Source organism: Enterovibrio nigricans DSM 22720 (assembly GCF_900167155.1).
Classification (GTDB): Bacteria; Pseudomonadota; Gammaproteobacteria; order Enterobacterales; family Vibrionaceae; genus Enterovibrio; species Enterovibrio nigricans.
This window is the reverse complement of the sequence record NZ_FUXU01000001.1, coordinates 1-115,343: the sequence shown is the minus strand read 5'-3', so window position 1 is coordinate 115,343 and position 115,343 is coordinate 1. Positions and strand designations below refer to the sequence as shown.

Genomic DNA, 115,343 nt, shown 5'->3' with positions numbered 1-115,343 from the left:
TGATGTGTCTGCACTGAAAGTGCTGCCGTTATTCAACTATGGAATGGCGTGGTTGTTGCCAACGGTTATCGCGCTGGTTGCGGTACGCTTTGCCGGTCAAAGCAAAGGCGAGTCAAGCCACGCGTAATCGCAAACTCGAATACGAAAAAACCACCGCATGCGGTGGTTTTTTTATACCTGTATGCAGGTATTAGAGCAGTTCTTGGTATTCGACGAGTACCTTCTCGCACCAGCTTGCAATACGCTCGTCGCTCTTGTCGTATTGGCTATCTTCATCCAGTGCCAGACCGACAAACTGGGTGCCGTCTTCGGTCACGGCTTTTGATGCTTCAAAGGTGTAGCCAGCCGTTGGCCAGTAGCCAACAAATTTTAAGCCGGTGGCTAGCAGTTCATCATGCAGCATGCCCATGGCATCAAGATACCATTCAGCGTAACCTTCTTGATCGCCAAGGCCAAACAGGGCTGCCACTTTCCCTTGCAACTGTAAGCCGTTCAGCTCTGACCAAACAGCTTCCCAATCTTCTTGTAGCTCGCCAAAATCCCAAGTGGAAATGCCTAGCAACAGTAGATCGTACTGGTTCATCGTCGTGACGGGGGTTTCTTTGATATTGTGAATATCGACCAGATCGTCACCCAGGATATCGCGAATCTTTTCTGCCGCCATCTCGGTGTAACACGTCGTCGAGCCGTAAAACAAACCTATTTTCATGTCTCAATCCTGCTGTTGCATCTGGCGCGATTCTACCCCTCGACGCTCTCTATCTCTACCCTTTAAGTAACAGGTGATTGGCTGAAAACTCCATCATTTGAAGATTGCCGTGTGCTTCCTCTTTGCATTCTGATAGGGGTGAGGTAGTTTGACGACAGAAAAAATGTACATAAAGAGAGTGAATCGTGGAACAAAACACGGCGTTGGTGGAACAGTTTTTGGATGCAATGTGGATGGAACGAGGTCTGTCTGAAAATACCTTGGCCTCCTACAGAAACGATCTTTTAAAACTGTGTCATTGGCTGGCAGAGAAAAACATACTGTTGATAAAGGTAGCGCCAAATACACTGCAGGATTATCAGCATTGGTTGTTTGACCAGAACTACAAGCAGACCAGTCGTGCGCGTATGCTATCGGCGTTGCGTCGCTTGTTTCAGTATCTCTATCGTGAAAAACAGCGGGAAGATGATCCGACCGCTAATCTGATCAGTCCTAAATTGCCAAAGCGTCTCCCGAAAGATTTGAGCGAAGAGCAGGTAGAAGCATTGCTGGATTCACCTGATGAAGAAGACACGCTCGAACTGCGTGACAAGGCCATGATGGAACTCCTTTATGCAACGGGCTTGCGCGTGACGGAGCTTATCAGCCTGACAACAGAAAATGTCAGCTTGCGCCAAGGGGTGGTTCGCGTGATTGGTAAAGGTGGAAAAGAGCGACTAGTGCCTATGGGTGAGGCGGCGATTGACTGGCTCGAACGGTATCTGGCTCACAGCCGACCTGTGTTGCTGGGAGAGCAAACCTCAGATGTGTTCTTCCCGAGTCGCCGTGGGCGCATGATGACTCGTCAAACGTTCTGGCATCGCATCAAGTTCTATGCGTCATTGGCCAACATTGACAGCGACCTGTTGTCTCCCCACGTGTTGCGCCATGCGTTTGCGACCCATTTATTGAATCACGGCGCAGACTTACGTGTGGTACAAATGCTGTTAGGTCACAGTGACCTGTCTACAACGCAAATTTATACACACGTTGCCACAGAGCGACTAAAACAATTGCATCAGGAGCACCATCCTCGTGCATAATGCAACGCATACAAAAACATTGCCTGAAGCGGGATTTTTTCCTGTTTTTCCGGTCTGAGAAGTTAACCGTTGCCTGCAAAGCCATGCGCTTTGCCCTATTCAGGATGAAAGTAATGATGAAATTCAAACGACTACTCTCCAGTGTCGTCATGGCGTCAGCAATGCTGTCAGTGGGCGCATATGCCGCTGATGGTGCGGACAGAGGTGCGATCTCTGAAGTATTGACGAAATATCGATTGAGCGTGGAATCCGTAGAAAAGTCGCCGCTTGAAGGGATGTATGAAGTTGTCACCAATGGTGGTGTTGTCTATTCCAATAAAGACGGGTCGTATTTCATTTATGGGCAGCTCTTTCATACGACAGACACGGATTCCATCAATATGACGGAGCTTACTCAAGCCAAGCGCAACAAGAAGTTGTTTGAATCGTCAGGCGTTGAGAAAGAGCTGATCGTGTACCCAGCTAAAAATGAAAAATACGTGGTGAATGTATTCACGGATACCACTTGTGGCTACTGCATGAAGCTGCATCGTGAGATGAAGCAATACAACGATTTGGGTATTACCGTACGATATTTAGCGTTCCCTCGTTCAGGTGAGCGCTCGCCAAACATTGGTGAAATGAGTGCAATTTGGTGTGCTGATGACAAAGCGAAAGCGATGGACTTAGCGAAAGCGCGTGAATTCAACGTCGAAACGGATACGTGTACTGACGTTGTGCGTCGCCACATGGCGCTGGGCAGCGCCATGGGCGTCACTGGCACGCCTGCTATTATGCTGGAAGATGGCACCATGTTGGGAGGCTATGTGCCAGCAGATCGTCTGTTGGAAACACTGCAAGCCAAAGGTTAATCCTTCCACTCTATAAAAAAGCGTCGTTTACCGACGCTTTTTTATTTGTGTTGCCAAACCCCAAGCGGGGCTTTCCCTTTGTAAATCGCTCGCTACAATGGTTTTCTCAATCCGCATTCATAATGTCGTCGAGTCATACCGACGTCAGATACAGGTCTTGTCTCCATGATTGAAATTAAACGTCGCCAGCCGTCTATCAACACGGCGCTCCCGAGTTCTATTCCACCGCTACTTCAGCGTATTTATGCAAACCGTGGTATTACCCATGAAGGGGAATTGGAAAGAAGCGCCAAGGGCCTGTTGAGTTACGATGCACTGCACGGCATTGAAAGGGCGGTAGAATTGCTTGCGGAATCGATCGCCAAAGGGCAACGCATTATTATCGTTGGAGATTTCGATGCGGATGGCGCAACAAGTTCGGCCTTGTCAGTGTCTGCACTTCGCATGATGGGATGCACCAATGTCGATTATCTGGTGCCCAACCGTTTTGATGATGGCTACGGCCTAAGTCCTGAGGTCGTGGAACAAGCGGCTGCAAAAGGCGCGGAACTGATCATGACTGTGGATAACGGTGTGTCTTCCATTGAAGGCGTTGCCGCGGCCAAAGCACGCGGAATTCAAGTGGTAGTGACTGACCACCATTTACCAGGACACCAATTGCCGGATGCGGATGCCATGGTCAATCCGAATCTCAATGAGTGTGTATTCCCGTCAAAATCATTGGCAGGTGTGGGCGTCGCGTTTTACCTGATGCTGGCATTGCGTGCGCACCTGCGCGAGTCCGGTTGGTTCGCAACACGTGGCATTGCGGAACCTAATCTTGCCGAATTGCTGGATCTGGTTGCGTTGGGTACGGTGGCCGATGTGGTGTCATTGGATACTAATAACCGCATTTTGGTGCATCAAGGTTTGATGCGCATCCGCGCCGGGAAATGCCGGCCGGGTATTCAGGCCTTAATTGAAGTGGCCAATCGCAACATGTCGACGCTGGTGGCGGGTGATTTTGGTTTTGCGCTTGGGCCTCGCATTAATGCAGCTGGTCGTTTGGATGATATGTCTTTCGGTGTCGAACTATTGATGTGTCAGCACCTTCAGGCAGCACGTCAAATGGCAAGTGAACTGGATGGCCTAAACCAGACGCGAAAAGAAATCGAGCAGGGCATGAAAGAAGAAGCGATGGCGATTTGCGAGCGTCTTCAGTTTGGCGAAGGAACGCGATTGCCTAGCGGACTTGCTATGTTCCAACGCGAGTGGCACCAAGGTGTGATTGGTATTCTTGCTTCACGTATCAAAGACAAATACCACCGTCCAGTTATCGCCTTTGCGGATGGTGGCGATGGGCTGATAAAAGGCTCTGCACGTTCTATTCAAGGTCTTCACATGCGCGATACCCTGGATTTGATAGATACCCAAAACCCAGGGCTGATTCATAAATTCGGCGGTCATGCGATGGCCGCGGGTTTAACCATCGCTGAGACTGACTTTGATCGTTTTTCTCGTCTTTTTGATGACGCAGTACAAAACGTGATCAGTGACGATGAGCTGAAAGGCGTGTTTTTGTCCGATGGTGAGTTATTGCCGACCGAAATCTCGCTGGAGGTCGCGGAAATCCTTAGAAGTGGCGGACCGTGGGGACAAGGTTTTCCTGAACCTTTGTTTGATGGGAAATTTAAACTGCTTCACCAAAAACTGGTGGGTGGTAAGCACTTAAAGATGATGGTTGAGCCGATGATGGGTGGGCAAATGGTGGATGCCATCGCCTTCAATGTTGATCTGCGCCGTTGGCCAGATCCGTCGGTACAAATTGTGGAGTTAGCTTATCGCCTTGATGTGAACGAGTTTCGTGGAAACCGCACGGTTCAATTGATGGTTGAACATATGGTCGCGGTCTGACTTTCTTTACCGAGATACCCGAGCCAGTGTGGAATGAGTACGCATTGGCTCCAAATTTCATCCCTAGCCTGATTTCCACAGATTTCTCCGAAAAATTGCTCTTTGATCCCCATCACACTCTGTTTATTCTGCCCGCAATTGGATAGAATTCGTCGGTTAAAACTCATTCTGAAATTAGAAGTGACCATGTTTGAAATCAATCCGATCAAAAACCGCCTAGCGGACATTGCCGAACGCGCCAATGTCCTTCGGGGGTATCTTTGACTATGACGCTAAGAAAGAGCGTCTAGAAGAAGTTAATGCCGAACTTGAACAACCCGATGTTTGGAACGAACCTGATCGCGCACAAGCGCTAGGTCGCGAGCGTTCTTCGCTTGAAGCTGTAGTAGAAACCATTGACCAACTGGATCAAGGTGGTGGATACATCGCTGACTTGTTAGAGCTGGCCGTTGAAGAAAGCGATCAAGATACCTTTGACGAAATCGAACCAGAGCTAAACGAACTGGAATCTAAGCTAGAAAAGCTGGAATTCCGTCGTATGTTCTCTGGTGATCATGATGGTTCTGATTGCTACATCGACTTGCAAGCAGGTTCGGGGGGTACAGAAGCGCAAGACTGGACATCCATGATGTTGCGCATGTACCTGCGTTGGGCTGATGCCAAAGGCTTCAAAACTGAAGTGATTGAAGTCTCTGCTGGCGATGTGGCCGGATTGAAATCTGCAACGGTACGCGTGAGCGGTGAATACGCTTACGGCTGGTTACGTACAGAAACAGGCGTGCACCGTTTAGTGCGTAAATCACCGTTCGATTCAGGTGGCCGTCGTCATACTTCGTTTGCTTCTGCGTTTATCTATCCAGAAGTAGATGACAACATCGAAATCGACATCAACCCATCAGATCTGCGTATCGATGTATACCGTGCGTCGGGTGCGGGTGGTCAGCACGTCAACACCACAGAATCTGCCGTACGTATTACACACGTGCCAACAAACACTGTGGTGCAGTGTCAGAATGACCGTAGCCAGCACAAAAACAAAGATCAGGCGATGAAGCAGCTTCGCGCAAAACTGTTTGAGCTAGAAATGCACAAGCAAAATGCTGAGAAGCAAGCGAACGAAGATTCGAAGTCTGATATTGGCTGGGGTAGCCAGATCCGTTCATACGTGCTGGATGACTCACGTATCAAAGATTTGCGCACCGGTATCGAAAACCGTAATACCCAAGCGGTACTTGACGGTGATCTCGACAAGTTTATTGAAGCCAGCCTGAAATCTGGTTTGTAATTTTTTACGTTAATCCAAAGGTTCACTATGACTGACCAGTTACAAGACGAAAACAAGCTAATTGCGGAGCGTCGTGCAAAACTGAACCACATTCGTCAAAACTGCAACGCGAATGGCCACCCGAATGATTTTCGTCGTGAGCACACAGCGGCAGACCTTCAGGCTGAATTTGGCGAAAAGAGCAAGGAAGAGCTAGAAGCATTGGATCACAAAGTGACCGTTGCTGGCCGTATCATGGCAAAGCGTGGTCCTTTCCTTGCACTACAAGACGTATCAGGCCGCATTCAAGCATATGCTGCAAAAGACGTTCAAAACGAATTGAAAGAGAAGTTTCACGGCCTCGACATTGGTGACATCATCGGTGTGAAAGGTGCCTTGCACAAATCAGGCAAAGGCGACCTTTACGTGAACATGGAAGAGTACCAGTTGCTGACGAAAGCACTGCGTCCTCTGCCAGAGAAATTCCATGGTCTGACTGATCAGGAAACGCGTTACCGTCAGCGTTATGTGGATCTGATTGTTAACGACGATTCTCGCAACGCGTTTAAAGTCCGCTCTAAGCTGATTTCAGCGATTCGCCGCTACATGGAGTCAAAAGACTTTATGGAAGTTGAAACGCCAATGATGCAAGTGATTCCGGGTGGTGCATCTGCGCGTCCGTTTATCACGCATCATAACGCGTTGGATCAGGAAATGTTCCTGCGTATCGCACCTGAGCTGTACCTGAAGCGTTTGGTTGTGGGCGGTTTTGAGCGTGTGTTCGAAATCAACCGTAACTTCCGTAATGAAGGTCTGTCTCCTCGCCATAACCCAGAATTCACCATGATTGAGTTCTACATGGCGTACGCGGATTACAATGATCTGATTGACCTGACTGAAGACATGCTGCGCACTGTCGCTATCGATGTACTGGGTCACTCTGCAATGCCATACGGCGAGCACACGGTTGAATTCGGTGGCAAGTATGCGCGCATGACCATGCTGGATGCGATTAAGCACTACAACCCAGATCACGCGCAAATCCAAGCGTTGACTGAAGAAGGTGTTCAAGATCGCGACCTGATGGTATCTATCGCGAAATCACTGGAAATCTATGTAGAGAAGTTCTGGACTTGTGGTCAATTGCTGGAAGAAATCTTCGGTGAAACCGCAGAGCCTAAACTGATCCAACCAACCTTCATTACTGGCTACCCAGCAGACATTTCTCCGCTGGCACGTCGTAGCGATGACAACCCGTTCTTCACCGACCGCTTTGAGTTCTTCATCGGTGGCCGTGAAGTGGCGAATGGTTTCTCTGAGCTGAATGATGCAGAAGATCAACATGCGCGCTTTAAAGCACAGGTTGATGCAAAAGAATCGGGTGACGACGAAGCGATGTTCTACGATGCAGACTACATCACTGCACTAGAGCACGGTCTGCCACCAACAGCAGGTCAGGGTATTGGTATCGACCGACTGGCGATGCTGTTCACCAACACGCACACTATCCGTGATGTGATCCTATTCCCAGCGATGCGTCCTCAAAACCCGAAGAACGATTGATTCTGACTCGTTTTTGAGACGTTGCTGAGACATGAAAAACACTGGCTTTGGCCAGTGTTTTTTATACCTGATGAGCGACAAGCAAACGTTTGCTCAAGATCACATTTTTTGCGACGTATTTAACATTTTCGTTTGGCTTTTAGTCCCAAGAACGCATCATGCATCACAATTCCAAGCCGCCTAATGACGATGTAAATGATGCTGAAAAAATCCCTTCTTTCCGCCAGTGTTGCACTGGCTACCATAATGTCTTCTGCTGCATTCGCGGCGGAGAGTGTTGACCTGCTAATTAAAGATGCGACAGTGCTGACCATGAATGCTGATAAGACAGTATTCGAGAATGGCGTTGTTGTGGTGAACGGCAACAAGATTGTTGCCGTGGGTGATGAGTCGCTGGCAGACGAGTATAACGCCAAGACAGTGTTGGACGCTGACGGTGATATCGTGATGCCGGGTTTGATCAACACCCATACTCACGCATCAATGACCGTGTTTCGCTCTCTGGGTGATGATGTGCCAGATCGTCTGCACCGCTACATATTCCCGTTAGAGAAGAAGTTGGTAAGCCGCGACATGGTGCGCATTGGTGCGCAATTGGGCAACGTGGAAATGCTAAAGGGCGGGGTGACCACCTACGCCGATATGTACTACTTCGAAGATGAAGTGGCGAAGACGGTCGATCAAATTGGTATGCGCGCCATTTTGGGTGAGACAGTCATTAAATTCCCTGTAGCGGATGCAGCGAATGCGGAGGAAGGGATTCAATACGCACTGAACTTTATTAAGGAATATAAAAATCACCCGCGTATCACGCCAGCGTTTGCACCACACGCCCCTTACACCAACACCACTGAAGTGCTTCAGAAGATCACTAAACTTTCTTTGGAGCACGACGTGCCTGTGATGATTCACCTGGCGGAGTCCGATCGCGAAAACGAAGTGATTGCAGAGCGCAGTGGCGGTAAATCACCGGTTGAATACATGGCAGAAATTGGTGCGCTAACACCGAACCTAGTCGGTGCTCACGTGATCAATGTGGACGACGAAGATATTGCGCTGCTGAAAGCGCATGATGTGGGTATCGCTCACAACATGAGTGCAAACATCAAATCGGCCAAAGGTGTTTCACCTGCCCTTAAGATGTTTGATGATGGCCTGCGAATCGGTCTGGGTACTGACGGCCCAATGTCGGGGAATACACTAAGTACCGTTGATGAATTCAACCAAGTGGCAAAAGTGCACAAGCTGGTAAACAAAGACCGTGCGGCAATGCCTCCGGTGAAAGTGATTGAGATGGCGACTATTGGTGCAGCACGTGCGCTGCACATGGAAGACAAAATTGGTTCGTTGGAAGCTGGGAAATTGGCTGACATCATTGTTGTTGATACGAAGGCACCGAACATGGTCCCTGTATATAATCCATACTCAGCGCTTGTCTACTCTGCGTATGCGACAAATGTGAAACACTCCATTGTTGATGGTCAGCTTTTGATGCGAAATCGAGACATATTGACCGTAGATGAAGATGCAGTGCGTGAAGAAGCGTTGCAATTTGCAGACAAAGTACGAAAAACCGTGATTGAAAGTGGCGAAGTGATTCAGTAAGTTTTACTTACGCCTGCCTTATAAAAAAGACCGTGTCTTATACTGGTGCGGTTTTCTTTTTCTTGCTCGATACTTAGCCTCACGAAATCGGGTTATAGTCTATGATTTAAGAAAATTTAGAGAGTTTAACTTTTTCTCAATATTGAGAATTTCCATATGCTCTATTGATTGCGTGGGGTCATCCGAATGCATGTTTTATGGCTTACTCACTGAATTTAAACGAGTAATCCTTTATGCGTAAAACACGTGCTGTCAGGCCATCAAACAGCCAAAGTGTCTCTTTTGGGAACATTGCTGATTTGAGACCCATGTTGTATCTACAATGAGACAGACGGCGTGGTCTTACAAAATATAATGATACTCACAACTTTTTGAACACATGTCGTTAATGGATGACTAAAGGCAGGCGTTATGGGTATGCAATTCAGATCTGAGGCAGTTCCAAGCTCTCTTGTGGTAGTAGGAGGAACGTACGAACCATGGTTAGCAACGTTGGAACAAGCGGGATGGCGTTGCCACCGCTGTTATGATCTCAGGGCCGCACAAACGTTACTTCAGGACATTGGTCCTTGTATCGGTATCGTGGATATCAGCCACGATGACTTCAGTCTAAATGGCGTAGCCTCTTTGGTAAACCGCAATAAACAGGTTCGTTGGTTAGCTTTAATCCGTGAGGATCAGCTCAACAACGATGCAATTTGCCAGTTCATCGTCAGCTTCTGCATTGACTATTTCACCTCTCCTATCCCAGATAGTCAGCTTATGAGTACCATTGGTCACCAATTGGGTATGCTCAAACTTGAGCGTCATGTATGGCCTCAACTGGGCGATCACAGTGACATGGGTCTGCTGGGTAAAACCTCAGTCATGAAAAAGCTGCGTGACCAAGTGCGCCGTGTGGCACCAACAGATGTCTCCGTGCTTATCAATGGTGAAAGTGGCACAGGTAAAGAGCTGGTAGGGATGGCGATTCACAACGCATCAACACGTGCTAAAGGCCCGTTTGTTTCTGTTAAGTGCAGTGCGTTGCCAGAGAAACTGATCCAAAGTGAATTATTTGGTGATGGCGCTAATGAAGGCAAAGTACAACAAGCGCATCAAGGGACGTTATTTCTCGATGAGATTGGCGACTTGCCGCTGAACCTTCAGGCGAATCTTCTTCACCTGCTGCAAGACGGTACCGTCGAGCCACACGACGACAAATACGCGAAAGAAATCGATGTGCGCGTGATTGCGGCAACACACATAGATTTAGAAAAGGCGGTAGCTGAAGGGCATTTTCGTGAAGATCTCTTCTATCGGTTAAATGTATTGCGAATATCTGTGCCGTCGCTGAAAGAGCGTGCAGCAGACATTCCAGAGCTTGCGGAGCACTTCTTGCTGAAGTTTGCTCGTCAATACAATACACAGGCTCGTACGTTTTCTGAGGAAGGGAATAAGATCCTCACCAATTACAGCTGGCCAGGTAATGTGCGCGAGCTCATCAATCAGGTTAAGCGTGCAGTGTTGCTTGCCGATAACTTGGTGATTGAAGCCGAGCACCTCGACCTCCCGCGCCAGGGTGACTATAAGCAAAGCCTGCGAAAAATCCGTGAAGAGTCTGAGCGCGATGCCTTGTTGGCTGTTCTTGAGAGCAATAATGGTCAGGTGTCTGCTGCAGCAAAAGAACTGGGTGTGTCCCGTGCAACCATGTATCGTCTGCTGAATAAGCACAGCTTGATCCCGGCTCCTCGAAGCTTTCGATAAATAGAACGAGAAATACAAAAAAACCGCCTTTCATAGGCGGTTTTTTCATTGTGATAGATTCATCATCTAAATGGGTGTTTTAGTGAGAAGCCACAGGCGTTGGCTTTATTGGGAATAACTTGTCGTATGCCAAGTTGTAGATGTACGCGTACACCAGATAAAAAGCCACTAACCCGATATCCATCACCAATGCTTGCCACAACGAAATGTTCAGCCACCAAGCAATTGCAGGTAGTGTGACCCACAGTAGACCTAATTCGAACAATACAGCATGCAAGATACGGTGTTTTTGTTTTTTCTCAACGGTACCTGTCCATTTCACCATACCTCTATCAAACCACACGTTATAAATGTAGTTCCAACCCGTCGCAAGCAGTGAAAATGCAATACCCAAAACACCGGTATGTGTAGGGTTAAATCCAAACAGGGCTAGAATGCTCACGATAAAAATAAGGCCAATGATTTCGAAGGCAATCGCGTGCCTAATCCTGTCTTTTACGGTTCTCATTTTTCATTTCCTCCAAAAGATGTGCCTATGATATCCAAAATTTGGATTGGTTTAAGTTAGAAACAATCCGAATTTCGGATGGTTGTAGGGCGAGGCGGTGGTATTCTCGTGGAAAAAATATGCGAGACGTATCTAGAAATTATGAAATTGACTAGAAAAACAAGGTATTAGACAAAGTGCCCGCAGCGGTCTGACAATATTTTGTTGTTTAATTTATCAGCATTTGGTGAGGAAAATTTGTTCAGGGTGACTAAAAAAGTGGATGGTTCCAAACTTTGAAGTATGTCAAATAACGTATTGATATATTGATCTAAGTCATTAATATTAACATTGAATCAACAAGAGCGGTTTTACTTAGATTTTCGGTAGGAAGGGGGATAAAGATGACATTTCAGCGAATTACATCATCAATGCTATGTACCTCCTCGCCCATGATGGCGCACCGAAAACCTGTACAGTAATTTCCGCAACCGTGAAAAACGGGCCGCGGAAATGTCTGCGGCATGTATCAATCACGGTAATTCCGTATTGTCTCTTCGCAACATTTCTCAGGCCTCCAAATCATCCATAAATGGAGTCCGTTATGAACCAATCAATTTACCTACGTCTCGCGACTTTTTTTGTTCGACTAGATATAAAACGAGAAGAAGCGGCATGGCGAAAAGCGCATCGACGTGTTCGTTACATCGGTGAACCACTCTCTGATCATTTACTCAAGGATATTGGTTTTGAGAAAGATGGTTTTTCAATGGGTCACACTGTAGCGCCTGAATACAAGGCCCTAAGAGAAGTGACACGTATTCGTCGCCGATTGCGGTTGAAACTCACGACATAGAAAAAGGGGGCTTCTCTTCAGAAGCCCCCTAGATAGAAGAAGATCAGCGAGGGACAACCCTCGCTGTATCGCCATCCACATTCACTTGTACTTGTTGGCCGACGTGGAAAATCATCTCAGGATTTGCTTCTTGAACGATGGAAATGACTTGGCCGTCTTCTAGGCGGATAGTCAGATTCACACCGTTGCGTCCTCCAACTTCACCCGCCGCCGCACTGCCAGCATATCCGCCCAATAAACCGCCCCCAATGGCGGCGATATCAGAGCCAGTGCCTCCACCCACTTTAGAGCCAAGAATGCCGCCAATAGCCGCACCTGCGATAGTGCCAATCAGATTGGTTTGGTCTGATGCATCTATAGTGACAGGCTCGGCTTTCTCTACGGTGCCGTAATAAACCTCTTGAATGGTACGTGTGTCGGCCGAGCCATATGCGTCACCGTAGGGATTTGGAGAAGTGCACCCAACAAGTAGAGAAAGAGAGAGTAAACATGCGGAACCTAAATTCATTGCCATCGCCATACGACCTCCAAGGCATCTAACTATTCTGGAAGTATAGGGTTGCCGATTGCCTTCGGATCGGCGCGAAAAAGTAAAAAAGCACCAACAGGTGCTTTTTCTTAAGATGAAGACAAATGCTTAAGGGCAAGGGTTGGAGTGGATCGCTCCAATCTCTTCTATACGCTTGAGTAACTCATCCGGCAGTTCCACATCGATTGATTCAATGTTGGATTGTAGCTGCGGTAAGGTTGTCGCTCCTATGATGGTACTTGCTAAGAAAGGGCGGCTATTTACATAGGCCAATGCCAACTGCGCTGGATCGATGGCGAAGTCCCTTGCCAGCTGAACATAGGCTTGGGTTGCTGCTTGACCTTGTGGGGTGAAGTAGCGACTGAAGCGCTCCCAACGTGTGCAACGTGCACCTTCTGGGCGTACACCGTCGAGATATTTACCAGAAAGAGCACCAAACGCGAGCGGTGAGTAGGCAAGCAGTTCAATGCCCTCGTGGTGGCTGATTTCGGACAGACCTACTTCGAAACTGCGGTTTAGCAGATTGTAAGGGTTTTGAATGGAAACGATGCGGCTCAAGCTGTGTTTTTCTGCTAAACGCAGGTAGTTCATTACGCCCCAAGGCGTTTCATTTGAAACCCCGATATAACGAACCTTACCTTCTCGCACCAGTTCGGTCAGTGCATCCAATGTATCGAGTATTGAAACGGCTGAGTTTTCATCCTGATGGCGATAGTTTAACTGACCAAAACTGTTTACATGGCGTTGAGGCCAGTGAACTTGATACAGGTCGATATAATCAGTCTGAAGACGGGTAAGGCTGTCTTCTACTGCTTGGCGGACGTTTCTACGGTCGAGGGACATGTTTTCTCGAATGTAAGGAACGCTCCGCGGGCCTGCGATTTTAGTCGCGATAATGACGTTATCTCGCTTGCCTGATTTCTTAAGCCAACTACCGATGTATTTCTCTGTTAGGCCTTGAGTCTCCGGTGTTGGTGGTATCGCATACATTTCAGCGGTATCAATGAAGTTCACGCCCAGATCAAGTGCACATGACAGTTGTTCATGGGCATCATTCTCAGTGTTTTGCTGACCATAAGTCATTGTGCCTAAGCATATCTTACTGACGTTGAGGGTAGTGTGGGGCAGAGTATGGTATTGCATCCTATCTCCTCGCTTGCACGTATTTGAATCCTTCGCAGCAATGTGTCTCATTCATGACATGTACTCCGGCTTTCATATTAAAAGATCTGATGATAGGCACAAGACTGAAACGGAAAGATCCTTTGTGCCAAATTGGCAGAACAGTTTTTCACCGCATGTCATGTTTACGCATCTATACTAGTATTAACAATTATTTAACAATGATGGCGTAACCGATGAAGTTAAAGCAACTAAAAAACTGGATTCAATCTCACCCTGACAATGTACCCCATTGTTTTGTTATGGCACACGCGGGTGGTGCACAATATGTCGTTGAAGTAGAAGTTCGAAGTCAGCTCGAACCCCTAAAAGACGATAAAACAAATGAAGTGATGCATTTTGACAACGTTGAACAGATCAGTGACAAATTGCGCAGCGTAGGCGTTAAAAAAGCCACGTTAAGATTGTTAGACCCATATGATGAGTTTGGGCCAGCAGATCCCTCCTGCAAGGAGGACATGGAGATTACGCTATAGAGAAGGAGGAGAACTTAGTCCTCTTCCGATAACCTAAAATGTTTGGCGAGGATCTTTGCTGTAAATTGCTTTCGCAAATAGAAACCTCTAGGCAGGGTTTTAATGGGTTGACCTTTTGCTCCGTACGCTTCTGTTTTTACTTTGCTGTTGGCAGCCTTGGGGCGCAGCTGCAAGTATTCACCATGCTTTGCGGTTATCTCGTGAACTTTACCGAGTACGATAAATTCCATTAGCTCTTCCCAGTCAGCTTTAAGCTGGGCTTCTTCCTCGACGGAGGCTTGCCAAAGCAGTGGCATACCAACATGCCTTTCACAAACGGGAATTTCTCGCTCGCCTTCTACAGGAACCCATAGCACTTTAGAGAGTTTATTGCGGATATGGCTGGTTTCCCACGTTAGGCCTTGTACGCCAGTTAACGGCGCGACACAAACAAACGTGGTTTCGAGAGGCTTTCCCAAATGACTAATAGGAATGGATTTTAGCTCGATCCCTAAATCTTTAAAGTCTTGCTCGGGTTTGCTGCCTGCAGTAGCACCCAGACAGGTTTCCAATAGCATGCCAACCCATCCTTTCTCTCGACGAAGATCAATGGGACACACTAAACCATGTTGTTCGGCAAGTTCTCCCAATGAATACCCCGCCAAACCAAAGGCGCGATCGAGTAATTCATTCTCTGTGTTAGGAGCTGGGATCATGGCGTATTTCATCTGAATTTATCACGTAAAGCACGCTACCAGCCCCTTACTAAAAAGGCCAGTATTTCCCGTAGTGGTATACATAGGCGAGCAGAAACCGTACATATGCAAGTGGCTTAGGCTGTGTCACGGTGAAAGAGGATGATCACCTTGGCAAAGGAGTGCGGGTTAGTTATCCACAAGCATGTAGAGGGAAATTGTTTAAATTGGCTTACTGTTTGTATGTACAGGTGTTTTAATTCCATGATTAGCTTGCATTTCACTGGCTGAGCGTGTTTTTTAACCTAATTCTGTGGGTAACTCATTCTTTGATGGATCTTTGACCAACTTAAGATCCTGTGTGTTTATCTGCGCGAATTTTGCAGTGGGGTTTCGCGTGTTGCAATTTTAGTTGTTGATATTAAAGAGTAATAATAAATTTTTCTTGAGGTTATCTTTTTCTTTTTTGCTGCAAAATTATGTTTATATATGCTTAGGAAGTGGTTCTGCACAAATCTATCCACAGAAAGCGTGAATAAATGTGCGCTTTGTCTCACTGGTCTGTTTATAACTCTGTTTTACGGCTACTGTTATCCCAGAAGGCGGTTGAAACCCCCAAAAAATGCGTTTCAAATGCAATCTTTGTTTACCACGGCGCATATAGTGTGAAAAAATCACTGTTAATAGAGATTTTTTTGAGGTCGTCCAGTGATAGATGGCGATGGCTACCGTCCCAATGTAGGGATAGTGATATGTAATAGCCACGGTCAAGTTCTCTGGGCTCGTCGATATGGACAACACTCTTGGCAATTTCCTCAAGGCGGCATCGATGAAGGTGAAACCCCTGAACAAGCGATGTTTCGTGAGCTGTACGAGGAAGTTGGTCTTACGAAGAAAGACGTAAAAATTCTGGCAACAAGCCGTCATTGGCTGCGTTATAAGTTGCCGAAACGTCTGGTTCGTTGGGAATCCAAGCCTGTTTGCATTGGGCAGAAGCAAAAATGGTTTTTGCTGAAGCTGGATTGTGACGAGTCAAAAGTGAACATGCAGCGCGGAGGTACTCCCGAATTCGATGGTTGGCGTTGGGTCAGCTATTGGTATCCTGTGCGGCAGGTGGTTTCATTTAAACGCGATGTTTACCGGCGAGCGATGAAAGAGTTCGCGGCCATGGCTATGCCTTTTCGAGAAAGGAAAGTAAAGCGTAAAGGTAAACGAGGAACCGCAAAAACATAGTGAAATAGAGAACACAGAGTATATCGAGGGTGCTGATGCTGACGAAACTGCGAGACATCGTTCATAACGTCGCTTCTTCAAGCGACGTGAAGTTGGCTCTCAATACTCTGGTGCGTGAGACCTGTATGGCGATGGAAACAGAGTGTTGCTCTGTGTATATCGCCGATCACGATCGTGAAATGTACGATCTTATGGCCACGCAAGGGCTGAACAAACGTGCCCGACGCATTTCCTTAAAGTTCAATGAAGGCCTTGTCGGTTTAGTTGGACGCCGTGCAGAACCCATCAATTTGGCTAACGCCAGTACGCATGCTGATTTTAAGCACTTTCCTGATATCGGCGAGGATATTTTCCAGTCATTTCTTGGTACGCCTATTATCTATCGCCGGAAAGTCCTCGGCGTATTGGTTGTTCAGCAGCATGAATCTCGTCAGTTTGATGAAAGTGAAGAATCCTTTCTCATTACACTTGCCGCGCAGCTTGCGGTCGTTTTTGCCCATGCAAAAGCGCAAGGATTTTGGCCAAGTAATGACAAAGGGCCTTTGTTGTTACAAGGGGCAGCAGCATCGCCAGGTGTTGCAATTGCGAAAGCTTGGTGTGATGTGTCCCAACCGCGCCTTGAACTGGTTTCTCCTGCATCCTGCCTGAATATAGAAAAAGAACGAGATCGATTGGATGGTGCGTTGAGTGCGGCCATTTCAGAATTTCGTCGGCTTAGAAAGCGGTTTGATTCGGAACTGAATCCGGAAACGCTGGCGATCTTCGACCTGTTTATCCACCTCCTTAACGATCCTATGCTGCGTAAATCGATGAATGAACGCATCGACAGCGGTGATCTCGCAGAGTGGGCGGTCAGACAGACGATTGATGTCTTTGCTGAACGCTTTGAAAACATGTCTGATCCTTACCTTCGTGAACGCGCTTGCGATGTGAAAGAGTTGGGACAGCGCCTTCTTTATTTTCTGGAAAATCAGGAAATCAAACAGTGGCAGTTTGATGAGCCCATTATCCTGTTCGCTAGAGAACTGACGGCCGCGATGTTGGCGGCAATACCGAGAGATCGCCTTGCTGGCGTTGTTGCAGAAGAAGGTGCGGTGAATGCGCACGCCGCAATATTGGCTCGCGCACTTGGCATTCCCGCCGTGATGGGGGTCGAGTTTAGTCCGCAGCTTGTTCATCGCAAACACCTCATTCTTGATGGCTTCAAAGGGAAGGTGCTGGTTGAGCCAACGGAGCCTGTTCGCGCAGAATACGAGCGCCTGCGAGATGAAGAGCTAGAGCTTCAACAAGAAGTTGAAAGCGCGTTTACTAAACACACAAAAACCGCAGATGGGGTACGCGTAGAAATTCACCTCAATGCGGGGTTGAGTGCCGATACCAGTATTGCAATAAACCGCGGCGTCGATGGCGTTGGTCTTTATCGCACAGAAGTTCCTTTTCTGATGCAGCGCAGCTTTCCTTCGGAGGAAGAGCAAGTCAATCAGTATCGTTCGATTCTGGACAGTTATCCGAAGCAACCTGTGGTGATGCGCACGTTGGACATTGGTGGTGATAAGCCGTTGCCATATTTGAAAATCGAAGAAGATAATCCGTTTCTAGGGTGGCGAGGTATCCGTTTTACGCTGGATCACCCGGATATATTTTTGATTCAAGTACGCGCCATGTTGCGTGCGAGTATTGGCAGAGAAAATCTGTCTATCTTGTTACCGATGATTTCTGGCGTTTCAGAGCTTCTCGAAGCCAAGAGTTTGATCGATAGGGCATTTGATGAGATCTCCGAGCTTGCGGAGCAAGAAAATAAAACACTGAAGATGCCACGCATCGGGATCATGGTTGAAGTGCCGTCCGTGCTGTATCAATTTGATGCCATTGCACCACATATTGATTTCCTGTCCGTCGGCACGAATGATTTGACTCAGTATTTATTGGCGGTCGATAGAAACAACGCCCGGGTGGCGGATGTCTATGATACATTCCACCCTTCAGTGTTGGCGGTTTTGCAGATGATTTTGTCGACCAGTCAGCGCTTAAAACTTCCTGTCAGTGTCTGCGGTGAATTTGCGGGTGATCCGATCGGGGCGATGTTGCTGGTGGGGATGGGTTACCGCCACTTAAGTATGAATACCCGCAGTGTTGCTAAAATTAAGTATGTGCTGCGCCATATTCCTTCGGGCGCATTAAAAAAACACGTTGAGAAGATGCAAGCCATTGCCTTAGCAGGTGAAATCAGAAAATCCTCCGAAGACTTTCTCGAACATTATAATCTTGGCGGGCTCATCCGAGTCGGCAAATAGGAATACTTTCATGATAGATGCCACCTTGTGGCTATTTGGCGCCTGTTTGGTGCTGGGGAGCTGTGTGGGCTTGTTGGCGGGTCTTTTAGGGATAGGTGGCGGTTTGCTGATAGTGCCTGCACTTTCTGTGCTTTTACCGTTGGCCGACATTCCCCCTTCGCTGGTCATGCCTATGGCATTAGCTACGTCGCTTGCCAGCATCGTTGTCACGTCATCGTCATCGGCATACACGCATTTTCGTTTGGGCAATGTACAGCCAGCAGTGATTAAAACCTTATTGCCGGGCATTTTAATGGGGGGGCTGATAGGGAGTGGTGTTGCTGATTACTTGCCAACGGCGTACCTTCCTAAGATTTTTGGCGCTATCGTTTTATTTTTGGCATTGCAGATGTTTATGTCGATGCGAATAAAAGCGGCGAAACCTTTTCCCTCTCCTGTAGTCGGAGTGATGAGTGGTGGTTTAATTGGCATGGTATCGAGCCTTGCTGGCATTGGTGGTGGTTCGCTTACCGTACCTTATTTAAACTATCACGGTGTAGAAATGAGAAATGCCATCGGCAGTGCTTCACTGTGCGGTGTATTTCTCGCAGTGGCCGGGATGAGCGGTTTTATTTTTTTTGGCCTCAACCAGCCGGTTACTTTACCAGCGTATAGTGTTGGTTATGTTTACATACCTGCGCTGCTTGGTATTGTAGTGACCTCAGTGAACACGACGCGCTATGGTGCGCGGTTGGCTTCAAGACTGCCGACACACATTATTAAACGTGTTTTTGCGTTATTTTTGCTCGTGGTTGGGGCGAGTATGTTTTTTTAACAAAGGATGACAATCGATGTCTCTGACATTTCCACAAATTGATCCGATTCTTATTGAAATAGGGCCAGTCGCAGTTCGTTGGTATGGACTGATGTATCTGGCGGGCTTTGCCTTTGCGCTTTGGCTGGCTAACCGAAGAGCGGACAAGCCAGGAAGTGGTTGGACTCGCGATGAAGTGAGTGATCTTCTGTTCGCGGGTTTCTTGGGGGTGGTTCTTGGCGGGCGAATTGGTTACGTCCTGTTTTATCAGTTTGATGTCTTTCTCTCAGATCCGCTGTTCCTCTTTAAAGTGTGGACAGGCGGTATGTCGTTCCACGGTGGTTTGCTAGGCGTTATCACCGCAATGGCGTGGTTTGCGCGTAAAACCAATCGCACTTTCTTTGCCATTTCCGACTTTATTGCACCGCTGGTGCCGTTTGGCTTAGGTGCTGGTCGTCTGGGCAACTTTATCAACGGAGAGTTGTGGGGGCGAGCAACCGACGCATCTTGGGGCATGATTTTCCCGACGGGAGGGCCAATTGCACGTCACCCATCACAGCTTTATGAATTTGCGTTGGAAGGTGTGGTGCTCTTTCTTATCCTCAACTGGTTTATTCGCAAACCGAGACCGGCAGGTGCAGTATCGGGATTGTTCCTGATTGGTTACGGTACATTCCGATTCATTGTCGAGTTTTTCCGTGAACCTGATGCACATCTTGGCTTGTTTGGGAATTGGATCAGCATGGGACAAATCTTGTCGACGCCGATGATTATTGCGGGTGTTCTGATGATGATTTGGGCGTATAAAAAAGGTCAAAGTGCCGCACATTCCGCATAGTTTTATCTTTAGCCGCAGCGAGTCTGCGGCTTTTGTTTTGAGTAATCCCTCGGTATACCGTCAGGGTTAAGTAAGGAAGAATCATGAAGCAATATCTTGATTTGATGCAGGATATCATCGACAACGGTAGCGACCGTGGTGATCGTACAGGCGTAGGTACGCGTTCTGTTTTTGGCCGTCAATTACGGTTCGATCTCAGCGAAGGTTTTCCGATGCTGACTACGAAGAAGCTCTACACCCGAGCCATTATTCTTGAGTTGTTGTGGTTTCTTAATGGCGACACGAATATTCAATACCTTCAAGACAATAAGGTCAGCATTTGGGATGAGTGGGCGACAGATTCGGGCGATTTGGGGCCAGTCTATGGCGCGCAATGGCGTTCTTGGGCATGTCCTGATGGCTCAACCGTTGATCAGATTGCTGAGCTGATTGAGCAAATCAAAACCAAGCCAAACTCACGTCGTCACATTATTACTGCGTGGAATCCTGCGGATTTACCCAATGAAAGCATCAGCCCTCAAGCAAATGTGGAAGAAGGTAAAATGGCGCTAGCACCGTGTCACTGTTTATTTCAGTTCTACGTGGCGGATGGAAAACTTTCTTGTCAGTTGTACCAACGCAGTGCGGATTACTTTTTAGGTGTACCGTTTAATATTGCGAGTTATGCGCTGTTGACGCACATGATTGCTCAGCAGTGTGACTTGGATGTAGGGGATTTCGTTCATACCTTTGGAGATGTGCATCTTTATCATAACCATCTGACGGATGACATTGTCTATGAGCAGCTTAAACGCGTGCCAGGGCAACGACCTACACTGACCATCAAACGCAAACCTGAATCTATCTTCGACTACAAACTGGAAGACTTTGAGATTGAAGGGTATGAAGCGCAGGCATCCATTAAAGCACCTATTGCTATCTAACAATGATTATTCATTAGCTAACGTCTAATGAGAAAACTGCCGGGCAAGTCCCGGCTTTTTTGTAATTGTTACTTTTTAAGATGCTTTAATTCGCGCTAAAAAGACTGCCACGAGGTGATTGGCTCAAAGTGTAGCTAGGTTGGCAGTAAATGCCGATACGCTCGCTGTGGCGCATTCAGCGTGGTTAGGAAGGCAAGGTGTCATTGTTCTGGGAGCAATATGGGAGACTAGAAACAAAAAACGCCCGCAGAGCGGGCGTTTTTTATTAATTCTTAATGCGTTTGGCGCTTATTGCGTTACCAGCATAACAACTGAAGGAATCGCGATGAAAACCAGACCCAGGTAAGCCACAACAGCCAGTTTGCTCTTCGCCGCAGCATCACCCAGAAGTTCTGCACACTTCAGTGGAATCTCACGCAGGAATGGAGTACCGAAGATCAACAGGGTAGCCAGTACGTTGAACGTCAGGTGTACCAATGCGATTTGCAGTGCAAATACTGCGTTAGGGCCTGTAACTGCTGTTGCTGCAAGCAGTGCAGTGATACAGGTACCAATGTTCGCACCCAGAGTGAACGGGTATACATCACGCACTTTCAGAACGTTTGTACCTACCAGTGGAACCATCAGGCTAGTCGTCGTAGATGAAGACTGAACAAGGATAGTTACCAGGGTACCAGACACGATACCGTGCATTGGACCGCGACCGATTGCGCTGTGCAGCATGTCTTTTGCACGACCAACCATCAGAGAGCGCATCAGTTTGCCCATCATGGTGATAGAAGCAAAGATCAGTGCGATACCAATTACAGCCAGTGCTACACCACCCCAGCTACCTGGCAGGCCAGACAGCATGTCTTTGGTGCCACTTACCAGGGGCTTGGTGATTGGACCCATGAAGTCCAGACCTTTCATGCTCAGGCTTCCGTCAAACATCAACGGAGCAACTAGCCAGCTAGAGATTTTGTCCAGCAGACCGAACATCATTTCAAGCGGAAGGAAAATAGAAACCGCTAGCAGGTTAAAAAAGTCGTGTACGGTTGCACAGGTAAAAGCACGACGGAACTCTTCTTTGCAGCGTGCGTGACCAAGGCTAACCAAAGTGTTAGTTACAGTCGTACCGATGTTGGCACCCATAACCATAGGAATTGCAGTTTCAACTGGCAAGCCACCGGCTACCAGACCAACAATAATAGAGGTAACAGTACTTGACGATTGGATCAGTGCAGTAGCAACGATACCGATCATCAGACCTGCAACAGGGTGAGATGCGAATTCGAATAGAATTTTCGCTTCGTCGCCAGCTGCCCATTTAAAACCACTACCAACCATTGATACCGCAAGAAGCAGTACATAAAGCATCAGTGCCAGGTTGGCCCAACGTACCCAATTCTTAGAGCTGTTAATCGGTGCAGCAGTAGAAGCTTGGGATGTCATAAAGAAATCTCCGTGACAGTTATATGTCAGATTTGTGTCAATGAATGAATCTGGCGCGGATATTAGGCATGAAATATTTCACTAATATTACAGTTTCGCGATGAGGCAGTACTCAATGATATGAAGGTAGTTGAAATGAGTGTGGATTCTCATGTTTTTATTAAATAATTCATTTATTTATAGGCTATATTTAGAGGGATATTTTTGTGGTTAATATTTGTTCGATCGCACTATTTGAAGAGTAAAAAGCGTAAAGTTGCGCTCTGAAGTATGACATCCAAAAATTTCACACTGCGAAAAAAGTGATGTTTATGGTTGTATTCTTCGGATATTCCGATGTTTAATCTCAGAACAACCGATTTTTAATAAGTGAGCATCGGTGCCTAGACTATTATGGATAACTATTTATATATGGAGTGCTTTAAATGACTGATGCAATTCGTCAGTTTATGAAGATGGAATCAGCGGGTGGTCTGGTGCTGATTGTTGCTGCAATTTTGGCGATTGTGATTGCCAATTCACCGTTGCAGCCGCTGTATGACAGTGCGCTTCATACTTATATCGCTGGCTTGTCTGTTAGCCACTGGATTAATGACGGTCTGATGGCCATCTTCTTTCTATTGATCGGACTTGAAGTTAAGCGAGAGCTTATTGAAGGTGCGCTCAACACGAAAGAGAAGGCGATTTTCCCTGCCATCGCAGCTGTCGGTGGTATGTTGGCACCAGCCTTGGTTTACTTGGCATTCAATTTAAATGACCCAGTGACGGCTAATGGTTGGGCAATCCCTGCTGCAACGGATATTGCCTTTGCGCTGGGTGTAATGGCTCTGTTGGGCAAGCGTGTCCCACTGGCATTGAAAGTGTTCTTGCTGGCATTGGCGATTATTGATGACCTAGGTGTTATCGTCATTATTGCGCTGTTTTACAGTAGCGATTTGTCAGTTATGGCACTGACGGTAGCCTTTATTTCAACCGCAGTGCTGTTCCTCATGAACGTAAAGAACGTGACTGCAACGCGATGGTATCTGCTTGTCGGCGCCATTTTGTGGTTCAGCGTGCTTAAGTCTGGTGTTCACGCAACGCTAGCGGGTGTCGTACTGGGTTTTGTAATCCCGCTAGAGGGAGGGAAAAACGGCAAGTCACCGTTGAAACAACTGGAACATGCCATTCACCCATATGCCGCGTTCCTAATTTTGCCTATCTTTGCGTTTGCAAATGCAGGCGTGTCTTTGAAAGGTGTGTCGTTTGACAGTTTGACCAATGTATTGCCGATGGGCATTGCAATGGGTCTCTTGATTGGTAAACCGCTGGGGATTTTCACCTTCAGTTGGGTTGCTGTGAAAATGGGCGTAGCTCGCCTACCTGAAAGCGTAAACTTTAAGCAAATCTTTGCTGTGTCCCTGTTGTGTGGTATTGGCTTTACGATGTCTATCTTTATTTCGTCACTGGCGTTTGTAGGTGTTGACCAAAGCTATATTACGTTATCACGACTGGGTATCTTGATTGGTTCAACTGTGTCGGCTCTTGCAGGCTATGCCCTGCTAAATGCTGTATTGCCGAAATCGAGTGAGGTGGAGGAAGATAGCGATGAGAAGAACGTTAGCATTGATTATTAGCGGTGTAGTATTCACCGCCCCGGTCATCGCAATGGACAAATACACACATTGCTTTGACGATAACTCTACTGAAATCTGTAAGGCCTTTATGGCGGGTGTTGAAGTAGATAGATCTGGTGAGTTTGTGACAGAAAAAGCAAGCCTGTCACCGACGAGCTTTGACAAAGATAGCCTTTTAGGCCGCGCTCTGGAACAACGCGCGGGGGAGCGTATCAGAACCTCTATTCTGACGACAAAAGGCTAACATTGCAAAAATTAAGAACGTCAGAATTGCCGATGCGTGATTCTGACGTTTTTTTGTTTGGATAGATATGTCACACCTAAACTATAACCACCTCTATTACTTCTGGATGGTCTGTAAGCAAGGTTCTGTTACCAAGGCAGCAGAAGCTTTGTTTCTCACTCCACAAACCGTTACAGGCCAAATACGCGCGTTAGAAGAGCGATTAAATGGCAGGCTGACTAAACGTGCAGGGCGCAATGTCGAGCCGACGGAGCTTGGGCAGCTTGTTTTTAAGTATGCGGACAAGATGTTTGGTCTGAGCTATGAAATGCTCGATATCGTGAATTACAGCCAACGAGAGAACCAACTCTTTGATGTGGGGGTGGCTGACGCGTTATCAAAAAATCTGGTCAGTCGGGTTTTGCTTAAAGCGATCCCTGACGATGAAGGTATTCACCTTCGTTGTTTTGAATCAACACACGAACTGCTACTTGAACAACTCAGCCAGCACAAACTAGATATCATTTTGTCCGATTGCCCAATTGACTCTGCGCAAAGCCCCGGCTTGTTCAGCGTGAAAATTGGTGAAAGTGTGATGAGTTTTTTTTGCTCAGGAAGCACCGCTAAAAAATCATTTCCAGCGATTATTGAAGATTACAAATTGCTTATTCCCGGTAGTCGCACGGCGATGGGACGCAAGCTGATGCATTGGTTTGATAGCCAGGGGATCACGCCAAACATTCTCGGTGAGTTTGATGATGCAGCGTTAATGAAGGCATTTGGTGCGAACCATCAGGCAATGTTTGTTGCGCCGACCTTCTATTCTGCCGATGTACTAGATCTTCCTAATATACAAGAAATCGCAAAGGTGAAAGAGCTTAAAGAAGAGTACTATGTGATATTTGCTGAAAGGATGATTCAACACCCTGCGGTAAAAAGGATCTGTGAAGCGGACTTTGGAAAGCTGTTCCACTAGTTGAATATTTTTTCTAATTTCATTCTTAAACACTGGGCATTGTTACTCTTTTGAACAGTGTTACACTTAAGTCAAAACAAACAGTCTGTTAGATGAGCAACGTTAGGCAGTACGTATGGATTTAAAACAGATGCACGACAACGGGCCAAAGGCTGTACAGTTGTTAAAAGCAATGGCGAACGAACGCAGGCTTTTTATTCTCTGCTATTTGCTTGAGGGTGAAATGTCGGTAGGGACGCTCAGTGAGAAGCTACAGCTCAGTCAATCAGCCCTTTCTCAACATCTGGCTTGGTTACGTCGAGACGGCCTAGTCGCAACGCGTAAAGAGGCGCAGACAGTGTATTACTCGCTTAAAAGCGTTGAAGTGCAGACATTGATGTCAACGTTGCATCAGCTTTATTGCAAATGATTATTTGGAACCAATAAAAAAACCGGCCAGAAGCCGGTTTTTTTATTTCAAATCGAGGCGCTATTACAGAGCTTTGATTTGAGTAGCCAGAGCAGCTTTATGACGAGCAGCTTTGTTCTTATGGATCAGGCCTTTAGTTGCCATGCGGTCCAGAATAGGCTGTGCTTCAGCAAAAGCTTTAGTAGCTAGTTCTTTATCGCCTGCTGCAATAGCTGCGATGGTTTTTTTCAGGTAAGTGCGCATCATTGAGCGACGGCTTGCGTTGTGCTGGCGACGCTTCTCAGACTGGATTGCACGCTTCTTAGCAGATTTGATATTCGCCAAGGGTCTTACTCCCAAATCTTATATTCGGTGACAATTTAAGGCCGAGGAATATGCCCCGTTTTACCCGAGTTGTCAATTCATTTGTGCAAATATCCGCCGCATAAACCATAGGAATAGCATGTGGTGGACATCGCGGTTAATATGGCGGCAGATTCTACCAGCATTCTTTGAATGAAGTAAGCATTTTATCGGTGCATTTCTCTGTATCTGACGCGCTTTTAATTCAAACGTACCGGCCGAGAGAGAATCAATAATAAATTAGCGTGATTACTTAATAGCATTTTAAGGGGTTAACTAGTGTCAAAGCGATTACTTCGCTCAGGACTGATCGTGAGCTTTATGACCATGGTGTCTCGTGTCATGGGGCTTGTTCGTGATGTGGTGATTGCGAATCTGATGGGGGCTGGTGCTGCCGCTGACGCTTTCTTTTTTGCAAATAAAATCCCGAATTTTCTTCGCCGTCTTTTTGCCGAAGGTGCTTTCTCTCAAGCGTTTGTACCTGTTCTCGCTGAATACCAGGCTAGTGACGATAAATCAAAAACACGTGAGCTGATTGCATACACCTCGGGCACGTTGGGTGTGTTAGTTACGATTGTCACCCTCGTGGGTGTGATTGCTTCCCCGGTTATCACTGCGTTGTTCGGTATGGGATGGTTTCTTGACTGGGTGAATGATGGGCCGTCAGCTCACAAGTTTGAACTGGCCTCATTGATCCTGAAAATTACGTTTCCCTATCTGTGGTTTATTACTTTTGTCGCATTGGCAGGATCCATTCTCAATACGTTGGGACGTTTTGCGGTCTCTTCCTTTACGCCAGTATTTCTAAACATTGCGATGATCTCTGCTGCAATGTTCATTGCGCCGGGAATGGAACAGCCAGAAATCGGTTTGGGTATCGGCGTTTTTCTGGGCGGATTGATCCAGTTTGCGTTCCAAATTCCGTTTCTTTATCGCGAAGGGATGTTGGTGCGCCCTAAATGGGGTTGGTCTCACCCAGGCGTGACAAAAATTCGCACCTTGATGATCCCTGCGCTGTTTGGTGTGTCTGTCAGTCAAATCAACTTATTGCTTGATACTTTTATTGCGAGTTTCCTCGCGACGGGCTCTATCAGTTGGTTGTATTACTCAGACCGTCTTTTGGAGTTTCCTTTAGGCCTCTTTGGTATTGCGATCGCAACCGTGATCCTGCCTGCTTTATCTAAAAAACATGTTGAGCAGTCATCCGGTCAGTTCGCAAGTACAATGGATTGGGGCGTACGCATGGTGCTTCTACTTGGTGCGCCAGCGATGATTGGCATGGTTGTCCTCGCGAAGCCTATGCTAATGGTGCTGTTTATGCGTGGTGAATTTAGCGCATCAGACGTGGATGCCGCCTCGTTGTCGCTGGTTGCTTACTCATCGGGGTTGCTCAATTTCATGCTGATTAAAGTCCTCGCACCGGGTTACTACGCCCGGCAGGACACCAAAACACCCGTGCGTTACGGCATCGTCGCGATGGTAACCAATATGGTGTTCAACCTGATATTTGCTTACTTCTACGGTTACGTGGGGCTGGCAATAGCGACGTCACTGTCCGCATTGGTGAATGCGGGTTTGTTGTATCGTGGTCTTCACGAGCAGGGTGTGTACCAAATCAGTAAAGAAACAGCCATATTTAGTTTACGCCTGCTCATCGGTGTCGTGATGATGGGGAGCTTGGTGTGGTGGTTAATGCCAGAGAATGCACAATGGCTGACGATGGGATTTTGGGAAAGAACATATACGTTGAGCGGACTAATTGCAGCAGGAGCAGGGGTTTACCTTGCTACGTTGGTGATTCTGGGGCTGCGTCCTCGTCATCTTCGAGCAGAAAGCTGATTGCGGCCTTTGAATAGTATATAATCCGTCGGTTTTTTTATGGGGACAGCAGTTTTACCACTATGGAATTAATCCGGGGTATCCATAACATTCGTGAAAAACATCACGGGTGTGTTCTGACAATCGGTAACTTTGATGGTGTTCATCTTGGGCATCAGAAAGTGCTTCGCCGAGTGGTTGAGAAGGCACGTGAGTTGGGTTTACCTGCTGTGGTAATGCTATTTGAGCCTCAGCCTCGGGAACTTTTCACCGCTGAAAGTGCGCCTGCGCGATTAACACGCCTTCGGGATAAGTACGTGCAACTGACGGCGTTGGGTGTTGATCGACTGATTGTGGTCAATTTTAACGCCAAATTTGCCACTATGACGCCGTATGACTTCGTTCACCGCTTGTTGGTTGAACAATTGGGTGTTAAGTTTCTCGTGGTTGGAGACGACTTTCGCTTTGGTGCTCAGCGTCAGGGCGATTTTTGTTACCTGCAACAACAAGCCACCGATGCCGGTTTTGCCGTGGTGAGCACCCAAAGTTTCACGCTCTCAGCGCAGCGTGTTAGCAGTACCGCCATTCGAGATGAACTCGCGGCTGGGCATCAGGAAGTGGCAGAAGAGATGCTGGGACGCCCATACAGCATCAGTGGCCGTGTTTCACACGGTAAAAAACTGGGCAGAACCATTGGCTTCCCCACTGCTAATGTCCCCCTCAAGCGACGTGTTTCCCCGGTTTCGGGTGTGTACGTTGTAAAAGTTGGTGGCATAAAAGAAGAACAATGGTTAGGTGGTGTTGCCAATGTCGGCACACGACCAACCGTCAATGGTGTACGCCAACAATTGGAAGTGCACCTTTTTGACTTAAAAGAAGACCTTTATGGTCGACACATCGAAGTCCAGCTGCTTCATAGGCTACGAGACGAGATGAAATTCGGCTCAATTGATGAATTGAAAGCCCAAATTGAACTTGATGCTCAGACAGCGCGTGCGTGGCTGTCTGCGTTGACCGAAGAATAATGTCCATATACGGAATGAACAATCAATGAGTGACTTTAAAGATACCTTAAACCTGCCGGAAACTGCGTTTCCGATGCGAGGTAATCTTGCTCAGCGCGAGCCCCAAATGCTTAAGCGCTGGTATGACGAAGATCTTTACGGCGAAATCCGTAAAGCGAAGAAAGGCAAAAAATCTTTCATCCTGCATGACGGCCCTCCGTATGCAAACGGCAATATTCACATTGGTCACTCAGTAAACAAAATTCTTAAAGACATTATTATTAAGTCGAAAACACTGTCGGATTTTGACGCACCGTATGTACCAGGTTGGGATTGCCACGGTCTACCTATCGAGCTGATGGTAGAGAAAAAAGTGGGTAAGCCAGGCAAGAAAGTGTCTGCGGCTGAGTTTCGTCAGAAATGCCGTGAATACGCGGCCCAGCAAGTTGAAGGCCAAAAGGCTGACTTCAAACGTCTAGGTGTGTTGGGTGAGTGGGATAAGCCATACCTGACCATGGACTTTGATACTGAAGCAAACATCATTCGTGCGCTAGGTAAAATTGCGGGCAATGGCCATTTGCACAAAGGCTTTAAACCTGTTCACTGGTGTACGGACTGTGGTTCTGCACTGGCAGAAGCGGAAGTGGAATACGAGAACAAGGTGTCTCCATCGATTGATGTGATGTTCCGTGCGACTGACGAAGCGGCAGTGCTGTCTAAATTCAACCTTGCAGAAGGCCAAGCGGGTCAAGGTGACGTGTCTATCGTTATTTGGACCACCACACCTTGGACGTTGCCTGCAAACCGTGCAGTTGCTGTGTCTGATGCACTTGAATATGTCCTTGTTCAAGTGGAAGGTGACACGCCGCGCCGTTTAATTATGGCATCTGAACTTGCGAAGCAAGTGATGGATCGTGCAGGTATCGAGCACTTCCACAACTTGGGCTTCTGTAAAGGTGACGCGCTGGAATTGCTGCGCTTCAACCACCCATTCTACAGTTTTGACGTGCCTGTCATCTGTGGCGACCACGTTACAACGGAATCTGGTACGGGTGTGGTACACACTGCGCCGGGTCACGGTCAAGAAGACTTCGTGGTAGGTCAGAAATACGGTCTTGAAGTGGCAAACCCTGTTGGTAGCAACGGTGTATACCTTCCTGATACAGAGTTGTTTGCGGGTCAACACGTATTGAAAGCAAACGACAACGTGATTGAAGTGCTGAAAGAGCATGGTTCTTTGCTTCATCACCACGCCTATGAGCACAGCTACCCACATTGCTGGCGCCATAAGACGCCGATCATTTTCCGTGCAACACCGCAGTGGTTTATCTCGATGGAGAAAGCGGGTCTGCGTGCAAAAGCGTTAGAAGAGATCAAAAGCGTTCAGTGGATCCCTGAATGGGGTCAAAATCGTATCGAGTCTATGGTTGAAGGTCGCCCAGATTGGTGTATCTCTCGCCAACGTACTTGGGGCGTGCCAATTGCACTGTTTGTTCACAAAGAAACCTCTGATCTTCACCCGAATACGGTTGAATTGATCGAGCAAGTCGCGCAGAAAGTTGAGCAATCAGGCATTCAAGCATGGTGGGATCTGGATACCGCGGAACTTCTTGGTGACGACGCAGCCAGCTATGAGAAAGTACTGGATACGCTAGACGTATGGTTTGATTCGGGTGCAACGCATTATGCCGTTGTCAACCAACGTGAAGAGTTCGGTGGCCACGAAGCGGATATGTACTTGGAAGGTTCGGACCAACACCGTGGTTGGTTCCAATCATCGCTGATGACGTCTATTGCGATCAAAAACAAAGCACCTTACAAACAAGTTTTGACCCACGGTTTCACCGTTGATGGTCAAGGCCGTAAGATGTCTAAGTCGATCGGCAACGTTGTTTCACCACAAGAAGTGATGAACAAACTGGGTGGCGATATCCTGCGTTTGTGGGTTGCATCGACTGACTACACTGGCGAAATGACAGTGTCTGATCAAATCTTGAATCGCAGTGCTGACGCATATCGCCGTATCCGTAACACAGCGCGTTTCTTGCTGGCTAACCTGAATGGTTTCAACCCAGAAACTGATATGGTTGCACCAGAAGACATGGTGGTTGCGGATCGTTGGGCTGTTGGTAAAGCTCTGGAAGCCCAGGAAGAAATCCTGAAAGCATTTGAAGAGTGTAACTTCCACGCAGTGACTCAACGTCTGATGCAATTCTGTTCAGTAGAAATGGGTTCATTCTACCTAGACATCATCAAAGATCGTCAGTACACCGCGAAAGCAGGTGGCCATGCGCACCGCAGCTGTCAAACGGCGCTGTTCCACATCGTGGAAGCACTGGTTCGCTGGATGGCACCAATCATGTCGTTCACTGCCGATGAAATTTGGAACGAAATGCCGGGCAACCGTAACAAGTTCGTGTTCACTGAAGTGTGGTACGACGGCCTGTTTGGTCTGGGTGACGACGAGCAACTGAACAACGCATTCTGGGCAGAGCTTCTGCGTGTACGTGGTGCTGTGAACAAAGTGCTAGAACAAGCGCGTAGCGAGAAAATCCTTGGCGGTTCTCTGGAAGCAGAAATTACCTTGTACGCGAAACCAGAATTTGCCGCGAAACTGCAAGCGATGGGGGACGAACTGCGTTTTGTCCTTTTGACCTCTAAAGCAGACGTTGTTGCAGCGGAAACTGCGCCTGAGTCAGCAGTTGCCACCGAAATTGATGGCTTAGCTGTTGCGGTTGCGAAGTCTGAAGCAGAGAAGTGTGATCGTTGCTGGCACCACGTTGCTGATGTGGGCTCTATTGCAGGTCATGAGGCCATTTGTGGTCGCTGTGTAAGCAATATTGATGGTGAAGGCGAAGCGCGCCAGTTCGCGTAACGCTACCTGTAAAGTTAGGAAAGCTGGATGAAAGATCTGACAGCGAAACAATCGGGATTGCGCTGGTTATGGCTAGCGCTTCTGGTCTTCGTGCTGGATATCGGTAGCAAGCTACTGGTGATGAATACCATGGGGTACGGCTGGTCGAATCGTATTGAGGTTCTGCCATTTTTTAACCTGCTCTATGTTCACAACTATGGTGCCGCTTTCAGCTTTCTTAGTGATGCTGGTGGTTGGCAGCGTTGGTTCTTTGCGATCATCGCCTTGGGTGTATCAGGTATGCTTGCATACTGGATGCGCTGTACACCAAGTAGTAATAAGATCCTGAATATTGCGTATGCATTGGTGATTGGTGGCGCGATTGGTAATCTGTTTGATCGATTGGTGCATGGCTATGTGGTCGATTTTCTCGACTTTTATGTGGGAAACAACCATTGGCCAGCCTTCAACCTTGCCGATACAGCGATATGTATCGGTGCAGGACTGATCATTTTAGATAGCTTCCTCGCTTCCAAGAAGCCGCAGGCCGAAGCCAAGTAGGTGCCCTCGGCTCGCAAGTTAAGATAAGAGTTGGCGCTGGCTGCATTTGTAGTCGGCGCCAAATTGTATTAAAACGATGATAACCCAACAGATCTTGAGGGTTTAGTTGGGTTGGCCGTCTGGCCCTTTTTACGTTGAAACCAATTTTACGTTGAAACTAATGTCGGTTAAGCATCGATATTGGGGATTGCACCAAGGATGAGTCAATGACAATAATTAGCGCGAACAGCGAAGTGTTGATGCACTTTACGATCAAACTGGAAGATGGCTCCGTGGCAGACAGTACCAAAAGTAGTGGAAAGCCAGCCAAACTTGTTATGGGTGATGGCAGCCTGACTGAAAACTTTGAAAGGTGCTTGGTGGGTTTATCTGAGGGAGAAACGGCAAGCTTTACACTTGAACCTGACGATGCTTTTGGTCAGTCAAATCCGGATAATATCCAACATATGGATCGCACATTATTTGTCGGTGATGCACCCGCCGAAGAGGGGACAATCATTGCATTTTCAGGCCCCGGTGGGCAGGAGATCCCCGGTGTCATTACCGAAGTGGCAGGCGAGTCCGTTACCGTGGATTTTAATCATCCGTTGGCGGGTCATCGTGTTATCTTTGATGTGGAAATCGTTAAGGTCAGTTAAGGCCAGAGAAAGAAAAGGCAAGCAAATGAAAGTCATGCTAGCTAACCCTCGTGGTTTTTGTGCAGGTGTTGATCGTGCCATCAGCATTGTAGAGCGCGCGCTGGAACTTTATCAGCCGCCAATTTATGTACGTCACGAAGTGGTGCACAACCGCTTTGTCGTTGAAGGGCTGAAAGCACGTGGTGCAGTGTTCGTTGAAGAGCTGAATGAAGTGCCGGATGACAGCATTGTTATCTTTTCTGCGCATGGCGTTTCTCAGGCAGTTCGCAATGAAGCGAAATCCCGTCAGTTGACAGTCTTCGATGCCACTTGTCCCTTAGTCACCAAAGTACATATGGAAGTCGCGCGTGCGAGTCGCCGCGATATGGAAGTAGTGCTAATTGGCCATGCAGGGCATCCCGAAGTCGTGGGCACAATGGGGCAGTACGCCAGTGATGAAGGTGGCATGTATCTGGTTGAAACACCAGAGGACGTTTACACACTCAATGTGAAAGATCCTTCGAACCTTCACTATGTCAGCCAAACCACGCTGTCAGTCGATGAAACCGCAGATGTTATTGATACGCTGCGAAAGGTATATCCTGAGATTCAAGGGCCTCGCAAAGATGATATTTGCTACGCCACACAAAATCGTCAGGACGCAGTACGCGACTTAGCCGCGCAATGTGATGCCGTTGTTGTGGTTGGGTCTAAAAACAGTTCTAACTCAAATCGACTTCGAGAGTTGAGTGAGAAGCTTGGAACGCCCGCGTATTTGACCGATTGTGCTGAAAACGTGCGATCTGAATGGTTCGATGGCAAGAAAAAAGTGGGCGTTACCGCAGGAGCGTCTGCTCCCGAGGAGCTGGTTAACCTCATCATTGCACAGATTGAAGCATATGGTGGCCTTACGGTTGAAGAGCTTAAAGGTAGAGAAGAAAACATGTTCTTTGAAGTGCCGCGTGAGCTGCAAGTAAAGCAGGTTGAGTGATCTTCATCGAACGATAATCAGGGAGCGTGAGGCTCCCTTTTTTACGCCTGCCGAGTCATATACAACCCTTCTTGAAAAGAGTAGAGTTGAACGATAGTTAACAAAACAGTGCGTTAGCAAGACACTGAAACAGGAAGTTAAAAGAGGTAAACATGGTTCGCATGGCAATTGCGGGAGCTGCTGGTCGTATGGGCCGACAGCTGATTCAAGCTACTGACGCAATGGAAGGCGCGGTAGTAGCGGCAGCAAGTGAGCGCCCAGAGTCCAGTCTTATCGGGACTGATGCAGGTGAGCTTGCGGGCATTGGCAAGCGAGATGTCATAATTGTCGACGATTTAGCGAAAGTTGCGGACGACTTCGATGTCATTATCGACTTTACTGCGCCGGTACCCACTCTTAAAAATATCGCATTATGCCGTGAATACGGTAAGAAACTGATCATTGGTACGACTGGTTTCTCAGATGAACAGCGTGCGGAGATAGATGCGGCGACGGATGTCGGTATCGTGATGGCGCCAAACTACAGCGTTGGTGTAAACCTAGTGTTTAAGTTGCTTGAGAAAGCCGCAAAGGTGATGGGCGACTACTGTGATATTGAAATAGTAGAAGCGCACCATCGTCATAAGGTTGATGCTCCATCTGGCACTGCCATTGGTATGGGCGAAGCGATTGCTGGTGCGATGGGAAATAAACTCAGTGACGTCGCCGTTTATGCACGCGAAGGCATTACCGGCGAGCGCACGCGTGATGAAATTGGTTTTGCCACAATCCGTGCTGGGGATATTGTTGGTGAGCATACCGCGATGTTTGTTGATATCGGTGAGCGAGTGGAAATTACACATAAAGCTTCCAATCGTATGACGTTTGCCAATGGCGCGGTGCGTGCAGCTATCTGGTTAGCGGATAAAAATGCAGGCTTTTATACCATGCAAGACGTGCTCGAACTCGACACGCTGTAATGCCTAACTATGCATTGGGGCGCTTCTCGATGCACTGTGTTATCACCAAATAAGCGCAAAATTCATGTGGCGCCAGGAAGTGCCATTTAAGTGACTTAAGTTGTTTAAATGGCCTTTTGGTGGCTCTATTCTTCAAATTGCACCAAAATCATTACCAAAGTCTGATCGGCGAAACGGTTGCGTGATGAGCTTATTGTTTTTTGGTTCCATTCCTTCTCCTTCCATCTAAACCACTAAGTGTTTCCACTAAAAACCCACCAAAAATGCAAGATAACCCTGGCTTTTATGTGTTTGATTGGTAAAAGCGACCTTGCAGGCTATAAGTTGCATTCTTTTTTGGTAGACTGGTTGACAGATTTTGGTTCGATCTCTAGAATGCGCGCAATTTGTCTAAAATCGCCTTTTGACGGTTTAGGCATTTATATGGAATGACTTAATGCAGATTTATTTACTTTTTTGCATTTTTATTGATTTGGAGGTTGTCTTGAGCAAGTCTGCGCTCTTAGTCCTGGAAGATGGGACTGTATTCCGCGGTGAATCCATTGGTGCTGATGGAACTGCCGTTGGTGAAGTTGTTTTTAATACCTCGATGACGGGGTATCAAGAAATTATCACTGACCCTTCCTATTCCCAGCAAATTGTTACTCTTACTTATCCCCACATTGGCAATACCGGTACTAATACCGAAGACGAAGAATCCTCAAAAATCCACGCTCAAGGCCTGGTAATTCGTGACCTCCCCCTTCTCGCTTCCAACTTCCGTAATCAGCAATCCCTTTCTGATTATCTGAAATCACAAAACATCGTTGGCATCGCTGACATTGATACTCGTAAGCTAACCCGTCTACTTCGTGAAAAAGGTGCCCAGAATGGTTGCATCGTAGCAGGTGATAACCTGGACGAAGCATTAGCACTAGCAAAAGCGAAAGACTTCCCAGGTTTGAAAGGTATGGATCTGGCAAAAGAAGTGACGACCGCTGAATCGTATCAATGGAAGCAAGGTTCATGGACATTGGAAGGTGGCCTGCCAGAAGCGAAAGATGATAGCGAGTTGCCTTACCACGTCGTGGCTTATGACTTTGGCGCCAAGCGCAATATCCTGCGTATGTTGGTTGACCGTGGTTGCCGCTTGACGGTTGTACCGGCACAAACGTCGGCAGAAGACGTTCTGGCTATGAATCCAGATGGCGTTTTCTTGTCAAACGGCCCAGGTGACCCTGCGCCTTGTACTTACGCAATTGAAGCGACCAAAGTGTTCTTAGAAAAAGGCTTACCAATCTTTGGTATCTGTCTTGGACATCAAATTCTGGCGCTGGCAAGCGGTGCGCAGACGGTGAAAATGAAGTTTGGCCACCACGGCGCGAACCACCCAGTGAAAGACTTGGATCGTGGTGTCGTGATGATCACCAGCCAGAATCATGGTTTTGCTGCAGACGAAGAAACACTGCCAGAAAACCTGCGCGCGACGCACAAATCTTTGTTCGACGGCTCACTACAAGGCATCCACCGTACGGATAAGCCTGCATTCAGCTTCCAAGGTCACCCAGAAGCGAGCCCAGGTCCGCACGACGCGGCACCACTATTCGACCACTTTATTGAACTGATCAAGCAACACAGCGCGTAACCGGAGTAGCAGAGAATGCCAAAACGTACAGATATTCAAAGTATTCTTATCCTTGGCGCGGGCCCGATTGTTATCGGTCAGGCGTGTGAGTTCGACTATTCAGGTGCACAAGCATGTAAAGCGCTTCGCGAAGAAGGCTACCGTGTCATTCTGGTGAACTCTAACCCTGCGACCATCATGACTGACCCTGAGATGGCCGATGCGACATATATTGAGCCGATTCAGTGGGAAGTTGTTCGCAATATCATCGCGAAAGAACGTCCAGATGCGGTTCTACCTACCATGGGCGGTCAGACTGCACTGAACTGTGCGCTGGAGCTGGAAAAGCACGGTGTACTGGCTGAGTTCGGCGTAGAAATGATCGGTGCAACGGCCGACGCGATTGATAAAGCGGAAGACCGTTCACGTTTCGATAAAGCAATGAAATCGATTGGCTTGGAGTGTCCTCGCGCTGACACTGCTCGCACCATGGAAGATGCTTACAAAGTCCTCGATATGGTTGGTTTCCCTTGTATCATTCGTCCGTCGTTCACCATGGGTGGTACGGGCGGTGGTATTGCTTACAACGTTGAAGAATTTGAAGAAATTTGTCGCCGTGGTTTGGACCTGTCTCCGACCAACGAGCTGTTAATTGATGAATCATTGATTGGTTGGAAAGAATACGAGATGGAAGTGGTTCGCGACAAAGCGGACAACTGTATCATTGTATGTTCAATTGAAAACTTCGATGCGATGGGCATTCATACGGGTGACTCGATCACTGTAGCGCCAGCGCAAACGCTGACGGACAAAGAATATCAGTTGATGCGTAATGCATCCTTGGCTGTTCTGCGTGAAATCGGTGTTGAAACGGGCGGTTCAAACGTTCAGTTTGGTATCAACCCGAAAGATGGCCGTATGGTTATCATCGAGATGAACCCGCGTGTATCACGTTCTTCTGCACTGGCATCAAAAGCAACGGGTTTCCCAATTGCAAAAGTAGCAGCGAAACTGGCTGTTGGCTTTACTCTTGATGAGCTGATGAATGATATTACTGGTGGTGCAACCCCAGCGTCATTCGAACCAACCATCGACTACGTAGTGACCAAAATCCCACGTTTTAACTTCGAAAAATTTGTGGGAGCAAACGACCGCCTGACGACGCAGATGAAATCTGTTGGTGAGGTGATGGCGATTGGCCGCAACCAACAAGAATCATTGCATAAAGCACTACGTGGCCTTGAAGTGGGTGCGACGGGCTTTGACGAGATGGTCGATCTGGATGAACCAGATGCTATGACCAAAATTCGTCATGAGCTGAAAGATGCGGGCGCAGAGCGTATTTGGTATATCGCGGATGCATTCCGTGCGGGTATGTCGGTAGATGGCGTGTTCAAATTGACCAACGTTGATCGCTGGTTCTTGGTACAGATTGAAGACATTGTCAAAATCGAAGCGGAAGTGAAAGAAAATGGCTTCGCGGGTCTAAATGAAAACGTACTTCGTAAGTTAAAGCGCAAAGGTTTTGCTGATGCACGTTTGAGCAAATTACTGGGTGTCAGCGAAAGCGAAATCCGTAAGCTTCGTGACCAGTTTGACATTCACCCGGTTTACAAGCGTGTCGATACCTGTGCTGCCGAGTTTTCTTCTGACACCGCTTACATGTACAGCTCGTACGATGATGAGTGTGAAGCGAATCCATCAGACAAAGACAAGATCATGGTGCTGGGTGGCGGTCCTAACCGTATCGGCCAAGGTATTGAGTTCGATTACTGCTGTGTTCATGCATCGCTCGCGCTGCGCGACGATGGTTACGAAACCATCATGGTTAACTGTAACCCTGAGACGGTTTCAACCGATTACGACACGTCGGATCGTCTGTACTTTGAACCCGTGACACTCGAAGACGTGTTAGCGATTGCGCGTGTTGAAAAGCCGAAAGGCGTTATCGTTCAATACGGTGGTCAAACACCGTTGAAACTGGCTCGTGCATTGGAAGCCGCAGGTGTGCCTATCATTGGTACTAGCCCTGATGCGATTGACCGTGCGGAAGACCGTGAGCGTTTCCAAGCGGCGGTAGACCGCCTTGGTTTAAAAACACCGGAAAATGCCACTGTAACGACTATGGAGCAAGCCATTGATAAGTCAAAGGAAATTGGCTTCCCTCTGGTTGTTCGCCCATCTTACGTTCTGGGTGGTCGCGCAATGGAAATCGTTTATGACGAAAGTGATTTGCGTCGTTACTTCAACGAAGCAGTAAGCGTTTCGAACGAATCCCCAGTTCTTCTTGACCGTTTTCTTGATGATGCAACCGAAGTGGACGTGGATGCGATCTGCGATGGCGAGCGTGTTGTGATTGGCGGCATCATGGAGCACATTGAGCAAGCGGGTGTACACTCGGGTGACTCAGCATGTTCTCTGCCAGCGTACACGCTAAGCCAAGATATCCAAGACGAAATGCGTCGCCAAGTTGAAAAGCTTGCGTTTGAGCTAGGCGTTCGCGGTTTGATGAACACGCAGTTTGCTGTGAAAGACGGCGAAGTGTACCTGATTGAGGTGAATCCGCGTGCCGCGCGTACGGTACCGTTCGTATCAAAAGCTACAGGTGCTCCGCTGGCGAAAATTGCAGCGCGGGTTATGGCTGGCCAATCGCTGGAATCACAAGGTTTCACGCAGGAAATCATCCCACCGTATTACTCTGTGAAAGAAGTGGTATTGCCTTTCAACAAGTTCCCAGGTGTTGACCCTCTGTTGGGCCCAGAAATGCGCTCTACCGGTGAGGTTATGGGGGTGGGTGATACCTTCGCCGAAGCGTTTGCGAAAGCGGACTTGGGTTGTGGCAAGCAATACAGCGAAAAAGGCCGCGCATTGCTGTCTGTTCGCAACAACGACAAACAACGCGTTGTTGACCTTGCAGCGAAGCTAATCAAGTTAGGCTTTGAGCTGGATGCAACACACGGTACGGCAGTCGTTCTGGGCGAAGCGGGTATTAACCCTCGTCTAGTGAACAAAGTACATGAAGGTCGTCCACACATTCTTGACCGTATTAAGAATGGTGAGTACAGCTACATCATCAACACCACTGAAGGTCGTCAAGCAATTGAGGACTCAAAGGTGTTACGCCGTGGCGCTTTAGCTGAAAAAGTGAACTACACCACGACGTTGAATGCTGCCTTCGCTACCTGTATGGCGCACGCTGCTGTAGATTTATCGAAAGTAACTTCAGTACAAGAGCTGCATGCTCGTGTTGCAGAGAAATACAGTAAGTAAAATTAAAAATACTTCTCAGACTAGTTGGAGTCGCAGCAGGCGGCAAGTGAGTAAATCCAGCCTACGAAGCTGCGGCTTCAACTAGGAAGAGGAAAACTAATGAGTCGGCAGGAAGCCGACCGTATAGATAACCTCCTTGCCCGCCGGATTGGCGGGCTTTTTTATTCGATGCCTCCCGCGACTCTTGTCATAAAAGCTTCATGCGATAACATTCTGAATGCCTTGTTATTCAAAATAAGAAGCGTAGACTTACCGCCGTCGCAACATTGCGGCATATCTGGAGTTTATTATGAACACAATCGACCATCCTCCGAGTTGTAAGGGAAGCCTGTATTCCTGACGGTCGTGTTCGTGTTTTCCTCCACGCTCCGACCGCCAGGTTGGAACGCCTTTCTTATGCATTTCCCGCGCTTCCCACAATTCAGAGTTGCAGTACATACAAACATCTCACCAGATGTCGGATGGACAAGTATCGAACATTTTTCTGTAAGCACTCGTTGCTGAGAGTGTTTATGACGTTTTATCTCTGAGCCTATTCGTCTGTATTGCACGGTCGTTACCTGCCAGTTTTTCTGGCACTAGCCAATCGGGAGGTTCGCTATGACGGTAATGAATACCATTGTGCTGGGAAACCAGACTCAAAAATTCGCAACAAAAGAAATTCAAGCCGCAAAAAGTGCGTTTTTATTTCACGATGAAAAAGACAGAGTACGTTTACTCACGGTCATGCCAATCAATGAAGCTATCGCAGTATTGAATTCATGCCCATTGGCGTTGGTGAGAAATCTCCTTGATTCGCTTGCGGAAGAAGGGGATACGGTACGTAGCCGTCACTTGGCGACAGGACTGGGACTCATTAGTTCAGAGGCTGAGCCTGATGGGAATTATTTAGCCAATTCAGTCATTGCCCATGTGCGTCAGCGAATCGGTTGGATTGTGGGGTTAGCTTTGCTAGGAATTGTGTCGGGAATGATCATTTCCCATTACGAAGATACGATTGCTCAATTGGTATTGCTCGCGATTTATTTACCCGTTGTGGCAGCTGCAGGGGGCAACACGGGGTCTCAAGCCGCTACCTTGGTGGTCAGGGCGCTGGCAATGAATGAGATACGTCCTCACCAATGGCTTACTGTCATGTGGAAGGAGATACGTATTGCCGTTGTTATTGCGATAGCTCTGGCTATCGTCGTGATGTTGCGTGTGCTGCTGTTCAGTGATGCGTCGGTGCTACCGAGTGGTATTGATCTCGATGACGTTGCGTTAGCGATTGGGCTGGCCTTGGTTATTCAGGTAACACTGTCGACCACCTTAGGTGCCTTGCTGCCTTTGATTGCACGAAAAATGAGATTGGATCCCGCCGTACTTGTTAGCCCTGTGTTGGCTTCGATTGTCGATATCAGCGGGATGGCAATTTACTTTGTGACCATCAATGCGTGGTTAGGCTTGATGTGAAAAGCGCTTGATAAAGCTCTCTTTCAAACTGGGTGATCGGGCTGGCAATATTGTCAGCCCGCTCCTCCGTTTCGGGAATGTGGTAGTTCGTAACAAGCTGAACGACCAATACATCCTGATCACGTTGGTTTTTAAGAATGCCCGCGAGGTTGTAGCTACCGTATAAAGAGCCTGTTTTTGCGGTTAGACGCGTTTTTAGTGGGGCGTATCGTACACTGTTTCGGTACTTCAGCGTGCCATCGACACCGGATACGGGCAGCATACCGACGATCCCAGATTGTGGGTGTTGATAAACGTAGGAAAGAACATCCATGAGCTGCTGTGCTGTCATGCGGTTATTTCGTGAGAGTCCTGACCCATCAACGAGCACTGCAGTGTGCAGGTTGATCCCCGCTTTTTCTTTCAGTATTGCCTTTATCGCTGCTGCGCCGTTTGTGAAAGAGCCTGGCTGTTGGTAATAGCGATGCCCCATTGTTTTTAAAAGATTATCCGCGATAAGGTTGTCAGAACGTTTAAGCATGACGCTCAATAGCTCATCTCGTGGTGCTGAGGTGTGTTTCGCGATAAAACTGCGTTTACCTTCTGGTGAGCCAATTTTGATTTTCCCTTTGACGGTGATGGCCGCACGCTTTAGCTCACTTTTCAGTACATCCGAAACATAGTACTCAGGGTTTTGGACCGCAAACTTCAACGGCAGTGGATTTTTTCGATAGGGTAAACAACCGCTGAGTTGGTAGTGATTGTTATTGTCGTAATGAAGTTCTAAATCACAATGCAGACTTTTTTGTTTTTCGTCAGTTACAGCAAGTGCATCCGTCGTTACTTTTACAGGCTGGTGGGTCGGCACGAATACCCGAGTCATGCGCTTGCCCTGTTCACTGTAAATTGAGCCTTGTACGCAGTTGCGTTCAACCGAAATAGAAGAGGATGGCGCACTGTAGCACACACCGAGAATGTCCCAAGGCCAACCAATGGCGCGCTGGTAGCCAGTAAAAATTGAACCATCGAGCCACACGTCGCCGTTGATTTGTCGAATACCTCGGGCTTTCAGCGCGCTAACTAACAGTTGTAAATTCTTACGTGTGAGTGTTGGGTCCCCGCCAAAGCGAAACACAATGTCTTTGCCTGTACGCTCAACCACTGTTTCAAAACGAAAGTCTTTAGGTAAATACAAAGACGCAGCGAGAGCGGTAACAACTTTTTGTGTGCTAGCAGGAGGGAGTAGCGTTTCGCTGTCTATATTTGCGATTTGATCTTGGGATTTTGTATTAATCGCCAGCAAAGCAAGTTGACTGCCTGCAGGGAGCATGGATTTTAGAGTGTCAACAGGAACGGCGCGTACATGTATCGAGAAAAAAGTCAGAAGAAAAAGCAGGCAATAACGCACCATGATGGCTCCAACAGAAAGCGTAGAACCAGTATGGTACAAAAAACGCCTACCGTAAGGTAGGCGTTTATCATCTGATTTAAGTTAACGACTTAAGTCAGATTAGAAGTCGTAACGCAGACCCATCGCGATTTCGTCTTCAGCATTCTTCATCATGTCGAAAGTGTAAGATGCGTATGCACGGAAGTTGTCGTTGAAGAAGTGAGTCGCGTCGATAGACAGCGCATCTGCCGCTTCTTTGTCCGCTACTTCTTTGTTGCCGTAAGTAGTCGTGAACTTGGTTTGACCCATGGTGTACGCAGCAGCGAACTCGTAACCATCAACGTCTGCTTTAGCTACTTCACCCGTGTTGTAAAGTGCAGCAACGTAGAAGTCGCCGAATGCGTAAGAAACAGCTGCTTCCACTTGGTCTGAATCAGTGTTGTTCAGGTTGTCTTGAGCTGCGTAGCCCAGACCCATTGACAGGCCGTTCTCTAGCGCGTAAGTCGCTGCTGCAGAGTAACCGCTGTCGATTTCGTCGTTAGTACCAACGTAGTTAGCTTTAACAGTCAGGCCACCGAACTCACCCACGTACAGGATGTTGTTGGTAGTGCGGTCAGCAGCTTTGATTTTGCCACTAGCTACTGCGCCAGCGTAAGACATGATATCAGTGAAGTCAGTGATGATGCCCAGAGAGCCGTCAGTCAGACCATAAGCAATCGCTCCGTATTGAGTGCTGATACCTGCGTTGATGTAACGGTTGTCGTTACTTTCAACGTCAACAGTCGATGTACCAATGATGTTGCCCGCAGAATCCTTAACTTCGATGTTTTTCGTGTCATTTGCAGAAGTGAATTCACGCTCAAAGAAACCAAAACCGTAAACGCCTTCTGCGATTTCGGTGGTACCACGTACGTTCAGACGTACACGGCTTTTGTCAGACATGTCGCCATCAACGATTGATGCACGAGCTTCAGCGCGACCGCCCAGTTCCATTGAAGAAGTGCCGTCGTTGAAAATTTCAGCAGCAGAAACAGAGGTAGAAGCCAGAGCGGCAACAGCAATAGCGATAAACTTTTTGTTCATTACGTTGTCCTTTTAAAAATTGTTTTTTTTCGGGATGTTATCTCCCAACATCCCGATGAACTGTTTGTAACCGCTCACTAAAAAGGACTGTTAGTAAAACATTCAAAAAACTGATGCATATCGAAGCTTAAATGCTGAAGATTCAAAATAAACACCTTAAAAACATATGGTTACAACTGGCTGTGAGGGTTTCGTGAACTGCCTCTCATTTATGTTTTTTTATGTTTTATTGCGATGTAAATCTCTGTATTTGTTTGTGTTTTCGTGATTCTGATCCGGGATTTGCAATCAAAAACATGCTTAACCTGTTGAGATTTTGTGCATTCAGCAGCGACATGTTTAGTGTCGATAAAATCTTTGATGACCTCTTCGTTTAACTTGTTTACACTGAAATGATAAAGATTCGTTTGCCGCGCTCACTTCATTGTTTGGGCGTGGCTTTGTTTTTGCTAAATCCCGTTGGTTTTGGCTATAGAGGTAATGTCATTTATGGATAAAGTACCAATGACTTTGCGCGGCGAACAGCAGCTGCGCCAAGAGCTTGAGCGCCTGATGAAGCGTCGCCCGATTATTACTCAAGCAATTGCAGAGGCACGTGAACTGGGTGACTTGAAAGAGAACGCAGAATATCACGCCGCTCGTGAAGAGCAGGGTATCTGTGAAGCACAGATTCGTGACATCGAGTATAAGTTATCTGTTGCTCAGATTATTGATATTTCAAAAATGCCAAAAAACGGTAAAGTTATTTTTGGTTCAACGGTGACGTTGATTGACTGCAATACTGATGACGAAGTGACGTATCAAATCGTGGGTGATGATGAAGCCGATATCAAACAGAACCTGATTTCTATCAATTCACCCATAGCACGAGGCCTGATCGGTAAAGAAGAAGGTGATGAAGTATCAATCACTGTACCGGGCGGCGTGAAAGAGTTCGAAATCGACAGCGTGAAGTACGCTTAAGTCGAAAAAAAATGTTAGCGATTGTTTCGATTGCTGATATGAAAAAGGCCGCTTAGCGGCCTTCTTTTATTTGCGTGGTAGCTCGATTTTGCGCTCTTGGCTTTGACGGTAAAGTACCAGGGTCTTACCGATAACCTGAACTTTCTCTGCCTTAGATTCACGAACAATTGCATCTACAATCAGGTTTTTAGTGTCGCGATCTTCAGATGCAACTTTAACCTTGATCAGTTCGTGATGATCGAGAGCGATTTCAATCTCAGCAAGCACAGCTTCTGTCAGACCGTTTGCACCCATCAAAACTACTGGTTTCAGATTGTGTGCCAGACCTTTCAGATACTGTTTTTGTTTTGTGCTTAGATTCATGTTGACTCGATTTGTTGTTTTATCGGGGTTGAAAACGTGACATTCTACCGCCATATCTATCCAAATTGAACAAATATCCCCCCCTGATTCGTTCGCAGGTTGACTGTGACAGTAGTATGGGATGAGTAAAAGATGAGTAAAAATAAACACTCAGCGAGTTCCGGGCGCTGGTTGAAAGAACATTTTGATGATAAATATGTTCAGGAAGCCCAGAAAAAAGGTTATCGCTCTAGAGCGATTTTTAAGCTTGAAGAAATTCAAGGTAAAGATAAGTTGCTGAAATCGGGCATGACAATCGTCGATCTCGGTGCAGCCCCAGGCGGTTGGTCGCAATATGCGGCAGAGCAAGTGGGTGAGTCAGGACAAGTAATTGCCTGTGATATTCTGCCAATGGACTCTTTACCAGGCGTAAGTTTCTTGCAAGGCGACTTTCGTGAGGAAGCCGTGCTTAATGCTTTGTTAGATCGCATTCAACCTGACATGGTGGATGTTGTAATGTCTGATATGGCACCAAACATGAGTGGCAACCTGGCGTCAGATCAACCACGTGCAATGTATCTTGTTGAGCTTGCACTGGAAATGTGTCGAGAAGTGTTGGCACCAAACGGCGCATTTATTGTCAAAGTATTTCAAGGCGAAGGTTTTGATCAGTACTTGGCTGAAGTGCGTAGCATGTTCAAAGCTGTTAAAATTCGTAAACCTGATTCTTCCCGTGCACGTTCACGAGAAGTCTACATTGTGGCTACAGGTTATAAACTGTAGTAATCTACCTATATCAAACTAGTTTCCGCGGGGCTAACACCTTGAGTGACATGGCAAAAAACCTGATTCTATGGCTGGTTATCGCTGTTGTGTTGATGTCTGTGTTCCAAAGCTTTGGACCAGGCGACAGCGCAGGCCGTCCAAATGACTACACTTCGTTCGTCCAAGAGATAGGACAAGACAAACTACAGGATGTACAGTTCGATAATCGCGAACTGAAGGTGACGCGTCGTGATGGCACGAGCTATGTCACCTACATGCCTGTACTGCAGGACCCTAAACTGCTGGATGATTTGATCAACCACAAAGTTCAGGTTCGTGGTACACCACCAGAAGAACCAAGCATTCTTGCTTCGATCTTCATTTCTTGGTTCCCAATGCTACTGCTTATCGGTGTGTGGATATTCTTCATGCGTCAGATGCAAGGCGGTGGTGGCAAAGGCGCCATGTCGTTTGGTAAATCTAAAGCTCGAATGATGAGTGAAGAGCAAATCAAAACGACATTCGCAGACGTTGCAGGCTGTGACGAAGCGAAAGAAGACGTCAAAGAGTTGGTGGACTATCTGCGTGATCCTAGCCGTTTCCAGAAACTGGGCGGTAAGATCCCGACAGGCGTACTGATGGTTGGTCCTCCGGGTACGGGTAAAACGCTGCTGGCAAAAGCCATTGCTGGTGAGGCGAAAGTCCCATTCTTTACCATTTCAGGTTCTGACTTCGTTGAAATGTTCGTGGGTGTGGGCGCATCACGCGTTCGTGACATGTTCGAACAAGCGAAGAAAGCGTCACCTTGTATCATCTTCATCGATGAGATTGACGCCGTAGGTCGTCAGCGTGGCGCAGGTCTTGGTGGTGGTCACGATGAGCGTGAACAAACATTGAACCAAATGCTGGTTGAAATGGATGGTTTTGAAGGTAACGAAGGTATTATCGTTATCGCAGCAACTAACCGTCCAGACGTACTTGACCCTGCACTGCTTCGCCCTGGTCGTTTTGACCGCCAAGTTGTTGTTGGTCTGCCAGACGTTCGTGGTCGTGAGCAAATCCTTAAAGTTCACATGCGTAAAGTACCGTTGGGCAGTGACGTTGAGGCATCACTGATTGCTCGTGGTACACCGGGCTTCTCTGGTGCAGATCTAGCGAACCTTGTGAATGAAGCAGCCTTGTTTGCGGCACGTGGTAATAAGCGCGTTGTCTCTATGGTTGAGTTTGAACTGGCGAAAGACAAAATCATGATGGGTGCAGAGCGCAAATCAATGGTGATGTCAGAAGAGATCAAAGAGTCAACAGCGTACCACGAAGCGGGTCACGCAGTTGTTGGTCGCTTGGTGCCAGAACATGACCCTGTTTATAAAGTATCTATCATCCCACGCGGTCGAGCGTTGGGTGTGACGATGTACTTGCCAGAGCAAGATCGTGTAAGTATGTCTCGTCAGCACCTTGAATCAATGATTTCTAGCCTCTATGGCGGCCGTTTGGCAGAAGAGATTATTTACGGTGTCGATAAAGTGTCTACGGGTGCGTCTAATGATATTGAACGCGCAACGGACATTGCACGCAAAATGGTCACGCAGTGGGGCTTTTCTGAAAAACTGGGCCCACTTCTGTATGCAGAAGATGAAGGCGAAGTTTTCTTAGGTCGCTCTGTTACACAAAGCAAGCACATGTCAGATGAAACCGCTCGTTTGATTGATGGCGAAATTCGTCTGTTAATTGAGCGCAACTATTTACGTGCACGCAAGATCATCGAAGAGAATATGGACATCATGCATGCGATGAAAGACGCGCTGATGAAATATGAAACCATCGATGCGGCTCAAATTGACGACCTGATGTTACGTCGCCCTGTTCGTGAGCCAGCAGGCTGGACGACCGACGGTGATAACTCGGACAATACGCCGAAAAAACCGGATGCAGAAACGCAAAACTCAGACGTTCCGCCTTCTACCGATGAACTGGATACAGGAAATAAGCCTGTTGACCCAGACGGTAAATCGGAAGCTTAATTGCGTTCTGATAGTGAAAAACCCCGAGGGAACTCGGGGTTTTTCTTTTATCTGCAGTAAATTTTCTTTTCAAACAAAGTCCTCTCATGAAACTGACTGCCAAAACGAAAGTACTCGACTTATCTACGCCTCAGGTAATGGGGATCCTTAACGTTACACCTGATTCTTTCTCTGATGGTGGAAAATTCAATCACTTGGATGCGGCACTTCACCACGCGGAAGCTATGCTAAATGCAGGTGCGACAATTCTGGATATTGGCGGTGAGTCAACAAGGCCCGGTGCCGCGAATGTTTCAGAGCAGGATGAGCTAGCGCGTGTGATTCCCTCCATTGAAGCCATTCGTTCTCGCTTTGACTGTTGGATCTCCGTTGATACAAGTAAAGCCACAGTGATGCGTGAGGCCGTGCGAGCTGGGGCGGACGTCATTAATGACGTAAGGGCGCTGCAAGAAGACGGAGCATTAAGCGCTGCTGTTGAAGTCGAGGTGCCTGTTTGCCTTATGCACATGCAAGGCCTGCCCCGGACGATGCAAACCAATCCTACTTACGATGATTTGTTTGCAGATATCGACACTTTCTTTGAAGACAGAATTTCCGCTTGTGAAGAGGCGGGTATAAAAAAAAGCCAACTTATTTTAGACCCAGGTTTTGGCTTTGGTAAAACTCAGACACATAACTACCAGCTCCTTGCGAACTTGGAGCATTTTCATCGTCATGGACTCCCTGTGTTAGCGGGTATGTCGAGAAAGTCGATGATATTTAAACTTTTGGATAAAGCCCCTTCAGATATTCTTGGGGGCAGTTTAGCTTGCGCCACCATTGCTGCGATGAAAGGAGCTCAGATCATTCGTGTTCACGATGTGAATGAGACTTCTGATGTTGTTCGTGTTGTTCACACGATGAAAGAAGCAGCAGCTTTACTTGGAGAATCATAATGACAGAACGCAAATACTTCGGCACAGACGGTGTTCGCGGTAAAGTGGGTCAATTTCCTATCACGCCCGATTTTATTCTTAAGCTCGGCTGGGCGGCTGGACGAGTATTGAGCCAGCAAGGCACAAAAAAAGTGTTGATTGGTAAGGATACCCGAATTTCAGGGTATATGCTTGAATCCGCACTGGAAGCGGGTTTGTCTGCAGCAGGCCTGCAAGCAGCATTTACAGGGCCGATGCCTACGCCCGCTATCGCGTATTTAACGCAAACTTTCCGTGCAGAAGCGGGGATAGTTATTTCGGCATCGCATAACCCGTTTTATGACAACGGTATTAAGTTTTTCTCGTCAGAAGGCACAAAATTGCCAGACGATATCGAGCTAGCGATAGAAGCTGAGCTTGAAAAGCCGTTAACGTGTGTCGAGTCTGCCGAGTTGGGTAAGGCAAAGCGTATCGTTGATGCTGCTGGTCGTTACATTGAGTTCTGCAAGGGAACATTTCCGTCAGAAATGAGCTTGAAAGGCCTCAAACTCGTGATCGACTGTGCGCATGGCGCAACTTACCACATTGCACCGTCTGTATTCTCAGAGCTCGGTGCAGACGTTATTGCTATGGGCGTTGAGCCAAATGGAACCAACATTAACGACGAAGTGGGTGCGACCGATGTGCGCGCGTTGCAAAAACGCGTGACCGAAGAAGGTGCTGCACTTGGCATTGCGTTTGATGGTGATGGTGACCGTATCATCATGGTTGACCATGAGGGCAACAAAGTCGATGGCGACCAAATTGCCTATATCATAGCGCGTGAATCACTTCGCCGCGGCGAACTGAAAGGCGGCGTTGTGGGTACGCTAATGACAAACATGGGCATGGAAGTTGCCCTCAAAAATTTAGGTATCCCCTTCACCCGGGCGAAAGTCGGCGACCGTTATGTGATGGAAAAACTGCTGCAAAATGGTTGGAGTATTGGTGCCGAGAATTCGGGTCACGTTATTTTACTGGATAAAGTCACTACCGGTGATGCTATTGTTGCAGGGCTACAAGTACTGGCAAGTGTGGTCGGTACGGGTATGAGTTTGAAAGAATTGTGTGATGGCATGAGCATGTTTCCACAAGTTCTCGAAAACGTGCGTTACAGTGGCGAGAGTGATCCATTGCAATCTGATGCGGTGTTGTCAGCAAAGGCAGCGGTGGAAGCTAAGCTGGGTGATACTGGCCGCGTTCTTTTACGCAAATCGGGAACAGAGCCATTGATCCGCGTTATGGTGGAAGGCGAAAACGCCGAAGACGTTCAAGCATACGCACTAGAAATAGCAGATGCTGTAAAAGCAAACTGCTAAAAGCGCGTTTGTTTAAGGAATAGACACGGGGCGGGAGTGTTGGTTTGGTTACAAGATGTGCAAACGGAATGAAATCTCATGTTTTTTTGCATTTTTCTCTTGTCTCACATGCTGGCATTAGATAGTATTCTCCCGCTCCCAATTTGAAGGGAGTTGCGCTAGTGAACGACTTGGTCAGCTGGCTCAACAATTTGGAACATAGGTGGAACCCATGTACGAAATTCTACTTGTGATTTATCTGTTGGCCGCTCTTGGTGTAATAGGCCTGGTACTGGTTCAACAAGGTAAAGGCGCAGATATGGGAGCCTCATTTGGGGCTGGGGCATCAAACACAGTGTTTGGCTCTGGCGGCTCTGGAAACTTCTTGACCCGAATGACTGCGATTTTCGCAACAATATTTTTCATTCTCAGCCTTGTCTTGGGTAACATGACTGCTAAGCAGACCCAAGTGGTGGGTGAGTATGATGACTTGAGTGTTCCAGTGGAACAGACTCAGTCTGTGGAAGTGCCAGCTACGAATAATAGCGACATCCCACAATAAAAATTTCGCTGAGGTGGTGGAATTGGTAGACACGCTGTCTTGAGGGGGCAGTGCCTTTAGAGGCGTGCGGGTTCAAGTCCCGCTCTCAGCACCAAATAAAAATCCTCTTTGAGGTGCGTTTCACTTGTAAAAGTGAGCGATACGGCGATATAATGTGCGCCGTTCGGACGCGGGGTGGAGCAGCTTGGTAGCTCGTCGGGCTCATAACCCGAAGGTCGTCGGTTCAAATCCGGCCCCCGCAACCACTTTATCAGCGATTGTCATATAGAGACCACGACAGTCGCTGGCTGTGGGAAACCATAGCATCAGGGTCCAGTTGCATAAAACCCCGATATTCGGGGTTTTTTGTTATCTGAAGATGACCATTCGGATGAATACTGGGCTTTAGGCCCTTTTTTTATTTCTGGGGTTTGTATGACAGGATTAGAAAAACAGCTTCACGCCTTGCTGGAAGCACCTGTAGAGGCTTTGGACTATGAGCTTGTTGGGCTTGAGTTCGTACGCGCTGGCCAGCACTCAACCCTTCGTGTCTTCATTGATCACGAAAACGGTATTACAGTAGAAGATTGTGCTGAAGTTAGCCGTCAAGTTAGTGCAGTGATGGACGTAGAAGATCCTATTACTGTTGCTTACAGTCTGGAAGTTTCTTCTCCAGGCTTGGAGCGTCCACTGTTTAAAGCTGAACATTATCAGCGTTTTATTGGCCATGAAGTCACTATTGTACTGAAAATGGCTATGGAAAACCGTCGTAAGTGGAAAGGAAAGATCCTTTCTATTGAAGGCGAGACCGTGACCATCAGCGTCGATGACAACGAAGAAGCGTTCGCCCTGAGCAATATCGCCAAGGCCAACCTGGTCCCTTCATTTTAAGGTTAAATGAGGCATTAGTTCATGAACAAAGAAATCTTGGCTGTCGTAGAAGCGGTATCCAACGAAAAAGCAGTTCCTCGCGAGCGCATTTTTGAAGCATTAGAAACGGCGCTGGCTACGGCAACAAAGAAAAAATATGAAGCAGACATCGACGTCCGCGTTGCGATTGACCGTAAAACCGGCGAGTTTGACACTTTCCGTCGTTGGTTGGTCGTTGAAGAAGTCGTTCTACCTACTCGTGAAATCACGTTGGAAGCTGCTCAGTATGATGACGAATCACTAGAGCTAGGCGGTTTTGTTGAAGACGACATTGAATCAGTGACGTTTGACCGCATTACTACACAAACAGCAAAACAGGTAATCGTACAGAAAGTACGTGAAGCTGAACGCGCTCAAGTGGTTGAACAATTTATGGACAATGAAGGTGAGTTGATCACCGGTATTGTTAAAAAAGTAAACCGCGATGTGATTATCGTTGATCTGGGTAACAACGCAGAAGCGGCAATTCAGCGTGACGACCAATTGCCACGTGAAAACTTCCGTCCAGGCGACCGCGTGCGTGGTTTGCTGTATGCTGTACGTCCAGAAGCGCGTGGATTCCAATTGTTCATGACTCGCTCTAAATCTGAAATGCTGATCGAATTGTTCCGCATTGAAGTGCCAGAAATTGGCGAAGAGATGATCGAAGTGATGGGCGCTGCACGTGATCCAGGTTCTCGTGCGAAAATCGCGGTTAAAACGAACGACAAACGTATCGACCCTGTGGGTGCGTGTGTTGGTATGCGTGGGGCTCGTGTTCAAGCTGTTTCAGGTGAACTGGGCGGCGAGCGTATTGATATCGTTTTGTGGGATAGTAATCCAGCGCAATTCGTTATCAACGCAATGGCTCCTGCAGACGTAGCATCGATCATTGTCGATGAAGATTCACATACTATGGACATTGCAGTTGAGGCAGATAACTTGGCTCAAGCAATCGGCCGCAACGGTCAGAACGTACGTCTGGCTTCTCAACTAACGGGTTGGGAACTGAACGTCATGACTGTTCAAGACCTTCAGAAGAAACACCAGGAAGAAGCTGGCCAGTCCATTGAACTGTTCAGTAAACACTTGGATATTGATGAAGATTTCGCAGCAGTTCTTGTAGAAGAAGGCTTCACCTCTTTAGAGGAAGTTGCTTATGTTCCAGCAGCTGAGCTTCTGGATATTAACGGTCTTGATGAAGATACCGTTGAAGAATTGCGTAACCGTGCGAAAGAAGCACTGACCACCATCGCGTTGGCAAAAGAAGAAATCCTTGATGGTGCTGAGCCAGCTGAAGACCTTTTAGGTCTGGAAGGCTTGGAGCGTGATTTTGCGTTCCGCCTAGCAGCGAAAGGCATTTGTACTCTAGAAGATCTGGCTGACCAAGGTACAGACGATCTTTTAGATATCGAGGGAATGGATGAAGTTAAAGCGGGCGAGCTTATCATGGCCGCACGCAATATTTGCTGGTTCAGCGACGAAGCTTAAGCGCAGCAAAGGAGGAGCAGAATGTCAGAGGTTACAGTTAAGGCACTGGCGAGCGAGATTGATACGCCGGTAGAACGTTTGCTGAAGCAATTACAAGACGCAGGCATTCAGAAATCGGCAGACGATAACGTAAGCCAAGATGAGAAACAAACCTTGCTAACTCACTTAAAACGTGAGCATGGCGACGATGGTAGCGCTCCAACTCGACTGACGTTACAGCGCAAAAAACGCAGCACTTTGAGTGTTTCAGGTGCTGGCGGAAAGAGTAAGGATGTTCAAGTAGAAGTGCGTAAAAAACGCACCTACGTGAAGCGCAGCGAACTAGAAGAACAACGTGTAGCTCAAGAAGTTGCACAACGCGAAGCTGAAGAAGCAGTACAACGTGAGGCTGAGGAAATAGCCCGTCGTGAAGCTGAAGAAGCAGCAAAGCGTGAAGCTCAAGAGAAAGCGAAACGCGAGGCAGATGAAAAAGCCCTGCGTGACGCTGAAGAAAAAGCCCGTATTGCCGCTGAAAAAGCGCAGCATTCACACGAAACAGCAGAAGATAAATCTGCTCGTGAAGCTGCTGAAGCGCAAGCGAAGAAAGAAGCTGATGAACTCAAGCGTCGCCAGGAAGAGGAAGCCAAGCGTAAAGCTGAAGAAGAAAGTCAGCGCCAGCTAGAAGAGGCACGCAAGATGGCAGAATTAAACGAAGAGCGCTGGAGTCAACAAGACGCAGCGGTTGAGGTAATGGAAAAGGCAGATCACCACACCACTACCTCACAACACGCACGTGAAGCGGAAGACGAAGCAGATCGTCGTCAAGAAGCCGCTCCGCGTCGTCGTAAGAAGAAAAAATCGGCACAAGAGAAAGACGATCAGTCTTCTGGACGTGGTCGTGGCGGTAAAGGCGGCAAGCTTAAAGGCCGTATGTCTAAACCGACTTCAATGCAGCATGGTTTCCAAAGACCAGCACAGAAAGTTAACCGTGACGTTGAGATCGGCGAAACTGTAACTGTTGCTGAACTGGCTAACAAGATGGCGGTTAAAGCCACCGAAGTTATCAAAGCCATGATGAAAATGGGTGCGATGGCAACTATCAACCAAGTGATTGACCAAGAAACTGCAGCATTGGTTGCGGAAGAAATGGGCCACAAAGTGGTTCTTCGTCGTGAAAACGAACTTGAAGAAGCAATCATGTCTGATCGTGATGACAACACTAAGCGTGAACCACGTGCGCCAGTTGTTACCATCATGGGTCACGTTGACCATGGTAAGACATCGACGCTGGATTACATTCGTAAAGCACACGTTGCATCTGGTGAGGCCGGCGGTATTACCCAGCACATTGGTGCGTACCATGTTGAAACTGACAACGGTATGATCACTTTCCTGGATACGCCAGGACACGCCGCATTTACTTCAATGCGTGCACGTGGTGCAAAAGCGACAGACATCGTTGTTCTGGTTGTTGCTGCAGATGATGGCGTAATGCCACAGACTATCGAAGCTATCCAGCACGCTAAAGCGGCAGAAGTGCCACTGATTGTTGCTGTGAACAAGATCGATAAAGAATCAGCTAACCCAGATCAAGTTAAGAATGAACTGGCGCAGTACGATGTTATCCCTGAAGAGTGGGGCGGCGAGAACATCTTTGTTCACGTTTCTGCGAAGCAAGGTACTAACATTGATGGTCTGCTTGAAGCGATTCTGTTGCAATCAGAAGTTCTTGAACTTGATGCAATTCACGATGGCATGGCAAGCGGTGTAGTTATCGAATCACGTCTGGATAAAGGTCGTGGTCCGGTAGCAACAGTTCTTGTTCAGGAAGGTACGCTGAAAAAAGGTGATATCGTTCTGTGTGGTCTGGAATATGGCCGCGTTCGTGCAATGCGTGACGAAAACGGTAAAGACGTTGAAACTGCAGGTCCATCAATCCCAGTAGAAATCTTGGGTCTGTCTGGTGTGCCACAAGCAGGTGACGAAGCGACTGTTGTACGTGATGAGCGTAAAGCACGTGAAGTTGCTCTGTATCGTCAAGGCAAGTTCCGTGACGTGAAACTAGCACGTCAACAGAAAGCTAAGCTGGAAAACATGTTTGCTAACATGACAGAAGGCGAAGTGTCTGAACTGAACGTTGTTCTTAAAGCTGACGTACAAGGTTCTGTAGAAGCGATTGCTGATTCACTGGTTAAATTGTCTACTGACGAAGTAAAAGTGAAGATCGTAGGTTCAGGTGTTGGTGCAATCACCGAAACTGATGCGGTTCTGGCAGCAGCATCTAACGCGATTCTGGTTGGTTTCAACGTACGTGCTGATGCATCTGCACGTAAGACTATTGAAGCTGAAAGCCTGGATCTGCGTTACTACTCAGTAATCTACGCCCTGATTGACGAAGTGAAACAAGCGATGAGCGGTATGCTTGCGCCTGAGTTCAAACAGCAAATCATGGGTCTTGCTGAAGTACGTGAAGTCTTCAAGTCACCTAAGATTGGTGCTATTGCAGGCTGTATCGTTACTGAAGGTACCATTAAGCGTAACAACCCAATCCGCGTATTGCGTGACAACGTTGTTATCTATGAAGGTGAGCTTGAGTCACTACGTCGCTTTAAAGATGACGTAAATGAAGTGGCAAAAGGTTACGAGTGTGGTATCGGCGTTAAGAACTACAACGATGTTCGCGTAGGCGACCAAATCGAAGTATTCGAAATCGTTGAAGTTAAACGTACCATCGACTAATAGCTGCCTGTAACAGGTTGTTTATAAACACCATGGGGGGAAGCGCTTTGCGCTTTCCCCCCATTTCGTATAAGAGAATAGCGTTATGGCAAAAGAATTTAGCCGCACACAGCGCGTGTCGCAGCAAGTGCAAAAAGAAGTCGCACTGATACTGCAGCGCGAGATCAAAGACCCTCGCATTAGCATGGTGACGGTATCCGGCGTTGATGTTTCACGTGACCTTGCTTATGCAAAAGTACACGTGACCTTTTTGACAACAGGTGATCAAACCGCTGAAGCAGGCTTAGAAGCGCTGAATGAACAAGCTTGGTATGTCCGTACATTGCTTGGTAAAGCAATTCGTCTGCGTATCACGCCAGAAGTGATTTTTGTGTTTGACCAGTCACTGACTGAAGGTATGCGCATTTCTAACTTGGTAAGCCAGGCTGTGAAGTCTGATGAAGAACGTCATGTTGAAGATGACAACGATGGAGACAAAGAATAATGGGTCGCCGTCCTCGTCGCCGCGGACGCCCTGTCGACGGCATTATCCTACTGGATAAGCCGACGGGTATAACGTCAAATGCTGCGCTGCAAAAAGTTAAGAACATCTACTTTGCGGAGAAAGCGGGCCATACTGGTGCACTGGATCCTCTGGCTACGGGTATGCTGCCAATCTGTTTTGGCGAAGCGACTAAGTTTTCTCAGTTCCTATTGGACTCAGATAAACGCTACCGTGTTATAGCAAAGCTGGGTGAACGCACTAATACCTCTGATTCAGATGGTGAAGTGGTGGAAACGCGTGAAGTAAAAGTGAACCTTGGTGATCTGGAGCGTAACATCGCGTCATTCCGCGGTGACACCATGCAAGTACCTTCGATGTTTTCAGCATTGAAACACGAAGGTAAACCGCTTTACGAATATGCACGAGCTGGCATCGAAATTCCGCGCGAAGCACGTAAAATCACGGTCTTTGAAATTTCACTTCTGCGCTTTGAAGGGCATGAAGTGGAGATGGAAGTACACTGCTCAAAAGGCACTTACATCCGTACTATTGTTGACGATCTTGGCGAAATGCTGGGCTGTGGTGCACACGTGACGATGCTGCGTCGCACCGGTGTTTCTGGCTACCCATACGAAAAAATGGTGAGCTTGGAGCAACTTGAAGCACTACTAGAGCAAGCGCGTGAGCAAGATATTCAGCCGCGAGAGCTTCTTGACCCATTATTGCTACCGCTAGATACTGCAGTGCAGGATCTACGTGAAGTAAATCTACTGCCAGCAGTCGCGAGTTACGCGCTTCAAGGCCAAGCTGTTCAAGTGCCAAATGCACCGACAGAAGGTCAGGTTCGCATGACGGTGGGTGAAGATCGCACCTTTATCGGCGTAGGGGAAGTTGACGCTGATGGCATGGTTGCGCCCCGTCGTTTGGTACGTACACACCAACAGTAATTATATCGCGTGTTGAATGCGACAGCGGTTGCCTTATTAAGGGGATCGCTGTAGAATTCGCCGCTTCGGGTGTCGGCTGAATCAGAGATTGGCTGACACAAATTTGAAACCTTTTACATTTAGGAAAAGACTATGTCTCTGAATGCAGAAACTAAAGCAGCAATCGTTGCTGATTACGCGCAAGGCGCGAACGACACTGGTTCTCCAGAAGTACAAGTAGCACTGCTGACTGCTTCAATCAACCACCTGCAAGGCCACTTCGCTGAGCACAAAGGTGACCACCACAGCCGTCGCGGTCTGCTGCGCATGGTTTCACGTCGTCGTAAGCTTCTGGACTACCTGAAGCGTAAAAACGCTGACCGTTACCTAGAGCTGATCAAGCGTCTGGGTCTGCGTCGCTAATAAGCCTTTGGCTTTTAAGCATCGCATTCCGAAAAGGAGCCATTCGTGGCTCCTTTTCTCGTTTTTGCTCTCATCAAAATTCGCCATTCGGCTAGCATTAGCCATTTATCACACTTACTTCCTCAGTGGCTTGCTGTGGATTGAGTGTAAACCGTCCTAGACAAAAAATTATCTCGTATAAACGCACGAAACTTACTTCTGTAAGTTACCGTTAATTGTCTTGGCGTGTATAATATTGGCGCTTTCATTGGCTTCGCAGTCTACGAAGTCGACCATCAGGTCGCGACTATTGAGAACACTCTGTTGTTGTCTTCCTCTTGAGAGGAGAAATTGAGTTTTGTCATTAGTCGCGATTAGTGAAGCCTTTGAATATAAAGTGACTCGCACTAAGTAAGTGCAAATAAAACAAGGAATTTCACGTGAATCCAATCGTAAAAACATTCCAGTATGGTAACCACACCGTAACACTGGAAACAGGTGTTATGGCTCGCCAAGCAACTGCAGCTGTAATGGCTAGCATGGACGACACTTCTGTATTTGTAAGTGTTGTTGGTAAAAAAAACGCGGTAGAAGGCCAAGATTTCTTCCCGTTGACGGTTAACTACCAAGAGCGTACTTACGCGGCAGGTAAAATTCCGGGTGGTTTCTTCAAACGTGAAGGTCGTCCGTCAGAAGGCGAAACGCTGACATCACGTCTGATCGACCGTCCAATCCGTCCGCTATTCCCAGACGGTTTCAAAAACGAAGTTCAGGTTATCGCGACTGTGGTTTCTGTAAACCCAGATGTTAACCCTGATATCGTAGCAATGCTTGCAACGTCTGCAGCACTGACCATTTCTGGCTTGCCATTCAACGGCCCAATCGGTGCTGCACGTGTTGGTTTCATCAACGACCAGTTGGTATTGAACCCAAGCAACACTGAACTAGAAAACAGCCGTTTGGATCTGGTTATCGCAGGTACTGAAGGCGCAGTTCTGATGGTTGAATCAGAAGCTGATCGTTTGTCTGAAGAGCAAATGCTACAAGCGGTTGTTTTTGGTCATGACCAACAACAAGTTGCGATCAAAGCGATCAACGAATTCGCTGCTGAAGTAGCAACCCCATCTTGGGATTGGACTGCACCAGTCGTTAACGCTGAGCTTAAAGCGCGCGTTGCTGAACTGGCAGAAACTCGTTTCGTAGAAGCGTACCAAATCACCGAGAAAATGGCGCGTTACGCACAAGTTGGTGAAATCAAGCAAAGCGTTATCGCTCAAATGAGCGAAGAAAACGAAGATCTGAATGTTCGTGAAATTCAGGGCATGCTTGGCAGCCTTGAGAAGAACGTTGTACGTGGCCGCATTATTGCTGGCAACCCACGTATCGATGGCCGTGAAAAAGACATGGTTCGTGCGCTAGACGTACGTACTGGTGTACTTCCACGTACCCACGGTTCTTCTTTGTTTACTCGTGGTGAAACTCAGGCTCTGGTTACCGCAACACTAGGTACGCAGCGTGACGCGCAAATCATTGATTCAATCACTGGTGAGCGTACTGATAACTTCCTACTGCACTACAACTTCCCTCCATACTGTGTGGGTGAAACAGGTTTTGTTGGTTCACCTAAGCGTCGTGAAATCGGCCACGGTAAACTGGCGAAGCGTGGTATTGCAGCTGTTATGCCTTCTCAAGATGAATTCCCATACACCGTTCGCGTGGTTTCTGAAATCACTGAATCTAACGGTTCGTCTTCAATGGCATCGGTATGTGGTACTTCTCTTGCGCTGATGGACGCGGGTGTTCCAATCAAGAAATCTGTTGCTGGTATCGCAATGGGTCTTGTGAAAGAAGAAAGCGACTTCGTTGTTCTGTCTGACATTCTGGGTGATGAAGACCACCTGGGTGACATGGACTTTAAAGTAGCGGGTACTGATGATGGTGTTACTGCGCTGCAGATGGACATCAAAATCGAAGGTATCACTAAAGAGATCATGGAAATTGCTCTTAACCAAGCGAAGGGTGCACGTCTGCACATCCTGAGCGTGATGGATGAAGCGATCTCTGCTGCTCGTGACGATATCTCTGAATTCGCACCACGTATCCACACTATCAAGATCAACCCTGAGAAGATCAAAGATGTGATCGGTAAAGGCGGTGCTGTTATCCGTGCACTGACTGACGAAACTGACACGACTATCGAAATCGAAGATGACGGTACTGTGAAAATCGCAGCAACTGACGGTGAGAAAGCGAAAGCAGCAATTGCTCGCATCGAAGCACTGACAGCTGAAGTGGAAGTTGGCCGTATCTACACCGGTAAAGTAACGCGCATCGTTGACTTCGGTTGTTTCGTATCAGTAATCGGTACCAAAGAAGGTTTGGTACACATTTCTCAAGTTGCGGATCAGCGCATCGAGAAAGTGTCTGATTACGTTGAGCAAGGCCAAGAAGTTCAAGTTAAGGTTTTGGAAATCGACCGTCAAGGCCGTATCCGTCTGAGCATGAAAGAAGCAGTAGAAGCACCAGCTGCTGCTGAAGAAAACACTGCTCAACCAGACGCAGAAGCTTAATCGGTTTACGCCGAGCGTGTAAACGAGGTATAAAAAGGGGGCTTTGCCCCCTTTTTTGTATATGGAGATTACTGCAAATGCTAAAAAAAAGATGGCTCCCGTTGACGGTAGCCGGCAGCCTGTTGCTTTTATCCGGTTGCCAGACTACTTCACAGACAGTGGAAGTCACTCAGCCATGGCATTTGCTTCCAATGGCTGTGCCTCTTCAGCCAACAACACAGCAAGAAGTGCAACTGGCGCGTATTGACCAGATCCTGCTTCGTGATGATCTTACCGATACAGATAAGGCTCAAATTTATTACGAGCGTGGGCTTATTAACGATAGCTTAGGATTGAGAGATCTCGCGAGGCTCGATTTTAACCGTTCACTTTCATTCGACCCCGCTCAGCCAGATGTATTTAACATCCTGGGGGTCTATTTTACGCAAAGTGGTATGTATGACGCGGCATATGAAGCGTTTGACTCAACGCTAGAGCTCAACGAAATCCACCAATACGCAGAGCGAAACAGGGGCATTGCGTTGTATTACGGTGGTCGGTATATGCTCGCTGAGAGGGATTTACTCAAACATTATAATGACAATATTAATGATGCTTATCGTGCACTTTGGCTCTATTTAGTCGACATTGAGAATGATGGTGCAGAGCTGGCTAGACAACAGCTTGAGACCCGTTTTTCTGGATCGGACAAGCAGGACTGGGGGTGGGAAATAGCACGTCTGTACATTGGTGATGTGAGCGAAGAGCAGTTCTTCCACGACATTATGATTACCAGCCAAAACAACGCACAGTTAGCACAGCGTTTGTGCGAAGGTTATTTCTACTTAGCCAAGCGATATCAAGCTGTTGGCGATCTTAGCTCCGCGGTCGCGTTATATAAGCTCGCCATGTCAGGCAACGTCTATGACTATGTTGAGCACCGCTATGCGATGTTAGAGCTTAGTAGGATTGCCGAGCAGTTCGCCCAGCAATCATTGCCCAAGTCGTAACAGTCATTCATAAAGGAAAAAGCCGTAAAATACGGCTTTTCTTGTTTATGTCGTTCTAATTATGCCTGAACTGCCATACCTTCGATATTGTGCCAATAGCCGTTGCAGAAGTGGCTGCGAGGGGCAAATCCTGACTCCCCTCGCTTGAATCCAGCAAGGACGTTCAGTGTGTCGGCATTTTGTGGGCTGATTCTTACGACGTCTACCAGTCCATTCATCGATGCGATGTCAGCACTGAGGTCGTAACAATATCCCGATTGTGTCTGGATGCCGTTCAAGGTAAAGACTGGCTGCCCTTCCTGACTTTTCACTTCCAGTCCTTCTGGGTAATTAACGCAGCAGGTTTCGCACTTATCTTTCGGTCTGTCTTCGGCACGTGCGCTAAAGCAACGCGCAGAGTAAGCTAACGGTAAGTGACCAAATGAGAAGACTTCGATTTCAAACTTGTCACGAATACCGATCGTTTCTGCTTGTGAAAGCACTTTTTGTAGCCACTCTCTTGACAGTTCTACCGGCATACACCAGCGCGTCATGCCTTTGTTCACCAATACCTGCAGTGCTTGGGCGTTATATAGATTCAATGCAGGGCCAGCAACAAACGGTACATTTTTTTCGTGAGCCAGCTGAACCGCCGAGACATCATTGGCCTCGACGATAAACTCTCCGTTGTCGACGTATCGCTGCATGACACTGACTTCGCTTGGGGCTTCAAGCAAAGCCATGGTAGATATCACGACCTGCTTGCCATTTGCGGCCAGTTCTTTGCCGAGCTGCATCCAATCACTGCCGCGCATCTCACGGCGTTTTGAGCACACGGTTTCGCCTAGGTAAACAATATCAGCCTCGCTGTTTACTGCGCGTTGATAGAACGTTTCTACGTCGTTTTTTGGCCAGAAATAAAGTAGCGGGCCTAGAGAATATTTCATGGGTTTATCCATCACTGCCATTTACGGTGATATGCACCAAGTGTCGTTTGTGCACCTTCAGAAACGCTATCCAAGCACTGATTCCATTGGGGAAGTACGTGATAGCTTTCAGGGTTGGATTGGTAGCTGTCTATAGCCTGTCGCCATGTGCGGGTGACTTGTTCAACATATGCAGGGCTGCGTTGACGGCCTTCGATTTTGACCGAGGCAATATTGGCGTCAAACAGTTCTGGCAATATAGACAAGGTGTTCAGACTGGTTGGCTCTTCCAGTGCATGGAGCGCGGGACCATCGGTAATAAAACGTCCTTTACATAACGTTGGGTAACCCGCGTTTTCGCCCGTTTTATAGCGGTCGATCAAAATGTTATTGAGACGAGACTCTAAGCCTTCGTTGGTTTCTTGCCAGCGAACGTATTTTGCGGGGGAGCAGGCTCCGACTGTGTTCGGTGATTCGCCTGTCAGGTAAGACGACAAATAGCATCTTCCTTCTGACATGATGCAGAGGCTACCAAACGCAAATACCTCTAAATCGACATCGGTTGTTCTTGCTAGTTGCTTTACTTGATGCATAGAAAGCACGCGTGGCAGAACGACACGTTTGACGTTGAAGTGTTCTTTATAAAACCGAATCGCAGCGCTATTGGTAGCTGAAGCTTGTACCGACAGATGGATTTCCATATCAGGATGCTTACTGGCGGCGTAATCAAGCACAGCGAGATCGGCGATGATCAGAGCGTCAACGCCTAGTTCTACGGCCGCATCGACTGCATCAGTCCAACGATTAAAACCGTCAGGGTGGGCGAAGGTATTAAGCGCAACATGAATGTGTTTTTTCTTGTCGTGCACGTACTGAACCGCTTTCTCAAGTTTTTTTCCATCGAAGTTCAGTCCTGCGAAATGGCGAGCGTTGGTGCCATCTTTAAAGCCGATATAAACGGCATCTGCGCCATTATCAATGGCTGTTTTCAGAGCAGGAAGATTTCCTGCTGGGCAAAGCAATTCCATAAATATCCCCACTTCGCGTGGCTAGCAACTGGCTATGATTTGTGAATCTAAACGTGGGATTTTATGCACCCTGATAGGGACAGGTTTTGATGTAAGGCATGTTTGGTTAATTAATTGCGGCACAAGGGTAACAAAAAGCCACGACAACGAAGATTTGTCGTGGCTTTGTTGGTTTTCACGTCAATCTGTTAAGAAGCGACTTTGCGTGCTTTGTGGTGATTGATTAACAGCGCTTCGAACTCTTCACGAGGCATTGGCTTGTAGAAATGGAAGCCTTGAATCGTGTCACATTTGAGGTTTGCCAACACACTGGCTTGTTTTCCTGACTCGACGCCCTCAGCGACGACTGACATGTTTAAGGAGCGGCCCAGATTGATAATATTTTCAATCAGGGTGACCTGCTTGGGTACCGTTTCCATATCCATAATAAATGCACGGTCAATTTTGAGCTCATCTAATGGAAACTTCGCTAAATAAGACAGTGAAGAATACCCAGTACCAAAATCGTCAATTGAGAGAGAGAAACCAAGGTCTTTGATGGCATTGAGCATCTGAATCGCGTGTTCACCGTCATTCATCACTGCGCTTTCTGTCAGCTCAAAGGTAATAAGTGACGGGTCTGTCTGTGTAGCGACCTGCAGCTTTTTCATGTGCGAAGTTAGATTTGGGTTTCTGAATTGCTGTGGCGACAAGTTGATAGCCACACGACCAGGCAGTACTTTCATACTTTGCCAGCGACGAACGGCTTGGAACACCTCTCGCATGACGTTACGGCCAAGTAACTCGATCATACCGGAACGCTCTGCTACAGGAATAAAGCGCGCAGGGCTAATATAACCTTCTACTGGGTGCTTCCAACGAACCAGCGCTTCTGCGCCGTTGATGGAATGGTCTTTTGCGTTAACTTTTGGTTGATACCAGACCTCTAGGCCATTGTTCTGTAGGGCTTTCTGAAGCTCTATTTCCAACCAAAGACGCATGCGTGCTTCTTTATTCATGTGTTGGCTGTAGGAGACGACGCGATTTCGGCCCTGCTCTTTTGCTTCATACATAGCGGTGTCGGCATTTTGCAGCAGACTGCGCGCATCTTTGCCATCGCCTGGAAATTTAACTAATCCAATTGAACAGGCCAGAAATTTGCTGAAATGATAAAGATCAAACGGTTGGCTGATCACATCCACGATGCGGTTCGCTAACTCTTCAGCCACTTCTTCACTGCTTTGTTCTGGCAACAACACTGCAAACTCATCGCCGCCTAAATGGCCGAGAATGGTCTCCGACGGAAGTTGTCGACGGAGACGTTGCGCGATGTCTTGTAATACGCGATCGCCAATATGATGGCCAAGAGAATCGTTGATGTTTTTAAAGTTGTCTACATCGAGGTAGAACATGACAAGGGGGGTTTTTGCGGCAATAAGTTGTTCAAGGCGACGAGAAAAACCATGACGGTTGTATAGCCCGGTGAGTGCGTCAAATTGTGCCAGTTTCTCTATGGTCTGCTTATGTTCCAATGCTGCGCCAACTTTGGACAGGGCAAGCATGCCGCCTTTTCCACCAAGCAGCGTCGTTGGGCTAAAAGACAGTTTCAGTGTTGCATCGCCTTGCTCGGCGTTAGTCGGTTGGCTGGAGAGTTGTTGGCCAGGTTTGAGCAGGGTTAAAAGTTCAGACACGGATTTGCCTTGCACTGGGCTTACCAGCAGTTTTTCGATGTCTTCACCCAGAATTTCATTGGGGTCATTGAATCCAAGCATATTTACAGCATGTGTGTTGGCAAACATGACAATGCCGTCGTCCAGAACGCAACAGCCATCCCCGACCAGTTTACACAGACTGTCAAAACGGCTTTCTGAAGATTCCAGTGCACTGGTCAGTACTTGTCTTTCGGACGTATCAGCGGCGTGAAAAATGATGAGTTCTGAGGGCCATTCACTATGTTGGCTATTCTCGAAAGGTGACACGCTGAAATGAAAACTAGAGTCGTGAATGCCATCATTGAGCACGACTTCGCCTTCAGAGCTCTCACCCATTAGCGCTCGCACGTAATGCGGCTTTAAAGCATCGTAGAATGCTGATCCCAGTATATCCTTGTCATGTTTTCCCACTAACTCTGCTTGTTCTAACCCACTGATTTCACAATAGCGTTGACTTGCCCAAAGATAGCGATGATCTTTATCTAATACGGCAAATAGAAAAGGGCTGTTAAGAGTTAGACGGGAAAACCAATACGTTAACTGCTCGATTGGCATTGAGGCACCACATATCCTGTTTTTCGGAGCGAGTTCCTATATTTACTCCGTTTTTGAGACAACACTATATAACGGGACGGGGTTGAGGATAAACCTTTATGATAAAGAGCTTTGTTTTTTTGACATAAGGCATAATATTGACGCAACACACTGGCATACAATGTCATGCAATATTGCATCAATCAAACTTGGATGGCCCTCTTGCTTAACAAAATTCATTCAACGCTTGTTCATCAGGCGCCATCGTTATTTCGCTTACCCGTAAAATTTATGCCCGCAACGATTCAGCAAACCTTGATGCTTGAAACGTTAAAACGTGTATTTCGTGAAGCGTTAGACGATGGAGAATTTGAGTTTCTTGAAAATCGTTGGTTGGAAGTGCACGTTCGTGATGTGAATTTCAAAAGTTATATCAGCTTCGTCGACGATAAACTTATAGTACGCAGCGATGTTGCTGAGGCGGATGTGCGTTTCAGTGGCAACCTTAATGACCTTGTACTGATTGCTGCGCGTAAAGAAGATCCTGATACGCTCTTTTTTCAACGTCGTTTGACTATTGAAGGCGATACTGAGCTCGGGTTAGAAGTGAAAAACCTAATGGACAGCGTGGATCTTGATTCACTGCCACCAATGCTTCGTCAGGGGTTATTCTCCTTGGCGGATTTTGTTCAAAAAGGGCTGCAAATGCCAATCGATATAAAAGGGGTTGAGCATGCTCATAAGATCTGAAGCGCCGGCTGATTTACTGGCGATAGATCGTCTGTTGAAAAAGACGTTTCCGACCAATGCTGAAGCGAAGTTGGTCATGACGCTTCGTGAGAATGGCCATAACACTCTTTCTCTGGTGGCGTGTGATGACGATGGTGCGCTCCTTGGTCACGTGATGTTTAGCCCTGTCATGGTCGGCGGGCAAGATATTGGTGTGCAGGGTTTGGCACCTGTTTCTGTTCACCCCGATTTTCGTAACCAAGGTATTGCTGTACAGCTAGTACGTGAAGGTTTTGAGATACTTGCAGAGTTTGGCTATCCCGCGTGCGTGGTATTGGGCGATCCTAACTACTATTCTCGCTTTGCTTTCCAACCAGCGTCCTCTTTTAACCTTCACTGTAAGTGGGATGTACCTGCTGGCGCTTTTATGGGCATTGAACTTCAGGAAGGTGTATTCCGCGATTGCGAAGGGCTGGTGGAGTATTCGTTCGAGTTTGATGAACTGTGATCATCAAATAGCATGTCATTCAAGAGAGCAGCTAAGGCTGCTCTCTTTCGTTGTTGTAAATGACAAAGTTTTGTTAGGATCCATACGTTAATTTCATTACTGGCAGGCCAACTTAATCATGAATGACTTACAACGTCTCAACGAAATGGGGATCACGGTGTGGGATGTGAGACGCACTGGTTTTTTCCCAAATCAAAAGGCGAAGGCTGTCGCTCTTCCTGCATCCTGCAAACTGCTGCTTGTTTGCGAAAGCCAACCGGATGAACAAGATGCGGAGTTGTTTGGAAAAATCCTATCAAGTATGAAATTAAGCCCTGAGGAAGCGCTGAGGGTGCAACCAGAAGTACTTTCAGCCGTTTCCGAGCACAGTTTGGAATGGTGCTGGTTTGCTGGGTGTGAAGGTGAGGCGCTGAGCGGCACTAAAAAGCTGACCTCTCCGTCTTTGTCTATGCTGCAACATGACCAAAATGCCAAAAAAGTACTTTGGCATCAGATAAAAACATTATGAATTTTGAATTGTTACCAATGGAAACACGCTGGCTTGATGACGTAGTACGTGTTGAGCGAGCAGCACATAGCCACCCATGGGCGGAGAGCTTATTACGAAAGCCCGAGAATAAATTTGATTGCCATCGAGTGTTGGTGGAAGCGGGCACGCTGAAAGGGTATTTTTTTGCGCAATGTGTTGCGGGTGAGGCAACCTTACTCAACATCGCGGTTGCACCAGAGTATCAAGGCCAGGGCGTAGGCGCACAATTATTGAAAGCCTTTTTGGCTTGCATGCGTGAAGCGGGTGCAGAAGAGGCTTGGTTGGAAGTGCGGGAAAGCAATCGTGCGGCGATCACGCTGTATGAGAAGTTTGAATTTAATGAATTTGACCGTCGCATCAATTACTATCCGACAGCTTCCGGTCACGAAGACGCGCTTATCATGAGCCACTGGTTTGAATAAAAAGAGCGTTTCTAATAAAGAAAACCCGCCAACTGGCGGGTTTTCTTTGCCCATTATTGTCAATTTACCGTATCGACAAGGAGTTGTGGCGGGTTAATAAACCCTTGGTATGCATCAATAATTTGATTGTCGAGCAGGGATTTGCTGTCATCATCGTTAATGCCCGTGGCAATAATAGTGATGTCCATGGATTCGATTATGTTTACTAACGTTTCTGTAAACACGCGGTTTTCACTGGAATGGCCGTGATTTAGCGCCTGATCTAATTTCACATAAGCGGGTTTGATTTGAGAGATGTACTCGACGCTTTGTAAGTGCCTGCCAAAATGATCAATGCCCACTTGTGCGCCCGCTTTTCTGACTTTTTGGCTGAAATAAATGCAGGCACTGAGATTGTTTCGAGCGCTCACTTCATTGATTTTAAAAAAGAGATGCTCAGCCGGCAACTCACGCATTTTTAGCTTCTGCGATAGCCAAACAACAAAACCAGGCGTTGCCAGACTTTCGTCAGTAAGATTGAGTGCAACATGGTGTGCCAGAGGGTTTTCTTTGTGAAATAGAGCTAGCTTCTCTATCACCGCCATGTCGAACTCCACGCCTTTTTGAAACAACTGGATGTATGGCATTAGGCGACTGGCAGATTGCCATTGGTTTTCGATCATAGCCTGGGTGAATATTTCTTGATGGAAGATTGCTTCTTGCCCAAGGTGCTTAACGGATTGCCATTGCAAGCGTAAAGCGCCATTTTTTATGGTTGCTTGTAGCCTTTCTCTCCAAGTTTCGCGGTCAATAATCTGTTCTTCTGATCCGCGATTAAAGATGAAGACATCGTTTTGCGATTTCGCTCTTTGTAATGCGTTATCTGCCAGAGATAGCATTTGTGAACCCGGTAATCCGTGAGCATGAACGACACCGATATGGAAACCCGTGTTTGTATCCCAGCCAGCCATAGAGACTTCGTTGTTAAAGGTACTGATAACAGTGTGGAGAGCTTGACGTGACTGCTCTTCGCTGGTTTCAGGCAGCAGTATAGCAACTTCGTTGTCGTTGATTCGCGCAATACTGCTATTGGGCGTTGAACTGAATGCGGTCATCAATGACGTCGCGAGTAAACGCCACGTCTCATCTCTTGCCACATAGCCGTATCGCCTATATGTGCTTTCTAACCAAGGCAAACCAACCAGATAAACGGCACCTGGAGCGTCGTTTTCTTCACTCATCCAACTGTTAAGCTGGTGGTTGAAGTATTGACGGTTTGGTAGCCCTGATACTGAGTCGTACATCATGCTGGTGTGTAGCGTTTTAAGTTCTTTATTCAAAGACTTAATGAGGCGCTGGACATTGCTTGCCAGCAAATTAATCGCGTCATCCAGCGATTTGATTCCTGATTTTTTCCGTGCATTCAGCGAGGCAAAGTCTTGTTGAGACAGATCCATGATTGTATTTTTTGCTTTTCGAATTGCACGTCGGTGTTTCTCTATGGCAACGGTAAATATCAACAAAAACAATACGATCGTGGTGCCGATAAGAGTCATGCCTACTACAACCATGCGTGCAGCTTGTGCATTGGCACGTTCTGGCGATAGCGAAATGGTGATGGTGGCAATGGTTGCCCCCTGATGCGTTAGCGCCTGCTCTTTGTTTACGGCAGAGACTGATGCAATGTGAGTGAGCCAGCTTTTCTCATGCGTTGATGCTGTATTGGCCCATACAACTTTTTCTGACGTAATCGAGTCAGTCAGAGTGACTTCAGATTCCTCATTAGAAACGAGAGCTTGCACAATGGTGCCGATTGATTCTGTGTCGTAATAACTAATGAACTTTGGCAAGGTCTTCTGGTATTGAGAAAGCAAAGTGTCTGCGCGTTGCTCAAGTTGGCTTTGTTGGAGACTGATGCTCCAAAACGTCAACACAGTCAGCGATGATGCCATAATGAGAATCGCAATCAGGAAAACCGATAGCAGCGAAAATCGTTTCGTTGTCATAAATTGGCTCTTGGTCGCGTGATAGAGAAGGCCAGCCTGTCCGCTGGCCCTGTTGGTCTTAGTGTGTCGATGTGAAGATGGTCCAGCGCATGTCGGTTGTACTATAACTGCCAGATAAGGTTGCCATTACGCGACGGTTCGTTTCGTGTGCCTCATCGGTATCTTCATAAGTCAGAGGTTCTGTGTCGCCATAGCCAATGGCTTCAACACGCTCTGCGGGAACGTCGAAGTCGTGCACGAGTGCATCTGCGACCGCTTGAGCGCGATCTTTAGAGAGCATCAAGTTGTGTCCGGCGTTACCTGTTTTGCTGGCGTGGCCTTCGATGATCACAGTCGCACCGTCTTGATCATCTAAGAATGCCGCAAGTTGTTCGAGACTTGAGTAGTGACGAGGGAGTAACTCAGATGAGTTATTGGGGAACTTAACGTCAATACGGAAGCTTTGTTTAACCGTTTTGGCATTTGGGCATCCGTCGTTATCAACCGATGCACCTAAAATCGTATCGTCACACATTTCACGGGCCTCGATGACGCCATCGTAATCAAGATCTCTTAAATCATGCACCTGAGATGACGTAGCTTGCATAGTATATACTTCTTGCGATGCACAACCGGCAAGTAACAGCGCAGCAATGAATGTCATAAATGTTTTCATGGATGAACACCTCCCTGGTAATTCTCTTCTCCAAGCCATACGTCAGGCGTGCTAACTCGTAGTGAGGCGAGTAGCTGTCCGGTTGCATTGAAAATTCTGTATTGAGCGATCAGATCGTCATATTCGGCGGTCAAGTATTCTCGGCGTGCTTGAAACAGCTCATTTTCAGCATCAAGGACATCAAGCAAAGTGCGTTGACCCAGTTTGAATTGATCCTCATATGCATTGCGGGTTTCAAAGGACGCTTCGACGTGCTGACGTAAATAGTAAATTTGCTGACTTAAGAACTCTCTCGCATTCCATGCGAGTGTGGTGCCTTCAACGACATCACGATAGGCTTCTTGCTGGATCGCTTTTGATTCATTGAAGCTATAGGCTGCCTCACGTTCTCTTGCATTGTCTGCACCGCCAGAGAATATGTTGTAGCTTACCCTGACCATCGCCAGCACTTCGTTATTCTCACCACCAACATTGATGGTGCTAGACGGTGTTGTCCCATCGGCTCCATCGAGATTGTCGTCCCAGCTCGCTGTTAAATCGAACGTTACTTGTGGGTAGTAGTTGCCTTTTGATGCGTCCCTTTGTGCCCCTGCGGCGCTGATGTCATTTTGTGCGGCGCGTAGAGTCGGGTGATTCGCCGTTGCTCTCTCTAACGCTTCGTTTAGTGACAGCGGGATGAAGTCGGTATCTGGTACAGGAATACGCACATCGCCGGGCAGCACATTCACCAGCTTCTTAAAGGTAACTTCGGTATCGGAAAGGTTATTTTGCGCGGAAATAAGGTTGGAATGCGCACGCGCCAAACGGCCTGTCACTTGAGACAGATCTGCAGTAGAGCCTAAACCAGAATCGGTTTTCGTTTTTACTGCGTCATAAATGGTTTGGTGGCTGTCTAAGTTCCGTTGGGACAGTTCTACTACTTGTTCGGCACGCATGTATTCTAAATACGCGCGCGTCACTTCCAGTGCGATATCTTCTGCTGTTGAAAACAGTATCCATTGCTCTGCACTGGCTTCAAATTCGGTGCGTTCAACATCTTTGGTAGTTTGAAAGCCGTTGAATAGCACTTGCTGTAATGTGATGCCTATTTCACGGCGAGTAAGTTCTGCTTCACTATCTCCAGAGATGAGTCCATCTCGTCTTGTTGAAATGCTATCCGTCCATTCGCGACCCATTCCTGCATCGAAGTCGATGGTGGGGTAAAACGCAGATGACGCCTGTTCAACTAACTCTTCACGGACTTTAAACCGATTGAATGCCTGCTTGATTTCTGGATGTGAATCGAGAGCTTGAGCAACAGCTTGTTCAATAGATTGCGCTGAAGATGTGATAGGCAATAAAGCACTTGTGATTGCTAAAGCAATAGCTGGCTTTTTGATAAGTTGGCCTACACCCTTTCTCATTATTATCTCCTTGATTTAACGCTCTCTAAGCGCCGACTCCCTTGCGCGGAGTATGGGGTTTAAAAGGTATTCTAAAACTGTTCGTTTACCTGTGATGATATCGACTGAGGTCAGCATGCCAGGAATAATTGGGAGCTCACTGCCGTCTTTTTTCGCGAGGCTGGATTGGTCTGTGCGAATTCTTACTAAATAAAAGCTGTTTCCTTCCTCATCTTGCGTTGTGTCAGCACTTATATGCTCCAGCGTGCCATTGAGTCCGCCATAACGTGTAAAGTCGTATGCAGTGACTTTGACGACTGAGGGCAAGCCTGAGTGCAAAAACGCAATATCTTTTGGGGCGATTTTCGCTTCGATGAGCAGCTGATCCTCAGCAGGAACAATTTCAATTAGATCGACGCCAGGCTGAACAACACCGCCAAGCGTATTGATATGAATGGTTTTAATCGTGCCCGTCACCGGTGCTGTGATCACAGCTTTATCGACTTTGTCCTGTGCGCCTACCTGAGCTTGATTCAAGCGTGATAGACGGGTATTTAGCTCGTTCATCTTGGCACGCGTTTCATTGCTAAATGCCAGCACGGCTTCCCGGCGTTTTAGAATAGCTTCGTCGACAGTGGCTTTAATTTTGGGCTGCATAAGGCGAAGAGAATTGAGCTCGCCTTTTACATCGTTCACTTGGCGTTCTAGCTTGAGCAGATCGATTTCTGAAACAATGCCCTTTTTTTGCCAAGGGGACCGTGATCTTGAGTTCCCGTTTAATGAGCCCGTAACTGTCAGACAACGTGCGGATTTTTGAATCTATTTCTTGGCTTTCTTGCTGTTTTTGAAGAATTTGACGAGCCAAAATCTCTAGCTTGTTTTTCAGATCGAGCAGTCTGCCTTGGTATTCCTGTTTTTGTCTGGCGATGAGTTCGGGTTCAGCGGCTTCAAGCGTAGCGGGGAACGTCAGGGGTTGAATGGTTATCTGAATTTGCTTTTGCCACGTCGGTGCTGCCGGGACTAATTCGATACTGTCGAGTTCAGTCTGCATGCGAATGGTATTCGCAGTCAGGCTTGATACTTCTTCTTCTTGTTGGGCAAATTCGGAACGAAATCGTGTGTCGTCGATGCGTGCAAGAGGCTCTCCTTGCTTCACCAGTTGCCCTTCTTGCACGTACATAGCTTGCAATATACCGCCGTCTAAGCTTTGGATTAGCTGTATTTGAGAGGAGGGAATGACCTTGCCTTCGCCACGTGTTACGCGATCGAGAGAGGCAACGCTAGACCATGCAATCATCGCTGCGAAGAATGCAAAAACCCCCCATATGACAATACGGTATTTAACTGGGGCATCGGTGAGCATCGCGCCATAGACATCATCTGTCATCTCGATGTCATGGTGTTTGAAAGCGTTAGTCATTAGGTGCACCTGCATTGTTCCCATTCAGGCGTTCCAAAACAGAGTCCGTAGGCCCGTCCATCACGATGCGACCTTTGTCCATTACGATGATGCGATCGACGAGTTGCAGCAGTGCCATTTTGTGAGTGATCATGACCAAAGTACGGTCTTTGGCAGCAAATTTCATCGCGTGGATAAACTGATTTTCAGCATGAGCATCCAGGCTCGCGGAAGGCTCGTCCATGATAAGAAGTGGCGGGTCATTTAACAGTGCTCTTGCTAAAGCAACCGACTGTCGCTGACCGCGAGATAAGGCTTCACCGCGCTCTCCGACCTGTTTATCCAATCCTTCACTATCATGAGATGTAAATATCCCTACACCTGACAACTGCGTGGCACGGATTAACTGGTGCTCTGTCACCTGTCCCGTTCTTGCCCAAAATGGCGATTTTTTCTCCCGCCTTAATGGTGAAGCTGGTGGCGTGAAGCGTTGGTTTTTCGGTTTCTTGATATTTAAAGCCAATGTTGTCGGCGTAAATGTCGCCTTTCAGACGCTTGCGGCTAATTAGGTGCCCTTTGTCGGCAAATTCATCTTCCTGCTCCATCATCGCATTCAGCTGGCGCATGCCTGACTGGGTTTGATTCCAACGGCTCATTAAACCTGCGAGTTGCGCCATTGGTGAGACAGTTCGGCTCGATAGCATGACCGCAGCAATGATACCTCCCATGGATATCGCTGCATCGGCGACGCGATAAACGCCCAATATAACAACGGCGACGGCTGTGATCTGCACAATGAAAGACGCAAAGTAGGAGACGCTATTTGTGATCTGTTTTACTTTCAGATTCCAATTGGCTGTGTGTGCAGTCATTTGCTGCCAGCTCTTTTGCACGATTCCTTCCGCAACGTTGGCTTTAATACCTTCAAGTGCAGACAGGCTTTCAATCAAGTGTCCGTGCTTTTCGCTGGCGTATTTATTGGATTCTTCAATTGCAGCTTTCAGCTTTGGCTGAACCATCAAGGCGTAGCCCAGAATAAGAATGCTAGCCACAACAGGCACGACAGCTAAATCCCCAGCCACCAAATAAATGATAAACACGAACAGTGCTGCGAAAGGTAAATCAACGAAGGTTGTGATGGTGGCCGATGTCAGCATGTCGCGAATACCGTCAAACTCCCCAAGCTGCTTTGCCATCCCGCCCACACTTTTCGCGCGTTTCTCTAACGGTATCCCCATGAGCCTAGCGAACAGGCGAGAGGACACGATGATGTCGATTTTTTTCCCGGCTACATCAATAAGATAAGAACGCATTTTTTTCATAAGAAAATCAAAACAAAATGCGATAAAAGCCCCTGATGCGAGTACCCATAAAGACTCAAATGCTAGGTTCGGCACGACTTTGTCATAGACATTCATGACAAAAAGCGGAGAGACAATGGCGAAAAGGTTGATAAGAATCGACGCTATTAACACATCGCGATAAATAGGAGAGGCGTCTTTGACTGTTTGCCAAAACCAATGAATTTTGTTGTCGTGAAGGTGTAAGTCTACACTGTTGTCACCACGATATTGGCGTTTCACGAGGAATGCGTAGCCGACGTACATGGCTTCTAATTCAGCCAGTGAGATTTCTTGTTCACCGCCACTTTCGGGTGTTTGGATGAGAGCGGAGCCCTCTTTTATATTGAGCTCCCGTAAGATACAAGCCTGTTTGTCTTTGAGTAAAAGAATGCAGGGCAGTAAAAGCTTTGGGAGCGCTTTGAGCTGGCGGCGTGAAATTTTTGCCGTCAGTCCTGCTCGTGCTGCAGCTTGTGGAAATAGATCAGGCGTGAGTAAAGCCTCACTCATCGGCAGGCCAGCGGTCAACGCGTCGCCAGAGCAGGGCGAACCATAATGTTCGGTCATCAAAACCAAACAATCTAACAGTGGGTCTTCAACCGCTTGCGTAGACGCAGAAATGCGCCATTGCTGCGGCTTGCGCTCGGCAATCGCTGCTTCAGTCACCTAGTTCCCTCTAAATACTGTCCCAAAAATGGCGTGACATAATGTCACGCCATAAACGTGTGGTTTAGTCCACATTCAAATCGACTATCTCAACAGTAAAAGTTTCGCTCGGGCCATGAGCTGTATCTTTTATTACCAGTTGTTTTTCTTCGTTGTTTATTAGTGTGTTGATTACTATGCCATTGTCACTGTTAGCATTTCCATGAAGCCCTTCAAGAATTATGGTTTGGTCTATATCAAATTGTTCGTTTCCAAGCCCATCTTGAATTACGTCTATGTTGAGTGTCACTGTGACATCATTTCCCTGACCTTCAACACTTGCTACTTGTATCTGTACAGCATCAGTAACGAGATCGCTCAGGTTTAGCCAATCCTGCTCAGGGTCTCCACCATTTGCCTTGTTATCAAAATCAACAATGGTGTCAGTAAAGGGGGATGAAGTATCTAAGTCTTCAAAGTTCCAAACGAATTCGTCTGAACCGCCATCTCCACGCATCAGATCGTTACCAGCACCGCCGATGACGGTATCGTCACCAGAGCCCCCCCGAATGAAGTCATCCTCGGTGCCGCCGTCGAGCGTATCTTGGCCTGAACCGCCGGAAATTAGGTCGCTGCCAGATTGGCCATATATTGTGTCATCGCCTTGGCCTCCATTTCCGTAATCTAGCCAGTTCTGACCTGTGTTTTTTAGGTAACCATCTTCTACAAAGTCATTCGGTGAGTCGTTCCAAAACTGGTCTGCAAGTTCTCCAGTGACGAAGCTTTCGGCTAGATCAACGTTAGTGGCAGCATTGTCCCCTGAGTCTCCAAGCAAAATAGTGTCGTCACCACGGCCAGTTTCAACATGGTCATTATTGCCACCGCTGTCCACATAATCACTGGTGTTTACTAGATCGACAACTTCATTGCCCCATGCGTCTGTAATATTTCCAAACTCATTGTTTATTATGCCTATGTCAATCGGAGCATCATCTGAGTGAATGTATTTTTCACCATTGATAATCACCCAATTTTTATGTCCGATTTCTCTATCTTCGGGACTACTAATTGAAATGTTGTGTTGATTGGAGAAATCTTTGAACAGATACGTATCATTGCCGTTGCCGGACTCAAATTTATTGTCATAAGTTGGCTCTGGCTTAACTGGCGTTTCTTCTTTACCAATAATATCGATATGAACCGTTGCTGTATCAGTATCCCCTTTCACATCTTCGATTGTGTAATCAAAGGTGAAGTAGTCATTATCGCCTTCACCTAATTCATCACGGGTAGTGGCAGTGAAGCTAAACTCACCAGTTTCTTTAATAGTCAGGACCCCTTCATCAAAGACAACAGAGGCCACACCTCCGACAAAGGAAATAGGCTCGCCATTTATTTCGGCAATGCTGAACATATGGTTTTCAGGATCTATGTCGTTGCTATACAGAGAGCCTTGGATCGTCGTTGTGGAATCTAACGTGTCGCCTTCGACAACTTGGTAAACGCCAGTGCTATGGACGGTGATTTCTGTGATGACGAAATCCGAAGAGTCGCCATTTGTTCGGTCACCATCGCCTTGTCTTGCGGCGGCTTCAAGAACCACGCGGTCAAAAGCAACATCTGACGTGATATTGATGATACCTGCATGGCCAGAATCAAATGAGAATGTCGCCTCACCGACCAGTTCATCACCGCTGTAGATAAGGTACTTACCAACTTCACCACCATTCTCAGAAGCAAAGAGCCTTGAAATACCGACATCCATACTGTGTGTCGGATTTACTAGGTCTATCTGAAGTGCTTCAGAAATATCGAGCTTATGATTATGTTCAACTTGGTATGTCGCGCCTTTATCATCTGGACGAGCAGAATCGGCGACGCCAATTCCTCTACTGTGAATGTGTACTGAATCTTCAGTGATTAACTCTCCCTCAGTAACACGGATGCCGTTTTCAAGCTTCAACGCCTTGACGGTAAAGTATCCATTGCCGTCGAGATTCTGCCAGCCGTCAGCGCTGCTGGTGGTGAATAGGGTGGATAGCCCATCATCGCTCGCATTTACCTCATTGACGTAAATGTGGATGTTGGCAGTGTTTGATGAGTTTGCACCATCTGTCGCTTGATACTCTATTTGTACTGCGCCATTGAAACCTGCGTCAGGAATAAACTTGATGTGGGTGAGTTTGCTTCCTTCATATACAGGCTCGAAAGTGCCCGCGTCAGGGTTGTTGAGCTTAAGGCTATCAATCAGAATACTGAGCGTACCTCCGTCGGGATCGTTATCATTGCCGAGTATTTCTGATACTGGAATGTTGACGCCTTCTGACTGGTCGTTGTTAATCCAGTATGGTTGGGGGCCATCGACTTTTATGTTGTCAATGTAACCACCTCGATTGTTTTCCATACCATTGTTTGAAAACGATAAGTCGACCGCTGCGGAGCTATCTGCAATGGTTGTTGCTGTGACTGAATACCAACCATTAGCAGCAGGTCCTTCGATTCCAAACTTGTCGTTCCCAGTGGGTTCGGGGAGGAGAGTTACAACGCCATTTTCTACAACAATGTCATAGGTTTTGTCGCCAAACGTAAACGTAATGTCACTATCATCAATGTTCGATGGACGAGGTTTGAAGTCAAAAGTGAGTTCGTAGGGCTGACCAGATATAACGCCATCGCCCTCATCAAGGGTACGGCTGATAGTCACGGAGGTGTTGCCATTGTTTGTAGATGTTTTATGGCTATCTAACTCTGCATGACTATTGCCTTCCGACGCTGTGCTGCCACCGACTTTACCCGTTTGAATTTCAAGACCGTTAGTGATAATCCAGTCATTGTATTCGTCTGCGACTAGCCACTTGTTTTTAGCAAAAGAGACATCGTCAGCATTTGCAGGTAACTCGAAAGACTCAAAGAAAATGAGGTCTGTATTTTTTTCGTCGTAGTCGTCGAAAGCGACAGGCGGATTGTCGTTGTCGATAACCTCGTTGCTAACTGTTCCATCAACCGTGACGTGTTCGTACGTGTTAGTGATGTCACCGGTGACATCGCCGAGGCTGACCGTGACACTTTCATTGCCTTCTGCGAAGTGGTCATCGACGGCCGAGACCTCAAAAATTTGGCCCAGGGCTACGGTCTGGTTATAGATACCTTGGGTGGTGACGTCGGTATTGTTGCTGCCCGCACTGTCGTCACTTTCGGTGAGGGTAACCATGACCTGACCGTTGTCTTGGTCGTGCAGTGTCACTGAGCCGTCGTCGTTGAACGTGGCCAGGATGTTGCCGTCCGCATCGACAGGCAGCGCCATGTATTGCAGGGTATCGCTGTCCGCGTCGCCTTCTGTCAGGCTGCCGTCCGTCGCCGGAACGATGTTGCCCTCGTTGTCGACCATAAACAGCTTGATGGTGACGCCATCCCCGTCTTTCTCATCGATGATGAGAGCATGATCTGCCGCGTTGCCGGCTTGGGGTTTGCCGTCGACCATTTGGGCTTCAACGACGTTTTCAAAGCTGTCTTGCTGGATGCCCGTGACACCGGCGACGACGCTTTCGTGGCGCTCGCTCAGGTTGTCATCTTTCACCGGTATCGTAATGACGTTGGACTCACTTTGCCCGCCGTCGATGGTCACCGACGAGGGGAACGTAAAGCCGTCATCAAAGTCAGCCGCACTGGCATGGCCGAGCCACTTGAGGTTCACGGTGACGCTGTCGTTTTCAGGGACATCAACGGGGTCGCCATTTTTATCGACCAGTTTGACGGTGAAGAAGATTTCAGCGTCGTCGGATTCTGTCACGTCGTCAGACGCTTCAATGATAACGAACACCGTGTCTTCTGTGCCGTAGTTGCCGTCACCTTCATCATTGATAGTGGTCGTGACATCTTCCTGACTATTTTTGACGCTCTCGTAAGTGCCTTCCAGGTCGGAAATTTGCTGGTCTGTTAGGTTGGCACTGACAGTGAAGGTCTCGCTGTTATCGCTGAACTGATCGTCTAAAGCTTTGGCGTTGAATTCTGTATTGAGGGCAACCGTGATGGTTTTACCGCTCATGTCGAAGTCTATAGAGCTGTCGATATTTACCAATGTGCTGAAGGAAACATCGACTTCACTAGTGTCGTCTTCGTTGATGATTCTGCCATCTTTATCAACCAGCACGGCTTTGTAAGTTGCTAGTTTGGCGTCGTTGGTCTCACTGATGCTGTTGGCATCAACTAACTGGCCATCTACCACAGCAAAGACTTTGACGAAGACGGTGTCTGTGTCATCCACCACGGTATTGGTGATCGTACCCTCAAAGGCCACGTCTTCGAAGGTGTTATCCGAAACGCCATCAATGGTGACAGACAGCGACTGATCGTCTTGTTGAAGCAAGTCATCTGCACGGACATCGACATCAACCGAGCCGGAGAGTTCGCCAGCCTTGATGGTGACGGTTTGATTGTTGCTCAGGGTGACCGTGATGTCTTCGTTAGCTGCGTTATCTAGTGTCACCGTATAGGTGAGGGTGCCACCTTCAGTGATATCTTCACCTTGCGTGGTAGAGCTTAACGTGAACGTGGTGGTGTCAGAATCATCAGTAATCGTATTCTCAACAGTTCCGAGAATCTCAGTATCGCTGTAGTCATTTTCGGAAACGCCCACGATTGAAACAGAAATGTCCTCGTTACCTTGAGTGAAAATGTCATCTTCTCTCGGTTCATCGGTTACGGCGCCTGATGTTGAGCCCACTCCAATGAAAACAGTCAAACCATTACTTAAGGTCACGGTGAGATCTTCACTAGCGGGACGATCAAGAGTCACGGTGTAAGTGACAGAGCTTCCTTCTGTGAGGGTTTCACCATCAGTATCAGAAGATAATGTGAAGGTGATATTTTCACTGCTATCGCTTCCACTGCCCGTCCCATCACTTTGCGCACTCACAAATACCGTTGGCGCTAAGCCTGGGGACGAATCTTGTTGCGTTTCATTGTTTACCGTAAAGTTTCGGCTGGATCCTCGTGTCTGGTAGCCAGCATCAGAAATGGTTTCATTGCCGCTACGATCAACGGCATTAGGCTCTTGTGTACCGGAACTGCTCACCGATGGGCCGCCAGCCGCTGTAGATTCAAGAACGGCTGTGGGGTCGACCCCTTCTTCAATCAAAGATTGGATCGCTGCAATTTCTTGCTCTAACGAAAACTCTTCGCTTGATGCTTCTTCTATCGGATCTTGATTACTGTCTTCGCCTACTGCAAACAGGCTGCCATCTTCTAACGTTAGCAGTGCACTTGCACCTGCAGGTACGAAGATTTCAGTGCCTGGCAATATATCCATGAGCTCTTCCAGGGTAATAACTTCCCCATTAACCTGAAAGTGCACATTGCCATTTACTGAAACTACTTTTGCTGCCTGTTGGGTAGTAATCGAATCCATGAAACATATCCTGCAGAAGAGAGTTTTAATTTAATAAATGTTTCGTAATAGAAACACATGCTTCGTGGATTTTACGGTATGGATGATAGATTGTTAATTATTAGTGTTATAAATATTCAGAAATGGTGAAGCGAGTAGGAAAACGCCTTGTTTTATTAGGGTTAAATTGCGGACAAAACAACCAGTTGTTTGTGAGAATTATTACTAGCGTAATTGTAAGAAAAGGTGAGTACGAAGTTAGTCATTGTTATTCGATGGATAAATCGAGTGTGCGGTGAGATTTTTGGGGAGCGTAAAACGTAACGATAGAAAACAAATTGGTTTTAATCTTGGCCCAGAGAGATTTCTATACAGTCGTTGAGTATCGGCCCAAGATCGTACAAAATACCCGCCGATTTGAATCAATGTTCGGTAGGCCCTATCTATTGGGGTAAATTCCTGCCGCTTAACCGGAAAGCTCAAGCAATGACAAACTCTCCATTCCAGCTGGAAGTCGGCAAACGCCGTACGTTTGCGATTATCTCGCACCCAGATGCCGGTAAAACGACGATCACAGAAAAAGTGCTTTTGTTCGGAAACGCACTCCAAAAAGCCGGTACGGTAAAAGGTCGTGGCTCTAACCAGCACGCGAAATCTGACTGGATGGAAATGGAAAAAGAACGTGGCATCTCTGTGACCACGTCTGTGATGCAGTTTCCTTACAATGATTGCTTGGTAAACCTGCTGGATACACCGGGACACGAAGACTTCTCGGAAGATACTTACCGTACCCTGACGGCGGTCGATTCCTGCTTAATGGTCATCGATGCCGCGAAAGGTGTTGAAGATCGTACGCGCAAGCTGATGGAAGTTACTCGCCTTCGTGACACTCCCATTGTGACTTTCATGAACAAACTTGACCGTGACATCCGTGATCCAATGGAGTTAATGGACGAAGTTGAAAATGAGCTGAAGATTGCGTGCGCACCTGTTTCTTGGCCGATTGGCTGTGGTAAAGAGTTTAAGGGTGTGTACCACATTCACCGTGATGAAACGATCCTGTACCAAACAGGCCAAGGCCATACGATTCAAGAGAAACGCATTATTAAGGGATTGGATAATCCAGAACTTGATGCAGCCATCGGCGACGATTTGGCAACACAACTGCGAGATGAGCTTGAGTTGGTAATTGGTGCATCGCACGAGTTTGATCAAGACCTTTTCTTAAAGGGTGAGCTAACACCTGTATTTTTTGGTACAGCATTGGGTAACTTCGGTGTAGACCACATACTCGATGGATTGACTGATTGGGCTCCTGCACCTCTCTCTCGTCAAGCTCACGAACGTGCAGTAGAAGCAAGCGAAGAAAAATTCACAGGTTTCGTGTTCAAGATACAGGCAAACATGGATCCGAAGCACCGCGACCGTATTGCATTCATGCGCATCGTATCGGGTAAATACTCCCAAGGTATGAAAATGAAGCATGTGCGCACGGGCAAAATGGTCTCAATTTCTGATGCCGTAACGTTTATGGCCGGTGACCGTTCGCGTGCAGCAGAAGCGTTTGCGGGTGACATCATTGGTCTTCACAACCACGGTACCATTCAAATTGGTGATACCTTCACCCAAAATGAAGATTTGAAGTTTTCAGGTATTCCAAACTTCGCACCAGAATTGTTCCGTCGTATTCGTCTGCGTGACCCTCTGAAGCAAAAACAATTGTTGAAAGGTTTGGTTCAATTGTCAGAAGAAGGTGCGGTGCAGGTCTTCCGACCAATGATCTCGAACGATCTGATTGTTGGGGCTGTTGGTGTACTTCAGTTTGACGTGGTTGTTGCGCGTTTGAAATCGGAATACAACGTTGAAGCGATTTATGAGCCAGTAAACGTTGCAACGGCTCGCTGGGTTGAATGTGGTGATGGGAAGAAGTTGGATGAATTCCAGCGTAAGAACCAGTCAAACCTTGCTCTAGACGGTGGCGACAACCTGACATACATCGCGCCAACCATGGTGAACCTAAGTTTGACACAAGAACGTCATCCTGATGTTAGCTTCCGTGCAACACGCGAGCACTAAGCCTTAGCTTTATTTAATTTGTTAAAAAGCCGTCACCCAGTGGCGGCTTTTTTGTATCCTTTGGTCAGGGTTAAGTGGGAATGCATAGATGATAGACACACACTGCCATTTTGATTTTGAGCCATTTTCTGTTGGCACGGATGTTTGGGCTCAACGCACGTTAAGTGCAGGCGTAAAGCATATTATTGTGCCCGCGGTTTCAAAGGAAAATTGGTCACGTGTTGAAAGCCTTGCTTCGACGTACGCGTTTGTCTCTTTCGCTGTGGGGTTGCATCCGGTCTGGTTGGGCGATCATAACGAAGATGATCTTGCGACACTGGATGCATACCTTGCTACCAAACCGGTTCATTGTGTGGCGGTAGGTGAGTGCGGATTAGATTTTGCCATTCAAGATGCACAGCCGGAAAAACAGATAGCACTGCTAAAAGCGCAACTGTCCCTTGCAGTGAAATAGCAGCTTCCTGTCATATTACATTGCCGCAAAGCCCACAATGAATTGCTACAAGTCCTCAAACTGTTCCCAGAGATAAAAGGTGTTTTGCATGCGTTTACTGGCAGTGAACAGCAAGGGTTAGACTATATAAAGAGAGGACTATTGTTAGGTGTTGGCGGAACGATTACATACGAAAGAGCAAACAAGACGAGATTGTCACTTTCTAAGCTTCCTTTGTCCGCTCTTGTTCTTGAAACAGATGCGCCAGATATGCCCATATTTGGGTATCAGGGGGAAGCGAATTTGCCTGAAAGGTTACCTCTGATTGCAAAGGCTCTGTCAGACATTCGAAGTGAAGATATTGGTGCAATTATTCGGACAACATCACAAAATGCGGTCAAATGTTTTGCATTAAATTGTTAGATGACATCGTTTGCCTAATCGTTTGCGGGAGACTTACGTCACAAAAATGGATCTAGATCACCTTTCTGAGTGAGTTGCACCGAAATTTTCACTCAAAGCGTGACTCAAGCATTCCTATGATGGTGCGGACATGAGTATAATCGCCGCCGGACTAACACTCCCAATTTGTCGAGACGCCAAGACTTTTTTTAGGAATCCCTTTATGAGCCTGATCATGAGCATTGTAGGGATGGTTGTACTGCTGGGTATTGCAGTACTGCTATCTGACAACCGCAAAGCTATCAACCTGCGTACCGTAGGTGGTGCATTTGCTATCCAGTTTATTCTGGGTGGTTTCATTCTTTTCGTTCCAGCTGGCCAAGTCATCCTGAATGGCATGTCAGACGCTGTACAGAACGTGATTAACTACGGTAAAGACGGTATCGGCTTCCTGTTTGGTAGCCTAGTGAACTTCTCTGTGGATGGCATTGGTTTTATCTTTGCACTCCAAGTTCTGCCTACTGTTGTGTTCTTCTCTGCATTGATCAGTGTTCTTTACTACCTGGGCATCATGCAGTTCGTTATTAAAATTCTGGGTGGCGCATTGCGCAAAGTACTGGGTACTTCTCACGCAGAATCAATGTCAGCGACTGCTAACATTTTCGTAGGTCAAACTGAAGCGCCTTTGGTTGTTCGTCCTTACGTACCAAAAATGACCCAATCAGAACTGTTCGCAGTAATGTGTGGTGGTCTAGCTTCTGTAGCCGGTGGTGTACTGGCAGGTTATGCAGCAATGGGTGTTCCATTGTCTTACCTGATTGCAGCATCGTTCATGGCAGCACCTGGTGGTCTGTTGTTTGCGAAAATCATCAAGCCTGAGACCGAAGAGCCAATCGAGCAATTCGGTGCAGACTCTGACGAAGAAGAAGACAAGCCTGCAAACGTTATCGATGCAGCTGCTGGCGGCGCATCTTCAGGCATGATGCTAGCTCTGAACATCGGTGCGATGCTATTGGCATTCATCGGTCTTATTGCGCTGATCAACGGTGTATTGAGCGGTATTGGTGGTTGGTTTGGTATCGACGGTCTGACGCTTGAGTGGATCTTAGGTCAATTGTTCCGTCCGCTTGCATTCCTGATTGGTGTTCCTTGGAACGAAGCTGAAATCGCAGGTTCATTCATTGGTCAGAAGCTAGTTGTAAACGAATTCGTTGCATACTTGAACTTCACCCCAATGATTCCAGACTTGTCTGCTAAGACAGTAGCAATCATCTCGTTCGCACTGTGTGGTTTTGCTAACCTTTCATCTATCGCAATTTTGCTGGGTGGTTTGGGTAGCATCGCGCCAACACGTCGTCATGACATCGCTCGCTTTGGTATGAAAGCCGTAGCCGCGGGTACACTGTCTAACCTGATGAGTGCAACCATTGCTGGCTTCTTCCTGACTCTGGCTGCAATGTAAGCCTCAGTAAGAATCAAAAAAAACCGCCTCTTTAAGAGGCGGTTTTTTTGTGCGTAAAGATACGCGGACAGTCACATGAGCGCATTAAGCAGCAATAAGACACACAATGTGTTTGTAGCCGGATACAGTGGTGTAATATCAAAGCGCATAGACATGCCGTGCTTGTGGGAACTTCAATGTATCCCTCGAAAGTAGCAACAGAGTGTTTTTCAACAGAAACAGGTAACACCTAGTGCTTGTGGAAGAACATTGATAAAATTGGTGAGCGCTGTCAAAGATTCGGAAGTGGTATTTCATATATTTTCACTACTGTTTTGCAGTGACAGCGGAAACAGTGAAACTTTTCTGCTCAAGCTAACCACCAAATGAGTGCAGTAGCTTGGGTAACACTCTCGGTTCAGCCGCAGAGTGTGCGGCAACACGGAATGTTGATTGGCAACGCCGAAAGCACAAGCCAAACTTCAAGGAGCCAAGTCCGCTCATCAGGTTGTGAGTACATACTGACTCGTACCGCAATTTGTTACTTGGTTTTGAGTATTTAGACTGGAGAAAGTCATGAGCGATCTAAAAGCAGCAGCCCTGCGTGCCCTTCAACTGATGGATTTGACCACACTGAACGATGACGACACAGATGCGAAAGTGATCGAACTGTGTAAGAACGCGAAATCGCCAGTAGGCAACACTGCTGCTATCTGCATCTATCCGCGCTTTATCCCTGTAGCGAAGAAGCAACTTCGCGAGCAAGGTACACCTGAAATTAAAATCGCAACCGTGACTAACTTCCCGCACGGTAACGATGACATCGACATCGCTGTGGCAGAAACCAAAGCAGCGGTTGCATATGGTGCCGACGAGGTTGATGTGGTTTTCCCATACCGCACGCTGATTGCGGGTGACGAGAAAACTGGCTTTGAACTGGTAAAACAAGTGAAAGCAGCGTGTGGTGATATCACGTTGAAAGTGATCATCGAAACCGGTGAACTGAAAGATGCTGCATTGATCAAACGTGCTTCTGAAATTTCAATCGAAGCGGGTGCAGACTTTATCAAAACCTCTACGGGTAAAGTGCCAGTTAACGCGACCCCAGAATCAGCGGAAATCATGCTGACTGTGATCAAAGACATGGGTGTTGCTGAAAAAGTAGGCTTCAAACCCGCTGGCGGCGTACGTACTGCTCAAGATGCGGCAGAGTACCTGGCAATGGCTGATCGTATTCTGGGTGGTGATTGGGCGGACAACGCACACTATCGTTTCGGTGCGTCAAGTCTGCTGGCAAGCTTGCTTCACACACTGGGTGAAGGTGAAAAAGCAGTGGAAGGCGGCTACTAAGCCTTTCTTTGGGGGAATGTGTGCATTCCCCAATTTAGCGGATTCACTTGGTTGCGAGGTCGCATTATGTACCTTCCTCAGGAAATCATCAGAAAGAAACGCGATAACGTTGCGCTGACGTCTGACGAAATTAATTTCTTTATCCAAGGCATTGCGAAAGAGACTGTCTCAGAAGGACAGATCGCTGCATTTGCCATGGCTGTGTACTTCCATGATATGACAATGGATGAGCGTGTCGCACTGACCTGTGCAATGCGTGATTCTGGTATGGTTATTGATTGGTCATACATGAATTTTGATGGCCCGATTGTCGACAAACACAGTACCGGTGGTGTGGGCGACGTAACGTCTCTAATGCTTGGCCCAATGGTGGCAGCATGCGGTGGTTATGTCCCTATGATCTCTGGTCGTGGACTGGGTCATACTGGCGGTACGCTGGATAAACTGGAAGCGATTCCGGGCTATAACATCACACCAACCAACGACGTGTTCGGTAAAGTGACGAAAGATGCAGGTGTGGCGATTATCGGCCAGACTGGCGATTTAGCACCCGCTGATAAGCGTGTTTACGCGACACGCGACGTGACAGCAACGGTTGACAATATCTCTCTGATAACTGCATCTATTCTTTCCAAGAAACTGGCCGCTGGTCTAGACTCGCTGGTCATGGATGTAAAAGTGGGTTCCGGCGCATTCATGCCAACCTACGAGCAGTCAGAAGAGTTGGCAAAGTCCATCGTTGCAGTGGCGAATGGCGCGGGTACCCGCACCAGTTCATTGCTGACCGATATGAATCAGGTTTTAGCGTCAAGCGCAGGTAATGCGTTGGAAGTGAAAGAAGCCGTTCAGTTCCTGACCGGTGAATATCGAAACCCTCGCCTTTACAATGTCACCATGGCATTGTGTGCCGAAATGCTGTTGATCAGCGGGTTAGCGAAAGACAAAGCGGAAGCAATGAACAAATTGCAGGCCGTGCTGGATAACGGTAAGGCTGCAGAGTGCTTTGGCAAAATGGTGGCTGGCCTTGGTGGCCCCCTCGATTTTGTCGAGAACTACAGCAAATATTTGGCAACAGCGAATGTAGTTAAACCTGTGTTTGCACAGACTTCAGGCTTTGTATCCGCAATGGATACCCGTGCCATTGGCATGGCAGTCGTAGGTCTGGGCGGTGGTCGCCGCGTTGCAAGCGATACAATTGATTATTCAGTGGGCTTCAGTGATGTCATCCGTTTAGGTATGCAAGCTGATAGCACCACGCCGCTGGCGGTTGTTCATGCTAAGGATGAAGCAGAATGGCAACAAGCTGCGGAGCAACTTCACGCCGCGATGCGCATTACTGATGATGCGCCAGAAGCGACGCCAGAAGTTTACCGCCAGATCGGCCCACAAGACGTCTAAAGGAGGCGATCATGAAACGCGCGATTATTTTGGTTCTGGATTCTTTCGGAATTGGTGCAACAGAAGATGCTCACGTATTTGGTGATGTGGGTGCAAACACCCTAGGCTCGATTGCGAAAACGTGTGCAGCAGGTAATGCGAATAACGACGACCGTCAAGGCCCACTGACACTGCCAAATTTGAGCGCAATGGGTCTGGCTAAAGCGTGTGAAGAGTCTTCAGGTTATTTCCCTGAAGGTTTGGACGCAAATGCGGACATCGTTGCAGCATACGGTCACGCTGCTGAGCTTTCTTCCGGTAAAGACACACCGTCGGGTCACTGGGAAATTGCAGGTGTACCTGTACTGTTTGATTGGGGTTACTTCACCGACAAACAAAACAGCTTCCCGAAAGAGCTGACTGACCGCATTCTGGCGCGTGCAGGTATCCCTGATTATTTGGGTAACTGTCACGCATCAGGCACCGAGATCCTCGATGATCTGGGTGAAGAGCATATGAAAACGGGCTTGCCAATTTTCTATACCTCAGCGGATTCTGTATTCCAAATCGCGTGTCATGAAGAAACCTTCGGTCTAGACCGCTTGCTTGAGCTGTGCCAAATAGCACGTGAAGAGCTGGAAGGCTACAACATCGGCCGTGTTATCGCGCGTCCATTTGTGGGTGCAGGTAAAGGCAGCTTTGAGCGAACGGGTAATCGTCGTGACCTGTCTGTTGAGCCACCTTCAGCAACCGTGCTGCAAAAATTGGTTGAAGAAAAAGGCGGCGATGTTATTTCAATCGGTAAGATTGCAGACATCTACGCTAACTGCGGTATCACTAAAAAAGTGAAAGCGACCGGTTTGGCTGCATTGTTTGATGCGACCAAAGACATGATGAAAGAAGCGGGTGATAACAGCATCGTATTCACCAACTTTGTTGATTTCGACTCACATTACGGTCACCGCCGTAACGTTGCAGGTTATGCAGCTGCGCTGGAATATTTTGACAAGCGCTTGCCTGAGATCACAGAGATGATGGGCGAAGACGATATCCTTATCCTGACTGCAGATCACGGCTGTGATCCAACGTGGGAAGGATCTGATCACACGCGTGAACACATTCCTGTGTTGGTGTTTGGTAAGAAAGTACCGGCAGGCTCATTGGGCCGTCGTGAGACTTTTGCTGACATCGGCCAGACACTGGCGAAGTACTTCGGTACGTCAGACATGGAATTCGGAAAATCTTTCCTGTAATTCCAAAGGAAATTCCGGCCATCGTCAGGTGATGATGGCCCGATTAGCGTCGGGTTAACTCCGAATTTTGATCAAAAGGAAATAAAAAATGGCAACTCCACATATCAATGCCGAAATGGGTGATTTTGCAGACGCAGTTCTGATGCCTGGCGATCCGCTGCGCGCGAAATACATTGCAGAAACTTTCCTGGATGACGTGAAACAAGTTTGTGACGTTCGCAACATGTTCGGTTACACCGGTACGTACAAAGGCCGTAAGATTTCTGTTATGGGCCACGGTATGGGTATCCCATCATGCTCAATCTACACCACTGAGCTGATCAAAGACTTCGGCGTGAAGAAAATCATCCGCGTAGGTAGCTGTGGTGCAGTGCGTGAAGACGTAAAACTGCGTGAAGTTATCATCGGTGTTGGCGCATCTACTGATGCGAAAATCAACCGTACCCGTTTCAACGGCCATGACTTTGCAGCAATCGCTGACTTCGACATGACCCGTAACGCTGTTGACGCCGCGAAAGCAAAAGGCATCAACGTACGTGTAGGTAACATCTTCTCGGCAGACCTTTTCTACTCTCCAGAGCCAGAGTTCTTCGACACAATGGCGAAGTACGGCATCCTGGGTGTTGAGATGGAAGCTGCGGGTATCTACGGCGTTGCCGCTGAGTTCGGTGCTAAAGCACTGACTATCTGTACTGTGTCTGACCACATCAAGACTGGCGAACAAACGACGTCTGAAGAGCGTCAAACCACGTTCAATGAAATGATTGAAATTGCACTGGAATCTGTACTGCTGGGCGACGCTGAAGAAGCATAAGTAATAGTAAGTACTGAACAGTAAAAAGGATGGCTTAGGCCATCCTTTTTTGTCTCTGCGATATCGCTTTCGCTTAATCGTTATTCTTCAACAAAAATGTTGATCGCCATATGTCTTTCCGGTTTGCAAACGTAAAGATCAATAATGCCCCGGTGACTAACGCAACCAGTATCATGGCACGAACCAAGTTAATGCTTTGCTCAAGGCGATTTGAGGCTGCTTTGATGACATTGGCGTGTTCAAGCGTTATGCGAACAAACCCGGTAATGTGTCCATCATGCGCGATAGGTTCGACAAGCTGTTGTCGGCCAATGCTGGCGACAGCCAACGGTGTATTGAGCCCTGTCAATTGCTCTAAAGGCATCGCACCTACCGAGGTAGCCAGAACGTTGCCACGAACATCATAAACTGCCGCATCCAGAATCAGTGGTTCTTCTTGCAGGTTTGAAACCAGCAGTTGAAGCGTTTCGACATCATCACCAGAAATAGCAGTATAAGCAGAGGCTGCGGCCTGACGTAAAATCACACGAGATAGAGATTCTGTCTGATCATAGAGCATCTTGTAGTTACGATGGTTTAGCTGATTACTGTACATAAACAGCATCATGACGGTACCGAAACAGGCAAAAATGACAATAAATTGCCAGAGTCGTTTTAGACGTTTTTTATTTATTTGTAGCATATGCTGTCCAAGCTAAAGGTTGCTCGAAAGGAGCCGCGCAGTCATTCAGCGATAATCCAGTTTGATGTTCATGCAGAAAAAAAGCAAGAAAGCCCTAACGTTATCCTCATATCACCGGAATTTCTTTGGCGCAAAGGCGAGTGAATAGTCAGTACTGCGACATGTCACAGTCTTTGGTATAGTAACGTCAGATTTTGATAAGGACTTCATGCAATGGATGCAGTATCGCTTTATTCAATAAAAAAGCACACAAAACTCTATAACCGTTTCCCTTCACTTCGAGCGTTTCGTACGTCAGACTGCCGACAAGCTGGCTGGCTGGTATACGGCACTCACTTGAGCGCCGCCTTTCTTGATGATTTCGCCTTTCTGACCGGGGAGTATTCAGCTCCGATAACGGGATGGACTGTGGGCCCGTATGATGTACTTCTTATGCGCGGAGAGTTGACGCCTGAAATCATCGCCCTTTGTGACGCATGGGCGTTTGACTGTGCGCTGCTTGATAATATCCCGAACCTCAACGAACCCGGGCTTGCTGTCTTTGATATGGACTCCACTGCGATTCAAATTGAATGCATTGATGAAATCGCAAAGCTTGCGGGGGTTGGGGAGAAAGTCTCTGATATTACAGAACGCGCGATGCGTGGCGAACTGGACTTCGAAGCTAGTTTGCGTGAGCGTGTTGGAACCCTTAAAGGGACGGATGTGTCTGTGTTAGAACAGGTGAGAGACACTATCCCATATATGCCTGGCATGAAACGCTTAACGGCAACCTTGCAGTCGCGAGGTTGGAAAGTGGCTATTGCTTCCGGCGGCTTCACTTGGTTCTCAGACAAGCTGAGGCAGGATCTATCATTGGCCTTTGCAGAATCCAATCAGCTGGTGATTGAAAATGGGAAGCTCACGGGTGAAGTGGCAGGCACTATTGTTGATGCACAGCGTAAAGCGGATATTTTGCGCGATCTGGCGGAAAGTTATGACCTGACACCTGCACATACCCTTGCTGTTGGAGATGGTGCTAACGACTTGGCCATGATGTCGGCGGCGGGTTTAGGCATTGCGTATCACGCCAAGCCAAAAGTTCAGGCCTTAGCGCAGGTATCGGTGAAACATGCCGATTTGGGTGGCGTAGCGTGCGTTTTGTCTGTGTCACTGTTACCGCAACGTTTGAGTTGGTAAACCCGAGTTTTAAAATGAAAAAGAGCCACGTTGTTGCGTGGCTCTTTTGTTTAAGTGGTTTCTATCACATTGACAGAAAGAGAATTAATTCACTTCCAGTCTGAGTAATACTTCATCTGTGATGTCGCTCATCTCACCGTAAACGGCAAGATCTGCAAACTCCATTTCAAGCTGTCGTGCGCGTTGCGTTGAAAGTGCAACGAGTGGCTCTAAGGTTTCGGGCGAGAGCCATTGGCCACCATCCTCAATCGGTTGTAACCAATTCCGTATGGCATAAAATTTACCGCGTTTTTTTGCCTGACTGATAAAAAACTTCCTCTCTTCCGGCGTAGAGAAGCTTTCAAATGCACGGGCTTTGATGCCTGAAATGACGTTATTTTCGAACTGTACCGCAATATACACTTCATGCTTAATTTGAGGCTGTCGATTACGCTGTCGAGTTACCGCAGAGGCATATTTCATCAGGTTGTTACCTAACACGGGTGCCAATGACATCCGTCCTTGGGCGGCTTGGCTCTCTAACAAGCGATTAAGATCTCTACCTGGATAGTTGGTGCCAATGGCGGCCAAATGAAGCGTTTCACCCCGTAACATCAAAAAGTAAGGAATGGTAGAAAGCCGCGTTAACAGCATTTGGTGCATGGCATGCACCAACGGCGCATCGGGCAATACTTCGTAATCGACAGTCAGCTTGTGGCGGTTATGGTCAATCAGTCGCTTCAGATAGTTACTTCTGTTTTCACTGTACCTGTCTTTCACCAACGACAATTGTATGGTGGTGCGATCAGCACTTATTCGGACAACTTTGTAGGGCGCGTTGGTCAAGGGGGCGTTCGGATCCACGCGTTTAAGGTCGGTAAACGTTACCGAGACTTCCTGATCTTTGTTGCCTTTAAATGGGCGATTCAGCACAACGTTCAATCCATTGGGAGAAAAGTCGATGGTCTCGCCTTGGATTTCGCCAGATAAGTGATGGATCAGCGTTGTACTCGTGCGATGTTGAAAGCGTTCTTCCTTCCGCTGAGGGGTTAACTGGGAGGGTACCGCTTCAATGCGTAAAATGGGATCGCGAGTGTGGACGAACTGATTCAGCGTTTTCGATGGCAACTTAGGTTTGCTTGGCAAACGAAAATCCGTGTTTACATGGGATTGCGTGAGATCCTGGATAGTGGCGATGTGGGTCAACTCATCAATTTGGCTGATGTACGCCGGAGAGACCTCCTGAAGGCGTTCTGCATCTTCAACACTGATGGTTGCAACCGTTACACGAAGTACGCGCCAAGATGCTCTGGAGCTTCCTACATGCCAAAAAAGATGGCGTTGTTCAGGTGTCAATTCTGTTGGGCAAGCGGAAAAGAAAAAGGTTTTTCCTGCATGCTCGTGACTGAAGCAATAGATCAGTGTTTCACTGCTTGTGACGCCTTTTAGTGCAAGGTGTTGGAGACGCTTGGCTGAGAACAGACGGTCAATAACAGGCTGATTTCGTTCATCGTGCCAGTAATCCCAAAGTCCTCGATTGTGCTCAGTGATCAAACCATATTTTAAGGATTCATCGCTAAAGAAAAGTTGCAACGACGGGGTTTGCTCAAGAAATATTTGTTCGAAGCAGCGCGCGCGTGTCGTCAGAAATTTATCGGCATTTTCTTGGCGTGCCTTCACGCTGCTTTGTGACAGCTTGATGGTAATGGCTTCTTTAACGATGTCAGTACTTGTTACCAGCCTCAACCGGATACGTTGGAAATTGTCACGAACAAGGTTCAGCTCTTTGCCGACAATGCGGTATTTCAGGCCACTGAACAACTCGGGTAGCTGGCATTCATCACCCAATTGCGGGAAGTAGACAATGATGCTTGAGCCAATGTCATACACAAACGAAGACGGCAGCTTTACCTGCATACCGGAGTTGGACAAATCGACGGTTGACCCATTAACTTCCGTGCCATTAGGCAAAAACACCTGAATGCGAGAAGACAACTGAATGCGGTTTTCTGAGCGCGAAAGGTAATGACCAAATTTGATGGGCGGCGCTTCGACCGTTTCATCAGAGAAATTTTCATAGATCTCTCCCGTCTTTTGGATGGTTCTGTGGCTGTTGGGTGTATTGTGAAGTTCTTCCCACAGCCCCTGCGTCAATTGGCCTTGGTAAATGTTTAAACGTCGGTGGTAAAGGTTGATGGCAACATCATCCAGCCAGTGACTTTGGTCATTTAACGTGTATTGACGGCATGTTCCCATTACTTTGCCTCGAAGATCGATGGCTTTAGGGGATGGCGTCATAAGTCGACGCACTTCCATCTTCAGAAGCAGGCGTTCTGGATTGGAAAGCGGTTGGGTGAGTTTTTGCAGCAATTCATCGAACCCCTCTTTTTCGTATAGAGGCAGCAGTTGATCGAAGAGTGCCTGATCGTGGTCCTTCATCATTATAAAATCTGGTAGAATCCTGAGACTTACTATCGGCTTGATAAGGCCATAGTTTACCTGTTTTCTCGCGATATTCGCGAAGAGTTATTTAAACTTGCTGTGCCTCGCAAACCTGCGGCACAGACGGTGTGGCTGGGAGATAGCATGTCCAAAACAAAACGCGCCTACGTGTGCAACGATTGCGGTGCTGATTACCCTCGTTGGCAGGGACAATGTTCAGCCTGTGGCGCTTGGAACACGATCACCGAAGTGCGTTTAGCAGCGTCACCACAAGTGGCTCGTGCAGAAAAGTATGCGGGTTACGCGGGTACTGCAGATGCCAAAGTGCAAACCCTTTCAGCTATCGACCTTCAGGAAGTTCCACGCTTTACCAGTGGCTTTAAAGAGCTGGATCGTGTGTTGGGTGGCGGCATAGTGCCGGGTGCAGCCATATTGATAGGGGGCAGTCCAGGGGCAGGGAAAAGTACGCTGTTACTACAAACCATGTGTTGGCTCGCCAGCCAAATGCCGACGTTGTATGTCACGGGGGAGGAATCTCTTCAACAGGTTGCCATGCGGGCAGAGCGCCTTGGTTTACCGAAAGACAAGCTAAAAATGCTGTCTGAAACCAATGTTGAAAGCATCTGTCAAATTGCTCGTCAAGAGCAGCCAAAAATCATGGTTATTGACTCCATTCAGGTGATGCATTGCGCTGACATAGCGTCAGCGCCGGGTAGTGTGGCACAGGTCCGTGAATCTGCCGCGGCATTAACGCGTTATGCCAAACAGCACAATGTGGCGATATTTATGGTCGGTCACGTGACGAAAGACGGCACATTGGCGGGTCCTAAAGTTCTCGAACACTGCATTGATTGCTCGGTGATGCTGGACGGTTCAAGCGACAGTCGTTTCCGGACACTACGTAGTCACAAAAACCGTTTTGGTGCGGTCAATGAACTGGGTGTGTTCGCCATGACGGGACAAGGGCTTAGAGAAGTGAGCAACCCGTCAGCTATCTTTCTTTCTCGTGGAGAAGACCCGACATCTGGCAGCTCGGTGATGGTGCTGTGGGAAGGGACGCGCCCACTTTTGGTTGAGCTTCAAGCATTGGTGGATTACAGCCAGCTGGCCAATCCTCGTCGTGTCGCGGTAGGTCTTGAGCAAAATCGATTGGCATTACTGTTGGCGGTGCTGCACAAGCATGGTGGCTTGCAGATGTCCGATCAGGACGTGTTCGTTAACGTGGTTGGAGGGGTTAAAGTCACGGAAACCAGTGCCGATTTAGCCTTGCTGCTGGCATTAATTTCCAGCTTCCGTGACCGTCCATTGCCCAAAGATCTTGTGGTATTCGGGGAAGTAGGGCTTGCGGGTGAAATACGCCCAGTGCCAAGTGGTCAAGAACGCCTTATGGAAGCGGCAAAGCATGGTTTTAAACGTGCCGTTGTGCCCATGGCCAATGCGCCCAAAAAAGACCTTCCGGGAATGAAAGTGTACGGGGTAAACAAACTTGCTGATGCCTTGGCTGTATTGGAAGAGTTTGAGTAACCACGAAACAAGAAAAGGTACATAGGTACCTTTTCTTGTTTACGTAATGTCTTGTTTAAGGCATGTCTTTTTTGAGTAGCGTTAGGGTTTTATAGCCGCTGACGCAAGGGTCGTTTCCCCAGTTGTCTCTTTAACAGGTTGTGTGCCGTTCACGGCGTCAGAAGCCAATTGCACCTGGGTAGAGACCATGCTTTCCACGATCTTCACCAAGTTCACCCATTTCACTTTGTCTTCCACTTTAAACAGAGACTCAAAGCTGTCCGGTGTCCAAGCGATAAAGTTCTTTGGGTTCAATGCACGACCAAGGAAGCGCACTTCATAATGGAGGTGAGGGCCAGTGGACAGCCCTGTGTTGCCAGACCAACCGATCAAATCGCCTTTCTTAACAAATTCCCCCGTGTTTACGTTGAATTTGTCTAAATGAGCGTAAAGGGTCATAAAGCCAAAAGCATGGTCAATTTTCAGTAAGTTGCCATAGCCTTTCTTTCTGCTTGGGCGTTTGTATTCCACGACACCATCTGCGGGCGCAAATACAGGCGTACCGATATCAGCGGTAAGGTCCAAACCGAGGTGAAATTTTTTGTTGCCCGTAACGGGATGTGTGCGAGAACCATAGCCGGAAGAGCGGCGATAACTTTCAATAGGTTGACCGCTAGGGATTAACTGCAACATGGTGGCACGTACCGCGGAGTTAATCGCAGCCACATCCAAACGTTCAGCCAGCGGTAGGCTTGAGTCTTCTTTTTCCAGCCCCAGCACTTCTTCTACCGTGGATACACGCTGAGTGAGGTAATTCAGCTGACTGTCTTTGTCCTCAATGATTTGCGCGTATTCTTCTTCTTTGTTGCTGATAAGTTGTTCGAGTTGCTGCCGCTGTTGCTCTAATGACTCCAATTGACCGGATAATTCAGTGCTCTGCTCAGTCATATTTTTCAATGACACTTCGGCAGTGTTTGAACGGTGGTTCAGATAATAAATGGTGGCAATGCTGGCGAAGATGGCAACAACGAGTGTGGCAAGCATCGACAGGAGAACTTTCTTCAAAGTGGGAGAAAGTACGAAATGGCGAGAGCCATTAGCGTGGGACACAGCAATTCGGATATTGTGAGGCATGATACGGCTACTACATGTACTTATGCGCTGAAAAAACAGGTGAATTATACGGAATCTTTCAAGTCTGTCAGTTGCGCTAATTCACGGTGGAGCAAATCGTCGTTGCCGACGTTTAATTCCACAAGGCGTTTTAGATGGCTGGCGCTATCGATGTCGATATGATCGATTCGAAAACGCAGGTATTCGCCATTCTCTTGAATCAGCATCAAGTCCATATCCAGCGTGATATCAGATTCGGGAAGCGCAAACGTGACCGCATAGTCTTCTTTGTTCCCGTTCGTCCAATCAATGGGCGCGGAAAGGAGAGCACCTTTCAGTGACAGATCGAGAACCTTTGAACTCCACGTGTGATCACCCTGTCGAATTGTAGCGGGGACCTGATAAATGACACGGGAGAATTGACGTCGTTCCTGCATTTTACAATTCCTCGTTCTAATTTACACAAAGTGTAGGAGAGACGAGTCTATATCTCTACTTCGTTAGTTCGTCTCCGTGATGTCTTGCGCGTATTAATTATGCGTCAATTCGCAATCATGAAGAAAGCTCAGAATTTTCGTACAAAAAAAGGGCCACAAATGTGACCCTTAGAATAACGGCATAACGATTACTTCGTTACACGCTTGTACTTCATGCGGTGAGGTTGTGCCGCTTGCGCACCCAGAGTTTGCTTCAGCCACTCACTGTATTCGTTGTAGTTACCTTCGAAGAAGTTCACTTTACCTTCGTCGCGGTAGTCAAGAATGTGGGTTGCGATACGGTCAAGGAACCAACGGTCGTGCGAGATAACCATGGCACAGCCTGGGAATTCAAGCAGCGCTTCTTCCAATGCACGCAGTGTTTCAACGTCCAGGTCATTGGTTGGTTCATCGAGAAGCAATACGTTACCGCCCGCTTTCAGCAGTTTTGCCAAGTGAACACGGTTACGCTCACCACCTGACAAATCACCGATACGTTTTTGTTGATCGCTGCCTTTGAAGTTAAAGCGCGAACAGTAAGCACGAGCTGGAAGTTCAAAGTTGTGAATACGGATGATTTCCGCACCTTCAGAGATCTCTTGGTAAACGGTATTTGAGTCAGTCATGCTATCGCGGAACTGCTCAACCGACGCAAGTTGCACGGTTTCACCCAGTTCGATGGTACCGCTGTCTGGTTGCTCTGTACCACTCAGCATCTTGAACAGGGTAGATTTACCCGCACCGTTAGCACCGATAATGCCGACGATCGCGCCTTTTGGCACGCTGAATGACAAGTCGTCGATCAACACACGATCACCAAATGATTTGGTTAGGTTGTTAATCTCGATAACTTTGTCACCTAAACGCAAACCCGGTGGAATGAACAGCTCATTGGTTTCGTTACGGCGTTGATGTTCGGTATTGTTCAGTTCTTCAAAGCGCGCCATACGTGCTTTAGATTTTGACTGACGGCCTTTAGGGTTTTGACGAACCCACTCAAGCTCTTTCTCGATGGTTTTTTGACGAGCACTTTCTTGCGACGATTCTTGTTGTAAACGCGCATCTTTTTGCTCAAGCCAAGAGGTGTAGTTACCTTCCCATGGAATACCTTCACCACGGTCAAGTTCTAGGATCCAGCCTGCCGCGTTATCCAAGAAGTAACGGTCGTGCGTGATAGCCACAACAGTTCCGTTGTAATCCACCAAGAAACGCTCCAACCAACCTACAGACTCGGCGTCCAAGTGGTTCGTTGGTTCGTCAAGCAGCAGCATGTCTGGTTTTTCCAGCAGCAGACGGCAGATCGCAACACGGCGACGCTCACCACCAGACAGGTGCTTAATTTTTGCATCCCATTCTGGTAGACGAAGCGCATCCGCGGCACGTTCAAGGGCGTTATCTAGATTGTGGCCGTCTTTTGCTTGGATCAGTGCTTCCAGTTCGCCTTGCTCTTTCGCTAGCGCGTCGAAATCTGCATCAGGTTCTGCATAAGCTGCATAAACCGCGTCCAGACGGGTCAAAGCTCCGGCTACATCAGCAACCGCTTCTTCAACGGTTTCACGAACCGTTTTTTCTTCGTCTAGTTTTGGTTCCTGAGGCAGGTAACCCACTTTGATGCCAGGTTGTGCACGTGCTTCGCCTTCGATATCGGTATCGATACCAGCCATAATGCGAAGAAGGGTAGATTTACCTGCACCGTTCAGACCCAAAACGCCGATTTTGGCACCAGGGAAAAAGCACAGAGAGATGTCTTTCAGAATTTGACGCTTCGGTGGCACGATTTTGCCAACGCGCGACATGGTATAAACGTACTCAGCCATTTCTGCTCGCGTTCTCTTGTCGATAAGAATGAATATTAATCGAGTATTCTATACCTAAATAGCACCAAGATGCAGGTTTTGGCTCGCGTATTTTCCTTTGCATTGGAACCATTTCGTGTGCCAGAAACCCAATAAAGAGAAAACGGCCTGTTTTTCCCTTCTCTGACGGTGAGAACGAAAAATGGGCAACAAATCATCATACAGTGACAAGCATCAGGATCGGTGTCTCGTTTTGTCATTTGAATGTCTTCTGTCGTCGATAACTTACGGTATACAGAAAGACATCAGGATGAACAGAGCCTATCGAAAGTCAGCTGGGATGGTGGTTTGGGTATAAGCTTAAAAACAGGTGCGCCACGGAGAAGCGTAAAGAATGCTACCAAGAGAAAATTTAATAATTACAAAAGCCTGTAAAAAGTCGGCCGTTGGTATGCGTCGTATAATCAGTGTGTGTTTTGCAGCGTTAGTTTCGGTTCAGGCAACGAGCAGTTTTGCGTTGAGCCTGGATGATCAAAGAACGAAATACGAAGAAGCGGTCGATGCGATCAAACGTAATGACACGAGAACGTTCAACACGCTTAAGAAGCAATTGGAAGATTACCCCCTCTACCCTTATTTGGCGTATCGCGAATTCACACGTTCATTAAGCAGCGCCAATAAGAAAGAGCTGGATGCTTTTCTAACAACGTATGACGATTTACCGTTTATTGGCACCGTTCGGGGACGCTATATCGATACATTGGCGAACAAGCGTCAGTGGAAATCGTTGTTAGCTTTTCAGCTTGAAGTGCCCCGAGGCGAAAGATATCAATGCCATTATTATTATGCCCACAGTCAAGCGGGTGATAAGGCACTTGCGTATTCTGGTGCGAAATCCCTCTATTTGTCAGGAAGTTCAGTCGACAGTGCCTGTGACAAACTGTTTGATGTGCTGGACAAAAGCGGAAAGCTCAATAATGCGCTCATCCTAGATCGCATGTTATTGGCGTTTGATAAACGAAATCGCTCGTTGATGCGCTATCTGCAAAAGCAGTTAACCGGAGACGCAGCGAAGCAGGGAAAGCAACTGCTTGCCTTGTATGATAACCCTCGTGATGTAGCAGCATTCTCTAAAAAAAGTAAGGTCACATCGTTCAATCAACGATTGACGCGTCTGGCCTATGAGCGTTTGGCACGCATGAATGTCAGCGAGGCGGTTAAACAGTATAAGCGCACGATCGACGGTCAGCATTACGACCAATATGAGCGGCAGGAAATGGCGGACTACGTAGCGAGTCGCTTGATGTCGACAGACAAATCGGCACTGAAAAAATGGCGTGATCACTGGTTAAACCAAACGGCAAATCAGTCATTGTTAGAGCGTCGTTTTCGCGTGGCGTTAGTGGAAGATAACTGGAAAGAGATGGCACATTGGTTGAGTGCCATGTCTGAAAAAGAACAGGACAAAATAAAGTGGCGTTATTGGCAGGCCCGGATTACTCAAGAACAGCAGGGGAGTGATGCCACCAGAGCGCAATTTACGGCACTGTTGGGAGAGCGAAATTTTTATTCAGTTGCTGCCGCCATGCACCTCGGTGCACCAATTGATATTCCTTATCAAACAACGCCGTTGAATATTGAGACGCTTCAACCCTTCCGTCCTGCGCTATCAAGGGTCAGTGAATTGCTCGCGCTGGACAAGGTTACGGCTGCTAAACGTGAATGGCAGTACTTACTGCGTCAGGCTGAACCTGAGGAAAAAGCCATGCTGGCGGCATTCGCGACTGACAGCAAGTGGTATCACCTGTCAGTACAGGCCACCATTTCAGGAAAAATGTGGGGCCACTTAGAGTACCGTTTCCCAGTTGCACACCGCTGGTGGTTTGAATTTTTCAGTAAAGAACGCGATTTGCCGTTGACGACCTTGCTAGCTCTGTCGCGTCAGGAAAGTGCGTTTTACACCAATGCGGTATCACCCGTTGGCGCACGAGGACTGATGCAATTGATGCCTGCGACGGCCAAAGAAACGTCGAAAAAGCTGGGTTTTCGTTATCTGGGTAAAAGTACACTGAGCGATCCGGGGATCAATATTCGACTGGGTAGTGGTTATCTTCGAATGCTGCTCGATCAGTTTGATGAGAACCGAATTCTGGCGTTTGCAGCGTACAATGCAGGGCCTCACCGTGCGAGCAAGTGGCTTAAGGAATCTGATGGCAATCTTGATGCGATAGCATTTATTGAAGCCATCCCATTTCGGGAAACGAGAGGCTATGTACAGAATGTGCTGATGTATGACATATACTATCGCAAGCTGTTAGGTATGCCTTTGCAGTTTCTGCACGACAGTGAGATGCAGCGACGCTATTAGATTGAGCCGCTGACGTGCTCTGAGTAAAATGCGGCAGAGAAAATTCGAGTTCGAGGTTAGTATGCAAAATTCGCCAGAGTATTCTGACTGGCAAGACGTGCTGGATTTGATTCACAAAGCCATTGATTCAGGGCGAGAAGCAGAACTTCTAAAAATGCTGCTAACGCAAGATGAAAGAACCGCACTTATTGCGCGAGTGAATATCGTCAATGAGTTGTTGAAAGGAGAGGTTAGCCAACGCCAACTCAGCCAAATGCTGGGCGTGGGTATTGCGACCATCACACGCGGATCTAACGAGATCAAACAGTTGGATGATGATCAAAAAGCGTGGCTGATGAAACTGCTCGAAAAGTAACAACAAAGAAGGCCAGCGAAAGCTGGCCTTCTTTGTTTCTGATGTTAGTAAGCTTGTGGCGGCGGTGACTCAACCGGAAACAGGCTTGGATTGATAAACGGGATTAAGGCCAGAATCAGAGCCTGATGGTACACCGAGCTGCGGGTGAGTAGATGGCCCGTTAACATGCCAATGGCGCCGCCCTTTTGCTTCACGTTTTGTTCGTTAAACATGTCGTCCATCACATCGCCAAGCTCTTTGCCTGTTTTCAATGCCTCAAGTGCCTGAGGCGGCAAAGGAACGGACGCAGAACGCGACTCACCGACACGCTCTGTAGACTCAATCACCATCCACGCAAAGGTATAGTGGCCATCAATGCCGGCTTCGACACCGACGTAGAAGTTTCCATCCACCACTTTCTTTGCATTTCGAATACGGTTTCTTGCGCCAGCCAGTGTTTCTTCGCTGGTCATGGGTTGATCCGCGACGTCACTGGAAACGGATATTCCCTCGAATATCATGTCGTTATCCGGAAAAACTTCCTTAAAGGCTGCTTCGACAGCTGAAATTTTGGCAGGGTTGAGTGACGTGACAATCACTTTAGTCATTGTTGTTATTATCCTTTCTAGTGTGAGCGCTTTGTTTTGTTTGGCGGGCGTTGAAAGAGTTTAAACGGAAGGGTGAGCAACCCGGGTAACCAAACAACCTGTTTGTCCTCTCGATGTGATGAAATGCCAATGGCCATCGCATAATGCCCTTCTTCGGGTTTGTCCTTGTAAGTGTGAAATAAACGGTCCCAAATCGCGAGATTAAAGCCAAAATTCGTATCACTTTCGTGACGATGAACGGAGTGATGAATGCGGTGCATATCCGGTGTGACGACAACGACGCGCAACCATCGATCAATCGATGTGGGAATGGCAACATTGCTATGATTAAACAGTGCCATACCGCTAAGGATGACTTCAAACAGGATCACCGCTACGGCAGGTGCGCCGAGCAGTGCAATGGCAAAAAATTTAATCACCATTGAGAGCAGGATTTCAAGGGTGTGAAACCGTGCGCCAGATGTCACGTCGAGATCTTTGTCTGCGTGATGAACGGCATGTAATCGCCATAGCATCGGGATTTTGTGAAACAACCGATGTTGAAGCCAAATGATGCCATCGAGCGCGACGATGGAAAGAATAATGGCTACCCATATGGGAACAGAGATTAGGTTGAAAAGTCCCATTCCCCTTGACGCGCACCACGCGGCGAAACCGGCAGCAGCAATCGGAAACACGAGGCGAACCGCCAGCGTGTTTAGCATCATGAGTGAGATATTATTAAACCAGCGCTTTGCTTTTTTGACCGTCAGCAGCCTTTTCGGGAATAGCCATTCTGCCAGCGCCATGACACCAAAAAGGGAAAAAAAAGCCAGTAGTCGGAAAACCGTTTCTCTGGATTCGATATATTCCAGCACGTTTGCTCCTGCGTGTCGTGAGTCTCCATGCTAGCTTAACATAACAGAAGGGTGAGAGAGGGCAGTGCGCCCCGTTGAAACCATGGACGCACTGAAATGAGGAAACCTACCAAACACGTTTAATGGTGATTTTTGCTCCGGGGTTGAGGAAGCGATGGCGATATTCCAATGCGGATGTTTCCAAGCCTTCATCGGCTGAGAGCACTCCCGGATGAATGCGAATACGATTGACATCATCACGTTCAGCGTTGAAGCCAACCCCTCCGCCAGCTGGGTCTGGAATGGTACTTGCCGATTCGGTATTTGCTTCCGTTCCAGCATCCCACACTGGTACGGTGACGGTGATGCTTTGGCCTGGGCGGAGTTTATTGATGCGAATATCTGCTTCCGCAACCAATGCATCGTTGGTGTTCACCAGCATAGATGCAAAGGACAGAAAGCGGGTTTTACGGTGGTTGACGTAAACCGTAAAGCTCTCCGAGGTGCCAGGCAACAATGGTGCTGCGCCTGATAATGTATTCTCGACGCGACGATTGTGGCGATAATTCAGTACGTCACTGTTGTCGCCACCTTCTGCGAGTTTTTCCAATGCCACTGACACAGGTTGGCCGACGTCAAAAAGATCAAAGTTCTTTCTGTGAGTGAGCAGAGTGATGGGCGACATAGGTTGTGCCGCGGTGAGATTTTCAACCGTGACTGTGTATTCTTTTTGGAAGGGGCAACCGACTAAAAATAACGCCGTTAACCCCACGAGAGATAAGCGAAACATGGTGCTACCTCCCTTAACGTACTGTCACAGTGATGATGGCAACAGGGTTTAACCAACGATGTTTGGTGCTGTCAAAGTCGCTGATGCCACCGTCTGTGTCGGTATCACCTAGGTTCCCGGGATGGATGTGCACCACATCGTTAGCGACGTCAGCATCTACGCCCGTTCCGCCTGTACCGAAGTTGATAAACGGCGGCGTAGGAACGCTACCAGTGAGTTCATCATTCGCTTCTGTGCCTGCATCATAGCCGTTGGCTTTGATTACATATTTGCCGCGTTTTTTCGGGATTTTCCAGCTGTCTACACCAACAAAAGCATCGTTTGAAGGCAGAAGCATTGCCGCGATAGAAAGGACATCACCATGTTCGGCGTGAAGGGTTGTGGATGTCGAGGCGCCGGGGTTGAGAATACCACCCGCTGGGTTGGCTGAAACGCTGGCACCTTCACCTTCAGCGAGTGCTGTTAGGCCCGCGATATCTCCCCCTTCGGCCATGGCTTCAACGTCAGCAGACGCCGCTTCACCAGTACGAAAGAGATAAACGTCATCGCTGTGCGCCGCAACTAAAAGAGGGGTGAAATAAATGCCGTCAGTTGCGTTAGTGATATTGACGTCGATTGTTGCTGCGCCCGCAGAAAACGCGGTCGCCATCGTTACGCCAAGCAGTAATTTTTCATGTATTGCTCCATGCTTTGAGGTATCAGCCTTTAGCATGGGAGGCAAACATGGCAATCCCGTCGCGATTTTCTATCAACTTTCTCGCAAAACCCTCACACCCTCAGGCCTCACGCAGAGTTCTTTTGTTCTCCGTCGATATTGAAGTCCAGCTCGACATGGGTAACGACCCGGTTCCTCCCTTTTTCTTTAGCCAGATAAAGGGACGAGTCAGCCGCTTCAATGATGGACTCGATAGATTGAAACTCTGGGAAGGTTGCAACACCGGCACTTAATGTTGCGTAAAACGTCTCAGGCCCATTAGAAAAAGGCGTTTTAGAGAACGTCAGGCGGAATTCGTCAATGAGTCTAAGCGCAATGTCAGCGGGAGTGTCAGGCAGAATTAACGCAAATTCCTCACCGCCATAACGCGCCGCTGTATCGGTTTTTCGGAAGCGGTAGTTCAGCAAGCGGGCAACACCTTTAATGACTTTATCACCCACTGGGTGGCCGTACTTGTCATTGACTGATTTGAAGTGGTCGATGTCAATCATCACAAAGCTCACCTGAGAGTCATGGCGCTTGGCGCGAGAGAGCTCTCTATCCAGTTCTACCTTGAAATTAGAGTGATTGAGCAAGCCTGTCAGGCTGTCTCTGTCCATCAGGGCGCTGAGTTGTCTGAAGCGTTTAGCGCGAATCGAAACGGCCTGCGTCAAATGCAAGTCGTTGATGGGCTTGGTCAGGAAATCATCGGCGCCTACTTGCAAAGCCTGCATCTGCATCTTCAAATCGGTTTCACCGGACAAATACACGATTGGGAGATTCGTGTGAGCATTGTGCTGACGAATCACACTAGCAGCTTCTACGCCGGAATAGTTGGGCATGTACAGATCCATCAAGACTAAATCTGGATGGAATTCACCCAGCTCGTCAAGTAGATGTTCCGTATCATCAAGCATGGCAGTTTTCATGCCTGCCCCTTGAAGGATGACTGAGTAATGTTCGGCGAGCATGCGCTCATCTTCGACAATCAGGACGCGGTACTGCGCGTTGTTGTTCTCCCAAAGGTTATCGAATACCCCAAGGATATCGTCATGCTCTACCGGCTTTTGGAAAAAGGCATATGCGCCAGCACGTGCCGCGTGCAAGCGACTTTCCCAGCATTCGCTGGCACAGAGCATAATGAGAGGAACGCCACTTTCTTTACGCCAGAATGTTGAGATCTGGTCTAACAAATCGAACGTATTGATATCGACAATCATCACAGAAGGCGATTCTTTATTCAGCGCGTCTTTCAACGCGTCAGGGGTGTCGAAGGACAGCACCTCATAGTCAATGAACTCAAGCTGTTCGACCATTTCTTTGGTTTCGTCGAGATTATCAGCAGCGACATACACCAGTTGCTTTGAGCGGCCCTCTTCGTGTAGCAGCGTGACCTCGCCGTAGGTCATGTCTTCAGGGCGTTTGGGTTCAATCGTTGCGACGCTTGCTAAGCTATTGACTATCTCGTCGATAATCTCATCACCTTTTGGAAGTTGCTTTTCCTCCAAAAAAGGGCGCAACAGGATCTCGATGTCTCGACCGCGTTCTCCTAAATCAATAAACCCTAGTGTTGTTGCTGTGCCGGCAAGTTTATGCGCCTCAAGGATCATGTCTTCGAGCTCAATGAGTTGAACATCAGGTGCGCGTTGAATGGCGTCCCATAACAGACTCAGCTTTTGGATACGTTTACCGACACCGTCTGAAAATCTGCGTTGTTGCTCTTGGAACTTTTGAATTTGAGATGGCTTCATAAACTACGCCTTTTTCAATATGGTTTTAATCTCGTCGGCTAAACCCATAGGGTCAAACGGCTTGCTTATCACACCGAGTGCGCCGCATTCCAAATAGGCTTTGACTTCCGTTGGCTGAACTTTTGCTGTCATGAAAATCACAGGCGTCGACGTAATATGCGGTATCTGACGTAAGTGATTTAATGTTGTGGGACCATCCATTCCCGGCATCATGACGTCCAATAACAGCAAGTCGGGATCAGACAGTGCTGCTTTTTCCAATGCCTCTTCCCCCGATGAGCAACTCATGAGGAAGAAGTTATCGTCTTCCAGCGCCATTTCGGCAATGGCACGAATGTCTTCGTCATCTTCAACGTAAAGCACGGTAATTGGCTTTCCCATTACATCGCCTCTCGTATGTTTCTGTTCTTAAGTATAAGACGCACTTCTGATTTAAGCGCATTGATGTTCAGTTGAGACTTTTGATGCATAGTGGAAATGTGTTCGGGAAGGAAAAAATCAGGGGGGTCGTTACTAAGAAGAATGATATTGGTTTGCGAAACCCTATCCTCATACAGAAACGCGGGAATGTCCTGTCCGTTGAGTTGCCAATCCATCATGATCAGGTCGAACGTCTGATTGCTTAATGCGGCCTTGGCCGCTTCTATTGATGGGGCATACACCATATTGCAAAAGCCAGACAACGCCTTGTTGATGTCGTGAAACAGGGCGTTGTCAGCATCGATATACAATGCCTGATAACGTTCTGACGGTTTTTTATCCTCAGACTGAACCACAGGAATGTTTGTTGGAAGAGTTGCGGTCTCAGCCGCGTACACCGGCAATGTGAAGAAGAAAGTACTGCCTTGGCCCACTGTAGAGAAAAAATTAATCTCGCCACGATGGTTTTCTATGATGGTTCGGGATATCGCAAGGCCCAACCCTGTTCCGCCTCGCTTACGAGTATCTGAGCTATCTGCTTGAGAGAAACGCTCGAAGATTCGATCGTGAAATTCGGTTGGAATTCCAGTCCCGTTATCGCAGACATCGACACGATAAAAATCGTTTTGCCGCCGCAGAGAAATCGTCACATTCTCGCCTTTTTCGGAGTACTTGATGGCATTTGATAAAAGGTTTGCCATCACCTGTTGAAGGCGTCCAGGATCTGCATTTACAAAGGCGCCTGTAGGTCCAGGTAAATAGCAAAGCGTGACCTCGTGATGCTTGGCGTAGCCCTCGTTGTCTTCAATTGAACGTCGAATGATGGAATTTAAATTTGTTTCTGTAAGGTTCAATGACATCTGTTCGGACTGCAGCTTTTCAATGTCCAAAATGTCATTAATTAACAATGTGAGCCGTTCGCAATTACGAAGTGCCATGGTCAGCATTTTTTTACCTTGCGCGGGAAACTGCCCGTCAAATTTTCCAATAATCAGCCCCAATGCGCCTCGAATAGAGGTAAGTGGTGTTCTCAGTTCATGGCTGACTGTCGCGATGAATTCGCGTTTAAGCTGTTGATCTTTTTTGCGCTGGGTAATGTCTCGAATGATGCCAGTGAACATCCTTTCACCAGCAACATGCATTTCACTGATGGAGAGGTCGGCGGGGAAGGTGCTGCCATCACTGCGTTTGGCAATCACCTCGCGCCCAACGCCTATGATTTGAGCGGGCCTGCCACCAAGGTAATTGCTCAGATAGTTATCGTGTGAATCAGAATCGCTTTCGGTCATTAGAATGTTGACCTTCTTTCCAATGACCTCATGCCTTTTGTAGCCAAATAGGGCCTCTGCTGCAGGGTTAAATGTCGCTATGTGCCCTTGCTTGGTTATGGTAATGATGCCGTCGGCGACAGTATCGACAATGGCTAGCAGACGGCTCTCCCCGGATAATCGCTCTGTTTCAACTCGGGTTTTATTTGCGTCAACGATTTGGCCATGCGCGAGATTAAACGCCATCGTTAGCTCTTCCATTTCATTGGCGTTTGAGGTGGAGATGATTGGATAGTTACCCTCTGAAACGTTGTGAGCAAGCGTGGTTATGGGCCTAGCCATTTTTAATCCAATACGCCGCGCAATGAAGATAACGGGCAGTAACCCAATCATGCCAAGCACAATGAAGCTTATGAGCCACGGGTATATCCCTTTAAGCAGATAGGAATAGGGTTCAATCAGCGATATTGACGTATTAAACGCGCTAATATGCATGTTATCTGGTGCCACCATAGTCCGTGTGACCCCGTCTGAACGGCTATTGACGTTAGAGTATTTCCAGTGGTTACCAAAAGAGACGGAATAAGAATAGCGAGGGTTATCGAACACCCGCTTGATCAACTCTTCAGCACTGACGCTTGCGATAACACCACCTTGAAGCGAGCCGTAGTACATGATGGGCTCAACAATGAAAAAGTCCCCGTTTATAAACAACACGGTGCCCTGACCCGTTGACAGTGTTTCGTTGACGAGCGATGCGTTATACCACGCTGGTGGCGCGTGATAGTCCCCGAACAGTGGCTCGCCCGCATAGTCGAAGGCTTGGGCGTCACTCACAGCCGTTAAGTGCGTAATATCATCCAGCGCGTGATGAAAATACGTGTGGCTCAGGTCAATAAGACCATTGATTGACAGTTGGCTAGACGCCATCCTGGTCACGATTTGGCGGAGCGAGTTCAGCTCGACATTGATGAGATTAAGCTTATTAAATGCTTCTACGTGAAGCTCTTCTCTCAATTGCGCTTCGAGACGTTCAAATTGCATGATGGATGTTGCGGCGATAACAAAGAGAAAAAAGCCAAACAACAATGACAAAATGGAAGCGGAAAAATGGTTCGCGAGACTTTTTGTTTTTGTCATAACAATTAGTCCTTTAAAGGGTGAAGCGCATTGTCGTGATACGTAGCAAAGATATAGTCTGAGCGATCGAGTGCATCTTGGTGTTTACCCGAGAAAGGACGGTGGTAGTTTTTCATTACACCTTGAAATTGCTCTATCTGCTGCAGTTCTTCTCTGATCAGTGGCATCTCGGCTTTTCCTGCTTTCTCCGTTGCTATCGCTAACATGTGCATCAGGTCATAGGCGTGCGCTGTGCCGGATGGGGCGACAATATCCGTTTTGTGTTTTGTGTTGTAGCGGTCATGGTAGCGGGTAACGAGCTTATCTGCCGTTGGGTTGTTTTTGTTGATAAAACTGAAGGTTTGGAGGACGCGGAGATCCACCTTTTCCAATGCGCGTCGGCTTTTTTCTGCAAAGTTGCTGCCGGTAATTCCCCAATGAGAAACAACGACAGGGGGGGTATCAAGTTTTGCCATTGCTTGAACAAATTTTCCGCCTTCTACCTGATTACCCACAAAAATAATCACCTCTACGTTTCTTTTCACCAGCGCGTCAATTTTCCCCTTAAAGTCACGCTCTCCCCAATCGAACCATTCTACGTGGGGGAGGGGAAGTTTCCGCTGTTTCATCGATTTTTCCAAACCGTTGTAGTTGCTACGGCCCCAACCATTGTTGACCAGTAGAAATCCCACGTTTTGGGATACCTCCAGAGCGCCATCGAGCAGGAAGTCTGCGGCATACTCGTCTCGTACCGACACACGAAAAACATAGTTGGGAGAATGCTTGTTTGACACGATGGGTGTAGCTGCTGCCCAGGGTATTAGCATTAAGGTTTTATTTTTATGCAAATAATCAAGTTCGGCTAAGACGACAGGGCTGCTGATCCCACTGAACACGGCCAACAAGTTAGGGAGATTGGTGAATATCTCCAGATTGTCGAGGCCACGAGAAGGGATCATCGAATTGTCTCTGGCTACTAATGCGACCTCTTTTCCCAATAATCCGCCATTTTTGTTTATTTCCTCAATGGCGAGTTCAATTCCGCGACGAATCGCGAGGCCTGATAGGGCCGAATTGCCACTCATGTCGGCATCTAGCGCGACGAGTAATTTCTCGGGACGAGGGTCTTGCCAGTTTTCTTTTGCCTGAAGTACCTGCTCTACCAATTCAGTGCCAAGACGCATGCGGTAATACTCAAGTAAGGTTGAGGATTGTTGTCTTAGCCATTGTTCAAAAGCAGGGGGGGACTCCATCACTGTGGCGGAATGGGGAAGCGCGAGGCGAGCGTCTTGGCTTTTTTGTTCTGCCAGTTGATGCTGGTAGGTTGTTGCATCAACGGCCGCATTTTTTATAACGTTCTGGAAGTCTTGAGGAATGGACTCAAACGTTTTCAATGACATGGTCATGATGAGCGAAAGGTAGCCGTGATTGGTCATTGTGATGTGTGCGTTATCAGGCAGCCTTTTTACTGCATTTCGCAGTGTGTTCTCTTCCCCATCAATGACCCCATTTTCGTACGCCATTAACGTTTTTGGTTCACCAATGCTAAATGAAAGTGCTCCCCAGCGGTTAAATTGGTCTTTCAGCAAAGAGCTTTCAAGCACTTTGAATCTTTGGTCTTTTAGTTCTTCAGGCGATGAAATAGGGTGGGTAGAAATGAGTTGTTTGAAGCCGCCATGCCAAAATGCCAGTCCCACCAATCCCTGAATATCGAGTTTGGACAAAAGCAGTTTGCCCGCAGAACTGGTATAGACACGATTGACAGCGTGAATGTCTTTAAAGAAAAAAGGCAAATCAAACAGCTGTAAATCGGGGGCAATATAGGACAATCGCGCCGAAGGAATGATTGCAAAATCGATCGTGCCTTTTTGAACACCAGCGATGATTTCCCTCTCTGCTCGCTGGGTAGAATTCTGTTCGATCTCAATGAGCACCTGACCTTCGGTGCGTTTTTCTACTAGCTCGGCAAACCGCGTTGCGGCTTGGTATTCCGCACCAGAGGAAGACATACACAGCACCAGAGTGAATGTGTATGTGTAGGGTGAGTCTGTGGCAGTTTTCGTGTCTGTACTGCTAATTTCCTTTGAATCACAGCCCAGTAGGCTGAACAAAAGTATCAAACTCATCAACAGGTGTTTCATCGATTTGTTCCCTAATTTTGTTTTGAAGGCACAGTCTTATACCCAAGCATTTTCAGGTGGTTGGGTATATCGCTGCGCTTTCGTAATCCCTTTACTCGCGATATCAATTGGGTAGGGGCTATAAAAATATTAGAAATGAGACGGTAGTTTTGCCAGTGAAGATCCTTAATGGGAAAAATGCCGTTTCTCGAAGAAAGCACGCGTTGCGCTTAAAAGTTCTTCTAATGTAAATCCAAGAATTGGCTTATTGCTGCCTATTCATGTGGTTAGCGAATACATGGACGGAATGGAAAAGAGTTTTTCTCCTGAGCGTTTTTGTTCGTGAACAAGGCCATATATAAACACTGCGAGGATCGTTGAAGTTAAGGAGTACTTTTTTATGCTTAGCAATGTGTTTAAGACGTTGTCGGGGAGTTTGCTGTTTGCAGCAGGTTTGCTGGTGGCATTTACGGTAAATGCCCACGGCCCGTCTAGGTTAAAGGTGCAGGAGGTGATTACCATTGATGCGCCTGCTGATAAGGTTTGGAAAACCGTCGGGGCGTTTGACAGCCTGAGCTGGCTGCCGCCAGTTTCTAGCGTTGAAATGATATCAGGCGAACCTGATCAAAAAGGGGCTGAGCGTGTCGTTCATGTCGGCGATCAGTCCGTGACAGAAGAAATTAAAAAATATGATGCAGCGGGCATGATGCTCAAATACAAAATCACCAAAGACAACACCGCATTGTTGCCAGTGACTAACTATCAATCGACGCTGAAAGTCACACCGGATGGTGATAAAAGCGTGGTGACGTGGAAGGCGGGTTTTTACCGTGGTGATCCGAATAACGATCCGCCAGAAAACCTTAACGACAAGGCAGCTATCGAGGCCATATCAGGGTTGTATCAACTGGGGCTTCGAAACCTGAAAGCGCTCATGGAAAACTAAGGCTTTCGACATACGTAATGTGAGGGCCGTGTTGTTAACGCGTTTGCCCTCAATTACTTGATATGGCCGCCACGCCGTATTACCCCTCTTTTTCCCCTTTTCCTGTCACGTACTGATTCTGGTCTAGTATGTTGAAAGAAGGTCGCACCTTCTTGGCTTCATAATTCAATGTCATAACAATAAGGGCCAGTCGATGCTTTACCAACTCAACGCCACTTATATGGAATCCATTAAACCTTTGAATAGCTGGGTTAAATTCGTCAGGGATTTTAACTCTGCGCCGTGGAATTGCATGCGATTTACGCCCGCTTCAAGAACCGTCAATGCATCCATGGAGCTTATGGAAAGACTGACTGATTGCTATGACGAGCCCTCTTGGGGATTGGATGAAACCATCATCAAGGGCGAGAAATTGGCGATTCAGTACAATGTCATCGCGAACAAGCCATTTTGTAATCTTCTGCATTTTAGGCGCAGTAAAGCACAACCGAATCAACCCAAAGTGCTATTTGTGGCACCACTGTCCGGGCACTTTGCGACCTTGCTTCGCGGTACGATTCGAGAGTTTCTTCCCGACCATGATGTCTATGTGACGGATTGGCGCAATGCCCGTGATGTACCGCTAAGTAACGGCGAGTTCCATTTTGACGACTACGTGGATTACCTGATTGAGTTTTTAGAAATGCTGGGTCCAGATACGCACACTATCGCGGTTTGTCAGCCTTGTGTGCCACTGATGGTTGCTACGGCGCTGATGTCAGCGCAAAACAACCCTGCCACGCCAACGTCCATGACGTTAATGGGGGGGCCAATTGATACTCGCATTAATCCAACGGAAGTGAACGATTATGCCAGTGGTAAAGACCTGGAATGGTTTGAGTCCAATGTGATTTGCACCGTGCCTGATCAATATAGCGGCGTCGGTCAGCTTGTTTATCCCGGGTTTGTTCAACTGTCCGGTTTTATGTCGATGAACCTAGATACACACGTGCAGAAGCATTTTAAATTTTTCGGAGACTTGGTCAAAGGCGATGGTGACAACGCCGAGGCGCACCGGAAATTCTACAACGAATACCTCGCGGTAATGGACTTGCCCGCGCACTACTATCTCGACACCATTCGAAAAGTGTTTCTCGAACACAAACTCCCAAGTGGCACCTTGCAATACCGTGGTCAACAGGTTGATCTCAACGCGATAACAACAACCGCCCTCATGACGGTTGAAGGCGAGTTCGATGACATCACTGGGCGTGGGCAAACAGCCGCGGCGTTGGACTTGTGTACCAAGTTGAGAAAAACCAAGAAGGTGCATTATGAACAACAAGGCGTTGGGCATTATGGGATTTTTAACGGTCGGCGTTATCGAGAACACATCGCACCTAAAATCAAAGCTTTCATAAAAAAATATGAACGCACGTAAAGTGCGTGTCGCTTAATCTTTTCGTATCGTTATCTTTATGATTCTAATGATGTTGATACCACCATCTTGTTGCTGGGTGGTAACTGAGTGAAATCTTAGTGTGAGTTAATCGTGCTAGAAATTTTTTGGAATTGAGGGTATATAAAGCACCCGAGTATGTTGAATTTCAAGAATGTTTAAATGTATGAGCACAAAAAGTGTTTATATCGTATCGCTTAATGACGACTGGTCAGCGGTAATTAAATCGATTTTGTCGTCCATTTTTACACACTACCGTTTTTGTGAAAGTCAGGGTGTGGATGCGCTGTGGAGCCTGCAAGATGATGACGTTGTCATTTTCGATAAGGGCACCTTGGGGAATCCCTCGTCGCTGCTGATTTCTCCCTATGAGCGCGGAGGGGAGTGGTTGATTGTCAATGGCAATCCGGTGGATGAAGAAAGCGTCGCGGGGTTAATTTCTCTGGGGTTCTCAGGGTTGATTGTGTCGCCGTATACGCTAGAAATGCTGCCAAGGGCGATGCGCACCATTGCGGCAGGACAGATGTGGTTCAGCCGCGATGCCATGTCACAGGCGCTGAAGCATTTAGTGAAAGCGGGTGGCATGTCGTGCCATTCGGTGAATGTGCTCGGCGCGCGGTTTTCACTCTCCAGCCGAGAGCAGCAAGTCTTTCTTCTTCTACTGCAAGGCAAAAGCAACAAAGACATCGCACTGCAGTTGCACCTCAGCCCTAGTACGGTCAAGTGTCACGTATCCAGCATCTTGCTGAAAACAGGTAAGCACAGCCGCAACCAACTTAGTACTCTCTTGTTGGAAGAAGACGTCGACCCGCCTGTTAAAGACATAGCCTAACCTAACCCAAAGATAGCGCTTAACCAAAAGACGTCGCTTCGCTAACCAAAGAGCAGACATAGCCAAAAGCCATTGTCTAGCCGAACAAGACCTCCGACCACTAGTCCTAATTTAGTCCCTTTACTGCCATCGAATTGGACATGTGGTCGATACCCATTAATGCGCGAAAACCGTACATTTCTCCCGTAAAGACATGTCAGTCTCAATAAATAAAATGGAGAACAATATGAAACGTGTAATTGGTGGTATCGCGCTAGCCCTACTTTGTTCTACAGGCGCATATGCAGACGGCTGGTCAAGCACTGCTCGTGAAGATGGTCAAACACAGTTTTTCGTCAACCTGAAAGGTGAAGTGCCACAGCGTTGTCGTATGCACACCAAGCAAGAAAAGACACTTGAGCTGGACGTTGAAAATACCAACGCGAAAACCAGTGATTTCAAATTCAACGCGTGGTGTAACAACGACAATGCAAAAGGCTTGCTGGTTGTCGGTGCGCAGGCGTTCAAAAATGAAAACGGTGTGGATGTGATCCCACTGAAAGTGGCATTCAATGGTGAAAGTGCCGTTATTGATGGCACCACAAATGCCTCTAACAGCCATGCGATTGAAACGTCGATGGATGTGAGCAACAGCACCGAAGGTTATCTGAGCGAAACCAAAACCTTGAATATCACACCTGTGATCAATGGTTGGGAAAAAGCCGGTGAGTACAAAACGTCAATGTACGTGTCACTTTACCCGCGTTAATTCGTAATATTGTTTCTAAGTAAGGGGCCCATGGGCCCCTTTTGAGGATGTTATGCGTATCTTTCGGTCTTTATTGCTAGCCCTGTTACTGTTTTCTCCGTTCACTCAAGCGTTTGAACTTCTGCCTATGGTGTCGTTTTTCTCCGACCATGGGGCGAAAAGCGAGCAATTCTTTCAGATAAACAACACGACAGGCTTGCCTCTCCCACTTGAAATCTCAGTGAAAGAGAGAAATATCGTGGGCGATGAAGAAGAAACACTGAAAGACACGGATGATTTCTTTGTGTTCCCGCCACAAGCCTTGATCCCGCCGGGTAAAACACAAATGGTGAAGGTGAAATACCTAGGAGCGCCGCTCACGTCGGCGAAATCCTACCGTGTTGTATTTAGCCAGCTACCTATCAAAGATGATGAAAAGCACAGCAGCATCAAAATGGCTTTGTTGCTTAAATCGATGGAACTAAATCTAGAAGCTACGATCTGATCGGCTACACCCATCAATCGTCGTAGTCTCATGTCTAAACCTCGTTACAAAACAACTAACTGGAAGCAGTACAACAAAGCCTTAATCAACCGTGGTTCTCTGACCTTTTGGATTGATGAGGAAACGATAGCTGAGTGGAAACAAAACAAACAAGGCAAGCGTGGTAGACCTCGCCGATTCAG

At 47.5% G+C, this 115,343-nt stretch carries 93 protein-coding genes, 2 tRNA genes and 3 pseudogenes (1 of these 98 running past the window's edge); 66 read left to right on the top strand and 32 right to left on the bottom strand.

What is annotated here, in order from left to right; genetic code table 11:
* Positions 1–127, top strand: partial view of a branched-chain amino acid transport system II carrier protein gene (gene brnQ / locus B5D35_RS00490; protein WP_078750671.1) — the final stretch only. Its footprint begins 1,178 nt before the window's first position; the window shows 127 of its 1,305 coding nt (coding positions 1,179–1,305); the start codon falls outside the window, past its left edge; its stop codon occupies positions 125–127.
* A 63-nt stretch (positions 128–190) separates the two neighbouring features.
* Here the strand turns inward: brnQ and fldB are convergent, their stop codons facing one another.
* Complete coding sequence (fldB, locus tag B5D35_RS00485) at positions 191–709, bottom strand: flavodoxin FldB (RefSeq protein ID WP_078750670.1); 519 nt, start codon at positions 707–709, stop codon at positions 191–193.
* Between the two features lie 185 nt (positions 710–894).
* On the opposite strand from fldB, the gene xerD reads away from it, so the two are divergent.
* The 7 genes from xerD (at position 895) to B5D35_RS00450 (ending at position 10,713) form a co-directional block, all read left to right on the top strand.
* Positions 895–1,791, top strand: coding sequence for a site-specific tyrosine recombinase XerD (gene xerD / locus B5D35_RS00480; protein ID WP_078750669.1), 897 nt, complete (start codon positions 895–897; stop codon positions 1,789–1,791).
* Between the two features lie 116 nt (positions 1,792–1,907).
* A complete protein-coding gene (dsbC, locus tag B5D35_RS00475) occupies positions 1,908–2,642 on the top strand; it encodes a bifunctional protein-disulfide isomerase/oxidoreductase DsbC (RefSeq protein WP_078750729.1) in 735 nt (244 codons plus the stop codon).
* A 165-nt stretch (positions 2,643–2,807) separates the two neighbouring features.
* The gene (gene recJ / locus B5D35_RS00470; protein ID WP_078750668.1) at positions 2,808–4,535 is read left to right on the top strand and encodes a single-stranded-DNA-specific exonuclease RecJ; all 1,728 of its coding nucleotides are present in this window, start codon (positions 2,808–2,810) and stop codon (positions 4,533–4,535) included.
* A 186-nt stretch (positions 4,536–4,721) separates the two neighbouring features.
* Positions 4,722–5,820 (top strand): peptide chain release factor 2 gene (gene prfB, locus B5D35_RS00465; protein ID WP_101210040.1). Its coding sequence is split into 2 segments (ribosomal slippage): positions 4,722–4,796 and positions 4,798–5,820, totalling 1,098 coding nucleotides; the frame shifts between segments, so codons are not numbered across the junction.
* A gap of 27 nt (positions 5,821–5,847) precedes the next feature.
* Complete coding sequence (lysS, locus tag B5D35_RS00460) at positions 5,848–7,362, top strand: lysine--tRNA ligase (RefSeq protein ID WP_078750667.1); 1,515 nt, start codon at positions 5,848–5,850, stop codon at positions 7,360–7,362.
* A 195-nt stretch (positions 7,363–7,557) separates the two neighbouring features.
* The gene (locus tag B5D35_RS00455) at positions 7,558–8,967 is read left to right on the top strand and encodes an amidohydrolase (RefSeq protein ID WP_078750666.1); all 1,410 of its coding nucleotides are present in this window, start codon (positions 7,558–7,560) and stop codon (positions 8,965–8,967) included.
* A 411-nt stretch (positions 8,968–9,378) separates the two neighbouring features.
* Positions 9,379–10,713 (top strand): sigma-54-dependent transcriptional regulator, encoded by a 1,335-nt coding sequence (locus B5D35_RS00450; RefSeq protein WP_078750665.1) that lies wholly within the window; start codon positions 9,379–9,381, stop codon positions 10,711–10,713.
* A gap of 79 nt (positions 10,714–10,792) precedes the next feature.
* Here B5D35_RS00450 and B5D35_RS00445 read toward each other — a convergent pair whose 3' ends face one another.
* Positions 10,793–11,221 (bottom strand): PACE efflux transporter, encoded by a 429-nt coding sequence (locus B5D35_RS00445; RefSeq protein WP_078750664.1) that lies wholly within the window; start codon positions 11,219–11,221, stop codon positions 10,793–10,795.
* A gap of 583 nt (positions 11,222–11,804) precedes the next feature.
* On the opposite strand from B5D35_RS00445, the gene B5D35_RS00440 reads away from it, so the two are divergent.
* On the top strand, positions 11,805–12,056 hold the full coding sequence (locus tag B5D35_RS00440) for a hypothetical protein (RefSeq protein ID WP_078750663.1): 252 nt from the start codon (positions 11,805–11,807) through the stop codon (positions 12,054–12,056).
* A gap of 43 nt (positions 12,057–12,099) precedes the next feature.
* On the opposite strand, the gene B5D35_RS00435 is transcribed toward B5D35_RS00440, so the two are convergent.
* Together B5D35_RS00435 and B5D35_RS00430 are read right to left on the bottom strand one after the other, a co-directional pair.
* Positions 12,100–12,564 (bottom strand): outer membrane lipoprotein, encoded by a 465-nt coding sequence (locus B5D35_RS00435; protein WP_425291025.1) that lies wholly within the window; start codon positions 12,562–12,564, stop codon positions 12,100–12,102.
* A gap of 129 nt (positions 12,565–12,693) precedes the next feature.
* Positions 12,694–13,728 carry an NADP(H)-dependent aldo-keto reductase gene (locus B5D35_RS00430; protein WP_078750661.1) on the bottom strand — a complete coding sequence of 345 codons (1,035 nt, stop codon included), beginning with the start codon at positions 13,726–13,728 and terminating at the stop codon, positions 12,694–12,696.
* 215 nt (positions 13,729–13,943) lie between these two features.
* On the opposite strand from B5D35_RS00430, the gene B5D35_RS00425 reads away from it, so the two are divergent.
* Positions 13,944–14,243 (top strand): DUF6482 family protein, encoded by a 300-nt coding sequence (locus tag B5D35_RS00425; RefSeq protein WP_078750660.1) that lies wholly within the window; start codon positions 13,944–13,946, stop codon positions 14,241–14,243.
* Between the two features lie 14 nt (positions 14,244–14,257).
* Here the strand turns inward: B5D35_RS00425 and mutH are convergent, their stop codons facing one another.
* Positions 14,258–14,938, bottom strand: coding sequence for a DNA mismatch repair endonuclease MutH (mutH, locus tag B5D35_RS00420; protein WP_078750728.1), 681 nt, complete (start codon positions 14,936–14,938; stop codon positions 14,258–14,260).
* A 687-nt stretch (positions 14,939–15,625) separates the two neighbouring features.
* On the opposite strand from mutH, the gene rppH reads away from it, so the two are divergent.
* From rppH to B5D35_RS00395, 5 genes are all read left to right on the top strand, one after another.
* A complete protein-coding gene (gene rppH / locus B5D35_RS00415) occupies positions 15,626–16,150 on the top strand; it encodes an RNA pyrophosphohydrolase (RefSeq protein ID WP_078750659.1) in 525 nt (174 codons plus the stop codon).
* A 35-nt stretch (positions 16,151–16,185) separates the two neighbouring features.
* The gene (gene ptsP / locus B5D35_RS00410; protein ID WP_078750658.1) at positions 16,186–18,444 is read left to right on the top strand and encodes a phosphoenolpyruvate--protein phosphotransferase; all 2,259 of its coding nucleotides are present in this window, start codon (positions 16,186–16,188) and stop codon (positions 18,442–18,444) included.
* 10 nt (positions 18,445–18,454) lie between these two features.
* Positions 18,455–19,258, top strand: coding sequence for a sulfite exporter TauE/SafE family protein (locus B5D35_RS00405; RefSeq protein ID WP_078750657.1), 804 nt, complete (start codon positions 18,455–18,457; stop codon positions 19,256–19,258).
* Between the two features lie 16 nt (positions 19,259–19,274).
* Positions 19,275–20,075 carry a prolipoprotein diacylglyceryl transferase gene (gene lgt / locus B5D35_RS00400; protein ID WP_078750656.1) on the top strand — a complete coding sequence of 267 codons (801 nt, stop codon included), beginning with the start codon at positions 19,275–19,277 and terminating at the stop codon, positions 20,073–20,075.
* 83 nt (positions 20,076–20,158) lie between these two features.
* Positions 20,159–20,998 carry a thymidylate synthase gene (locus tag B5D35_RS00395; protein ID WP_078750655.1) on the top strand — a complete coding sequence of 280 codons (840 nt, stop codon included), beginning with the start codon at positions 20,159–20,161 and terminating at the stop codon, positions 20,996–20,998.
* A 288-nt stretch (positions 20,999–21,286) separates the two neighbouring features.
* Here B5D35_RS00395 and B5D35_RS00390 read toward each other — a convergent pair whose 3' ends face one another.
* A complete protein-coding gene (locus B5D35_RS00390) occupies positions 21,287–22,432 on the bottom strand; it encodes a Na/Pi symporter (RefSeq protein WP_078750654.1) in 1,146 nt (381 codons plus the stop codon).
* A gap of 425 nt (positions 22,433–22,857) precedes the next feature.
* Between B5D35_RS00390 and nhaA the strand changes: the two genes are divergently transcribed.
* The 4 genes from nhaA to B5D35_RS00370 all read left to right on the top strand — a co-directional run bounded on the left by nhaA (position 22,858) and on the right by B5D35_RS00370 (position 25,656).
* On the top strand, positions 22,858–24,048 hold the full coding sequence (nhaA, locus tag B5D35_RS00385; protein WP_078750653.1) for a Na+/H+ antiporter NhaA: 1,191 nt from the start codon (positions 22,858–22,860) through the stop codon (positions 24,046–24,048).
* A complete protein-coding gene (locus B5D35_RS00380) occupies positions 24,020–24,292 on the top strand; it encodes a hypothetical protein (protein WP_078750652.1) in 273 nt (90 codons plus the stop codon). The genes nhaA and B5D35_RS00380 overlap by 29 nt, the downstream gene beginning before the upstream one ends.
* A gap of 67 nt (positions 24,293–24,359) precedes the next feature.
* Positions 24,360–25,247, top strand: coding sequence for a transcriptional activator NhaR (gene nhaR, locus B5D35_RS00375; protein ID WP_078750651.1), 888 nt, complete (start codon positions 24,360–24,362; stop codon positions 25,245–25,247).
* 115 nt (positions 25,248–25,362) lie between these two features.
* The gene (locus B5D35_RS00370; protein ID WP_078750650.1) at positions 25,363–25,656 is read left to right on the top strand and encodes an ArsR/SmtB family transcription factor; all 294 of its coding nucleotides are present in this window, start codon (positions 25,363–25,365) and stop codon (positions 25,654–25,656) included.
* A gap of 63 nt (positions 25,657–25,719) precedes the next feature.
* Here the strand turns inward: B5D35_RS00370 and rpsT are convergent, their stop codons facing one another.
* Positions 25,720–25,980 carry a 30S ribosomal protein S20 gene (gene rpsT / locus B5D35_RS00365; protein WP_078750649.1) on the bottom strand — a complete coding sequence of 87 codons (261 nt, stop codon included), beginning with the start codon at positions 25,978–25,980 and terminating at the stop codon, positions 25,720–25,722.
* A gap of 297 nt (positions 25,981–26,277) precedes the next feature.
* Between rpsT and murJ the strand changes: the two genes are divergently transcribed.
* From murJ to B5D35_RS00315, 10 genes are all read left to right on the top strand, one after another.
* The gene (murJ, locus tag B5D35_RS00360) at positions 26,278–27,837 is read left to right on the top strand and encodes a murein biosynthesis integral membrane protein MurJ (RefSeq protein ID WP_078750648.1); all 1,560 of its coding nucleotides are present in this window, start codon (positions 26,278–26,280) and stop codon (positions 27,835–27,837) included.
* 62 nt (positions 27,838–27,899) lie between these two features.
* Positions 27,900–28,841, top strand: a complete 942-nt coding sequence (gene ribF, locus B5D35_RS00355) for a bifunctional riboflavin kinase/FAD synthetase (RefSeq protein WP_078750647.1) — start codon at positions 27,900–27,902, stop codon at positions 28,839–28,841.
* Between the two features lie 25 nt (positions 28,842–28,866).
* Entirely contained in the window at positions 28,867–31,695 is a 2,829-nt protein-coding gene (gene ileS / locus B5D35_RS00350; RefSeq protein WP_078750646.1) for an isoleucine--tRNA ligase, read from the top strand.
* A 27-nt stretch (positions 31,696–31,722) separates the two neighbouring features.
* Positions 31,723–32,235, top strand: coding sequence for a signal peptidase II (gene lspA / locus B5D35_RS00345; protein ID WP_078750645.1), 513 nt, complete (start codon positions 31,723–31,725; stop codon positions 32,233–32,235).
* A gap of 206 nt (positions 32,236–32,441) precedes the next feature.
* The gene (gene fkpB, locus B5D35_RS00340; RefSeq protein WP_078750644.1) at positions 32,442–32,873 is read left to right on the top strand and encodes an FKBP-type peptidyl-prolyl cis-trans isomerase; all 432 of its coding nucleotides are present in this window, start codon (positions 32,442–32,444) and stop codon (positions 32,871–32,873) included.
* 25 nt (positions 32,874–32,898) lie between these two features.
* The gene (gene ispH, locus B5D35_RS00335) at positions 32,899–33,843 is read left to right on the top strand and encodes a 4-hydroxy-3-methylbut-2-enyl diphosphate reductase (protein ID WP_078750643.1); all 945 of its coding nucleotides are present in this window, start codon (positions 32,899–32,901) and stop codon (positions 33,841–33,843) included.
* Between the two features lie 152 nt (positions 33,844–33,995).
* Positions 33,996–34,802, top strand: coding sequence for a 4-hydroxy-tetrahydrodipicolinate reductase (gene dapB / locus B5D35_RS00330; RefSeq protein WP_078750642.1), 807 nt, complete (start codon positions 33,996–33,998; stop codon positions 34,800–34,802).
* A 484-nt stretch (positions 34,803–35,286) separates the two neighbouring features.
* On the top strand, positions 35,287–36,426 hold the full coding sequence (gene carA / locus B5D35_RS00325) for a glutamine-hydrolyzing carbamoyl-phosphate synthase small subunit (RefSeq protein WP_078750727.1): 1,140 nt from the start codon (positions 35,287–35,289) through the stop codon (positions 36,424–36,426).
* Between the two features lie 15 nt (positions 36,427–36,441).
* On the top strand, positions 36,442–39,675 hold the full coding sequence (gene carB / locus B5D35_RS00320; protein WP_078750641.1) for a carbamoyl-phosphate synthase large subunit: 3,234 nt from the start codon (positions 36,442–36,444) through the stop codon (positions 39,673–39,675).
* 600 nt (positions 39,676–40,275) lie between these two features.
* Positions 40,276–41,127: a magnesium transporter gene (locus B5D35_RS00315; RefSeq protein ID WP_078750640.1), complete on the top strand. Its 852-nt coding sequence runs from the start codon at positions 40,276–40,278 to the stop codon at positions 41,125–41,127.
* Here the strand turns inward: B5D35_RS00315 and dacB are convergent.
* Both dacB and B5D35_RS00305 read right to left on the bottom strand, forming a co-directional pair.
* Positions 41,102–42,517: a serine-type D-Ala-D-Ala carboxypeptidase gene (dacB, locus tag B5D35_RS00310; RefSeq protein WP_078750639.1), complete on the bottom strand. Its 1,416-nt coding sequence runs from the start codon at positions 42,515–42,517 to the stop codon at positions 41,102–41,104. The genes B5D35_RS00315 and dacB overlap by 26 nt on opposite strands.
* A 99-nt stretch (positions 42,518–42,616) precedes the next feature.
* Positions 42,617–43,579, bottom strand: a complete 963-nt coding sequence (locus B5D35_RS00305; RefSeq protein ID WP_078750638.1) for a porin — start codon at positions 43,577–43,579, stop codon at positions 42,617–42,619.
* Between the two features lie 489 nt (positions 43,580–44,068).
* Between B5D35_RS00305 and greA the strand changes: the two genes are divergently transcribed.
* Positions 44,069–44,542, top strand: a complete 474-nt coding sequence (greA, locus tag B5D35_RS00300) for a transcription elongation factor GreA (protein ID WP_170915106.1) — start codon at positions 44,069–44,071, stop codon at positions 44,540–44,542.
* A gap of 66 nt (positions 44,543–44,608) precedes the next feature.
* Here the strand turns inward: greA and yhbY are convergent, their stop codons facing one another.
* On the bottom strand, positions 44,609–44,905 hold the full coding sequence (gene yhbY, locus B5D35_RS00295) for a ribosome assembly RNA-binding protein YhbY (protein WP_078750726.1): 297 nt from the start codon (positions 44,903–44,905) through the stop codon (positions 44,609–44,611).
* Positions 44,906–45,037: 132 nt separating this feature from the next.
* On the opposite strand from yhbY, the gene rlmE reads away from it, so the two are divergent.
* The 15 genes from rlmE to nlpI all read left to right on the top strand — a co-directional run bounded on the left by rlmE (position 45,038) and on the right by nlpI (position 60,951).
* Positions 45,038–45,667 (top strand): 23S rRNA (uridine(2552)-2'-O)-methyltransferase RlmE, encoded by a 630-nt coding sequence (rlmE, locus tag B5D35_RS00290; RefSeq protein ID WP_078750636.1) that lies wholly within the window; start codon positions 45,038–45,040, stop codon positions 45,665–45,667.
* Positions 45,668–45,717: 50 nt separating this feature from the next.
* Entirely contained in the window at positions 45,718–47,670 is a 1,953-nt protein-coding gene (gene ftsH / locus B5D35_RS00285) for an ATP-dependent zinc metalloprotease FtsH (protein ID WP_078750635.1), read from the top strand.
* A gap of 86 nt (positions 47,671–47,756) precedes the next feature.
* Positions 47,757–48,605 carry a dihydropteroate synthase gene (gene folP, locus B5D35_RS00280; RefSeq protein WP_078750634.1) on the top strand — a complete coding sequence of 283 codons (849 nt, stop codon included), beginning with the start codon at positions 47,757–47,759 and terminating at the stop codon, positions 48,603–48,605.
* The gene (glmM, locus tag B5D35_RS00275; RefSeq protein ID WP_078750633.1) at positions 48,605–49,942 is read left to right on the top strand and encodes a phosphoglucosamine mutase; all 1,338 of its coding nucleotides are present in this window, start codon (positions 48,605–48,607) and stop codon (positions 49,940–49,942) included. The genes folP and glmM overlap by 1 nt, the downstream gene beginning before the upstream one ends.
* A gap of 211 nt (positions 49,943–50,153) precedes the next feature.
* Entirely contained in the window at positions 50,154–50,483 is a 330-nt protein-coding gene (gene secG / locus B5D35_RS00270) for a preprotein translocase subunit SecG (RefSeq protein WP_078750632.1), read from the top strand.
* A gap of 7 nt (positions 50,484–50,490) precedes the next feature.
* Positions 50,491–50,577, top strand: a tRNA-Leu gene (locus B5D35_RS00265).
* 74 nt (positions 50,578–50,651) lie between these two features.
* Positions 50,652–50,728, top strand: a tRNA-Met gene (locus B5D35_RS00260).
* Between the two features lie 169 nt (positions 50,729–50,897).
* Entirely contained in the window at positions 50,898–51,353 is a 456-nt protein-coding gene (gene rimP / locus B5D35_RS00255) for a ribosome maturation factor RimP (protein ID WP_078750631.1), read from the top strand.
* Positions 51,354–51,374: 21 nt separating this feature from the next.
* On the top strand, positions 51,375–52,862 hold the full coding sequence (gene nusA, locus B5D35_RS00250; RefSeq protein WP_078750630.1) for a transcription termination factor NusA: 1,488 nt from the start codon (positions 51,375–51,377) through the stop codon (positions 52,860–52,862).
* Between the two features lie 21 nt (positions 52,863–52,883).
* Positions 52,884–55,580, top strand: coding sequence for a translation initiation factor IF-2 (gene infB, locus B5D35_RS00245; RefSeq protein ID WP_078750629.1), 2,697 nt, complete (start codon positions 52,884–52,886; stop codon positions 55,578–55,580).
* Between the two features lie 85 nt (positions 55,581–55,665).
* Positions 55,666–56,064: a 30S ribosome-binding factor RbfA gene (gene rbfA / locus B5D35_RS00240; RefSeq protein WP_028023822.1), complete on the top strand. Its 399-nt coding sequence runs from the start codon at positions 55,666–55,668 to the stop codon at positions 56,062–56,064.
* On the top strand, positions 56,064–57,011 hold the full coding sequence (truB, locus tag B5D35_RS00235) for a tRNA pseudouridine(55) synthase TruB (RefSeq protein WP_078750628.1): 948 nt from the start codon (positions 56,064–56,066) through the stop codon (positions 57,009–57,011). Before rbfA ends, truB begins: the two co-directional genes overlap by 1 nt.
* Positions 57,012–57,143: 132 nt before the next feature.
* Positions 57,144–57,413: a 30S ribosomal protein S15 gene (gene rpsO, locus B5D35_RS00230; RefSeq protein ID WP_078750627.1), complete on the top strand. Its 270-nt coding sequence runs from the start codon at positions 57,144–57,146 to the stop codon at positions 57,411–57,413.
* Between the two features lie 419 nt (positions 57,414–57,832).
* On the top strand, positions 57,833–59,962 hold the full coding sequence (pnp, locus tag B5D35_RS00225; protein ID WP_078750626.1) for a polyribonucleotide nucleotidyltransferase: 2,130 nt from the start codon (positions 57,833–57,835) through the stop codon (positions 59,960–59,962).
* Positions 59,963–60,039: 77 nt separating this feature from the next.
* Entirely contained in the window at positions 60,040–60,951 is a 912-nt protein-coding gene (gene nlpI, locus B5D35_RS00220) for a lipoprotein NlpI (RefSeq protein ID WP_078750625.1), read from the top strand.
* Positions 60,952–61,010: 59 nt separating this feature from the next.
* Here nlpI and B5D35_RS00215 read toward each other — a convergent pair whose 3' ends face one another.
* From B5D35_RS00215 to B5D35_RS00205, 3 genes are all read right to left on the bottom strand, one after another.
* Complete coding sequence (locus B5D35_RS00215) at positions 61,011–61,877, bottom strand: U32 family peptidase (protein ID WP_078750725.1); 867 nt, start codon at positions 61,875–61,877, stop codon at positions 61,011–61,013.
* A gap of 11 nt (positions 61,878–61,888) precedes the next feature.
* Positions 61,889–62,884 (bottom strand): ubiquinone anaerobic biosynthesis protein UbiU, encoded by a 996-nt coding sequence (gene ubiU / locus B5D35_RS00210; RefSeq protein WP_078750624.1) that lies wholly within the window; start codon positions 62,882–62,884, stop codon positions 61,889–61,891.
* A gap of 188 nt (positions 62,885–63,072) precedes the next feature.
* Positions 63,073–65,130 carry a sensor domain-containing protein gene (locus B5D35_RS00205; protein ID WP_078750623.1) on the bottom strand — a complete coding sequence of 686 codons (2,058 nt, stop codon included), beginning with the start codon at positions 65,128–65,130 and terminating at the stop codon, positions 63,073–63,075.
* Positions 65,131–65,331: 201 nt separating this feature from the next.
* On the opposite strand from B5D35_RS00205, the gene ubiT reads away from it, so the two are divergent.
* The 4 genes from ubiT to rimI all read left to right on the top strand — a co-directional run bounded on the left by ubiT (position 65,332) and on the right by rimI (position 67,297).
* Positions 65,332–65,859 (top strand): ubiquinone anaerobic biosynthesis accessory factor UbiT, encoded by a 528-nt coding sequence (gene ubiT / locus B5D35_RS00200; RefSeq protein ID WP_170915105.1) that lies wholly within the window; start codon positions 65,332–65,334, stop codon positions 65,857–65,859.
* Positions 65,843–66,346 (top strand): GNAT family N-acetyltransferase, encoded by a 504-nt coding sequence (locus B5D35_RS00195; RefSeq protein WP_078750622.1) that lies wholly within the window; start codon positions 65,843–65,845, stop codon positions 66,344–66,346. The genes ubiT and B5D35_RS00195 overlap by 17 nt, the downstream gene beginning before the upstream one ends.
* Before the next feature lie 118 nt (positions 66,347–66,464).
* Positions 66,465–66,854, top strand: a complete 390-nt coding sequence (locus tag B5D35_RS00190) for a DNA polymerase III subunit psi (protein ID WP_078750621.1) — start codon at positions 66,465–66,467, stop codon at positions 66,852–66,854.
* Positions 66,851–67,297 (top strand): ribosomal protein S18-alanine N-acetyltransferase, encoded by a 447-nt coding sequence (gene rimI, locus B5D35_RS00185; RefSeq protein WP_078750620.1) that lies wholly within the window; start codon positions 66,851–66,853, stop codon positions 67,295–67,297. Before B5D35_RS00190 ends, rimI begins: the two co-directional genes overlap by 4 nt.
* 59 nt (positions 67,298–67,356) lie before the next feature.
* Here the strand turns inward: rimI and B5D35_RS00180 are convergent, their stop codons facing one another.
* From B5D35_RS00180 to B5D35_RS00155, 6 genes and pseudogenes are all read right to left on the bottom strand, one after another.
* On the bottom strand, positions 67,357–69,282 hold the full coding sequence (locus tag B5D35_RS00180; RefSeq protein WP_078750619.1) for an EAL domain-containing protein: 1,926 nt from the start codon (positions 69,280–69,282) through the stop codon (positions 67,357–67,359).
* 58 nt (positions 69,283–69,340) lie between these two features.
* Positions 69,341–69,937, bottom strand: coding sequence for an OmpA family protein (locus tag B5D35_RS00175; RefSeq protein ID WP_078750618.1), 597 nt, complete (start codon positions 69,935–69,937; stop codon positions 69,341–69,343).
* The gene (locus B5D35_RS00170) at positions 69,934–71,340 is read right to left on the bottom strand and encodes a TolC family outer membrane protein (RefSeq protein WP_078750617.1); all 1,407 of its coding nucleotides are present in this window, start codon (positions 71,338–71,340) and stop codon (positions 69,934–69,936) included. Before B5D35_RS00170 ends, B5D35_RS00175 begins: the two co-directional genes overlap by 4 nt.
* A 15-nt stretch (positions 71,341–71,355) precedes the next feature.
* A pseudogene (locus tag B5D35_RS00165) lies at positions 71,356–72,739 on the bottom strand (HlyD family type I secretion periplasmic adaptor subunit).
* Positions 72,732–74,724: pseudogene (locus tag B5D35_RS00160) on the bottom strand (ABC transporter transmembrane domain-containing protein). The pseudogenes B5D35_RS00165 and B5D35_RS00160 overlap by 8 nt, the downstream one beginning before the upstream one ends.
* A gap of 64 nt (positions 74,725–74,788) precedes the next feature.
* Positions 74,789–80,110, bottom strand: a complete 5,322-nt coding sequence (locus tag B5D35_RS00155) for an immunoglobulin-like domain-containing protein (protein WP_078750616.1) — start codon at positions 80,108–80,110, stop codon at positions 74,789–74,791.
* A 465-nt stretch (positions 80,111–80,575) separates the two neighbouring features.
* On the opposite strand from B5D35_RS00155, the gene prfC reads away from it, so the two are divergent.
* The 7 genes and pseudogenes from prfC (at position 80,576) to deoD (ending at position 89,235) form a co-directional block, all read left to right on the top strand.
* Entirely contained in the window at positions 80,576–82,165 is a 1,590-nt protein-coding gene (prfC, locus tag B5D35_RS00150; protein ID WP_078750615.1) for a peptide chain release factor 3, read from the top strand.
* A gap of 88 nt (positions 82,166–82,253) precedes the next feature.
* Positions 82,254–83,021, top strand: a pseudogene (locus B5D35_RS00145) (TatD family hydrolase).
* Positions 83,022–83,223: 202 nt separating this feature from the next.
* A complete protein-coding gene (locus tag B5D35_RS00140) occupies positions 83,224–84,462 on the top strand; it encodes a NupC/NupG family nucleoside CNT transporter (RefSeq protein ID WP_078750614.1) in 1,239 nt (412 codons plus the stop codon).
* A 555-nt stretch (positions 84,463–85,017) separates the two neighbouring features.
* Positions 85,018–85,791 (top strand): deoxyribose-phosphate aldolase, encoded by a 774-nt coding sequence (deoC, locus tag B5D35_RS00135; RefSeq protein WP_078750613.1) that lies wholly within the window; start codon positions 85,018–85,020, stop codon positions 85,789–85,791.
* Positions 85,792–85,857: 66 nt separating this feature from the next.
* Positions 85,858–87,189 (top strand): thymidine phosphorylase, encoded by a 1,332-nt coding sequence (deoA, locus tag B5D35_RS00130; protein ID WP_078750612.1) that lies wholly within the window; start codon positions 85,858–85,860, stop codon positions 87,187–87,189.
* Positions 87,190–87,200: 11 nt separating this feature from the next.
* The gene (locus B5D35_RS00125) at positions 87,201–88,421 is read left to right on the top strand and encodes a phosphopentomutase (RefSeq protein ID WP_078750611.1); all 1,221 of its coding nucleotides are present in this window, start codon (positions 87,201–87,203) and stop codon (positions 88,419–88,421) included.
* Positions 88,422–88,509: 88 nt separating this feature from the next.
* On the top strand, positions 88,510–89,235 hold the full coding sequence (deoD, locus tag B5D35_RS00120) for a purine-nucleoside phosphorylase (RefSeq protein ID WP_078750610.1): 726 nt from the start codon (positions 88,510–88,512) through the stop codon (positions 89,233–89,235).
* 73 nt (positions 89,236–89,308) lie between these two features.
* Here the strand turns inward: deoD and B5D35_RS00115 are convergent, their stop codons facing one another.
* Complete coding sequence (locus B5D35_RS00115; protein WP_078750609.1) at positions 89,309–89,917, bottom strand: YtjB family periplasmic protein; 609 nt, start codon at positions 89,915–89,917, stop codon at positions 89,309–89,311.
* 213 nt (positions 89,918–90,130) lie between these two features.
* On the opposite strand from B5D35_RS00115, the gene serB reads away from it, so the two are divergent.
* The gene (gene serB, locus B5D35_RS00110) at positions 90,131–91,096 is read left to right on the top strand and encodes a phosphoserine phosphatase (RefSeq protein WP_078750608.1); all 966 of its coding nucleotides are present in this window, start codon (positions 90,131–90,133) and stop codon (positions 91,094–91,096) included.
* Between the two features lie 84 nt (positions 91,097–91,180).
* On the opposite strand, the gene B5D35_RS00105 is transcribed toward serB, so the two are convergent.
* The gene (locus B5D35_RS00105) at positions 91,181–93,517 is read right to left on the bottom strand and encodes a PilZ domain-containing protein (protein ID WP_078750607.1); all 2,337 of its coding nucleotides are present in this window, start codon (positions 93,515–93,517) and stop codon (positions 91,181–91,183) included.
* A 144-nt stretch (positions 93,518–93,661) separates the two neighbouring features.
* Between B5D35_RS00105 and radA the strand changes: the two genes are divergently transcribed.
* Positions 93,662–95,041 carry a DNA repair protein RadA gene (gene radA / locus B5D35_RS00100; protein WP_078750606.1) on the top strand — a complete coding sequence of 460 codons (1,380 nt, stop codon included), beginning with the start codon at positions 93,662–93,664 and terminating at the stop codon, positions 95,039–95,041.
* Positions 95,042–95,122: 81 nt separating this feature from the next.
* Here radA and B5D35_RS00095 read toward each other — a convergent pair whose 3' ends face one another.
* From B5D35_RS00095 to ettA, 3 genes are all read right to left on the bottom strand, one after another.
* A complete protein-coding gene (locus B5D35_RS00095; protein ID WP_078750605.1) occupies positions 95,123–96,154 on the bottom strand; it encodes a M23 family metallopeptidase in 1,032 nt (343 codons plus the stop codon).
* A gap of 44 nt (positions 96,155–96,198) precedes the next feature.
* Positions 96,199–96,570, bottom strand: coding sequence for a PilZ domain-containing protein (locus B5D35_RS00090; RefSeq protein WP_078750604.1), 372 nt, complete (start codon positions 96,568–96,570; stop codon positions 96,199–96,201).
* Between the two features lie 188 nt (positions 96,571–96,758).
* Entirely contained in the window at positions 96,759–98,426 is a 1,668-nt protein-coding gene (ettA, locus tag B5D35_RS00085; RefSeq protein ID WP_078750603.1) for an energy-dependent translational throttle protein EttA, read from the bottom strand.
* A gap of 430 nt (positions 98,427–98,856) precedes the next feature.
* Between ettA and sltY the strand changes: the two genes are divergently transcribed.
* Both sltY and trpR read left to right on the top strand, forming a co-directional pair.
* The gene (gene sltY, locus B5D35_RS00080; RefSeq protein WP_244556463.1) at positions 98,857–100,773 is read left to right on the top strand and encodes a murein transglycosylase; all 1,917 of its coding nucleotides are present in this window, start codon (positions 98,857–98,859) and stop codon (positions 100,771–100,773) included.
* Positions 100,774–100,834: 61 nt separating this feature from the next.
* On the top strand, positions 100,835–101,128 hold the full coding sequence (gene trpR / locus B5D35_RS00075; protein WP_078750601.1) for a trp operon repressor: 294 nt from the start codon (positions 100,835–100,837) through the stop codon (positions 101,126–101,128).
* A 44-nt stretch (positions 101,129–101,172) separates the two neighbouring features.
* Here trpR and yjjX read toward each other — a convergent pair whose 3' ends face one another.
* From yjjX to dctP, 8 genes are all read right to left on the bottom strand, one after another.
* Positions 101,173–101,715, bottom strand: coding sequence for an inosine/xanthosine triphosphatase (yjjX, locus tag B5D35_RS00070; RefSeq protein ID WP_078750600.1), 543 nt, complete (start codon positions 101,713–101,715; stop codon positions 101,173–101,175).
* 17 nt (positions 101,716–101,732) lie between these two features.
* Positions 101,733–102,572, bottom strand: coding sequence for a sterol desaturase family protein (locus B5D35_RS00065; protein WP_078750599.1), 840 nt, complete (start codon positions 102,570–102,572; stop codon positions 101,733–101,735).
* Between the two features lie 106 nt (positions 102,573–102,678).
* Positions 102,679–103,341 carry a spondin domain-containing protein gene (locus B5D35_RS00060; RefSeq protein WP_078750598.1) on the bottom strand — a complete coding sequence of 221 codons (663 nt, stop codon included), beginning with the start codon at positions 103,339–103,341 and terminating at the stop codon, positions 102,679–102,681.
* A gap of 13 nt (positions 103,342–103,354) precedes the next feature.
* Entirely contained in the window at positions 103,355–103,990 is a 636-nt protein-coding gene (locus tag B5D35_RS00055) for a spondin domain-containing protein (RefSeq protein WP_170915104.1), read from the bottom strand.
* A 134-nt stretch (positions 103,991–104,124) separates the two neighbouring features.
* The gene (locus tag B5D35_RS00050) at positions 104,125–105,786 is read right to left on the bottom strand and encodes a diguanylate cyclase (protein ID WP_078750596.1); all 1,662 of its coding nucleotides are present in this window, start codon (positions 105,784–105,786) and stop codon (positions 104,125–104,127) included.
* Between the two features lie 3 nt (positions 105,787–105,789).
* A complete protein-coding gene (locus B5D35_RS00045) occupies positions 105,790–106,167 on the bottom strand; it encodes a response regulator (RefSeq protein WP_078750595.1) in 378 nt (125 codons plus the stop codon).
* Positions 106,167–108,614 carry a sensor histidine kinase gene (locus B5D35_RS00040; RefSeq protein ID WP_078750594.1) on the bottom strand — a complete coding sequence of 816 codons (2,448 nt, stop codon included), beginning with the start codon at positions 108,612–108,614 and terminating at the stop codon, positions 106,167–106,169. The genes B5D35_RS00045 and B5D35_RS00040 overlap by 1 nt, the downstream gene beginning before the upstream one ends.
* Positions 108,615–108,619: 5 nt before the next feature.
* Positions 108,620–110,734 carry a TRAP transporter substrate-binding protein DctP gene (gene dctP / locus B5D35_RS00035; protein WP_078750593.1) on the bottom strand — a complete coding sequence of 705 codons (2,115 nt, stop codon included), beginning with the start codon at positions 110,732–110,734 and terminating at the stop codon, positions 108,620–108,622.
* 379 nt (positions 110,735–111,113) lie between these two features.
* Between dctP and B5D35_RS00030 the strand changes: the two genes are divergently transcribed.
* The 6 genes from B5D35_RS00030 to B5D35_RS00005 all read left to right on the top strand — a co-directional run.
* On the top strand, positions 111,114–111,659 hold the full coding sequence (locus B5D35_RS00030; RefSeq protein WP_078750592.1) for an SRPBCC family protein: 546 nt from the start codon (positions 111,114–111,116) through the stop codon (positions 111,657–111,659).
* Positions 111,660–111,852: 193 nt separating this feature from the next.
* Complete coding sequence (locus tag B5D35_RS00025; protein ID WP_078750591.1) at positions 111,853–113,079, top strand: polyhydroxyalkanoate depolymerase; 1,227 nt, start codon at positions 111,853–111,855, stop codon at positions 113,077–113,079.
* Positions 113,080–113,263: 184 nt separating this feature from the next.
* Entirely contained in the window at positions 113,264–113,929 is a 666-nt protein-coding gene (locus tag B5D35_RS00020) for a helix-turn-helix transcriptional regulator (RefSeq protein ID WP_078750590.1), read from the top strand.
* A 226-nt stretch (positions 113,930–114,155) separates the two neighbouring features.
* Positions 114,156–114,677 carry a hypothetical protein gene (locus B5D35_RS00015; protein WP_078750589.1) on the top strand — a complete coding sequence of 174 codons (522 nt, stop codon included), beginning with the start codon at positions 114,156–114,158 and terminating at the stop codon, positions 114,675–114,677.
* Positions 114,678–114,729: 52 nt separating this feature from the next.
* Positions 114,730–115,161: a fimbria/pilus periplasmic chaperone gene (locus tag B5D35_RS00010; RefSeq protein WP_078750588.1), complete on the top strand. Its 432-nt coding sequence runs from the start codon at positions 114,730–114,732 to the stop codon at positions 115,159–115,161.
* 30 nt (positions 115,162–115,191) lie between these two features.
* Positions 115,192–115,343: transposase (locus B5D35_RS00005; protein ID WP_170915103.1), on the top strand; the 152-nt coding region annotated here is incomplete at its 3' end.

Coding starts and splice junctions, on each gene's coding strand:
- B5D35_RS00170 (WP_078750617.1), bottom strand. CDS start 71,340: ATGAGAAAGGGTGTAGGCCAACTTATCAAAAAGCCAGCTATTGCTTTA.
- serB (WP_078750608.1), top strand. CDS start 90,131: ATGGATGCAGTATCGCTTTATTCAATAAAAAAGCACACAAAACTCTAT.
- B5D35_RS00050 (WP_078750596.1), bottom strand. CDS start 105,786: ATGAAGCCATCTCAAATTCAAAAGTTCCAAGAGCAACAACGCAGATTT.
- nhaR (WP_078750651.1), top strand. CDS start 24,360: ATGTCACACCTAAACTATAACCACCTCTATTACTTCTGGATGGTCTGT.
- ileS (WP_078750646.1), top strand. CDS start 28,867: ATGAGTGACTTTAAAGATACCTTAAACCTGCCGGAAACTGCGTTTCCG.
- B5D35_RS00195 (WP_078750622.1), top strand. CDS start 65,843: ATGCTCATAAGATCTGAAGCGCCGGCTGATTTACTGGCGATAGATCGT.
- deoC (WP_078750613.1), top strand. CDS start 85,018: ATGAGCGATCTAAAAGCAGCAGCCCTGCGTGCCCTTCAACTGATGGAT.
- prfC (WP_078750615.1), top strand. CDS start 80,576: ATGACAAACTCTCCATTCCAGCTGGAAGTCGGCAAACGCCGTACGTTT.
- B5D35_RS00405 (WP_078750657.1), top strand. CDS start 18,455: ATGATAGATGCCACCTTGTGGCTATTTGGCGCCTGTTTGGTGCTGGGG.
- B5D35_RS00045 (WP_078750595.1), bottom strand. CDS start 106,167: ATGGGAAAGCCAATTACCGTGCTTTACGTTGAAGATGACGAAGACATT.
- B5D35_RS00190 (WP_078750621.1), top strand. CDS start 66,465: ATGAATGACTTACAACGTCTCAACGAAATGGGGATCACGGTGTGGGAT.
- B5D35_RS00380 (WP_078750652.1), top strand. CDS start 24,020: ATGAGAAGAACGTTAGCATTGATTATTAGCGGTGTAGTATTCACCGCC.
- secG (WP_078750632.1), top strand. CDS start 50,154: ATGTACGAAATTCTACTTGTGATTTATCTGTTGGCCGCTCTTGGTGTA.
- B5D35_RS00455 (WP_078750666.1), top strand. CDS start 7,558: ATGATGCTGAAAAAATCCCTTCTTTCCGCCAGTGTTGCACTGGCTACC.
- B5D35_RS00030 (WP_078750592.1), top strand. CDS start 111,114: ATGCTTAGCAATGTGTTTAAGACGTTGTCGGGGAGTTTGCTGTTTGCA.
- B5D35_RS00015 (WP_078750589.1), top strand. CDS start 114,156: ATGAAACGTGTAATTGGTGGTATCGCGCTAGCCCTACTTTGTTCTACA.
- B5D35_RS00140 (WP_078750614.1), top strand. CDS start 83,224: ATGAGCCTGATCATGAGCATTGTAGGGATGGTTGTACTGCTGGGTATT.
- B5D35_RS00450 (WP_078750665.1), top strand. CDS start 9,379: ATGGGTATGCAATTCAGATCTGAGGCAGTTCCAAGCTCTCTTGTGGTA.
- dctP (WP_078750593.1), bottom strand. CDS start 110,734: ATGAAACACCTGTTGATGAGTTTGATACTTTTGTTCAGCCTACTGGGC.
- fldB (WP_078750670.1), bottom strand. CDS start 709: ATGAAAATAGGTTTGTTTTACGGCTCGACGACGTGTTACACCGAGATG.
- B5D35_RS00055 (WP_170915104.1), bottom strand. CDS start 103,990: ATGGCGACCGCGTTTTCTGCGGGCGCAGCAACAATCGACGTCAATATC.
- B5D35_RS00040 (WP_078750594.1), bottom strand. CDS start 108,614: ATGACAAAAACAAAAAGTCTCGCGAACCATTTTTCCGCTTCCATTTTG.
- deoD (WP_078750610.1), top strand. CDS start 88,510: ATGGCAACTCCACATATCAATGCCGAAATGGGTGATTTTGCAGACGCA.
- greA (WP_170915106.1), top strand. CDS start 44,069: ATGGATAAAGTACCAATGACTTTGCGCGGCGAACAGCAGCTGCGCCAA.
- rimP (WP_078750631.1), top strand. CDS start 50,898: ATGACAGGATTAGAAAAACAGCTTCACGCCTTGCTGGAAGCACCTGTA.
- B5D35_RS00315 (WP_078750640.1), top strand. CDS start 40,276: ATGACGGTAATGAATACCATTGTGCTGGGAAACCAGACTCAAAAATTC.
- B5D35_RS00180 (WP_078750619.1), bottom strand. CDS start 69,282: ATGACAACGAAACGATTTTCGCTGCTATCGGTTTTCCTGATTGCGATT.
- B5D35_RS00125 (WP_078750611.1), top strand. CDS start 87,201: ATGAAACGCGCGATTATTTTGGTTCTGGATTCTTTCGGAATTGGTGCA.
- dapB (WP_078750642.1), top strand. CDS start 33,996: ATGGTTCGCATGGCAATTGCGGGAGCTGCTGGTCGTATGGGCCGACAG.
- B5D35_RS00175 (WP_078750618.1), bottom strand. CDS start 69,937: ATGAAAACATTTATGACATTCATTGCTGCGCTGTTACTTGCCGGTTGT.
- rlmE (WP_078750636.1), top strand. CDS start 45,038: ATGAGTAAAAATAAACACTCAGCGAGTTCCGGGCGCTGGTTGAAAGAA.
- B5D35_RS00090 (WP_078750604.1), bottom strand. CDS start 96,570: ATGCAGGAACGACGTCAATTCTCCCGTGTCATTTATCAGGTCCCCGCT.
- B5D35_RS00155 (WP_078750616.1), bottom strand. CDS start 80,110: ATGGATTCGATTACTACCCAACAGGCAGCAAAAGTAGTTTCAGTAAAT.
- ispH (WP_078750643.1), top strand. CDS start 32,899: ATGAAAGTCATGCTAGCTAACCCTCGTGGTTTTTGTGCAGGTGTTGAT.
- B5D35_RS00215 (WP_078750725.1), bottom strand. CDS start 61,877: ATGAAATATTCTCTAGGCCCGCTACTTTATTTCTGGCCAAAAAACGAC.
- trpR (WP_078750601.1), top strand. CDS start 100,835: ATGCAAAATTCGCCAGAGTATTCTGACTGGCAAGACGTGCTGGATTTG.
- recJ (WP_078750668.1), top strand. CDS start 2,808: ATGATTGAAATTAAACGTCGCCAGCCGTCTATCAACACGGCGCTCCCG.
- sltY (WP_244556463.1), top strand. CDS start 98,857: ATGCGTCGTATAATCAGTGTGTGTTTTGCAGCGTTAGTTTCGGTTCAG.
- lspA (WP_078750645.1), top strand. CDS start 31,723: ATGAAAGATCTGACAGCGAAACAATCGGGATTGCGCTGGTTATGGCTA.
- rimI (WP_078750620.1), top strand. CDS start 66,851: ATGAATTTTGAATTGTTACCAATGGAAACACGCTGGCTTGATGACGTA.
- B5D35_RS00060 (WP_078750598.1), bottom strand. CDS start 103,341: ATGTTTCGCTTATCTCTCGTGGGGTTAACGGCGTTATTTTTAGTCGGT.
- B5D35_RS00105 (WP_078750607.1), bottom strand. CDS start 93,517: ATGATGAAGGACCACGATCAGGCACTCTTCGATCAACTGCTGCCTCTA.
- yjjX (WP_078750600.1), bottom strand. CDS start 101,715: ATGACTAAAGTGATTGTCACGTCACTCAACCCTGCCAAAATTTCAGCT.
- radA (WP_078750606.1), top strand. CDS start 93,662: ATGTCCAAAACAAAACGCGCCTACGTGTGCAACGATTGCGGTGCTGAT.
- ubiU (WP_078750624.1), bottom strand. CDS start 62,884: ATGGAATTGCTTTGCCCAGCAGGAAATCTTCCTGCTCTGAAAACAGCC.
- deoA (WP_078750612.1), top strand. CDS start 85,858: ATGTACCTTCCTCAGGAAATCATCAGAAAGAAACGCGATAACGTTGCG.
- nhaA (WP_078750653.1), top strand. CDS start 22,858: ATGACTGATGCAATTCGTCAGTTTATGAAGATGGAATCAGCGGGTGGT.
- folP (WP_078750634.1), top strand. CDS start 47,757: ATGAAACTGACTGCCAAAACGAAAGTACTCGACTTATCTACGCCTCAG.
- B5D35_RS00205 (WP_078750623.1), bottom strand. CDS start 65,130: ATGCCAATCGAGCAGTTAACGTATTGGTTTTCCCGTCTAACTCTTAAC.
- B5D35_RS00020 (WP_078750590.1), top strand. CDS start 113,264: ATGAGCACAAAAAGTGTTTATATCGTATCGCTTAATGACGACTGGTCA.
- dacB (WP_078750639.1), bottom strand. CDS start 42,517: ATGGTGCGTTATTGCCTGCTTTTTCTTCTGACTTTTTTCTCGATACAT.
- mutH (WP_078750728.1), bottom strand. CDS start 14,938: ATGATCCCAGCTCCTAACACAGAGAATGAATTACTCGATCGCGCCTTT.
- dsbC (WP_078750729.1), top strand. CDS start 1,908: ATGAAATTCAAACGACTACTCTCCAGTGTCGTCATGGCGTCAGCAATG.
- B5D35_RS00390 (WP_078750654.1), bottom strand. CDS start 22,432: ATGACATCCCAAGCTTCTACTGCTGCACCGATTAACAGCTCTAAGAAT.
- ettA (WP_078750603.1), bottom strand. CDS start 98,426: ATGGCTGAGTACGTTTATACCATGTCGCGCGTTGGCAAAATCGTGCCA.
- B5D35_RS00435 (WP_425291025.1), bottom strand. CDS start 12,564: ATGAATTTAGGTTCCGCATGTTTACTCTCTCTTTCTCTACTTGTTGGG.
- ptsP (WP_078750658.1), top strand. CDS start 16,186: ATGCTGACGAAACTGCGAGACATCGTTCATAACGTCGCTTCTTCAAGC.
- rpsO (WP_078750627.1), top strand. CDS start 57,144: ATGTCTCTGAATGCAGAAACTAAAGCAGCAATCGTTGCTGATTACGCG.
- rbfA (WP_028023822.1), top strand. CDS start 55,666: ATGGCAAAAGAATTTAGCCGCACACAGCGCGTGTCGCAGCAAGTGCAA.
- ribF (WP_078750647.1), top strand. CDS start 27,900: ATGGAATTAATCCGGGGTATCCATAACATTCGTGAAAAACATCACGGG.
- B5D35_RS00025 (WP_078750591.1), top strand. CDS start 111,853: ATGCTTTACCAACTCAACGCCACTTATATGGAATCCATTAAACCTTTG.
- ftsH (WP_078750635.1), top strand. CDS start 45,718: ATGGCAAAAAACCTGATTCTATGGCTGGTTATCGCTGTTGTGTTGATG.
- glmM (WP_078750633.1), top strand. CDS start 48,605: ATGACAGAACGCAAATACTTCGGCACAGACGGTGTTCGCGGTAAAGTG.
- infB (WP_078750629.1), top strand. CDS start 52,884: ATGTCAGAGGTTACAGTTAAGGCACTGGCGAGCGAGATTGATACGCCG.
- B5D35_RS00370 (WP_078750650.1), top strand. CDS start 25,363: ATGGATTTAAAACAGATGCACGACAACGGGCCAAAGGCTGTACAGTTG.
- B5D35_RS00445 (WP_078750664.1), bottom strand. CDS start 11,221: ATGAGAACCGTAAAAGACAGGATTAGGCACGCGATTGCCTTCGAAATC.
- nusA (WP_078750630.1), top strand. CDS start 51,375: ATGAACAAAGAAATCTTGGCTGTCGTAGAAGCGGTATCCAACGAAAAA.
- B5D35_RS00095 (WP_078750605.1), bottom strand. CDS start 96,154: ATGCCTCACAATATCCGAATTGCTGTGTCCCACGCTAATGGCTCTCGC.
- lgt (WP_078750656.1), top strand. CDS start 19,275: ATGTCTCTGACATTTCCACAAATTGATCCGATTCTTATTGAAATAGGG.
- B5D35_RS00430 (WP_078750661.1), bottom strand. CDS start 13,728: ATGCAATACCATACTCTGCCCCACACTACCCTCAACGTCAGTAAGATA.
- carB (WP_078750641.1), top strand. CDS start 36,442: ATGCCAAAACGTACAGATATTCAAAGTATTCTTATCCTTGGCGCGGGC.
- B5D35_RS00425 (WP_078750660.1), top strand. CDS start 13,944: ATGAAGTTAAAGCAACTAAAAAACTGGATTCAATCTCACCCTGACAAT.
- B5D35_RS00010 (WP_078750588.1), top strand. CDS start 114,730: ATGCGTATCTTTCGGTCTTTATTGCTAGCCCTGTTACTGTTTTCTCCG.
- B5D35_RS00395 (WP_078750655.1), top strand. CDS start 20,159: ATGAAGCAATATCTTGATTTGATGCAGGATATCATCGACAACGGTAGC.
- fkpB (WP_078750644.1), top strand. CDS start 32,442: ATGACAATAATTAGCGCGAACAGCGAAGTGTTGATGCACTTTACGATC.
- B5D35_RS00115 (WP_078750609.1), bottom strand. CDS start 89,917: ATGCTACAAATAAATAAAAAACGTCTAAAACGACTCTGGCAATTTATT.
- lysS (WP_078750667.1), top strand. CDS start 5,848: ATGACTGACCAGTTACAAGACGAAAACAAGCTAATTGCGGAGCGTCGT.
- B5D35_RS00305 (WP_078750638.1), bottom strand. CDS start 43,579: ATGAACAAAAAGTTTATCGCTATTGCTGTTGCCGCTCTGGCTTCTACC.
- B5D35_RS00440 (WP_078750663.1), top strand. CDS start 11,805: ATGAACCAATCAATTTACCTACGTCTCGCGACTTTTTTTGTTCGACTA.
- truB (WP_078750628.1), top strand. CDS start 56,064: ATGGGTCGCCGTCCTCGTCGCCGCGGACGCCCTGTCGACGGCATTATC.
- nlpI (WP_078750625.1), top strand. CDS start 60,040: ATGCTAAAAAAAAGATGGCTCCCGTTGACGGTAGCCGGCAGCCTGTTG.
- yhbY (WP_078750726.1), bottom strand. CDS start 44,905: ATGAATCTAAGCACAAAACAAAAACAGTATCTGAAAGGTCTGGCACAC.